Source organism: Bacillus sp. 5mfcol3.1 (genome assembly GCF_900114335.1).
In the GTDB taxonomy this organism is placed as follows: domain Bacteria; phylum Bacillota; class Bacilli; order Bacillales; family Bacillaceae_G; genus Bacillus_A; species Bacillus_A thuringiensis_S.
Map to the genome: position 1 here is coordinate 87,622 of NZ_FOST01000004.1, position 115,343 is coordinate 202,964.

Consider the following 115,343-nt stretch of genomic DNA (forward strand, 5'->3'; position numbering starts at 1 on the left):
GTATATTCGTTATTTTCATGTTGTTTCCTGTTTATTTTTGCAAAAGAAAAGCGAAACCGACTGTTTAGCCCTGTTGGCTAAGGTTCTTCCGTACAGAAGACGCTTTTTGTCTTCTCGTGCAGAAGGTTCTTAGACATGAAGGGCTAGGAGTTGGAGCTAGACAATGAAAAGCGCAAGCGGCTCATTTAGATTGTGAGGGGGATGGAGCTTCTGACGTAGAGGCGCTTTTTGCCTTGTAGGAAGAAGCGAAGCCACCGAACAATCTAGTCGCTGGAGCTAGACAACGAAAAACAAAAACGGCTAGACCTGCATAAAGATTAAACGAAAAAGTTTTTTCAAAAAACGTTCTCCTACACGATAATTAGTATATGATTCTACATTCATTATTTTACACAAAATAAAAAAGGACAGCACAAAGGCTGTCCTTTAGTCGACTATAATTAGTCTTGGTTTGTCATTTCTGCATATTTTTCTGCAGTTAATAACTTCTCAACTTGGCTTGCATCAGAAAGTTCAACTTTAACCATCCATGCACCCTCGTATGGAGATTCGTTAACAAGTTCTGGTTGGTCACTTAATTCTTCGTTTACTGCTACAACTTTACCGCTTACAGGTGCGTATAACTCAGAAACTGTTTTAACAGATTCTACGCTTCCGAATGGCTCGTCAGCTTCGATTGTTGCACCTACTTCAGGAAGTTCAACGAATACGATATCACCTAGCTCACCTTGTGCAAAGTGAGTGATACCGATAACAACTTCATTACCTTCAGTTTTTACCCATTCGTGTTCTTCAGAGTAACGTAAATTATTTGGAATGCTCATGACTGTACCTCCAGTGAATGTATTAATTATGTAAAAATACCTTATTGGTACTTTTTCCACACACTTTCAAACTGCTCTTCGTTAAAACCAAGTGTTACATTCGTTCCATCTGTTACAATTGGACGTTTGATCAACATGCCATCAGATGCTAAAAGCTCATACATTTCGTCTTCGCTTGCATCTTTCAACTTATCTTTCAGACCAAGTTCACGGTAACGCATTCCACTTGTATTAAAGAATTTTTTTAATGGTAATTCACTTTTTTCATGTAAATTACGTAAATCTTCTTTTGATGGTGGATTTTCAACAATATGAATCATCTCATATGCTACATCGTTTGCCTCAAACCATTTCTTTGCCTTTTGACATGTGCCACACTTTGGATATGAATAAAATGTTACTGTCATAAATTCACCTACTTTTTTACTAACCTTTACCTTTATCATATAGAAAACGTTTTATTATTTCAAACCATTATTCGCTAAACTTTTACTTATTTCGTGATAATTTTTAATAATCCTGCGAATTTTTCTTATTTTTCCGCCATTTGTTAAGAAAAAAATAAATATATAAATTTTTTTAGATTCTGCACCAAACATATATCTTAAACAAGCGTTTGATTAATTTCTTATTTTTCTTTGTTAGCCTTTGAACTACATGAGTTTCTTTCTACCGAACATACAGCTTAAACAAACGTTTGATTAATTTCTTATTTTTCTTTCTTAACCTTTGAACTACATGAGTTTCTTTCTACCGAACATACAGCTTAAACAAACGTTTGATTAATTCTCCATTTTTCTTTGTTAACCTTTGAGCTGCATCGATTTCTTCCTACCGAACATACAGCTTAAACAAACGTTTGATTAATTTCTTATTTTTCTTTCTTAACCTTTGAACTACATGAGTTTCTTTCTACCGAACATACAGCTTAAACAAACGTTTATTTTTAAAAAATAAGAAGCCTTTTTTACAGGCTCCTTCATCATCGACTTAAGTAATCCGAAATGGTTTGAAATACTACTATATACATATTATGAATATTTCGATCGGAAACAGTATCATTATATAATCCCATACCCCAATATTGCCCTTCAGGGTTCCCCATATTTACAAACCCTTGCGTATAAGTCATCGTTTTATCCTTTGGGGTATTATCATAATCTAAATCCTTGTTAGTAAAAATTAAATACGGTCTATCTTGCAAACCAATAAAAAATACCGGCTTCTTTAACGATAAAAATAAGTCCGTATACTGCTCCTTTGATGCCTCTTTAAAGTATTCTTTCATAACGAAAAAACCATCAACTTTTGCTGATTTCTCCTGCATTTCTTCTAACTTTATACTTTCAAACTTTACATTCCTAAACGTATCTTTCGGCTTTTCTCCAACAACTCCAATTACGAGTGCTCTTCCGTTATATTCTAATTTTTCTCCTTCGTTATTCTTTGCACACCCAGCACCTACTAGGCATAACAATATAAAAACTAAAAAATATGATAAACGCTTCATTTAGCACCCTCACCCTTCTTTTTAGTCAAGTGACAAAAACGTAAGGTTAATTCAAGAAAATGTAAGTAAAATCGATAGCCCAATTCACGTTTCTATATTATAATCAATTGAATTTACTTACATTACTAAACATAGGAGATCAACATGAAGAAATTTAAACTTTCATCTTTTCTTCCGTTAAGTTATATACTTCTACTCGTACTCGTAAGTCCCCTTTACGACGTATTAAATAAATCGACTGTTCACGCAGTAGACGTTACAACTGTAGTAGATGATTGGATTCCATTTGTAAAAGCATTTATTATTCCTTATTTACTTTGGTTTCCATACTTATACGGCGCACTTATTTATTACTGCTTCGCTGACCGAAAGCAATATTATATCACTTTAAGTAGTGTTATTTTTGGAAAACTTGCTTGTTTTTCTATTTATTATTTTTGGCAAACAACTGTACCGCGTCCGACTGTCGTTGGAACAGATGTATTTTCTGAACTAGTTCGCTATATTTATAGTATCGACCAGCCAGTAAACTGTTTCCCTAGCATTCACGTTCTTACTACATTTGTAATTATGTTAGCTGCCTTTAAGCGTAGAGAACAACATGCTTTTGAATATTACATCCTTACTTTCTTCGGTACACTTATTATTTTATCAACGCTATTTACGAAGCAACATGCCTTTGTAGATGCCGTTTCTGGAATGACACTTGCAAGCATACTTTACTTCGGCGTTCAACTCTTATTGGCCAAAGAACCAATAAGAGTTCCAGTAAAACAAAATCATAGAATGTAACATGACAAAAAAGCAGACTGTGGCTTCTCAGTCTGCTTTTATCTATTATTAAGGAGATTTTCAATTTAAGATTGCGGTACAGTCATATCACCAGAATGAATACGACCTGCTTTTTTAAGAGCAATGTAAAGTATATAAGAAACAGCTACTGGAATGACGATATAAGTAATTACCATGGCCGGGAGAACTTCCCATCCTTCGCTGGAAATTAAATTAATTGGTGCGATAAGAGAACTTAATCCAAGACCTGCAATTTCTTTTCCTGCTTCCAGTTGGAAAATTAATGCGGATACCGGACCAACTATAGCACTGGCGACGACAGTTGGGACGAGAATCATTGGATTTTTAGTGATATTTGGCAACTGTACTTTCGGAGTACAAAGAGCTTGAGCTAATATGCCACCTAAATTGTTTTCTTTTGCTGAGATGACAGAGAATCCGATAAACTGAGCGACGCATCCGGCAAGAGCTGCACCACCTGCAACACCGTCTAAGCTAAGTGCGATCGCTAACGCAGCTGATGAAGCTGGAGAGATAAGTAATAGTCCCCAAACTACTGCAATGACGATAGAAGCGATAAACGGGCTACCAGCTGAGCTATCTTTAATGAACGCTCCAACTGCATTTAAAACAGGAGTAATATTATGAGATAACCAAATACCAACTAAACCAGAACCTAATATGGCCGCAAATGGAACGAGCATCATATCTAAAGCAGTTTTTCCGCTTAAACGTTTACCAATATATACAGCTAAAGTTGCTGTTAATAAAGCACCGATTGGCTCACCTGTTTTAATAATTAGACCAGCTTCAGTAATTGAAATGGATCCGGCACCAATTGCTCCAGCCACCATAGCCGAGAAGATTACAAGACCATTTGCACCGAGCATAAAAGCAATTCCAGCACCAATGGCTGGTGCCATAAGTGATTTTGCAACAACTCCAATTGTAATAAGCAACGGAATATCAACAATTCTTCCTATATTTTCGATTAGTAAACCAATTCCGAGGGATACGAAAATACCTTGTGCGATACCAGCAGATGCTTTAAATACACGAGACATTATATATTCCTTCATTTGTTTCACCTTCTTCTATAAGTTAGTAACCAATTGTTTTCATATAATCACGTAAAATATCGTTTGATTTTGCGAATCGAGATTCTTCATCCTCTGTTAAATTGAGTTCTACAACTTCTCTTATACCGTCTCTAGTAATAATAGCTGGTACTCCTGTACAAATATCGTATTCACCGTACTCACCATCTAAAATGGCTGATACAGCAATGACACGGTGATCATCGTTAAAGATTGAACTCGCAATATACGCTAGAGAGTTTCCGATTCCGTAATAAGTAGTTCCTTTACGTTTATAAATTTCCCAGCCAGCTTTTGCAGTTTTCTCAACAATTTCATCTAAATCTATTTCTCCAAATCGTTCTTTTTGTTCTTCTAAAATTTGCAGAATTGGCTTTCCACCAACAGTTACATGAGACCAAGCAACCATTTGAGAATCACCATGTTCTCCTAATGAATACCCATGAATACTACGAGGGTCTACATGTAGCATTTCAGATAAAATTGTTCTTAAGCGAGAAGAATCTAGTGATGTACCAGTACCGATTACGCGATTTCTAGGTAATCCAGATAATTTCCAAACTTGATATGTAATAATATCAACTGGGTTCGATGCAAGTAAGAAAATACCATCAAATCCACTTTCCATTACGCCACCAACAACACTTTCCATAATCTTCGCACTCGCTCCTAAAGTATCTAAGCGACTTTGCCCTGGTTTTGGTGCTGGTCCTGCTGTAATAATGACAATGTCCATATCTTTGCAGTCTTCATAGTTTCCTGCATATACTTTTGTTCTTGTATTTGTAAAGTTAATGCAATGTGATAAATCCATTGCTTCCCCAACTGCACGTTCATGATTTATATCAATTAATAATAGCTCTTCGCAAATACCTTGATTCACAATAGAATACGCACAACTTGATCCAACTAATCCAGTACCGATAATTGCAATTTTTCTTGTATGTCTTTTCATAGCAATCTCTCCTAATTGATCATATAATCTATTTCTTTTGCTCTTTACACTCCTAATTATAGAGGTTCTCACGATAGAAACCATGGATACTTTGTGAAATATTGAACAAAGTTTTTGTCCTTTTTGTGAATTGTTATATTCCATTTTCGTCATATTTGTTACAACTGGAAAAATATTTATTATGTATTTATTGACATATACAAAAAGAAAACGAGCGAATAAATTCGCTCGTTTTCTTTTCACTATTGTTCCGCACTTAATTGACTTTTTAATTGCTGTACAATCATTGGATTAGCAGGTGCTGCCGGTTTGTAATAACTCTTTTGCTTTGCGTACTCATACATATTACGTTGGCGCGCCTCGTCTTGATTACGAATTTGAATTAACGTTTGATGTAACTGTTCATTATCAGACTGAGCAATATAATTTGCATAGCTTGTTAAACTTGCATTCAATCCTGCTAAATAATCATTTACCATATCTTTTTCATTCATCTTTCTCTTCCTCCTATCCTAGGAAAGTCATTAATTGCTGTTTCGTATTTCGTGCATCTTGCGCATCTTTTTGTAGCATTTGTTTCAGTTGTGGATCTGTACACGTCTGTGCATACTGCTCCAACTTGTTAATAATTGTTGCGTGTCCACCAATTAAATGACGTAAGTTTTCTACTTCAAGCTCTGTTAAGTTTTGCATATAACATACCCGCCTTTCTTTGTTCATTCATCATTAGTATTTGGTTCTTTTTGGATTGTATTCATCAACTTTTCGCACATATAAACAAAATAAAAGATGAATAGCTAGGCCATTCATCTTTTATGCTAAATATTCATTCAATTTTATAAAGAAACAATCATACTTATACTCACAAGTAGGTTCCATACAATATGTAAAATGATGCTAGGTAAAATAGATTGTGTTTTCTTATATAACATAGCAAATACAATCCCCATAATCATTGCCGTAACCGGAAAACCACCATGAAGAATCCCAAAGATAAAGGAAGAAATAATGATACCAACTAGAAAACTATATTTCTTTTCAAAAAATCGATACAAAATACCTCTATATAAAATTTCTTCTTTAATTGGTGTAATTATAGCAACACTTAACACATATATAATACTTTGTAGACTATTTTGAAGTCCTAAGCTCCCTAATTGATCTCGTTGCTGCTCTGCACTTTCAAAGCTAAACAACTCTAACATTACATACTGAGTTAATGCAATGATGATAAAACCTATTAATAAATACAAGTAGGTTTTCCCATTTTTTAAAATAGATACATCCCATATGTTCTTAATAAAATGAAGCACTGGTTTATACGCAAATAAAACAATAGTAACAACAGCTGCATCAAATAGAAGTAAATAATATCCCTCTAAATTAGCACGTAATACCTCTTCTCCAAAAATCCCAAGGGCTAAAGCAAGGAATAATCCCCCTAAGAGTGAGAACCCTAGAATGCTTGCAATCGTTACAACTAGATTTTTATATGTTATGTTATCTACTTCTCTTTCTGCATTATACGCGTCTAATACTGTTTTTCTCATACTATTCCTCCATTTGTTTTCATTACCTTAACAAAAACCCTTTAATACAAATATATAGATAATATAACAAATTTTTCAAAAAGAATAATATACAATTTTACATATCATGAAAGCTTTGTATTATATAGTTTTTGGAATTAGATTACTATAGAATAATTATTAGATGAAATTCCAAAAATTTCTTATATATCCACCATAACCCTCGCATCATATAAAACTTATTAGTTAAAGGAGCAATGAACATGAAAACACATGACTTCCTTACAGAAATCCAGAAGGGCTCTGAGCCTAGTCCATATCAAGATCCTATTGCTTTTATTTTCGTTTGCCTTTCCGTAGCTATATACACATTTTTCAAACCTGCTAAATAATATCATGTAATGAGAAAAAGCCTACCGCTCTTTTCGAATTATATGCACTAAAAAACCTTAGAATCACTTCTAAGGTTTTTGTTTGCCTCGTTTCTTATTCACGTAATCCTTTAATAAACGTTTCCAATAATACATGTAAACTTATATCCAGATCTAACGGCAAACCAAATCCGCCTTGCTGTTCAATCGAAGCAAATCCATGACAAATACTTCTGAATCCGCGTGTCGCATGAAGTGCATTCTCTCCTTCTAAGCCATACTGTTGTAAAACTCGAAGACAAAGCTTTACAATTCCGTCACCTGCTTTTCTTACTTCTTCATCTCGTAAAAAAGTTGCTTCATATAGTCCAGGATGTTTTCGGACAAATGCTACATATGCTTCTCCTAATGCATGAATTGCTTCATCTATCTGTTTATCCTCGGCTGCTTCTTCCAGTTTGTTATGCAGCTGTTGTATTCCGTAAATACCAAGATTTTTCCGTACATCTTGTAACCCTTTTACATGATTATATAGTGAGGGCGAACGTATCCCTAATCTTTGCGCTAATGAAGCTAACGTTACTTCTTGTATTCCATTTGTATCTGCAATTTCTGCAGCTGTTTCTACAATTTTCTGTAATGTAAGTCCGATTCTAGGTGACATAAATTAACCCTCTTTCTTACTTTCTATATTCCGCTTCGCTTCCTGAATAGCAAGCTCTATGACAGCCCCTGGATCCTTTATCATTTTTCCGTGCCCTGCCGCAAGCAAGGAAGGTTCATATTCGCTTAGCTTCTGTGCACTTTGTAATGATATTTCTTTGCTCCACGTTGCCATCGCTGGAAACGGAAACCAAAATTTCATTTGTCCCGAAACAGCCATACCTCCTCTTGTTTGAAATGCATCCCCAACAATAAGAGCTTTATTTCGTACATCAAGAAACGACATGGAGCCCGGCGTATGTCCCGGTGTCATAATCGCAAGAAGCGATCCAACTCGGTCGCCATCTTCCAATAAAACATCAGGTACCGTTTTTATCTTTTTAGGTACACCGCCTTTTATTGGCGTATTTGGTTCATCCTTTTGTAACGTCGTATCTCCTTCTAACAGCTTTGCGTCCCGCTTAGAAATGTAGACTGGAACATGAGGAAGTACTTCCTTTAATGCGTCTAATGCACCGATGTGATCATCATGCGCATGTGTTAATACAATATTCGTAATTGGTTTTCCTATTTTCTCAGCCGCCTGTAAAATACCTTTTGCGCTATATGGCAAAGCCGCGTCAATTAAAGTTAAACCATCTTCTTCCTCTACAAAGTAACAATTTACAGGAAACGCTCTTGGCAAAAATGACAATTGATATAACGTTTTTTCATGTATCATCCTCATAGTCCCATCTCCCTTTTCACAAAAACTAATAGCATTAGTTTTATTATACTAATGCTATTAGTTTTATGTCACTAAAAATTTCTTTTTTTCAAAAAAAGAACAGTAGCCGTATAAACGACTACTGTTCTTTAAAGATATTAAACTGTGTAACGCTCATCTTCTAAAATTTTCGCAGCGATTTCACGTTTCTTCGGAATTACGTTAAGTGGTGTGTGGCGAGTTAATTTACGTAATGATGATAACATCATGCGCAGCATGTCGCCGTTTTCAACTGCGATAAGTGTTTCTTTCGCATCTGCTTCGATCTCGTTAAATGCTTCTTGGCAGAATACTTCAGTGTATAACACTTTTTGTTTATTCTTTTCAAGACCAGTTGTTTTGATTGCTTTTTCTGTACGAAGAACAGCTGATTCCATTGCGTATAGATTGCTTACGATGTCAGCGATATTCACAAGAATTTCTTGCTCTTTATCTAATGCTTTACCGTATTTTTGAGCAGCTAATCCAGCTACCATTAAGCCGATTTTCTTCGCGTTAGTTACTAAATATTTTTGAAGTGCTAATGGCTCATCGCCTACTTCTTCTGGCATCATCATCATTAACTCTTCTTGTAATTTTTGTGCTTTTTGAAGAAGTGGTAATTCACCTTTCATCGCTTTACGTAAGAACGTACCTGGTACGATTAGGCGGTTAATTTCGTTCGTTCCTTCGAAAATACGGTTAATACGAGAATCGCGGTACATTCTTTCAATCTCGTATTCTGCCATGAATCCGTAACCACCGTGAATTTGAACACCTTCATCTACTGTATAGTCTAATACTTCAGAACCGAATACTTTGTTTAAAGAGCACTCGATTGCATATTCAGCGATAGAAGCTGCTACCGCTTTACCGTCTTTTACTTCTTCTTCAGATAATGTGCTCATGCGGCTTTCGAATAAACCTACTGTACGATATACAGAACTTTCAGCTGCATATGTTTTTGCTGCCATATTCGCAAGTTTCTCTTGAATTAATGGGAAGCGAGCGATTGGTTGCTTGAACTGTTGACGTTGGTTTGCATATTGTGCTGAAATTTCTACTGCACGTTTTGCAGATCCAACTGTACCAACACCTAATTTATAACGACCGATATTTAAAATGTTGAATGCGATAATATGACCTTTACCGATTTCACCAAGTAGGTTTTCTTTCGGTACTAACGCATCTTCTAAAATTAACGTACGAGTTGAAGAACATTTAATACCCATTTTCTTCTCTTCAGGGCTTGTAGATACACCAGCGTATTCTTTCTCTACGATAAATGCTGAGAAATGCTCTCCATCAATTTTTGCATATACAACGAATACGTCAGCGAATGCAGAGTTTGTAATCCACTGTTTTTCACCGTTTAATACATAATGTGTACCTTCTGCATTTAAACGTGCAGTTGTTTTTGCGCCTAATGCGTCAGATCCTGAACCTGGCTCAGTTAATGCGTATGCAGCTAATTTTTCACCAGTTGCAAGTAATGGTAAATACTTTTTCTTTTGCTCTTCGTTACCGAATAATACGATTGGTAAAGATCCGATACCTACGTGAGCACCGTGAGTGATTGCAAAGCCGCCAGCGCGAGAGAATTTCTCTGCGATTAACGCTGAGCTTACTTTATCAAGACCAATTCCGCCGTACTCTTCTGGTACGTCAGCGCCTAATAAACCAAGCTCCCCAGCTTCTTTTAAAAGACGAACTGAACGATCAAATTCATGTTGCTCTAAATATTCAAGCTCTGGAAGAACTTCATTTACGATAAAGTCCTCTGTCGTTTTTGCAATCATTTTATGCTCAGATGAAAAATCTTCTGGCGTAAACACTTGATCAATCGTAATCTCATCAACTAAAAAGCTACCGCCTTTAACCGCATTTCCTACTGTTTTTTCCATGAAAATTTCCTCCTTCATATTTTCATGAGCAGCTTCTCTCTTTTTGAAAGAAGCTGGCTCTCCCGTTTATTTTTTATAAACCTTTGTTGCTTCCATTCTTTGCTTTAGCGTCGTCTCGTTCTGAGCGAACTGCTTGCACTTTTTTTATAATCCAGTTCCAGCGGCTAGAATGTTCGGTGGCTTCGCTTCTTCCTACGAGGCAAAGAGCGCCTCTACGTCTGAAGCTCCATCCCCCTCACATTCTGAACAAGCCGCTTCCACTTTTTTTATAGTAATTCAAACACTCCCGCTGCTCCCATTCCGCCGCCAATACACATTGTTACGATACCGAATTGTTCGTTGCGGCGTTTCATTTCGTGAATAAGAGATAGTGTTAGTTTTGCTCCTGTACAGCCAAGTGGATGTCCAAGTGCGATTGCACCACCGTTTACGTTTACTTTTTCTTCATCTAAACCAAGTTCACGAATAACTTGAATCGATTGAGAAGCGAATGCTTCATTTAGTTCGAATAAGCCAATATCAGATAGCTCTAAGCCAGCTAGTTTTAACGCTTTTGGAATTGCAGCGATTGGGCCGATTCCCATTACTTCTGGTGGTACGCCAGCTACTGCAAATGAACGGAATTTCGCAAGTGGCTTCATGCCATCGCTCACTGCTTTTTCACGATCCATTAATAGTACAGATGCTGCACCGTCACTCATTTGTGAAGAGTTACCAGCTGTTACAGAACCGCGAACGTTAAATGCTGGACGTAATTTACCTAAAATGTCTAGCGTCGTCTCTGCTCTTATACCTTCATCTTGTGCGAAAATGATTGTTTCTTCTTGCAGTTTATTGTTTGAGCCAACCGAGCGTAACGTCACATCTACAGATACTGTTTCATCAACAAAGTTTCCTGCCGCTAATGCTTTGGCAGCACGTTGATGACTTCTTACTGCAAATGCATCTTGCTCTTCACGAGAAATTCCATATTTCACAGCAACTTGCTCTGCTGTATGTCCCATACCCATATAATATTCCGGAGCCGCTTCTACAAGGCGACTATTCGGACGAACAACGTGTCCCATCATTGGAACTAAACTCATTGATTCCGCTCCGCCTGATAATACAGCTTCAGAGTGACCAAGCATAATGCGCTCTGCTCCGTAAGCGATACTTTGTAAACCAGAAGAACAGTAACGGTTAATTGTAATAGCTGGAACATCGTAAGAAAGTCCTGCTAGTCCGCCGATATTACGAGCCATATTTAAACCTTGTTCTGCTTCTGGCATCGCACAACCGAAAATTAAATCATCGATTGGTCCTTCATAATTTGCACGCTTTAACGTTTCCTTTACTACTAACGCCCCTAGATCGTCAGGACGAACTGTTTTTAATGAACCCCTCTTTGCTTTTCCAATTGGTGTTCTTGCTCCCGCAACAATGACAGCTTCTCTCATGAACGATATCTCCCCTCGTTATTAGTTACGTAATGGCTTTCCTTTTACAAGCATGTGCTGCATTCTTGCTTGTGATTTCATCTCACTTACTAAGCTAATAAATGCTTCACGTTCTACATCTAATAAATACTGCTCATCAACTTCTGTTCCGTACGGCACTTTTCCGCCCGCAATGACATATGCAAGTTTCTTCGCAATGTGAAGATCATGTTCAGAAATGTAACCTGATAAATGCATTGCTTCTGCACCAAGTACAAGAGTTGCATATCCTGTTTCACCAACAACTGGTATCTTTTTACGAATCGGTGCTTTATAGCCCGCTTCATATAAAGCAAGTGCTTTCTGTTTCGCATCATATAGTAAGTGATCACCATTCACACTAATACCGTCTTTATCGCCTAAGAAGTTGTTCGATACAGCTTCTTGTGCTGATGTAGAAACTTTCGCCATCGCTACAGATTCGAACACTTTATTCGCAACTTTTTGCAGATCAAACTCTACACCGTTTGGCATTTTATTTAAGTGTTTAATGTATAGCTCTTTATTACCGCCTCCGCCAGGGATTAAGCCAACACCAACTTCTACTAAGCCCATATACGTTTCACTAGAAGCTTGAATGCTAGCTGCTGGTAAGCAAACTTCTGTACCTCCGCCAAGCGTCATACCGTATGGTGCTGCTACAACTGGCTTAGAAGAGTACTTAATTTTCGTCATTGCATCTTGGAAGTTTTTCACAACCAACTCAATTTCAAAGTAATTGTCGTCTTGTGCTTCCATTAAGATCATTGCTAGGTTCGCACCAACGCAGAAGTTCTTCGATTGGTTACCGATAACAAGACCTTTATAATTCTTTTCTACTTCATCAACAGCGTAGTTAATCATTTGCGTAATATCCATACCGATTGCATTGCTCTTCGAATGGAACTCTAAGCAAAGGATGCCGTCGCCTAAATCAATTAAGCTCGCTCCGCTATTTTTCTTTAATACACCATTTTTCGCTTTTAATTGCTTAAGAGAAATTGCTTTTTTATTACGCTCGATTAGCTTATATTCGCCATTATCGTAATAGTAGCTATCGCCGTTATCATGTTTATAGAAAGTAGTGAAACCTTTCTCTAACATTTCTTTCACCCAAGTAGGAACGACTACGCCGTTTTCTTCCATCTTTTGAACAGATTTTTCAACGCCGATTGCATCCCAAACTTCAAACGGTCCTTGCTCCCAGCCGAAGCCCCACTTCATCGCTTGGTCAATTGCAACGATATCGTCAGCAATTTCTTTATGAAGTTTTGCAGAGTATAAAAGAGTTGGTGTAATGATGTTCCATAATAACTCTCCTGCGCGGTCTTTTGCGTATACAAGCGCTTTCAATTTATTCGCTAATCCTTTTTCTTGTTTACTTAACTCTACGGATGCAGCTTTTAATTTTTTACGCGCTTCATATTCCATCGTTTCAGGATTTAGTTCTAAAATTTCTTTTCCTTGTTTTAAGAAGAAGCCTTGACCTGTTTTGCTTCCAAGCCATTTTTTATCAAGCATGTCATGCATGAAAGCTGGTACTTTAAATACATCACGCTCTTCTTCTTGTACGTTTTCATATACGTTATTTGCAACGTGTACGAATGTATCTAAACCGACAACATCTAATGTACGGAACGTTGCACTCTTCGGACGACCAATTAATGGACCTGTTACAGAATCAACTTCCCCAATGCTGTAGCCGCGTTTTATCATCTCTTGAAGAGTTACTAATAAACCGTACGTACCGATGCGGTTTCCAATAAAGTTTGGTGTGTCTTTTGCGATAACAACGCCTTTTCCAAGAACGTCTTCGCCAAATAGTTTCATGAAGCTTAATACTTGTGGATCTGTTTCTTTCGTCGGTATTACCTCTAGAAGTTTTAAATATCGTGGTGGGTTAAAAAAGTGTGTGCCTAAGAAGTGTTTCTGGAAGTCGTCTGAACGACCTTCTGCCATTTTTCCAACTGAAATACCTGACGTATTCGAGCTTACAATAGAACCTGGTTTACGAACAGCGTCTACTTTTTCAAATAATTTCTTTTTAATATCTAAGTTTTCAACTACTACTTCAATAATCCAATCTACATCAGCAAGAAGCTCAAGATCATCTTCTAAGTTACCTGCTTCAATCAGTGCTAGATTTCCTTTCACTGTCAGAGGAGCTGGTTTTTGCTTCAATAGTTTCTGTACAGCCGTATTACTAAAACGATTTCTCACACTTTTATGTTCTAATGTAAGTCCCTTCGCTTCCTCTTCTTTCGTAAGCGCAGGTGGTACAATATCAAGCAATAATGTCGGAATACCAATATTAGCTAAGTGTGCCGCAATTCCCGAACCCATTACGCCTGAACCTAGAACAGCAGCCTTTTTAATTTGGAACATCCAATTCTCCCCCTATTCTTGAATGAATGCTCATTCAATTTTTCGACATAAGTCGCAATCAATGAGTGAGCCTCTACTAATAAATATATGATACTGTTTAAATTTTCGCAATATATTTATTGATAAAATTTTCTGAAATAAATATTTTTCTTTCATTTGGCTATGCTATACATGTGTATTTTCTTTGTTTAAATGCACTTTTCCTTTTTATAATCTGACGAAACTGGAGGAATATATATGGCAAAACTTAAGAAGAACCCTTCAAAGGCTGGAATTAGTGCAGCTAGTGTAACTGGAAACGCAGGTCCACATAATCACGGTGTTGAAAAAGGACGCCAAGGTAATAACCAACAATATAAGAAGCATAATATGGGCGAAAAATAACGCTATATTTTTGGGCAGAGAACGTGGCATAATGATTAATGGCTGCTTTTTCTGCCCAATTTATTTGTACATATGGAAAACAAAAGAGGGAACGATGATGAAACGAACAATAGTTATGATTGTAATGATTGCTACACTATTTACAGGGATGATTTTCTTCTCTTATGCACAAAGGCAACAAGCTGTAAGAGCTGATCAACCTAACATTACTGGGCAATATGGGGTTACAATCGATGCAAACACAGGTGAAATTTTATATGGGAAACGCGAAGACGAACGTTCTTATCCGGCTAGTATAGCCAAAATGATGACAACCCTTCTTTTACTAGAGAATGTAAAAGAAGATGAAGAAATTACGGTTACAGAAAATGCAATTAAAACAGAAAGTCAAAGCAAGAAAATTAAACTTCGTGCTGGAGAAAAATTAAAGCGTGATGAGGCATTAAAACTTATGCTTATCATTAGTGCAGATCCAATAGCTGAATCAATTGCAGAACATATCGCAGGATCAAAAAATGAATTTGTGAAAATGATGAATGCTAGAGCAAAGGAACTTGGTACAAAGCATGCAACTTTCAAGAACGCAAGTGGTGCTGATGCAATTGGGAATAAAGTATCACCATATGACATTGCTATTATTACGAAAGAAGCATTAAAGTATCCAGTTGTTTTAGAATATATGAATTCAACACGTACAACTCTACATACTTCAGAACGCTCTCCAAACATCGCAAACTATGGACGAGAAGAACTATATGACGATCCATATGCGATTGGAAGTAAAAGCGGTCTATCAGCACTTGGCAAATATACAGTCGTAACAGTGGATGAAAAAGACGGTAAACGCGTCATTAATGTTGTATTATCTTCTACCCGCAAGCAACTGTATCCTGATACGAAGAAAATGGCACATTACGCATTTCAGCAATTAAAATAACCAAGGAGTATTTACTCCTTGGTTATTTTTTAACCATACCTTTTAATACGAACGCAACGTTTGCTGGACGCTCTGCTAGACGACGCATGAAGTAGCCATACCAGTCGTTTCCATAAGGTACGTAAACACGCATTTTGTAACCTTCTTTTACTAGCTCAAGTTGACGCTCATTACGAATACCATATAACATTTGGAATTCAAATTGATCCCTTGGAATGTTGTGTTCTTCGGCAAGTTTTTTTGTATATTCAATAATCGCTTCGTCATGTGAAGCAATTGCAGTATAATTCCCATTTAATAAGTGCATTTTAATAATTTTTTTATAATTGTCATCTACATCTTTCTTGTCTGGGAATGCCACTTCTTCAGGTTCTTTATAAGCACCTTTTACAAGACGTAAATTAGGATTATAAGCATTTAAATCTTCAATATCTTTTTCTGTACGATATAGGTAAGCTTGAATAACAGTACCAATATTATCGTATTCAGATTTTAATTGTTTAAAGATATCAATTGTTTTCCCGCAGCGTGTATAGTCTTCCATATCAATTGTAACGAACACACCATTTTCTTTTGCCGCTTCTAAAATACGGCGCATATTGTTCATTACGATTTCATCAGAGATATCTAATCCCATAGAAGTCATCTTTAAAGAAAGCTGCGAATCAAGACCTTCTCTTCCAATTGCACGGATCGCTTCAATCGATTGGTTAGCCATTTCATTTGCTTCCGCTTCATTATCAACGAATTCACCTAAATAATCGATTGTTACACAAAGTCCTTGCTTATTTAATGCCTGAATGGCAGCTGTCGCTAATTCAATCGTCTCCCCTGCGACGAAGCGACCTGCACCAAAGCGTAAACCGTACTTTTTAGCCAGTTTTGTTAGCGCTTTATTTTTAGATAAGAAAAGAAACGAATTTCGCATTAATTGTTCCATGTAATTCACCCCTATGACTGTAATTTATCTGTTTTTTACCCCTCTTCAAAATTATATCATTGTTTAAAATTATTGGATACAAATAATTATTTAGATAATTTATAAAATACTATAAAAACATTTAAAAACCTATATTCTCGCATGTAAATATGAAGGGAATATTTTTCGACATTTAGAAAAAACGGGTTTACTAGGGCAAAAATAGGCATACCGAAAATATTCGACATGCCTATAAAACCCTTAATATTCCATGTAAATTATATAAGGATATTAATAAAGAAAACTTGAGGTAACATTCACCTCAAGTTTTCTCACTGCTCATTTCGCTTCTCTTCATTCAGCCTTTTAATATCCGTAATTAACTGAACCATCTCTTCTTTCGCATCTGGATATGTCTCATTCCAATGCTTCACTAAAGCTGGCATCGTCTTCGCTATGTAAGAATAAAGTGCCCACTTCTGCACCTGTTCTTTTCGCTCTTCACTACTCTCTCCAAGTAACAGCTCAGTGTATTTCTCTAGTAACCCGTCAAACTGCTCGTTAAACTTTTCACTCATTTCATTTACCTCCTATATGAAAAAAGCAGCGAAGATCGCTGCTTTTTCTTATAATTTTGATCGAACAGAGTTTAATTTCTTCTCCATTGTGCTTACTTTATCACGACGATCATCAATACGAATTGTTGTTGCAACACGCTGTGCACCTTTCGTATAAGGCACTTCATGCATTTGTTGAATTACTTCTAGAATGACAGGAAGATCTCCTTCAATAATTGTATTCATCGGTGTTAATTGATACTTCACGCGATCCGCATTTTTCTCTAGCACCTTTTGTACTTCTGCTACATATTCACTAACACTTGGATTACCTGTTCCTACTGGAATAATCGATACATCAACAATTGCCATAGTAGTCTTCCTCCTATAATCGTTTCTTATATATCCATTGTCTATTTTACCGAAATCCTCATCATTTTACTAATATGTTACTCTTCCACTTTAAACTGCTCGACTAATCTTTCTAAATCTCTCATATGTTCTGTCAAACTCTCCATCGTGTGAGCTACCTTTTCTAAATGATTCACCTGTGATTCCGTTGCAGCATGTACCTCTTCGGAAACAGCTGCACTTTCTTGACTCGTACCAGCAATTGTGTGCATTACCGCTGTAATCTCTCCTTGCTCGTAACCTATGTTATGTACCTCTTCTACAATTTTTTCAACTGAAGTACTAATCGTATTTACAACTGACATAATTGTGCGGAACTCCATTTCTGCCTCTGTCGTCACTTTATTTTGCACATCTGCAATGTCTTTCAATTTACTTACAACTTCTACAACTCTTTTTACTTCTACTTGCACATCACCAATCATCGTTGTAATTTCTCCTGTTGCCTCTTTTGATTGTTCCGCTAATTTCCGAACCTCTTCAGCAACAACCGCAAATCCCTTACCTTGCTCACCTGCACGGGCAGCTTCAATCGAAGCATTTAAAGCAAGTAAATTTGTTTGATCCGAAATACCTTTTATAAGCTCAACAACATTTTGAATCGATCCAACTCTTTGTTCTAACTTATCCGATGCTTCTTCTGTATGAACAACAATCGAAGATGATTGTCCCCTCGTACGGATTAAATTCCTCATTGTATTTAATCCTTGCTTAGATGCCTCTTCCGCTTTGCCAGCCACTCCTTTTATTTCACCAACGGAGCTATTCATTTGTTCCACTGACTCCGCCATATTCTCGAGCTGAGCTGAAACTTCATCCACACTATTCGCAAGAGTAGAAGCTCCTCCGCTCACATCATCCATCGCTCCTGAAACTTCTCTACTAGCCGCTACTGTTTCGTTCGTTAAATAATGTAAACTATTCGTTGATTGTTGCACCGTTGATACGCTGTTTTTAATTTTACTTACCATTTCATTCATTTGTTCAACCATATCATTAAAGTGCTTAGTCAACTCTCCAACTTCATCTTTACTTGTCACTTTCATTCGCAGCGTTAAATCGCCTTCTGCTACTTTTTGCACGTGATTCTTTAATAGTTGCAGTGGTCTTGCTAATCTTCTTGAGAACAAGTAGGAAGCTACGATTCCAACTAATAAACTAATACATGCCATTATAATAACTGTATTCCTCGTACTATTTAATAACCCATCGATCGTTTCTTTCGGATAAAAGATTCCTATCGTCCATTTCATCGTATCAAATGATTGACTATAAACTACTACATCTTCACCTTTTATTGTACTGCCCGCATATTTTGTTACCTCTTTATTCAAGCTCTTTATAAGTGGCTCTTTAGAAACATCTTTTCCTATCTTTTCTGGATAAACAAGAGCCATATTTTTATCATTTATAATAAACATTTCTCCGTCATTATTGTATTGAATATTGTGAAGCAACTTCTGAATCGTCCCAAGCGATACATCCATCGCAACAACGCCTAATACAGATCCATCTTGAGCTGTAATTGCTTTAGAAACACCTACACTTAACTTTCCTGTTGCAATTTCATAAGAAGGTTGTCCCCAATGGACCTTTTTTACATCAGCCTCTGAATCTTTATACCATGGTCTTGTCGTTGGATCATATCCTTCTGGCACTTGCCCACCTTCAGCAAGATTGGCACTTAATGTTTTTTTATCTTTCGTACCAATATATAAATCTAAAATACCAGGATGATTCTTTTTATACTCTGCAAACTCTTTCGTTAAAAACGCTTCCTCTTCCGGAGTAACCCCACCTTGAAGCATATTACGAATCATCTCACTGTTCGCGTAATACCCCATATCTTCATCCGTTCTTTGAACAAATGTCGTAAGTTGCTCTGTCACAAGATCCATCGCATTTTGAGAATACTCGTCTAAGGAACGCACTTCCTTTTCTTTCTGTAATTGATACACAGCTGTACCCAATATTACGAACATCATAGAAATAAGTACTGAAAACACTACCGCAATTTTTAAACGTAAACTTCTTAACATCTTCCCCCCAGCATCCCCTTCGCATTAAATTGAAATCTTATTAATCATTATATTAAGTATAATAGATAAAATTAAAAAATTGAAATTAATTCTCACCTTAATACAATTAGAAAACGGACTACCACTTGTGCAAAAACAAATAGTTCATTATCCTTAAAATATAATCTCATTCGTTCGGAGGGAACTATGTTACAAAAATTCGGTTTCTCACAATATGAAAGCCAAGCTTATGAAGTTGTCGTATCAAGCAATGAACCATTAGATGCTACAACAATTGTGAAGCATTCAGGTGTTCCAAAAGCAAAAATATATGAAGTACTAGCACGCCTAATCGATAAAGGAATGGTAATGGATTCTGTTTCAGAAAAGAAAAAATTGTATACAGCATTACCACTAAAACTAGCAATTGAAAAATTAACGACAGAATTCCAATCAAATATTAAAGAACTGGAAACAAACATATCAAAAAAATCATTTACAGATGACCGTGTGTGGAGCTTAAAAATGCAATCTTCTATTCGAGTTCAAAGTAAAGAACTCATTGAAAGTGCACAAGAATCAATCCGTATTTCAGCTTGGAATGATACTCTTTTAGAATATCTCCCTTTACTAGAACAAAAAGCAAAACAAGGTGTTCAAATTGAATCTCTTATTGTTGGAGAAGTAGAAACAGACTTAGAAAACATGCATTTTCTAATCCCAGCTGAAGAGCCTAATGCATTAGAGCGCTACTTGCTACTCATCGTTGACGATCGTGAAATTTTATTTGCTGGCGTAGAACAAGAATCATGGCAAGCGATGAAAACAATGTCACAACCTTTCGTAAAGTTCTTTACAGAATTTTTCTATCACGACGTTGCACTTGCAAAGATTACTCAGAAACATCATGATCTCTTTATGGAAGATGAGGAAATTAAGAGTTTGTTAATGAAATTAAGATACTAATTAAATAATAAAAAGGAGTCTAGTTTTTCACTTAGACTCCTTTTTATTTTGTTCCTTTATCTCCATCAACAGCTCAATGATTTTCTCATTTTGCTCTACCTGTTTCTCTGAATTTTGATAGATGAAACGAATCCATCTAAAAACAATGATAACCACAAATAACGGCAATACTGTGAATATAAAACCAATAATTGAATAATCCATATACTATCACCTCGCTACATACCCTTTTCTCCATTTCTCTACCAAAACCTGCAATATTTTACAAATAAAAAAGAACCTATCAAACGATAGATTCTTCTTTCACGAACTGAGTAGAGCGTCCTCTCGTAATCGAGAAAATCGCGCAAAGCAGTGCTAATATAATAAAGCCACCACCTACCCAAGCATTATATATAACAGATGATTTTTCAATAACAACTCCACCTACTGTTGAACCAAGTGCAATTCCTAAATGAAGCGCAGAGTTATTTAAACCTTGTTGAATACCAGCTGATTCCGGTGCAATTTCAATTAAATAATTTTGCTGCGCTGGTGAAATCGCCCAGCTCAGCATACTCCAAAGTCCCATCATAATGATGAAGAGCGGGAATGAGAATGTCATTAATGGCAACATGAAGATTGCACATGCAAATACGATAATAATCGAGATAATACTTTTCTTCGATCCCCATTTATCAGCAAGCCATCCACCGAATCCGCCGCCAATTACTGCTGCGATTCCGAAAATGAAGTAAAACACACTAATCCAATTTGCTTCAACATGCATAACATCTTTTAAAAACGGTGTTAAATATGCATACAATGTTAAATGCCCCGTTAAAAACAAAAATGATGTTAACTGTGCACTTACAATTTTTTTATCTTTTAAAGTAGCAAGTTGTTCTTTTATTGATAATACCGATGTCGGTGGTACTTTCGTTAAGAACAATGAAATACAAGCTATTGCCATAACTGTTAATACAGAAATTAATACAAATGGTGCACGCCATCCGTATGCATTTCCGAGTACAAGACCAAGCGGTACTCCAAGTACAAGTGATCCACTAATTCCCATAAAAATGATTCCAATTGCACGCGCACGAAAATGCGGTTCTACTACACTAGAAGCAAGTGTTACCGATAGTGCAATAATTAATGAACCACTGGCCGCACAAATAACCCTTGAGAACATCAGCATTCCGTAATTCACACTAAATGCCGAAATAATATTTCCGATTAAGAAAATCGATAATGCTCCAACATACAATGTTTTTCTTTCAAACTTCCCTGTCAAAGCTAATAAAACTGGACCTGACAAAGCAAATACTACCGAAAATATTGTTATAAGCTGACCAGCTGCACTAATAGATACTCCTAAATCATTGGCAACTAAATCGAGCGTTCCTCCTATAATTAGCTCAACCGTTCCGACTACAAAAGCCGCGATAGCTAAAATATAAACACGAAAATTCAAGTCTTTCCCCACGCTTTCTATTTCGGTTACTACCATCATAGTAACCAAAATAGAAAGTGGAAGCAAGTACAATTTTTTTACAGTAAAAAAGGTAGGCGTATAATACGCCTACCTTTTCATCATTCTGTTTCTTTCTTCTTACTCAAGTACCAATACACCGGCAGTCCCGTAAATACAATTCCAATCGATAAGAAACAACTTACTGGATCGTTAATAATCGCACTACCAATTACAAATAACGAACCTAAAATCGCTACGATTGGTACGATTGGGAATAACGGTACACTATATGCACGCTCTTTATTCTTATTACGTTTTCTTAAAATGAAGACACCAATAAACGTCATTACATAGAAAATATAAATAATGAATACGGAAATCTCAGATAGCTTATTTGGATCACTAATAATCATTAAAATAATTCCTAAAATGATTTCAACAGTAATCGCATTTGCTGGTGTTTTAAATCTCGGACTTTCCTTTGCAATAAACTTAGAAAATGGAAGTTGTCCACGCTCTGCCATAGACATTGGGATACGTGGAAACGTTAAAATCTTTCCATTTAAACAGCCGAAAATAGAAACGATAATACCGATACTAATAATTTTCCCGCCATATTCTCCAAGTAACATACCCGCAGCTGTCGCTGTCGCATTTTCTCCAAGGTCTACAATTTTCGCTGCTGGTAATACATTTAATAACGCCAAGTTAATTAATACGTAAGCAGCAGTTACGATTAAAATCCCCACTGTCATTGCTTTCGGTAATAACTTTGTTGGATTCTTCATTTCTCCGCCAATCGAAGCAAGTAAAATCCATCCGTCATAAGCAAATAACGTTGCTAAAATTGCCATACCGATACTTTGATTTTCTGATATCGGCACTACTACGTTAAAGATATCGCTATTCCCTTTCCAAAAACCTAGCACGACAATTAATATGATCGGAATCATCTTCCCAATTGTCGTGATTGTTTGGACGATACCTCCGTATTTTGTTCCCATACTATTTATAACGCCAAGGAACACAACCGTTCCAATTGCAATTGGTAAATTCCACACTTTATCTAAATAGAAAAAATTAATCATTAAAGAACTAAAGTATAAACCTAATGTTCCGATAATAGCAGGTCCATAAACAATTGTTTGCATCCAACCTGATAAATATCCCCAAAAACTCCCGTAAATCTCCTCTAAATACGTATACAACCCACCATTTTTCGGGATTTGCGCTCCAATTTCAGCTACTGTTAAACCACTTGCTAGCGTCAACAGACCACCAATTACCCAAGCAAGAATGGCCATATTAGAACTCCCCGAGTAATCTAATACGCTCCCTGGTTTCATAAACACACCAGATCCAATAATCGTTCCTACTACGATAGAAAGTGCTACTGTTAAACCAATTTTGTTCTTCTCATCATGATGCATACTGCGTATCCTCCTTCCAATCCTAGTGTGATGCAAAAATGAAATAAAAAAACACTCCTCCCTAAAAAAGGGACGAGTGTTTTATTCGTGGTTCCACCCTTGTTTCAATTCGCAAAGTAACACACTTCACCAATTTCTCAAGTCTAAATAACGGTTTTTGCCGGCAAGCAATTACTAGATGCTCGTTCACTGCTGCAGTTCAGAGGTGGTAATCCATTTTTCCGTATTAGGAAGCTCACAGCCAAAGGCTTCCCTCTCTGAGAATCGTAAAAAATTGATCATGTCCTCATCATCACTTCTTGATGTCGAATTTTGTAGTTATTGTTCATTATATTGAATTGTTAGAAAAAATCAATATATTTTTTTATATAACATAGGAAATATTTCTCTTCTTATATTATAACAGAACATACAAAACTTCTCTAATTCCCTAAAAATGGTATAATTCTTTTAGGAGGTGTACTAATAATGATTGCTGTCTTTTGTATCATCGCTACGTTTCTCTCTGTTCTATTCGCTATCATGTATCGAAACAAGTATCCTGGTTATAGCATTTTAGCGGTAGCTATTATACCAGCTGTTTCCTTCTACGTATTGGGTAAATATCAATATACGGAAGTGTTTATCGGTTTTGCAATCTTCTACTGCGTCTTCGGATACATACTAACAATAAAAAGAATTTCAATGCCTCATTAAAAGGGACCGATTTCTACTTATAGAAATCGGCCCTTGCACGTACCTTCCTGTTGCCCACACGAAAGATACGACTTCATTCAATTATTTATCTTCTTTTTTCATAAAAAACTTATGGTGCGGTAAATCAACATTCAATGCCTCTAATTGTTTCTTTTCATTGTCTAAAATCGCTTTTGCTTTTTCTTTTGTTGCTTCATCTAATCCCGCAAAGATGTCTTCACGCTTCTCTTTCTCTGGAAGTTTCACGCCTAACTTCGTTAATTCTTCTTTTGCTTGCTCATGCGTTAATTTTCCGGATTTTTCTTGCTCAAAAATTGACTTCACTTTTTCTTTCGTCTGTTCATCTAAATTAGCAAGCATATCTTTACGCTTACCTTTCTCTGGCATTTTCACACCTAACTTTGATAATTCCTCTTGCGCTTGTTCACGTGTTAATTTTCCAGATTTCTCTTGCTCTAAAATGGACTTCGCTTTTTCTTTCGCCTGTTCATCTAAGTTAGCAAACATGTCTCCATGCTTACCTTTTTCCGGCATTTTCACGCCTAGCTTTGTTAATTCCTCTTTTGCTTGTTCACGTGTTAGTTTTCCGGATTTCTCTTGCTCTAAAATGGACTTCGCTTTTTCTTTCGCCTGTTCATCTAATCCTGCAAACATGTCTTTACGCTTCTCTTTCTCTGGAAGCTTTACACCTAGTTCCTCTAACTGTTTCTTTGTATCGTCCATAATTGTTTTTACTTTTTGTTTTGTAGCGTCATCCAAATCCTTTTTCGCCGTTTTTGCAGGCTGATCCACTGCTGGAGTATTCGTTGCCGCGAATGCCGGAATACCGACTCCTCCAATGATTCCGAATGATAAAGCACCTGCAATCGCTAAATACCCAACTGTTTTCTTCTTCATAGGAAATTTCCTCCTTCATATTTCTAATGCATGTACACTTTCGTATACAATGCCTATAGTAATGTCGGTTTCTTAACATTTCCTTAACGACTTAACAAAAAAACACCGCTCGTAATGAGCGGTGTTTCTCTATGCTTTTTGTAATTGTAACTCTTCACGTTCCATTATTTTTCTTAATACAATTGTTTGTGTCATTGTAAATAAGTTACCAGTTATCCAGTACAACACAAGTCCTGATGGCGCCGCAAACCCCATAAATAGAATCATTGCCGGCATCATAATTTGCTGCATCTTTAGCATCTGTACTTGTTCTCCAGGTGTAATATTCGATTGGAAAACTTTCATCTGAATAAATGTCGTTAACGCTGCAATAATCGGTAATATATGATATGGATCTGCATGTCCTAGGTTCACCCATAAAAACGAAGATGTGCGAATCTCTTCCGTTCTGCTAATCGCATAATACAAAGCAGAGAAAATCGGCATTTGTATAAAAATTGGCCAACAACCAGCAAGTGGATTCCAACCGCCTGATTTCATTAGTTCTGACATTTCTTTTTGATACTGCTTTTGTTTTTCAAGATCTTTGCCTACATCACCGTACTTTTTCTTTAACTTCTGCAATTCAGGTTGCATTTTCTTCATTTTCGCTTGGCTGCGATATTGCGAAACAGCTAATGGAATCATTGCTGAACGAATAACGAGCGTCATAATAATGATAGCAATCCCAAAGCTAGCTCCAGGTATATGATGAGCAACAAATTGAATCATAAACGAGATTGGATATACAAAATAATGATCCCAAATCCCAGTACTATGTGCATCAATTGGGGCTGCATTACTGCAACCAGATAAAACAAAAACAAATAATAATGATAAACTAACGAGCACAGCTCGGTATGATTTTAACATGTTCATTCCTCCAATGTTTCGTAATTATTTAGCGAAACATTGGTGTATACGGACCGACCTCGTCATTCTCTTCACTTGATTCTTGTCTGCGTACAGAACGAATCATTCCATATTTATAAAAAATAGAAAATAGCGGTACATTTCCCGCACTATCTTCACATGTATCAACTAGCGCAAAAGCTCTTTGTCTACCGCTTGACGCTTGTTGACGCACAAAGCGAGAAACATTAGCAAGGAAGAAAACTTCTAATAAACAAAGTGCCGTCGTTACAAACGATATATATAGAATTGCATCCTGCAATAAAAATTCCATCGCTTCACATCCTTAATAAGGTCATTTTAGCACATTAGGCAAACATTCTCTATTTCCTTTTATTTTCAAAAAAAGTATTTTGCATATTTTCTCAAGAAAATAATAATTAAGAAACGTTGTATTCGCTTTCTTTAGTATATTCACGCACATCAATGAATAGGCTTGATTTATTAGAAATTTATAAAATTTTTGCATTATAATAAAACTATTGCCAGTTTTTGAAAAAACCTTTATTCTCTTCTTGTAATCAAAAATGAATATGGAGATGAAACATACTATGGGTCAACTAGGAGACGCCGATTACGTTCCCGACACCGCCTTTTTATCCTTCCCAGCAGCTAAAACATTTCACTTAGAATTTATGATACAGTTGGTTGTTATTTTTATAGCTTCTATTTTGTATGCAATTTCTATGAATATGTTTTTTATCCCGCATAACATGATTAGCGGTGGATTCGCTGGTGTAGGGATGATTATCGGTTATTTAATGCACTACAATATCGGTGCACTTATCTTTTTACTAAACATTCCTCTTCTTATTTTAAGTCACTTTTACTTAGGCAAGAAGACAACCTTTTTAACAGCTTACTTTGTAGCTGTATCATCGTTAGCGATGAACATTATCCCTGTACACCAGGTTTCAGACGATATTTTACTATCTTCTGTATTCGGTGGTGTAATCTGCGGAGCAGCTTCCGGAATCATATTCCGATTTGCTTCTTCAACAGGTGGCTTTGATGTTGTTGGATTGATTGTAGCGAAACATCGAGATATTTCAATTGGAGCAATCATCTTTGTATTCAACTTAGTCTTACTTGTTGCAGCAGGTTTTATTTTCGGATGGGATATTACACTTTATACGTTAATTAGCCGGTTTGTAGTCAGCAAAGTTATCGATGCTGTGCATACGAAACATATTAAATTAACGATAATGACAGTTACAGAAAAAGGTGAGGAAATAAAAAGCGCACTACTACATCACGGCATACGCGGGGTGACAATGGTAGACGCTGTCGGCGGCTATACAAACCATAAGAAAAAAATGATTTACACTGTCGTGACTCGCTATGAGTTAGGCGAAATGAAACGTATTATCCGTCAAGTGGATAACAAAGCATTTATGAACATTACTGAAACAGTTGAAATTGTCGGCCGTTTCAAACGCATATAAAAAAGGTTAATAAATTAAAGGGCATAACATATTAGTCATATATAATATGTTATGCCCTTTGTTATTCAACTCACGTACCTTTTAGCATAATAAAATCACTAAGTTTATTACTACAAATCGGAGGATAGCATCCCATATACAATACTATCTGTCCATTCATCTTTATTCCAAAAATCTTGTATGAAATGGGCTTCCTTTCTCATGCCTATTCGTTCACACAATTTTTGTGAAGCTGTATTACGTGCATCAAGATTAGCCTGTATACGATGTACATTAAATTCATTAAATAATTTCAATACCAAACTACTTACTGCTTCTGTCGCCAAACCTCTCCCAGCTACTTCATTTGAAAAACTATAACCAATCTCAACAGTGTCTTTCATATTTGTGTACCATACGGATAAATCACCAACTACTTTAGTTTTGTATATAACTGCCAAACTTAATATTGATTCTTTAGTAAGTACATTATTTGCTAACTTCTTATTAAATCTTTTCTGCATGTCTTCATGAGTCCACTTATTATGTAATAGGAACTTACATGTATCATCACTATTATAAATAACAAATACATCCTGTAAATCAGTACTCTTAAAAGGTCTAATTATTAATCTTTCTGTTGTGAACTCCAAGTTAGCTCTCCTCCCTTACATTCATACTATAAAACATTTTTTATAGTATTTAAGCCTCCTTCTTAGATCTCACCTTGATTACATATTTCATCATAATAAATTAAAATCCTTCTTCCACTAAACTGCACCGTTAATGGTATTTCCTTGCGCTTTTTATTTTTTACACTTATTACAAAATCAGATAATTCTATTATTATGTCCCTAAATGTGTTATAATGAAAGCAGACTCACAAAAAAAGAGTATATAGACTTGGAAGTTTCTCTTATTTTACAAGCAAAAAGAAACGAGCAGTCGGGTATATTTCAGACACCATACACGTAACGGTTTAAACAACCGATCATCTTAGTTACTCTTCAATGATCTTTTTATAAAAAGATACGTACAATTAAAACTCACTTCAATATACTATACCTACCTTTTTGACTTCCAAATCATCTTATTACATAAGGAGATGAACATATGAATCAATATATACGATATACAATAGCTGTCCTGTTTGCTATTATCGGCGGAACAATCTGCTTCTGGACAAACACTCAGCTTGGAGAGAATATCATCTTTAATGGAATCGAAACACTTGTAAGCGCTTCAATTTTAGGCGGATACATTTACTTCCTCTTTAATCCAGAAGAAAATGCTCAAAAAACAATGTTATTAACAATGATCGGAATCGTTGGTGGATGTATTTCCTACTCAATGACAAACTATACATTACCACTTCAATTAAGCTCAGCTTTCTTCCACGGTCTATGGACTTGGTTCATTGCATTCTGCTTAGCAGACGTATTCAACCTATTACAAGACAATGAAGAAGATAGCGGTCGCCAAATCGAAAGTAACTCTTAAGCTGGAAGATACTCTTCCAGCTTTTTTATGTTGGTTTGCATATCCCCGCATCACGATAAAAAGAAGTTACCCTCACGGCAACTTCTTTTCCATATACCCCACTTCGTATTCACTAAAATATATCAACGATTTTTCAAATATATCGATTGTTTCTCCACTTATATCAACGATTTTTTCATTATATCAACGCTTCGACACAAGATATCGATTTACCGACAACCTTCGACACTCAAAACGCACAACACACCCTATCCCCCAAGCAACTTACTGCCGAACTCTACGATTAAAAAGATAATTAATAGGATCGCGAGTATCTTTAATGCTACATATGCCACTTTAAAAACAACATAAATGAGCAAGACTATCAAAATAATTGATAAGATTTCCATATTTACTTCCTCCAAGCTTTGCTCTTCTTATCTCATTTTACTCGCCCTAGGCTGTTTATGGAACGGCATAAGATGACATATAAAAAAGAGGATACCTCACCCATCGTAAGATACCCTCTCTTTCAGCTGCTTAAACCATTCTCTTTCTAATTGTAAATATCCCATTTCACTCTTCTCGGCGCTCTTTAATTCTTGATCAGCTTTCTTCATATAAGTACGGGACGCTTCCATATTGCCCTCTACATATTTAATAATTCCTTGTGTACGGTAATATCCACTTAGGTCCATTTTTGTAATAGCCTTTGCATGTTCCTTTGCTTCTTGCAAAGAAAGACTATCCATCTGATAAAGGGCTTTATATAAAAGGTACCAACTATGAAAACTACTAACGAAAAACTTATTTTCTTTCGTTACAGGTAGTTGAACAATTCGTTCTATATACGGTATCGCTCTTTCCATCCCCTCTTGATCTGCACGAGCAAAAAAGACGAGCATAAGTCTACTCATTATCTCTCTTATCCCTTTATTCTCTTTTATTTTCTCCTCACTCAATTCTACTAATCTTTCATCCCAATCTTTCGGTCTTTTATAACTAAATAACTCACTCGATATTTGAATCTCATATAAGTGATTTCTAGCTCTTTCATCATCTTTAATTAAAATAAGAAATTGCATCCCATCACTCATAAGCATTCCTTTTATCGGCACAATTGTAACCACAAAGATTGCAAAATGGAAAAAGGAAAAATATAAAAGATATTGATAATAACTCACCATGTATATGTAACCGGAAGTAATACCAAATAGTAAACTCGTAATCGGTCCACCTAAAGTGAGCCACGCCCATTTTTTCGAAAGATTCGGTGTCTCTATAGAAGGTGGTACTAGTGTTGCAACGCCTCCAAAGTACGCCCATAATTTATTTTCTCGAATGCGTAATTTTCCCTTTTCTTTTTGAATAGTAATGGGTCCTACTGTCATAAATTTAAATGTTAAACCACCTATTACACCAAATACTACATGTCCTAGCTCATGAATGGCTAACACTAACAATGAAATTCCAACTATTGCCCATAGGTTCAAAATTACTTCTAATTTCCCAGTTCGGATTACTCCGTATAAAATGGACAGAATTAGCGCCACTGTCATTGAGCCAGCTGGCCTTCTTAAAATATCCACCTTTTTCTCCCCTTAATAAATCATTTTTCTCTGCATTTCGTACATGAACTTCCCGAGATGCAATATCCAAATAAATGAGATTAAACCAATTAACACAAAATCGATATCACTAGCAGCTGTATATATAACGGCAGCCCACCATACATATGCCAATATTGTATTCGTAAATTCATACGCTTTATATCCAGCCTCATGCACAATGTGCTTTAATCCTTCATCTGCATTTTTCGTCCACATTTTCATAGATTCCATATACGTTACACCTTGTTCAGGATATAGCTTGTTATAACGATTTTTTGTTATGAGTCCGATAGTTACTACAGTAGTTAAACAAACAATAGAAGCTACTAAATTCCACACCGCAAATGAAACATTTGTATCCTGCAACAGTGCACGTCTACATGTAATAACTGCATATACAAACCATGCCTGCGTAACTATATCACCTACACGTAAATATATACTTATAATGCCTAATTTTCTGCCTTGTACGCTCTCTTCTTCATCGCGTGCCTCTGCTAACATACGTGTATTCTTCCAAGTATAGTACATCATTAAAATTCCAAAAATAGTACATATACCTATAAATGTATTGGATGATAATTTTCTCGGTTCATCCGAGAGTAAATTTAAAGCTATATAAGACGTTAAAAAGCCTCCTATCATACTTAATGCTATTTTCCCCACAGAATCAAATTGTTTTTTTCGCTTACTCTTACTCTTCATCGTCCTCTTCCCCCTCTACTAACGTAAATATTTCCTCCACCGGTACATTGAAAATTTGTGCGATTTTTAACGACAATACGATAGATGGTGCATAATCCCCGCGCTCAATTAAACTAATCGTTTGCCGTGATGATCCAATCGCTTTCCCTAAATCCCCTTGTGATAAACGATGCTTTGCTCGCAATTCCCTCACTCGATTTTGAAGCTTCATGTCTTCCCTCTTTTTCATTTATTTAATTAAAATTGTAAATAATATCCTTATCTTTGTCAATTATAATTGTCATTACGACTATAATAATTGACAAGATACTTATTTCTTATCCTGTATCAAATTCCTATAAAGAATGTAAAATGTGCATTAAACATAGTCTTAAAAATAAAAAAGTCAGTGCTTTTGCACTGACTTCCTAAATTCTGACATAGAATGGATTTCATATTAACTTGCGTTTTGTAGTAATACTCGTTTTAACTGCTTACGGAAACGAATACCTAACGTAACTGCTACAATCACAATAACTCCAAAAATGATTTTACCGATATGACCTTCTAGCACTCCAAAGATATCATGTAAGTTTCCACCTAACCAGTAACCACCGATTAAGAAGAATGATACCCAAAATAGAGCGCCTGAATAAATTGTAATGGCAAAACGACGGAATGGTAAATTAATAATTCCTGCAAAGTATCCTGTGAAATGACGTACACCAGGAATAAAGAAACCAATAAAAATCAGGAAGTACCCATACTTATCAAACCACATTCTCGTTAAGTCAATTTTTCTTTGTGTTAAAAATACGTATTTCCCATACTTTTGAATGAAAGGCATACCTAATTTATTTCCTAAAAAGTATTGAATCGTCATTCCTACACTTGTCCCAATAAAGGATAGAATAATTAAAATCGGTAAACTTAAATCACCCTTATGTGCTAAAAATCCCGCATATGCTAACGTTGGCTCTCCCGGAAACGGAAGTGCAATATATTCTAACAGCAAACCTACAAGTACAACATAGTACCCGTATTGCTGAAATAATTCATGAATCCATTCCATGTCATCTCTCCTTTCAATCACGTACAACTTCTTACTATTATTGTATAAAAAAATTGTCGAAATAACTATCACAATAGCTTACATTTTTATTACATTTTTGTAAGGGTCACACTAATGATTTCCGTTCTTTATTAAGTAGCTAAAAGCATTTTTTAAGTCGAAATAACAAAAAGACGCATTAATAATATGCAAATTTTATCCATTTTTTAACACTGGAAAACCTTTCTTATTTTGTTCTCAATAAAAAACCACCACAAACTCATGCTAACTTCATATTAGCTTCATATACGTATTGTAAGATTATATCGGAATTTGTTGAAAAATTTAACTAATATATGACTAAGCATTAATTTGAATAAATATAAGTCGTTTTTCGAAATTGAAAAAAGGGTGAATACGAAATGGAAGCATATAAAATGCACGATTTTATTAATACAAATGTTGAATCTCATCAAAATGAAACCGTTTTTAATTTACACATATGTGAAACAAGTGAATTTGACGTAAGTTTAACAAAATCTACAACACTATCTTTTATCGTTTCAAAAAAGAATATTAAAATTGTCACGAAAAAATGGACTAACTCAAACCAAGAAAGCATGATTGGCAAAAGCTACATCATTCCAACGAAAGCTTTTCACTATTTCTTACCAATTATTTCTGAAAATGAAGATGAGCTAAATATTCAAGTTCAAAGTTTTGGACTACGTGGTGAGCTTTTATTAAACGAAAGATTACTTATTGATAAAAACAACAAACACAACAGCAAAATCACTACATTCTTTGAAACATTAGATGAAAATGTAAATAAAGCATTACGAGGATTACAACTTCATTGTATGTAAGACTATTACGATAGTAAAAGGAGAATAACAATGAAAAAATTATTATTAAGCGCACTATTATCATTAGGATTTTTAACTCTTCCATTCGCTAGCGCAGAGGCCGCTACAACGAAAGATCAATTAATCGTAGACACTCAGTTAAATAAAATGGATTATTATCAGGATGGAAAATTTATAAAAAGTTTTACTGTCGCTACTGGAAAAGCTGCAACGCCTACACCTAAAGGCACTTTTCAAATCGTAAATAAAATTAAAAACCGCCCTTATTATACAGGCAAAATTAAAGGCGGGGATCCACGTAATCCACTTGGTGACCGTTGGCTTGGATTAAATATGGCAGGAACTTACGGAACAACTTATGCGATTCACGGAACTAACAATAATCAAGCAATCGGCAAATGGACAACACTTGGTTGTATTCGTATGTATAATAATGATATACACTGGTTATTTGAGCGCGTTCAGCAGCAAGCTACTGTCACTGTCAAATAGCCTAAAAACAAGATTTATGTGTAGCCAAGAATTTTATGTCTTGGCTTATTTTATTTATTCATTTACAGTAGCAAAACAACTGTATTTACATATATAATAGGAATAGATTTGATTAGCTAATATCTAAACATTGATAAACGTAGATATTAAAATTATACAGTTATAATGTTTTATAAATTTTATAATACATACTATAATAGAACTACTGTAATTCTGAACTATTCAGTAACACTAAACTATTCCCCTTGCTACCTTCATGATTATTTTATAGCGGGGGCTTATTATATGTATAAACAATCTGAGTCACTCGAAAAATGATGAATTCGAATATTGCAGTAAAAAGCGTTATTTAGGAGGTGTTACTATGACGCATATACTGGTGATTGAAGACAACCCAGATATACAAGAACTTATTCGTGAATTTCTAATGGCACAAAACTTTACCGTTGATGTAGTTGGTGCTGGAACAGAAGGTATTCTTCTTTTCCAAAAAAATTCATATGATCTTGTCCTCCTCGATGTAATGTTACCAGATATAGATGGCTATAGTATTTGTAAAATTATGCGAGGACAATCTGATGTACCAATCATTATGTTAACAGGCTTACATAATGAAGAAAGTGAAATTAAAGGATTTGAGTTAGGTATTGATGACTATATTACGAAACCATTCCATTACACTGTATTTATTAAGCGTGTAGAGGCTGTATTAAGAAGGGCAGCAACGAAGGAAGCAGAAGCTGCAACTATACTACAATTCCATGAATTGATGTTAAACTCTACAGCATATGCAGCTTATGTTCATGGTAATCAAATTGAATTGACAACAAAAGAATTTGAAATTATTTATACTTTACTGCAAAATCGAGGAAAAGTATTATCAAGAAGTGATTTGTTGAATAAGGTATGGGGCTATGAACATTATGGTGATGTAAGAGTTATAGATACACATATTAAAAACTTAAGAAAAAAATTAGGAATTACTTATATTAAAACGGTGAAAGGTATTGGCTACAAAATCGAATCGTAGTAAAGACAACATCACCAAAAATATTTTCATCAAAACCTTATTATTTTGTATTCTTTTATCACTTTGTCTTTATCAAATTATTTACTTTCTAGCTTCAAACTACGATAAAGAACGTTTTGCGAAAGAAAATGGAACGCCGACTACAGAACAGGCGGATTCAGATAAGCAAAACGATCAAAGTAAAACGAATCAAAATAAAGCTGTGTCAGAAGGGAACATTTATAATTTCCAATCTTCTATTGTAGATTATAAATCTCTTTCTGCAGCTATCAATCACCTTTTGCAGCCTAGCCAAACTGCAAAAGCAAAAGAACATACACAAAACCTTTCGGGGAAAAATAGCACTTCTAATCAGCTTACAGAAGCAGAAAAGAAAGCCGCTAATAATGATGCCTTACATACACAAAATGCAGCAAGTAAAACAAATGATACAAATGATAATCCAAAGTTAGCAGATGCGTTGCAGCAGTTAGCTCCACAGGTTGGCGCGACAATGCTTGCATTATCTCTACTCGGATCTTTAATGTACGCAAAACTAATTGCTAAACCTTTTCAATATATGAGCGATGCTTTAAAAGATATTATGAATCTTGATTTCTCAGATAAAAAGCTACTTAACAAAAATACAGATCAAACAGATTTTAATTTGTCAGTAGCCGCTTCACAAGTACCAAATATTGTGAAGAATTTACATGAAAGCAATCAAGATTTAAGAAATGAGCTCAAGAAGGAACAACAATTAGAACAATCTCGTAAAGAATTTATGTCTATGGTATCCCATGAATTAAAAACACCCATCGCAGCCGTTATGGGACAACTAGATGGCATGATTCACGGAATTGGAGCTTATAAAGATAGAGATAAGTATTTGAAACGTTCCTACGAGATGATGCAAGACATTAACATATTAACGGAAAAAATGTCGGAATTATCCAAAATACAAAACCCTCAATTTAAACCGAATTTAGAAGTCATTTCTTTATCTAATATTATTGAGGATGTTATAAAGAAAGTAGATTACTTTGTATCTGTAAAACAATTAAATGTACAATCTAATATTAAACACGACGTACAAATTTTAGCTGATCCTAAATTTATTCAAACTGCTATTTTTAACATTATTTCAAATGCAATTCATTATACAATTGACCATCAGCACGTATATATAAAGCTTTATGAAAAACCAAACGGTTACGCATTAGAAGTATTGAATACAGGTTCACAAATTGATGAAGATAAACTTGCTCATTTATTTGAGCCTTTCTATCGCGCAAACCCTGATAAACACGGTTTAGTACAAGGTAGTGGTCTTGGATTATATATCGTGAAACAAATATTAGATAAACATCAGTTTCCTTACGGGATACAAAACACAGCTCAAGGTGTAAAATGCTCCATTGTATTCCCAAAAGCAATGTAACATTCACTATAATTACATACCCCAAACTCATACTTCATGTGTGAGTGGCGGAATTTTGTAGAGTGTCTTACTCTGTTTCGTTCGCCCGTTATCCTTATTTGGATAGCGGGCGTTTTTTATTACTTAAAAGGAGGATTTTTTATGGATAAGTTTAAATATTCATTGCTCGTTTTATTCGGTGCTTGCAGCTACGGCATACTTTCAACTATTTTCAAACTCGGATTCATAAATGGATTTTCAGCACATCAACTATTAGGGGGACAATATGTCTTCGGATGGATTGGACTATTTCTACTCGTTCTTTTCTTTTCACGTCATAAAGTAACAAAAAAACAATTCTTTTCATTACTAACCGTCGGAACAACAATGAGTATGACTGGGATTTTCTACGCTATTTCTGTAGAAGAACTACCCGCATCTATCGCTGTCGTCCTACTCTTTCAGTTCACTTGGATTGGTGTCATTATCGAAGCGATTGCAAATCGAACCTTTCCAAGCCGCGATAAGATCATATCTATCCTTATTTTATTTGCTGGTACATTGTTTGCAGGTGGTGTATTTGAAGGCCTCGGACAAAGTTTTTCTACGAAAGGGATTATCTTTGGACTATTAGCTGCAGTCTCTTTTTCATTCTATGTTTTTGCAAGCGGACGCGTTGCTACAGATGTTCCCCCTTATACGAAAAGCTTTCTCATGACAACAAGTGCGACTCTTATCGTATGTCTATTCTTCCCACCAACCTTTTTAACAGATGGTGCCCTCCAAGCCGGTCTATGGAAATATGCTTTCTTCCTCGGATTATTCGGCGTTGTTGTACCTGTCATTTGTTTTTCAATCGGTGTACCAAAGGTTGGAACAGGACTCGGTACAATATTAGGTGCAGCTGAATTACCAACTGCTATTATCGCTTCTATTACACTTGTACATGAAGTCGTAACATTCATGCAGTGGATTGGTATTATTTTTATATTGGTTGGGATTTTCACTCCTCAGCTGCTTACGGCTAGGAAAGAAAGGAAACACAATCGCGTGCATAGCGCTTGAAAAAATACAGAATTTATATAAAAGATATAACTGCAATTAAAATAAGTAAATTTATCTGGAGGTATAAATGACTATTTTAAGCATCATATTTTTTGCTATTATGTGTATCTTCTTCCTAATAAGATATATGAAAGAAAAGAAATTTTACGATTTACTTCTCATTCCCGTTTGTATATATGCAGGAGCAGTGAAAACTCCTTTCGTAGAGTACTTAAACTTTAATACTACATTTAAAATAACGTATGATATTGCAGCTATTATTCTTGTAATCCTTGCCGTACTTTTCTTTTTGAAAGATAAGAAAGAGAATCATACTGCATAACAAAAGACCTTTCATTTACTTGAAAGGTCTTTTTCTATATTTCACTTTACCGCTCCATATAGCTTCCCTACCTCATGCTCAATTTGTTTTACATCGATTCGCTCAAATAGTGGCTGCACGCTATCAATTCTACTTGGCAACGTATTTTGCGGTTCCCAATTTCGTTTAATAATCGACAATGTGCTTCTAACTCTTTCACTTGAAAATGGTAAAAACGGTTCAAGGAGATTTGCAAAATTAGCGATAAGATACACACAGTTATAAATCGTTTCTTCACACGAAACTGGATCATCTTCTCTTTGTTTCCAAGGCTGCTTTTCATCAAAATATTTATTTGCAAAACGTACTGCATCAAATATTGTTTCTAGCGCCACCTTAAATTTAGTTTGCTCAATCGCCTCTCCTACACGCTTATATAATCCTTCTACTTTATCTTTCAGCTCTATATCAATAGTCCCCTTTGGTACAGTGCCATCATAATATTTTTCAATAAACTTTAATGTGCGGTTCACGAAGTTTCCATATGCTCCTAACAATTCACTATTATGACTGTAAACAAATTCACGCCATGAAAAATCAGTGTCACGATTTTCTGGTGCATTTACTGTTAAGAAGTAACGGATAGAATCTGGATCATAGCGTTCTAATATGTCAGGCACCCATACTGCCCAGTTTTTACTTGTAGATAATTTTCTTTTTTCAACTGTTAAATATTCATTCGAAACGATATGACGCGGGATTGCTTCTTCCCCTATTCCAAGTAATACCGCTGGCCAAATGACGGAGTGAAATGGAATATTATCCTTGCCGTGTACATAATATGTTTGCGCATCGCTATTCCAAAACTCTTGATCATCTTTTCCTGTTTCTTCAGCCCAATGTTTACTCGCTGAATAATATCCTGCCACTGCTTCAATCCATACGTAAATTTTTTTATCTTCATACCCTTTCACTGGAATTGATACCCCGATTGGTAAATCTCTTGATACAGCCCTATCTTGTAACCCTTCCTTTACATATCTTTCCGTTAATTGAATTGCATTATCACGCCATGTTCCTTTTTCTTTTGCGATTTCTACAACTTTTTTAATTTGCTCCTGAAATGTATGCAATGCAAAATAGAAATGCTCTGTTTCCTCTACAGATGGCGTACTACCACATAACTTACATTTCTTTTCTAACAAATCAAGAGGATCTAAAATAGCAGAACAAGCATCGCATTGATCTCCTCTTGCTGCTTCATGGCAATATGGACATATTCCTTCTACATAACGATCCGGTAAAAACTGCGTACACGTTTCACAATACGCTTGTTCCACTGTTTTTTTATAAATATAGCCTTCTTCTAATAAACGTAAAAAAACTTTTTGAACAGTTTCATGATGATGCTCGCTATCGGTACGTGTATAGCAATCATACGTAAAACCGAGATCACGAAAACATCGCTGAAATTCTTCATGATACTTATTAGCAATTTCTTTTGCTGTCACACCTTCTTGTTTTGCTCTAATTGCAATCGGTGTTCCATTGCAGTCACTCCCTGAAACATACAGCACATTCTCACCTTTTGCCCTGTAATAACGCGCTAAAATATCTCCAGGTAATAAACTCGCAATATGGCCAAGGTGTAACGAACCATTTGCATACGGCCAAGCGCCTCCAATAAAAATACTCATCTTATATTCCTCCTTTAAAATATAAAAAGCCCCGCCCCTATCTTAAAAAAGATAAGGGCGGGGCTGTATAAACAGTCGCGGTACCACCTTATTTCGCCAATCACTCACATAATTAACCTTAACAAGTACGGAGCTCTATGCTCTTATACTGTGGTTTTGATAACGAGTACCAACTCTCGTCGCCGCCTACTATTATCATTTGATAAGTTCAGGACGAAGCTCAAAGGCCATTGTTCAAATGAATATTCTTGCTTCTTCTCAGCTACCGAAGCTCTCTGGAAAGAATGTGTTCATCCTACTTTTCCTTTTCAACGCTTTTACGTATAACAAGTATTTTACGACTTAATCACAGAAAAATCAAACTTTTATCCAGAACGAAAAGGAAATCCCATCCTCCCGCCGAATACCTATACGTTCACAAAAGGAGTGATAACATTGAACCAAAAACAACTAAGCACTATAAATGAAAAAAGCTGGAATACAGCTGCTTATGAAGCTTGGACGAATCGCCATGGGGCACCGGAGGATTATGCGAAAAAAATCATGGAAGATCCCACACGCGAAGTAGCACATTATTTACCTTACATACAATCTCCAAAAGGAAAATGTATTATTAATTTACTCGGCTCAAAAGGAAATAAAGCTGTTGCTCTCGCCCTTTTAGGCTCTGACGTAACAGTTGTTGATATTTCAGCAAGTAATGCAAAATATGCAAATGAACTTGCTGCCGCCGCAGACGTCTCTATTCATTACATCGTTTCTGATGTACTAGATGTAAATCTCTCCAAATCATTTGATATCGTATTACTGGAGCTTGGTGTACTTCATTACTTTCTAGATTTAAAACCACTTTTCAAAAAAATTTCTCAACTACTAAAGCCAGGTGGAATACTTATCCTTCGCGATTACCATCCAATATACACAAAGCTATTAGGAGTAGACCATCCATCATTTCGAGCAAGTGGAAATTATTTCGATGAAGAATTAATTGAAGATGATGTTGCTTATAGCATCCTTCTTACAGAAGCACAGAAAGAATCGCTACCTAAAACAACCATCCGTCGCTGGACGCTAGGAGAAATCATTACAACACTTGCGGAAGAACGTTTTAAAATTGAAAAACTAGTTGAAGAACATGGATCTCATCAAAGATGGGTCTTCCCTTCTACTGCACCAGAAGGAATCGAAGAACGTATCCCTGGTCTATATACAATAATTGCGACAGCATGCAAAAAAGGATCCCTTCACGGATAGGATCCTTTTTGCATGCTCACGCATATAAGTTGAGGTTGGAGATTACCATAATTCTGTAGAATAGGACACAAGATATTTCAACATTTCGTCTCTGACTTACGTCGTCAAAAAGGGGTATGACCAACATAACGAAGAGTAATGTTTTTAGTTGATACTGATAATCGTTATCAACTAATTAGAAGTATACATGATGTCATTTCAAATTTCAATAGCATTTCTAATATTTATTTATGAATTTTATGATATGCAAATGTATACATTTTAAGAACTTTTTCTAATACCAATCTGACTCCTTCCATTATCTGCTATAATTTTTATTGAACAGATTAATAACTTCATAATAATGTTTTTATTAATTTCGTTTTAAATATCTATAAATCATAATAAATAGTTTAAATAAGGGTAGGGGTAACGATGAAATATGTTAGTATTCGAAAAAAACTACTGTTCACACTCTTAAGCATTTCTTCTTTATTTAGCATTGCTCTTATTGTTATTCTTTCATTCGCCATGAATCAAGCAAGTGAAATCGAAACGTTAAAAAATGATGTATCGAAAAGAGCGACGATTTTAAAAGAACGTGGCGATTGGTTCCAAGGACAAGTTGCTGGTTTACAAGAATATTTGCTATCACATGATCAAAAAGGATTAGATAAGTTCAACCGAGAAGGGAAAAAATTAGCTGATACTAGAGAGAAAGTAACAAGTGACAAAAAGCTCCCAGAAGGAATGAAAGAAGCCATTTTAATGGGAGGAAAATGGCGTAGCGTCATAGATAATGAGGTACTCCCTCTTGCGCGTGAAGGAAAATGGGACGAAGCATCTAGAATTGCTTTAGCACAAACAGATTATGTAAATGATCTTTTAGGTCGTTTTAATAAATATACAAATGAAGAAAATGAGAAACGTGACGCATTAATTGCTGATGTCGAGTCTTCTTCATCACTTATTCAATATATTATTTTCTTCTCACTCATTACATGTACATTAACGTCTATTTTATTAGCATGGTGGTTCTCTGGTAAACTCGTTAAACCAATTCGACAAATTGATGAGAAGTTAAAAGAATTAGCTTCTCAAGATGGAGATTTAACGGCTAGATTACACGTAACGAGTAAAGATGAAATTGGTGACATTGCAAATTCCTTTAATCAAATGCTCACTAACTTACAGCATATAATAAAACAAGTTCAACAAACATCAACAAGTGTAAAAGAAGCTTCCGAAAATGTATTTATTGAAACAACCGCTTCTATGGAAAATACCGCAAGGACCCAAGAAACTATGAATGCTCTTGAACACAATATTCGTTCACAAGTTTCTAGCATTGAAGAAAGTTCAACCGCAATGGATGACATGGCAACGAGTGTTCAGCGTATCGCTGAGTCCGCCTCTTCTGTTACTAGTTTAGCTGTCACAACTTCAGAAAAAGCAGATAATGGGAATAAAGTCATTGAGAAATCTATTACACAAATGCATACAATTAACGAAGCCGTTAACGCTACATCACAAGTAGTTGAGCGACTCATTACACATACAAATCATATCGATACTGCACTTCAATCTATTTCGAATATCGCCGAACAAACAAATTTACTTGCTTTAAATGCTTCTATTGAAGCAGCTCGTGCTGGTGAACACGGAAAAGGATTCGCTGTTGTTGCCGATGAAGTTAGAAAACTTGCTGAACAATCTCAACTAGCCGCAACTGACATTAACCATTTACTGCATCAAATTCAAACTGATACAAAAATAGCAAATGACATGATGACACAAGGTCAAGCAGAGGCTTCTGAAGGAATTACGGTTATTCGTACCGCTGGATCTTCATTCTCAGAAATTGTTAACCACATTAACAAAGTCTCTACGCAAATGCAAGAAATGTCTGCAACTGCTGAAGAGATGGCTGCAAGCTCTGAAGAAATGAACGCAGCTTTAAATAATATCGCTTCTATTTCAAACGAAGTTGCTGCAGAAACATCACAAACAGCACATTCGGCTGGTGATCAAGTAAACAAAATGAGTATCGTGGCTAACAAATCATCTGAAATGAAAACAATCGTACAAGAACTTGAAGTTCTCGTTTCTCATTTCAAAACAAACGCTTAAAGTGAAAATGACACAAGCTCAAAGGTATAAGAAAGAAAGTTTTACAGTCTCTCTTTTTTCACTTTAAAATATCTCTTTCTATCTCTCATTCCGTCTGCTATAATTCCTAAAGGAAATAAGAAAGCTTTATTCCAACTGGAGTAAAGCTTTCTTTCAATTTTTTACATTAATTAATTCTAATACTAAGATTTCACAAAGGAGGCTTTTTATCATATGAATTTTGTAAGTATCAGAAAAAAACTTATGTTCATGATGGGAACGATTTGCGCTTTATTCGGTATCGCCTTAGCATTTATTTTATTTTTTGCTATTGACCAATCTCGTAAAGCTGAAACATTACAAAAAGAAATTTCTCCACTGGCAACAGAATTAAAAGAGCGTGGAGACGCTTATCAAGTACAGCTCTCTGCTCTAAGAGGTTATTTACTACAACATGATCAAGTCGAATTAGACAAGTTTAATGAGATGAGTAAACGTCTTGAGGATTCAAAAGATAAACTTCTTTCTAATCCAAATGCTTCTTCGTCCGTAAAAAGCACAATGGAATTAGGGTCTACTTGGAGAAAGTTCGTTGAAGAAAAAGTATTCACTCTTGCAAAAGAACAAAAATGGGAAGAAGCTTTACAAGTAGCTTCTTCAGAGAACGGAACTGTCTATAAAGTAATTGGTGACTTCACAAATTACAGTAATGAACAAGCTAAATTACGTGAACAATCTATTGAAAAAATTGACCAATCTGCACTCTTAATCGAATATGTTATTTTCTTATCACTTGTTATTTGTATTGTCGCTGCAATTATTCTTGCATGGTGGTTCTCTGGTAAACTTGTGAAACCAATTCAACAAATTGACACGAAGCTAAAAGAATTAGCCTCTCAAGAAGGTGACTTAACGGCACGTCTACAAGTAAATAGCAACGATGAAATCGGTGCTATCGCAACATCATTTAATAAAATGTTAGAAAACCTACAACATATCATTAATCGTGTTCAAAAAACATCAGTGGAAGTACAAACTGCTTCTGAAAATATGCTAGAAAAAACGAATACATCACGTGAGGCGACAGTAAGAGTCCAAAGCTCGATGTCTAACTTAAATGCAAGTATTCAATCACAAACTTCTAGTATGGAAGAAAGTTCAACTGCAATGGACGATATGGCAGTAAGTGTTCAGCGTATTGCTGAATCTGCTTCATCTGTAGCGGAACTTGCTGTTGCCACATCTGAACATGCTAGCGATGGAAGTACCGTTATCCAAAAATCTGTTTCACAAATGACAACGATACACGAAGCTGTAAATGCTACGTCAGAAGTGGTTGAACGTCTAATCACTCATACGAAATATATTGATACTGCTGTACAATCTATTTCTAATATTGCTGAGCAAACAAACTTACTTGCTTTAAATGCTTCTATTGAGGCAGCTCGTGCTGGCGAGCAAGGAAAAGGATTTGCTGTCGTAGCTGACGAAGTTCGAAAACTTGCTGAACAATCTAAAACAGCTGCAACAGACATTAATCAATTACTACATCAAATTCAAAATGATACAGAAACTGCTAGCTCTATGATGTCTCAAGGCCGTTCTGAAGCATTTGAAGGCATTAATGTTATTCGTGAAGCTGGTACTTCTTTCTCAACAATTGTAGAACAAGTAAATAAAGTATCTACTCAGATGCAAGATATATCAGCAACTGCTGAAGAGATGGCTGCAAGTGCTGAAGAAATGAACGCTTCACTTAATAACATCGCTTCTATCTCGACTGAAGTATCCAGCGAAACTGCCGCAACGGCACAATCTGCTGAAAAAAAAGTTATCGTTATGAATGAAATGGCAGTAACTGCTGGAAAAATGAAACAAACAGTTGAAGAGTTAGATCAACTCGTATCTCATTTTAAAACAGAATAGATTTTCAAAAAAATATCCCCCTTTCAAAGAGGGATATTTTTTTGAGCTCATTTCCTGCACATTATACTCATTTCCGTTATAATGAGAATCGATATCATTAAATTGTAGGAGGGGCTGCTTATGTCACAAGAAGCATTTGAAAATAAATTATTTGCCAATTTAGAAGCTGTTATTGACCCTGAACTAGGTGTTGATATCGTTAATCTTGGATTAGTGTATGATGTTACAGCAAATGAAAATAATAATGCTGTCATTACGATGACTATGACTTCTATCGGTTGTCCAATGGCTGGGCAAATCGTATCAGACGTTAAAAAAGTATTATCAACGAACGTACCTGAAGTTAATGAAATAGAAGTAAATGTCGTTTGGAATCCACCGTGGTCGAAAGAACGTATGTCACGTATGGCGAAAATCGCATTAGGCATTCGCGACTAGCGGGATAAAGAAAAAAAACCTGACACTCTAGTCAGGTTTTTTTCTCTTATTATTTTACGCCTACTGCATCATAAGCTTTCGTTACAGCTTGTACAGCTTTAGAGTTTTTACCATATAAATCTTCAGCTGACTGAAGAGCAGCTTGACGCATCATTTTGAAGTCAGAGTTTGCAGTTAAATATTTCGTAAGCGCACGGTAGTAAATTTTTTCTGTCGCTTCACGGCCCACTCCAGTTACTTTCACGCCGTAATGATCTCCGCCTTCAGAAACTAAGTATGCAGCTTTATTGTTAATACTGCTGTTAATATGAACGCCGCCATTATCAGCTGTTCCAGTATAACGTTTACTATAGTGATCTGGGTAACCTTCACTTGGTTTTAATGGGTTTGGAATAGATGCTGGATCTTTTAGTGAACGAAGCGCATCGCCTGGTTTATCAGGTGTATAAATGTCAGCACCTAAATCCCAGCTCTTCTTCTCAACCATAACACCCATAATATCAGATAACGATTCATTTAACGCCCCTGACTCATTTTTGTAAACAAGGTTTGCTGTATGTTCAGTTACAGCATGCGTTAATTCGTGACCGATAACATCAAGTCCAGCAGATAATGGAATGAATGTTTTTCCATCGCCATCACCATACATCATTTGCACACCATTCCAAGCTGCGTTATTCCAGCTCTCCCCTACGTGAACAGTTGAAATAAGCTTCGCACCTTTATCATCGAAAGAGTTACGATTAAATGTCTTTTTGTAGTAATCATATACTTTTCCTGCATTTACATGCGCATCAACTGCAGCTTTATCTTCGAAGAACTTAGATTTACTTTCAACTTCTTCTCCTGTATATCCAAGCCATTGTGAGAATAAATTAAACCAGTTCTCGTCCATATTTTCTGCATCAAATGTATGAACACCTTGTCCTCGTTTACCATCAAACAAGTTGAATTGTCCTGTTTTCGTATCTTGAGCAATTTCAAATGATTGTCTAGCACCTAATACTCCGTAACCAAATCCAGTAATGTTATCTACAGCGTTATATTTCTCAATAACATTTCCATTCGTTGCATCAACAAAATAATGCCAATATCCTGGAGCTGGTTTTGAAATCGATGCCTTAACTAAGTATGCAAGGTAGTAATTACCGTCCTTTTCATATACAAATAAATCTTTTTTCACACCGTCATAACTCTTTACTTTACCAATTTCTTTCTCAATATCTGCCTTAGCAATTGTTTCTGCTTGTTCCGCAGTAATGCTTGCAGCTGCAGGAATATTTTTATCATCTAAATTCGGAATAACTTGTCCGAAGAATGCTTTTACATTATTCTCTTTATCAAGTGTAACAGTTTGATCAGAACCGTACACAGGAATGTTATTATGTTTCTCAACTAGCTTTACATGTGTCGTATCAGATTCAGCGTCTTTTTCTTCCCCAACGATATTAAAATGCTTTTCAATATTTCCTGCTAATTTAAACATATCTTTCTTACTCTCTAAGTATTGAAAGACCGTCTCTTTTTTATCTAGCCCTTCCGGTGCTTTCCATTCTTCACCTATGTATGCAGGTGTTTTAAATTCTTGATGATATTGAATTTTTTGTTCTTCCGCTTTCGTTGTCGTTGCCCCAAACGCTCCAAATCCCCCGGCGATAACAGTTAACGCTAATGCTGATGAAATGACTTGCTTTTTCACTATAACATTCCCCATTCCCATAAAGATTTTTGACACTTTTATACAATTCTGATTTTTACAGCTGATACCTCTACCCAAAATTTGAGAAACATTTTTCAGACAATTCCAATCAAAAAAAGAGGACATCCTATCGGATGTCCTCTTTTTTTTACGCATTTTATTGTTTTTTCAATTCAATTGCTAAATAGTGTGATTGCTCTTTCGCTTGAATGTGAATATCTTCTTCTACCGCTTCTGCTGCATCACGCATAACAAGATTTTCACCATTGATTACACTGCTTCCTTCAATTTGTACAAGGTACAATTGACGGCCTTCTTTCACTGGAAAATGAATTTCTTTTCCAGCCTCTAATGATAAGGAGTATAAATTCGCATCTTGGTGAATTTGAATTGGTGCATTTCCTTCTACTGAAGATACCATATGAAACCATTCATTTTCGCGCTTGCTCCAATCAAATTTAAACTCACCATAGTTTGGTTTATGATCCGCACGGTCTGGTAAAATCCAAATTTGTAATAAACGCAGCGTTTCATCGCCTAAATTATGCTCGCTATGAAATATACCCGTGCCAGCACTCATATATTGAACATGTCCACGCTCAATCGTTCCGCGATTTCCCATGCTGTCTTCATGTGTTAAAGCACCATCTACAACGTAAGAAATAATCTCCATATCACGGTGCGGATGCATATCAAAACCAGTTTGCGCCCCTACTAAATCATCATTAATAACACGTAACGCTCCGAAGTTCATGTTATTTGGATTATAGTAATTAGCAAAAGAAAAATGAAAATGTGTATTTAACCAGCCATGATTTGCTCTGCCCATATTTTTATGATCAACTTTTCTAAACATAGCCTTCACCTCATACTATCTCGAATTCGAGATTTATTTTAAAATTTTTTCTTACTGTAACTTTTTTAGTAGTGTTAATAATTGCTTTTGTTCCTCTATATTTAAATTATGAAACTTCTCTGCTTGGAACGTTTCTTGAGGTGGGACGATTTCCTCATATAAAGCTCTTCCCTTTTCTGTTAAAGAAATATATTTCGTAGTACCCTCTTGTTCACGCGAAATCCACTCAAGCTGCTCCATTTTATTTAAAAGCTGCGTTACATTTCCTTTCGTAACAAATAGCTTATTTCCAAGTTCTTGCTGCGTTAAACGATCATGTCCTCCAACTTGAGCTAACACATCAAACTGGGCGGCAGATACATTCCATTTCTTCAAATGCTGATTCGTCTCACGAATACTCTTATTATAAAAACGTGATAAACGAAACCATAATAGTAGCCCTAGTCTATCTTCTGTTTTCATTTCATCACCTCGCTCGTTTCATACTATTAGTTTAGAACTAAACTTTATAAAAGTCAAATACTTATTTTTAATAAGCACAAAGAAAGCACAGCGCTATTTCTCCACTATGCTTTACATTAACTTTCTACTCTTATATTCATCCAATTTCCTCTCCGCGAACTTCCTCGCATCTTTTTCAATCCACCGCTCTTCGTACCGTTCACTTCCCACATACAATATATCTCTCTTATGCTGCATCGCATGGCGGAATTCATGCAGTAGCGTTTTGAGAACTTGCTCATACTCTTCCCACATACAAACGAAAATTAATTGCTTTTCTTTATGGTAAAAACCACCTACTGGGAATAGGAACTCTTCTTCCTCTTCTCCTAATGATAGAAGCACATCGTTTGCATCACACGTATCACAAAAAATAACGGGCGTTTTACATACTTCAATAAGAGAAAACAAATCCTCTCTCAACTTTTTGACATCCCAAGGAAGCTCCGAATCCAACACATACCAATTCTCTACCTGTTGATATACATTTTGAAACTGGAGTTCCATTTCTCTTTATTCCCCTTTCCAAGCACCCTTTTTCTATATGTATGCCACAATATGGTAAATATTAAACGTATTCTTTCATCCTTGAAAAAATGCCAATAAAAAAGAATCTACGTCGACATAGATTCCTTTTCTGTAATCACTTTTTTTTCATCATTTTTTTTAATACAAAATAACCAATTGCACAAACAATAGCAGCAAGTGCAAAGTATTTCACATATGGCCCCGCAACTTTATTAATACTTTCCCACTCTGTTCCTAATTTAAAACCTAAATATACAAACACAATGGACCACGGAATAACAGCTAATGTAGTTAGCGTAATAAACTTAGCATGTGACATTTTCGCAATACCCGCTGGTATCGAAATAGCATGACGCACAACCGGAATAAAACGTGCGGTAAAGATAACGCCAGTTCCATAACGATTAAACCAATCTTCAGCATAATCAATATGTTTCTTCTGAATTAAAATATATTTTCCATATCGCTCAAGAACAGGTCTTCCCCCATATCGACCAATCCAATAAATGAATAGTTGTGCAATTACACCACCAATTGTACCGAACGCGACAGCGCCCCAAAATGTAATGCTTCCTGTTGATACTAAATAACCTGCATAAGACAATACGATTTCACTTGGAATAACCTCTAGCATTAATCCAAGCATAATTCCCCAATAACCAAGTCCTTCTAAAAAAACTAAAACCGAATGAATCAACTCTCCTAACATCATTTACCTCTCTTTACTGTTTTCATTACAAAAATAAAAGTACAAGCAGGAAATATCTTGTACTTTTATTTTTTTTAATTTAGTTAGTCTTCGTATCCCACTTAAAGATTTTATTTAAGAATTTATATACATTCTTCGACTCTTTTGTCAAAAGTGGGCCTAAAATGGATAGTATAAGCACGTATAGTGCTGAGAATGGTTTTAAGACTGACATTAAACCACCGGCGATACCGATATTAGCCATAATGATGGAGAACTCTCCTCTTGAAACGATTGTTAATCCGATATTTGTTGATGCTTTATGAGATAATCCAGCTTGTCTTCCTGCGATCATTCCTGCTACAAAGTTACCGATTATCGTAAGAAGGACAGCGCCTAATGTTAACCATATCGCTCCGCCTAATGAGAACGGATCAATACTTAACCCGAAGCTGAAGAAGAAAATAGCTCCGAAAAAGTCTCTAAATGGAACAACAAGATGTTCAATTCGGTCACTATGCTCCGTCTCAGAGAAAACTAATCCTAGAAGAAGTGCTCCAATTGCTTCTGCAACGTGAATTGTTTCTGAAAAACCAGCAATGAAGAATAAAGAAGCAAATACTACAATAATAAAGATTTCATCTGAGCTAATATTGAGCAATTTATTTAATAACGGCGTAGCCTTTCTAGCTACTATAAAGAATAGAAGCATATATCCTAAAGCAATTCCAATTGAAGTAAGGGCACCTAAGAAGGAAGCGTGATCCCCTAGTACTAAACCAGAAACAACTGATAAATATACAGCAAGGAATATATCTTCAAACATAATAATTCCTAAAATTAATTCGGTTTCATTATTACCAGTTCTTCTTAAGTCCACTAACACTTTAGCAACGATAGCGCTAGAAGAAATCGTAATAATACCCGCAATAATTAAGATTTCTAGTAATGGGAATCCCATTATAAATCCGTATAACAAACCAAGTGAAAAGTTAATTAAAATATAAATCGTTCCACCAATCGCAATAGAGCGTCCAGATTTAATTAGTTTTTTCATTGAAAATTCTAATCCTAGATAGAATAGAAGGAATAGAACCCCAATCCGTCCAAGGAAGGAAATTACACTTGCACTTTCAATAAATTTGAGATCGATAACACCTATTGTCGGTGCATGCGGTCCTACTAACATTCCAAGAACGATTAGAAAAGGAATTACTGAGAATTTAAACTTTCCAGCAATTACTGCTGCAATTGCCACTAAAACTAAAGCTGTACCAACTTCAAAAATTAACGTATCCATCTAATCAGTCCCCCCTATTTGAAAGTAATTCATTAATGATTTTTTTAATTTCTTCTCTCTCACCTGAAACTACCAGCATATCTCCTTCTTCAATTACTGTTTCTGGTCCTGGATTAAATAGCTTCTTCATGTTCTTCTTCATAACTGCGATTATCGTTACGCTATATGTTTTTCTTATTTCAAGATCGCCAATTGTTTTTCCGATTGCTGGAGCTGTATTCTCCACTTTGAACCACTCAATCGCTAAACCTTCAAAAACCATCTCAACATTTTCTAACGCCCTAGGCTTATATACCATTCCACCTAATATTGCCGCGATTTGTCTTGCCTCTGAGTCACGTAGTGAAATACTTGAGATGCTTTCTTCATGGTCTGAATCAAAATGATACATTTCTCTACGACCATCATCATGAATGACAATTACCATCTTTTCATTACCTTTCGTAACGATTTGAAACTTATAACCAATACCCGGAAGTTCACTTTCTCTAATATTCATTTTTAGCTCCTCCATAACTTATTTATTTTAATTTTCTGTTTTTCTGTCTTTTATTCATCCAATCAGCTTTAGAAATTCTAACCACTCAGGATATTTGTGATTTGGAAATCTTTTATTGTAATAATAAGTGGACCCTAAAAAGATACTTAAAGATGTAATGATAAAAAATATATTACTTCTCATTTTCAAACTCTCAAGGCTTACTTTCAATAAAGAATCTTCTTTCAAATTATCCCCACTTTCCCGCTTTAAATTTAGTTTTTTAAAATGTAAATAATTCTAAAAATATTACTATGTAACATAATCATAACACAAAAATGATTTAAGTAACATAATTTTTTAGAAAAATTGATTCTCGTATATTTTTTGCATATAATTTTCTTATTACGAAAAAAAGGAAGTGTATTATATGGTTGATATCTTTAGCAGATTCCTTGAGGTAACGAATAATATTTTATGGTCATATATTCTTATTGCAATGCTAATCGGCTTCGGTCTTTACTTCTCTTTTAAATTAAAATTTGTCCAAATTACTCATTTCAGTGAGATGGTCAGCTTAATTAGTAAAGGGTTTAATCGAAAAGAAAAAAAGAAAGATAGCATCTCCCCATTCCAAGCATTTTGCTTAAGTGCAGCAGCACGTATCGGTATTGGGAACTTAGCTGGCGTAGCATTAGCAATTTCAATGGGTGGACCTGGCGCAATATTTTGGATGTGGTTTATCGCGATTATCGGAGCAGCTACTAGTTTCGTAGAATGTACACTTGCGCAAATTTATAAAGTAAAAGATGGAAGTAGGTTCCGTGGTGGACCAGCATATTACATGGAAAAAGGGTTAAACAAACGCTGGATGGGCGTCTGGTTTTCACTTCTTATTACAGTTGCGTACGGATTAATTTTCAATTCAGTTCAAGCGAATACAGTAACAATAGCGTTTGAAAATGCTTTTGGACTAGAGCGAACGATCGTAGGAGCTCTATTAGCCTTATTAGTTGCAGTTATTATTTTTGGTGGTATTAAGAGCATTTCACGTATTACAGAAATGATTGTTCCGCCAATGGCAATCGTTTATATCGGCGTGGCTATTTTTGTCGTTATTAACAACTTCAGTATGTTACCAAGCATTTTCATGGAAATCTTTAACGGTGCATTCGGTTTAGACCAAGCCATCGCTGGTGGTATTGGAGCAGCAATCAAGTTCGGTATTCAGCGCGGTTTATTCGCTACAGAAGCAGGAATGGGTAGTTCTCCTAATGCAGCCGCAACATCTGATGTATCTCACCCTGTAAAACAAGGGCTTGTTCAAGCATTAGGCGTTTTCGTAGATACATTCTTAGTATGTACATCAACAGCATTTATCGTATTATGTTCTGGACTTTACAAAGGATCAAATTTAGAAGGCATCGAATTAACACAAAACGCATTAAGTTCACAAATTGGACCGTGGGCAAGCACTTTCTTAGCGATTATTATTTTCCTATTCGCTTTCAGTTCACTTCTAGGAAACTACTATTATGGTGAAACAAATATCGCATTCATTAAAGAAAGCAAAACATGGTTAATGATTTATCGTGTTGCAGTTGTCGGAATGGTATTCTTCGGATCAATCGCTGCTCTTAAAACAGTTTGGAGTTTAGCTGATTTATTCATGGGACTAATGGTATTCACAAACTTAATTGCCATCTCATTCCTTAGCAAATTTGCTTACGCTGCATTAGTAGACTATTTGAAGCAAAAGAAACAAGGCAAAGATCCTGTCTTCGTTGCAAACTCTATCCCTGGCTTAAAGAATACAGAGTGCTGGGATGGACAGGATGTAGAAGAAAAACAAAAGGCTGTTTAACAAATAAAAGCGGAAGCGGCTCGTTTAGAATCGCAGGACACTTCAAGCTCTCGACCTTGAAGCGCTTTTTGCTTCGAGCGAGAGAGCGAAATGACCGGAGATTCTAGCCGCTGGAGCTGGATATTAATTAAAAGCGGAGGTGACTTGCTCAGAACAGGAGGGCATTGGAGCTCCTGACGAAGGGGCGTTCTTTGCCTCACAGGAAGGCGCGAAATGACCGACTGGTCTAGTCACCGGAGCTGGATATCACTAAAAGCACAAGCGGCTCGTTTAGAACAAGAGCCATATCTCAAACAAAGGCCCTATTACTTCATCGTAATAGGGCCTTTTATTTACAACAGTTCATAATTTGTTCAAATTAATCCCAGCAAAAGGGTTGATTTATAGAGATTACTAGATTATAATAATTATAAATTAGTAATCGATATCACATAATAACTCAAAAGGAGATTGATCATAATGAACAAACAAGTAATCGAAGTATTAAACAAACAAGTAGCAGACTGGAGCGTTTTATTCACAAAACTTCACAACTTCCATTGGTATGTAAAAGGACCTCAATTCTTCACATTACACGAGAAATTCGAAGAACTTTACACAGAATCAGCTACTCACATCGATGAAATTGCAGAACGTATTTTAGCAATTGGCGGCAAACCAGTAGCAACAATGAAAGAATACTTAGAACTATCTTCTATTCAAGAAGCAGCATACGGAGAAACTGCAGAAGGGATGGTCGAAGCAATCATGAAAGACTACGAAATGATGCTAGTCGAACTGAAAAAAGGCATGGAAATCGCTCAAGATTCTGACGATGAAATGACATCTGACCTACTACTAGGTATCTACACAGAACTAGAAAAACACGCTTGGATGCTACGTGCGTTCTTGAATCAATAATAGACTTTAAGGCGGAAGCGGCTCGTTTAGAACAGGAGGGTGTTGGAACTCCTGATTACGAGGCGCTTTTTGCCTCGAATGAAGGAGTGAAACAACCGACTGTTCTAGCCGCTGGAGCTGGATATCATTAAAAGCGGAAGCGGCTCGTTTAGAGTCGCTTTTTTATGTAATGGTCGCACTTAACGGTACACGAAATTATATCAACGATTTTTCAAATATATCGATCATAACTCGCAATATATCAACGATTTTTTCATTATATCGATCATTACCCGCAATATATCAACGATTCGACAAAGGATATCAATTTGCCGACAAATCAAGACAATATCAGCGCCCCTCTCCCCTACTTTTATCAATATATTACAATCTCATCTATGTTAAAATATAGGAAACACCCTTTAGTATCATAGATCCAAAAAGCTTTTCCAAATTCATCATTTACTACTTAAATGACGGGAGTGGTTCAGTTGAAAGACTACTTAATTAGAGCATTTTTTGCGTTGATAACAGTTGGGATTCTCTTACTTATAGCTAATATTTTCAATATACGTGTCGAGGTTAAAGACTATGCTTTCCTCGTTGTCGTAGCAATTGGTGGCGGCTGGGGTGGCTGGTACCTGTATAAAAAACAAAGCAATCAAAATGATAAAGGCATTCCAAAGTAATATGGAATGCCTCTTTTATTGCCTTCTGTAATAAATAATGAAATTCAGGCCACTAATACAACCAATCGCAATAAACATACAAAACGATTGTGGATCTCCAGCCAAATTATACTCATCAACAATAAAGCCAATCATAAAGAGTGTTATCGCCGAAACACCGATACACAATATCGAAATAAACCAAAGCGAAAATTCATTAATTAGCTCTTTCTTCTGTGTTGAAACGATTAGCATAACAAGAATAGACGCTGCTAAAATACTTTTAAAAACAGGACGTAAATATACGAACTCCTCCATCAATTTCTCCTTTTCCAAAAACGTCATATATTAAAATTAACATATTTAACCAAATTAAAAACACATGCCATCTTAAATTAAAACGACATGTGTTTCCGTATTTGCTATGATAGTTGCTTCCACTTCGTTCCCAAAACAGGACGCTCATAATTTTGGATTGCATGAATTAGTTTATCTGCCGTCTCAGCTGAAACGATCAATTCTTTATTTGATGGATTCATAAATCCTTCTTCTGCTGCACGTTCAACCATTTGCAGAATTGGTCCGTAAAAACCTTTTATGTTTAATAAACCAACCGGCTTATTATGTATACCAATTTGTGACCAACATACAACTTCAAATAGTTCTTCAAACGTTCCGTATCCGCCTGGAAGCGCAATAAAAGCATCTGCAAGCTCTGCCATTTTCGCTTTACGTTCATGCATCGTCTCTACTTCAATTAATTCTGTTAATCCTGTATGCACAATTTCTCCTCGGAATAGACCGCGTGGCATAACACCTGTTACACGTCCACCTAAACGAAGAACTTCGTTTGCTACTTCTCCCATTAATCCAACGCATGAACCACCGTATACGAGCTCATACTCGTTCTCAACAAACATTTTACCTAACTGAATTGCCTGCTCTTTGAATTCTGGTCTCTCCCCTAAATTAGAACCTGCAAACACACAAATCTTTCTCATTCCTACACCCCGAAACTATATATTGTTATGATACAATTGACATTGTACAACATATTGAGGAGATGAGGAAGAAATGGATATCGTTGCATTCCAAAGATGGGTTGAGGAATTTTACGAAAAACGAAGCTGGTCACAGTATAATGCCTTTATTCGCTTAAATTTCTTAACCGAGGAAGTTGGGGAAGTTTCACGAGTCGTTCGTGCTATTGAAATCGGCCGCGATCGCCCTGATGAAGATGCGAAAACAGAAGAAGAGCTAAAACAAGAACTAAAAGAAGAACTTGGCGATGTACTATCTAACCTTATTATTCTTTCGCAAAAATATGATTTAGACTTACAAGACATTATGGACGCACACGTCACAAAGCTTTCGAAAAGGTTCGAAGCATCTAAATGAGAATATTATCAATTATGGTATAATATTCTTGTCACAATACTAAGGGGGATTTTATGTTATCAAAAAAATTGCACGACGCATTAAATGAACAAATGAACTTTGAATTTTACTCTGCCCATGCTTATATGGCAATGGCTGCTTACTGTACAGCTGAGAGCTATGATGGATTCGCTAACTTTTTCCTTGTACAAGCTGAAGAAGAACGTTTCCACGCAATGAAGCTTTACAACTATATTAATGACCGCGGAGAGCGCGCTATTATTACTGGATTTGATAATCCGAATAACGAATACGAATCTGTATTAAACGCTTTTGAAGTCGCACTTGAGCACGAGCGTGAAGTAACGAAACGTATTTACAACTTATCTGATATCGCTTGGGATGAGCGTGAACATGCAACAATTACATTCTTAAAATGGTTCGTTGACGAACAAGTCGAAGAAGAAGCTTCATTCGATAGCATCATCCAAAAACTAAAACGTATTACAAGCGATTCAAACGCACTGTTTATGCTAGATGCTGAATTAGAGAAACGTACATTTACGCCTCCAGCTGAGTAATATTTCAATCACCTTAATACATGTATTAAGGTGATTTTTTTGTTTGCTCTCTATCTTAAAATCACCTTAAATTTCCTCATATTTGACATAGTGTCAGATATAAAATGGTATTATTTTCAATATAAAAACGAATATACGAGGAGAGGAAAAATGAATCAACGTGTAGAAGCTGTTGATGCAATTCGTGGTTTCGCTTTGTTTGGCATTTTACTAGTCAATATGACATTAATTCAATTTGGGTTCTTCACCAGTGAAAAACCAACTTATCTATTTGGCGATCTTGATAAAGGCGCTAATTGGTTTATTCAATTTTTCGGCACACATAACTTTATATCCCTATTTTCTTTTCTATTTGGGCTTAGCATTATTTTGTTACAAAAAAGTATTATCGCAAAAGGAAAAAAATTCTTCCCCACATACATAAGACGTATTATCATTCTTTTACTACTCGGCTACATTCATGGCACTTTTGTTTGGGAGGGAGATATTTTATTTGCATACGGAATAATCGGGATTTTTTTAATGATATTCATCAATCGAAAACCGAAAACTTTGCTTATTTGGGCGATTATTCTACTCGCACTTACTACACTTATGTCTTATCAAACTGATCCATCTACAAATATAAATGATTTCGCACCTTATACTGAAAAAGAACATAAAGTCCATCAAACTGGAAGCTATATGGATCACGTCAACTTTAGATTGACTGAAAATCCTTTTGATTACATGGGAATTGACGGTGCATTCGGATTATTTTTTATATCAGTTTTCGCAATAATTTTTATGTCTCCACTGTTCCTACTCGGAATGTATGTAGGGAAAAAAGGCTGGCTATTTGAGGTCAGTAAACATATACCTGCTGTCAAAAAAATATGGTTTGCCACCGGTCTCTTCTCTTTTACAATTAAAATCTTAGCTATGTTCATAAAACACCCGGTTTTAATTATGTTACAAGATGGCCTTACACCAGTAACTATGACCTTCTTTTACGGAAGCACAATCATTTTATTATTCCATTACAAAAAAGCAACCCGTCTACTAACATACATGGCGAACATGGGGAAAATGTCCGTTAGTAATTACTTAGCGCAATCTATTATCGCAACAACCATTTTTTACGCATATGGATTTGGCTTATACGGGAAAATCGGCTATTTCTTCGGTATTCTTTTAACCATCGGAATTTATACGATTCAATTATTCGTTAGCACCTATTGGCTCCAGAAATACCGAATGGGGCCAGTGGAATATGTCTGGAGACTGGGAACTTATTTAGAGAAACCACGTTTTAAAAGAGACTTGGATAAAGCAAGTTAAACAAAAAAAGCAATGAGCCTACGCTCATTGCTTTTCTTAATTTATTAAAGCATAACCCCAACGATAATCGCTGATAATATACTTACTAACGTTGCACCGTATACAAGTTTTAAACCGAATGATGATACAACGTTTGCTTGTTTGCCATCGATACTCTTCGTTGCACCTGCGATAATTCCGATAGATGAGAAGTTCGCAAATGATACAAGGAAGATAGATAAAATACCTACTGTACGAGCTGATAAATCGCCAGCTACTTTTCCAAGGTCAAGCATTGCAACGAATTCGTTCGTTACTAATTTTGTTGCCATAATTTGTCCTGCTTGTAACATCTCTGATGTTGGAATACCCATCACGAATGCTAATGGTGAGAAGATATATCCTAAAATGCTTTGGAATGTGATTCCGAAAATTGAATCGAATACACCATTAATTGCTGTAATTAATGCCACGAAACCGATTAACATCGCCGCTACTGTTACAGCGATTGAGAAACCAAGCATAATATATTCGCCTAACATTTCAAAGAATGTTTGTTTCTTGTCTTCTTGTAATTCTAAAATATCGTCTTCTTCTTTTACTTCATATGGATTAATAATATGAACAATAATGAATCCACTAAATAAGTTTAATACAAGTGCTGTTACTACATATTTTGGATCAATCATTTTCATATAAGAACCGACAATTGACATCGATACTGTAGACATTGAAGATGCACAAAGTGTGTATAAACGATTTTTCGGTAATTTGCTTAGTTGATCTTTTACTGTAATGAATACTTCCCCTTGACCAACGATTGCAGCTGCTACCGCATTATATGATTCTAGTTTTCCTAAACCGTTAACTTTACTTAATAGGAAACCGACTGCACGAATGATAATCGGTAAAACTTTAATATGTTGCAGGATCCCGATTAATACTGCTAAGAAAATAATCGGTAATAATACTGTTAAGAAGAATGGTGCTTGTCCATCGTTTGCTAGACCACCAAATACGAAATTAACCCCAGCTTCCGCAAATTTTAAAATAGAACCAAATCCATCTGCGATCCCTTTTACTAATACAAATCCGACCTTTGTATTTAGTAAGAAATACGCAAGTACCAATTGAATAACAAGCATAAGTGCAATTGGTTTATATTTAATCTTCTTACGATCTGAACTGATAAGGAAACCTAGTACAAACACTACAAGTAAACCGACTAGAAACATTACTATTTTCATATGTGAATCCCCCACTTCTCCCACGAATTATTGGTCGTATAACGTATAACGAATGACGTCTGACCATTATTGTTAAAAAAATTTTAAACCCCTAAAACTATTCAACTGTCATCTAAAATCAGTAAGCGTTTACATAAATTGCAATTTATAAAAGGTAGCTTCTTCTCTCCTACCATACTTGAAAGTCTGAAATTGATACCACCTACAAATCAAATTGTAAGCGTTATCTAGGTGAAATGCAATATAAATTTTAAAAGATTTTTATATGTTAATATATTCCTAATTAATTGGTTTTTTCATGCAAATTTACCATAAAAAAAATAGCCCCAGCTATGAGCTAGAGCTACCCTTTTTTACCCCGCTTTAACGGGCAGTAAGACCCCCATCTCAACATTCAGCGAAAACAAAGAAGTTAGATGGGTGATTAATTGCCCATAAAAGCCCGATTGGTTCAACTAATAATCAGCGGGGGATAAAGCTCCCCCCACTAATTAAAGTTTTACTTTATAACATAACACCAACGATAATCGCTGATAGAATACTTACTAACGTCGCACCGTACACAAGGCGTAAACCGAATGATGATACAACATTTGATTGATTTTCATCGATACCTTTCGTTGCACCTGCGATAATTCCGATAGATGAGAAGTTCGCAAATGATACAAGGAATACAGAAAGAATACCAACCGTACGAGCCGATAAATCACCAGCTACTTTTCCAAGGTCAAGCATCGCAACAAACTCGTTTGATACTAATTTTGTTGCCATAATTTGTCCCGCTGTTACCATTTCTGCTTGCGGGATGCCCATTACGAATGCTAATGGTGAGAAAATATATCCTAAAATAGCTTGGAATGTAATACCGAACATTGTATCAAACAAGCTATTGATTGCTGTAATTAATGCTACGAAACCGAGTAACATAGCTGCTACTGTAATCGCAATCGTGAAACCAAGCATAATGTACTCGCTCAGCATTTCAAAGAATGATTGTTTTTTCTTATTTTCTAATTTCAGTGTATCTTCTTCTTCTGTAATATCGTACGGGTTAATAATATGAATGATAATGAAACCACTAAATAAATTTAATACAAGTGCTGTTACTACATATTTCGGTTCGATCATTTTCATATAAGAACCAACGATTGACATCGACACTGTCGACATTGAAGATGCACATAATGTATATAAACGATGTTTTGGGATTTTACTTAATTGATCTTTTACTGTAATAAATACTTCTGCTTGTCCAACAATGGCAGCTGCTACTGCATTATATGATTCTAGTTTTCCTAGACCATTTACTTTACTTAACAACGTACCAATAGCACGAATAAATATCGGTAAAATTTTAAAGTGTTGCAGAATTCCGATTAAAACCGCAAAGAATACGATTGGTAATAGCGCTGTTAAGAAGAATGAAACCTCTCCTTTATTAACCAGACCACCAAATACGAAAACGATTCCAGCTTCCGCATATCCAAGAAGTGCGCCAAATCCATCTGAAATTCCTTTTACTAAAATATAACCAACTTGTGTATTTAATAAGAAATAAGATAATACTAGCTGAATAATAAGCATAATTGCGATTGGTTTATACTTAATCTTCTTTCGATCGGCACTTATAAGAAAACCGAGTACAAATACAACGAGTAATCCTACAAGGAACATAACAAACTTCATTAATAAAATCCTCCATTTAACTCTTCATTAACGTTGAACGTCTGACCATTCGAAACAAGAAATAATCCGAACTTTCCATTTCTCCTCCAAAACCTTCAATCGGATAGGAAAGATCATAAAACCTCTTATTTCAAAGGCATTTTCCATTCTAACACAAATCACAACTCATATCCGCACTTTTCTTAAAAAAATACATTTTATTATGAAACATTCATTAATGTTCGTCTTTTTCATTATAAAGCGAAACTTTAATGAGCAGGATTTTCACTTCACACAAATAGCTGAACCAACAAAAAATGAGCATCAAGTTTCACTTGATGCTCACCTCATTATACTGCTTTTTCTTTATCAGCTACCGCTGGCTTATCCCAACACTCTGTATTGTTCAAACCTGGAATAGACTCCGCATAAAAGACTGGATCTTTCCCTTGTTTCTTTTGCTTAATATAATCTGATAACGCTGCGAAAGCGTACTTAGAAAGGAATACAATTGCTACTAAGTTAATAACAGCCATAATTCCCATAAATAAATCTGCTAAATCCCAAACGATTTGAATTGTCGCTACAGATCCTAGCATAACCATACCAAGTACAGCAATGCGGTATGCATTTAATAACACTTTACTTCCATTTAAGAACTCAATATTTGTTTCACCATAGTAGTAGTTACCTACTAATGAACTAAATGCAAACAAGAAGATCGCAACTGCCACAAATATAGAAGCCCATGGACCGATATGTTGACTTAACGCCTGCTGCGTTAATTGAATTCCATTTAAATCAGCTGCATTATGCACATCTGATAAAAGAATAATAAATGCTGTACAACTACAAATTAATAATGTATCAGTAAATACCCCTAAAGTTTGAATGAAACCTTGTTTAACTGGGTGCGTTACGTTTGCAGTCGCTGCTGCGTTCGGCGCACTACCCATACCTGCTTCATTTGAGAATAACCCACGTTTTACCCCTAATAAAATCGCAGCTCCTAATCCTCCGCCTACTACTTCTTTAATTCCGAAAGCATGTAAGAAAATTTCTTTAAATACATATGGAATTGCCGTAATGTTTGTTACAACAACGAATAATGCCACTGCTACATAAATAATTGCCATTACTGGAACAATCATTTCAACCGCGCGAGCAATTCGTTTTACCCCACCGAAAATAATAACTGCAAGTAAACCAGCCATAACAAGACCTACCAATCTGCTATCTGTTTTAAATGCACCATCAAAAGCAGCTGCTACAGTATTAGACTGTACAGCGTTAAAAATCAATCCGAAACTTACTGTTATTAGAACAGAGAACACAACACCTAACCAGCGTTTCTTTAAACCCTTTTCCATATAATACGCTGGGCCCCCACGGAATGCATTCCCATCTTTTACTTTATAAATTTGCGCTAATGTGCTCTCTACAAATGCAGAAGCACCCCCAATTACCGCAATTAACCACATCCAAAATACTGCTCCTGGACCACCTGCTGAGATCGCAATAGCTACACCAGCTAAGTTACCAGTACCTACACGAGAAGCTGTACTCATACAAAACGCTTGGAATGATGATACGCCGCTCTTCTCTTTTTGCGCTTTCCTCGTTTTCGAGCTTGCTCCATCCCCAAGCAAACGAATCATTTCACCGAAGTAACGAACTTGGACAAATTTCACACGAAATGAAAAATAGAGCCCTAACCCAATTAACATCGCAATAATGACATATGACCAAAGGATATTATTTACATCCCCAATTACCCTAGCTAAAAAATCCATATTTGTATTGCCCCCTCTTCCTAACAATAAGAAAATTATATTCTAAAAACTTTAAGTAATCAAGAACTTTATGTAAGGTTTTATGACATGAGTATGTTAATTATCTTAACATACGTGTTTTTTTTCATAAAAATATAGCTATTACATGCATTTATCCAATACTCAATCACTTATCCTCTTCGACCAGTCATACTTTTAAAGCAGTACGTTCCCCATAATAACGAGAGAAACAAACAAAAAAAGTTATATTAATAATTACCCCTCACCCTTTTCATTATTTACTACAACAAAAAAGGCGAGCATCGAATTTGCCTCGATGCTCACCTTTTCAATTACACTGCTTTTTCTTTATCTGTTACCGCTGACTTATCCCAACACTCTGTATTCGTTAAACCAGGAATAGAATCTGCACTGAAGACTGGATCTTTCCCTTGTTTCTTTTGCCTTACATAGTCTGCTAATGCTGCATACGCAAATCGGCCAAGAAGTGTAATTGCAATTAAGTTCGTGATTACCATTAGACCCATAAATAAGTCTGCCATATTCCATACAACTTGAAGCGTCGCAACAGAACCGAATAATACCATTCCAACTACCGCAATACGGTAAATTGTTAACCACGTTTTGCTTTGCTTAATAAATTCAATATTTGTTTCACCATAATAGTAGTTTCCTAGAAGTGAACTAAATGCAAATAAGAAAATAATAATCGCTAAGAAACTGCTCGCCCATGGGCCAATTTGTGAACTTAATGCATTTTGTGTTAATTCAATACCTTCTAAATTTGTTGCTTTATATGCACCAGAACATAGTACGATAAACGCTGTTGATGTACATACTAAGAATGTATCTACTAATACTCCAATTGTTTGAATAAAACCTTGTTTCGCTGGATGCGTTACATCAGCTGTTGCTGCCGCGTTCGGCGCACTACCCATACCTGCTTCGTTCGCAAATAATCCGCGCTGAATACCATATTTCATCGCAGCACCGATACCGCCACCTACAGCTGAATCTAAACCGAATGCACCTTTAAAGATTTCCGTAAACACATCTGGTATTAAATAGAAGTTTTTAATGACAACAAAAATAGCTACTGCAATATAAATAAGCGCCATTGGCGGAACAATCATTTCCGACATACGTGCAATACTTTTTACACCACCAAAAATAATAACCCCAACTAATGCAGCTAATACAATACCAACAATATAACGCTCTAAGCCAAATGCATTTTCAAACGCTAATGTTACTGTATTTGCTTGTACTGAGTTGAAAATTAAACCGTAACTAATTGTAATCAGAATAGAGAACCAAATCCCCATCCAACGTTTATTTAAACCTTTTTCCATATAATAAGCAGGACCACCGCGGAAGCCACTGCCATCTTTTATTTTATAAATTTGCGCAAGCGTACTTTCTACGAAACTTGAAGACGCACCGATAATCGCAATAACCCACATCCAAAATACAGCTCCAGGTCCTCCCATAGAAATAGCTAACGCTACACCAGCTAAGTTCCCGATACCAATACGAGCTGCAGAACTCATACAAAATGCTTGGAACGATGATACGCTGCCCTTTTTACGTGTCTTGCCAGTTAGTCCATCACTCATTAAACGAATCATTTCCCCTAAATGAGTAAGTTGTACGAATTTTAATTTAATAGAAAAATAAAGCCCTAAACCAATTAACATTGCAATAAGAATATATGACCAAAGAATTGTATTCGTTGATGAAATAAATTGCTCTAAAATATTCATACAATTAACCCCCTCCTTTTCTCCATAAAACGAATTATATTTAAAAAACATTCAAAAATCAACATTTTTCGACAATTTGCAATTTCCAAATATTAGCCAGGTTCACAGTAACAATATCTTTATGACTGACTACCCTCCCTCTAACTGTGCATACTAAAACAAAAAATAAATTCACAAACAACCCTATTGACAAAAATACCAACCTGTAACTATAATGATTACAACAGGTTGTAACAAACCTAATTACAACAAATTCATTTACTTTCAGATATACACTTTAACAAAACACTTTGGAGGGATTTATTATGAAAATCGGAATTATCGGAGCAACTGGTAAAGCAGGAAGTCGTATTTTAAAAGAAGCATTGGATCGCGGACATGAAGTAACTGCAATCGTAAGAAACGCTGCAAAAATTACAGAAGACAATGTAAAAGTTTTAGAGAAAGATGTATTCTCTCTTACATCTAACGACTTGCAGGCATTTGACGTAGTTGTAAATGCATTCGGTGCTCCAGCAGGCGAAGAACACCTTCACGTAGATGCAGGAAACGTACTTATTGAAGCTGTGAAAGGTGCACCAAACACAAAATTACTTGTAGTTGGCGGAGCAGGAAGCTTATTTGTAGACGAAGAAAAAACAACACGTGTATTTGATACACCAGGTTTCCCGGGCGAATACCTTGCAACAGCTCAAAACCAAGGTAAAAACTTAGAAATCTTGCAACAAACAAATGATATCACTTGGACATTCATCAGCCCTTCTGCACTATTCGCATTAGGAAAACGCACTGGTTCTTACAAAGCTGGCAAAGACAATCTTCTTGTTAACTCAAAAGGTGATAGCTACGTAAGTTACGAAGACTTCGCAGTTGCAGCACTTGATGAAATCGAAAACCCAAAACACGTAAACGAACGCTTCACAGTAGTTTCTGAAGCTGAATAATAAAAAAAGCTCGTAAAACATTATGTTTTACGAGCTTTTTCTTATTATTGCACTTGCTCTAATCCATTTTGAGTAATCTTAAAGGATATTTCTTGCCCCTTCATCGCATCCTCTTTTTTAACTAACTCATTCTTTTTGTACCAATTCAAACGACTCGGTTCCGCATGATATACTTTCAACACATCTCCATACTCAAATGCCGTTCCATTTAATTGCCCAGCAAAATTCTTTGAAGTCTCTTGTCCTTCTGCCGTTACATGCTTTTTCTCATTTCCATTTTTATCATAAATCGTAAGGCCTATATACTGCTCATTTACAAAGCGATAATGTATTTCATCATCGGTAAATGTCGCATGTAATTTCTTTTCTTCATGATTTAACGTAACGATTGAACGTGTTACATTAGCTACACCTTGATATACTATACTATCTCCATATGTTACTTCTAATGAAACTTCCGTCACTTTCTTATTTCCAAAGCGATCCTTCGTTTCTACTTTTACTTTTTGTTCACCAATTTTTGTTGTATTCGGTTTTTCTACAAATCCAATTACTTCTCCGTCTTTTACTTGAACAAAGTTTTTTGCATCTAATTTATCAGCGTTTGTTCCGATTACTACTTTTTGCGGTACAGTTGTTACTTCTTGCTTAGCTTCCATTCTTTCAAAGCCGTTTTCAGTAATTTTGAAGACTAGTTCCTTTATCTCTTTATTCTTTCCTTCTCCCGCATATACACCTTTTTTGTACCAGTGTAAGCGTGAAGATTCAGCATGATACACTTTCACCACATCTCCATATTCAAACGCTAGTCCGTTTATTTCCTTAGCAAAAGCTTCTGTATTCTCCAACCCTTTTACCGCTATATTTTTCTTCTTTTTTCCCTCTTTATCGTACAGTGTAAATTCAAAATACTTCTCATCTTGAAAATAATCGTGAATTAAATTTTTTGTATCTGTTGCACTAAATTTTTTTGTACCATGGTGTAGAGTTACGGTTGACTTCAAGTCTCCCTCCCCGGTATATTTCAATCCATATACAAGTAGGCTATCCCCATATCCAACATTCACTACAACTGGAATGAAATTCTTATTTCCTTTTCCATCTACAATTTCTACTTTTACATTTTTTTCTCCAACTTCAGGCTTATCTTGCATAATCACACCTGTTGTCTTTACACCTTCTCCTAAATTCTGTACAAGTTCCTTTGCTTTTTTCTCATCATGTGTAGTACCGATTACTACATTTTGTATTTTTTCATTATTTGGCTCGCCATATGGAACTTCATATAACTCAGTTTGTTTTTCACGAATTGGATTGCTATCTGTAGATAACCATATTTCTTTTTCTAATTTTGGTAAATTTAATTTTTCAATCTTTTCTCTCGTAGCATCATTTGCAAATAATCCCCATTTATCAAAGAAAGGAATTAAATTTTGTCCTGCCACTTTTGACGTCATATAAATAAACATCTGCTTTTTCTCTTCATCAGATTTAGGCAGTTCTGTGTCATGTAACAAACGATACATTTGATGTAAATTCGGATAGAATTGTTCCCCATAAGCTAAATGTAACTGCCAAAACATAACTAATTTCTCAAATACATCCATCTTTTCTTGTGCATCTGGTTTACCTAAATAAGCAAATGCACCTTCATAGCGCCCCTCTTGCTCTAACCTTGTTTTATGCCCGAATGTAGTTTGAACTGCCAAAGAATAAATATTAACGGTTACTTCTCCAAGTCCATCCCATAACCAAGTATTCTGTTGATGTTGATGTCCCACTTCATGCCAAGGCCCCCATCCATCATTAGTTAACTCTTCTAGATTTAGTACTGGCCCTAAATTCCCTTTACTATAAGCTGTTCGATAATAAGTCGCATACATATAATTGTCCGTATACCAGTCTTCAACAAAATGAATGGAATGTTTACCTTGATTCGCAACACCCACACCACCTTTTGATAAACCTGATATCTTATGTTCTATATTAATTATTTCATCGTGTTTCTTTAATAACGCAGCTGGATCTTCTTGTTTTAAATGCTCCGCTACAGTCTCAGGATGCATAGTTAATAAACTATTTTCTCCCTTCATTTCTATTGCATATGGATCAGGATTCTCTGCCAACATACGTTTCCAATCTTTTGTCGTATGCTTTCCTAAAATAAATAAAGGATTTGTTGTACCACCTTTTTTCACTTTAGCGACTACTTCTCCTGTGTTGTGATAATTATAAAAGTATAATAGTCCCCCATTTGAAGAAGAAATTTTATTCTCACCAGGATTTAAATTGAATTGTTTAGGTTCTTCTTTTTCATAAGAATATGTACCAATATAAGCTTTAATCTGTTGAGTCCCTTCTACTTGAATAACTACTTCTTCACCCGGCTTTACATAAATGCCCGTTGGTTCATAAGGAGAAAAACTCATTCGACGCTGATGCAACTCACGCATCTCTTCTACATTACCTTTTGGCAGCAATTGATACACTCGCTCTTCTTGCTCTTTCTCCTTATCTTCCATCGTCATCTCTGCATACACCTTAGGTACTTCAAGTCCATATGGCGTTAATAACGTAACTAAACAAGCACCAGCTACTAATATCCTACTCGTCTTTTTCTTCGACATAATCTGTGTCCCCTGTTCCTTTATTTAAAGAAACTACCCTATATATTCATTTAATAAGAAATCCTATTATTTTTATAAAAACATGTAATGAATAGGCTAACACTTCGCGCACCTATATCAATTGCTACCGCATTTCTTCCTATGTATTCGCTTTCTTATATTATAAAATTTTGATGTACTGTATCCTCCTCACTTCTTTCCGCGTGTGATGAGTTCTCTTTCTACATAAAAAGGGTATAGTAAATGATATATTTTAGTCTTGTCATCTATACATCTAAAAATAAAAACAACAATATCATCTTACATTTTCTTCATATATGACCATCTATAGGTAGTTTTTCCAAATGAATTGTACACGCTTTACACTTTGTTTGATAGACTTTTCAATTAGAATAATGTTACAATTTTGTGAATTTAATCTATTAATCGTTACGTTTAGATTTTATTATATTTTATTATTTCTAAATAGTTTTCCTATCATTAAAACAGCGTTTTATATAGTAAATAATTATTTTGATATAACTTTAAAACTCATATATAAAAAGCATTGGTTAACACCAATGCTTTCATCCTTACCTTTTATATTGATTCGGTTTATGCGGTTCATTTGGAGTATATGGCTTATTTGGTTTATTTGGAGCCTCAGCCTTTTTCCAACTTACCGCTAACTCTGGACTTGTTTTTTCTTCACTACGCTCAAGTAATACTACTGCATTTTGAATAGTCGGTGTACCTTTATGCGCAATCCCTTGTAATTTCGTTAAATTTCCTGATACTTTAAAGCTAAATCCACCAGCTGGTGTTTGTTTCGGAATTAAAATGCGGAACTTTTCTCCTACATTAAATTCTGTTTTTGTTTCGCCTTTTTCATTTGCAAATTTCACGCCCGCTGGCGCACCTGTTGCTTGCACTTTATACGTTCCGCTTTTTGCATTTGTTTCTACCGTATATAAACCTGTTTCAAAGAAATCATTTTTTAATACTGCTTCTTGTTCTTCTGCAGGAGTTACACTCATCGTAATTTCTTGTAACTCTTCGCTAGCGTTTGCTTTTGCAACGATGTCTTTCGTTACTTTCTCTACATTTTTATTGCGGAAATCTAAATCATTAATATCGATTTGTTTTAACGCATTCCACACTGCAAGCTGCGTTGCGTAATGTGCTTCTCTCCAATCAGAAACACCTAATTCTTGTGGACTCTTTTGTGGATATCCATTCAATAGTACACGGTATACGTTAATATCCACTTTCCCCATTTCCGGTAAATCTTGACCGCTTGGAGATTTCAAATCTACATTTAAGCAAAAAGCAATTTTTCCATCTGCCGTTTTAATAAGCTCTGTTCGAATTGGTTTCTTCTTTGACTTACTATAACTCCAATTCATTTCATACTTTGTATGGTCCATAACTTCTGCAAATGCTTTTTGAAGCGGGAATAACACAAATAAAACACTTAAAAACATAGCTAAAATCTTGAACGATTGCTTTATATTCATGTTTACAGCCCCTTATCACAAACTTAATACTAAGTAGTATTTATTTAGAAACTATTTTTATGCACAAAAAAAGAGTGCTTTTACACACTCTTCTTTCTTACTTTAATCTTAGAAATCGAAGTTATCAGGATCTGGACCAACGCGGTGATTTTGGTTTAACGCATCGATTTTTTCCATGTCTTCTTTTGTTAATTCAAAGTTAAATACATCAGCATTTGCAATAATGCGGTGTTCTTTCGTTGATTTTGGAATTGTAATTACTCCGTTTTGAAGATCCCAACGTAAAATCACTTGTGCTGTTGTTTTACCGTGTTTCTCAGCAATTTCTTGTAATGTTTCATTATCTAATAATTGACCTTGCATAAGTGGTGACCATGCTTCCATTTGAATACCTTGTTCTTTACAGAAAGCTTGTAATTCTTTTTGTGTTAAACGAGGGTGATATTCTACTTGGTTAATCATTGGCTTAATTTCTGCATCTTTCATTACATCTTGTAAGTGATGAATTTGGAAGTTACTTACGCCAATTGCACGTACGCGATCTTCTTTATAAAGTGTTTCTAGCGCTCTCCACGTATGTTTATATTTTCCTTCTACAGGCCAGTGAACAAGGTATAGGTCTAAATAATCTAATTCTAATTTCTTTAAGCTCTCTTCGTATGCAGCAATTGTTTCTTCATATCCTTGATCTGCGTTCCATACTTTTGAAGTGATAAATAATTCTTCTCTTGAAATACCAGTCGCTTCAATACCTGCACGGATTCCTTCACCTACAGCTTTTTCATTTCCGTAAATTGCAGCTGTATCGATGCTACGGTATCCTGCTTTAATCGCTGATTTTACAGCTTCTACAAGTTCTGGTCCTTCTTCTACTTTAAATACACCTAAACCGAACCAAGGCATTTCTACACCATTATTTAATACTGTTTTACTTTGTAAGTTTTTCATTTTATTTTCGCTCCTTTTATTTTACTTGATCTCTTTTTTCTAATGTCATGCTCCATGCTGTTAAAATCACAGCACCTACTACCATAAGACCGCCTACCCAAGCAGTATGGATTAATCCTAACGAATTCGTTACGAGGCCACCTATATAAGAACCTAAAGCGATTCCTCCGTTAAATGCGGCAATATTAATTGCTGAAGCAACATCAACCGCACTTGGAACAAAGCGCTCTGCCAATATAACTACATATACTTGTAGCCCTGGAACATTCATAAACGCGAATAGTCCCATGAAAATAATTGTGATTAATCCAGCTACTTTAAATGGCGCTGTAAATGTTAAAACAAATAATATGATCGCTTGAATAAAGAACATGTAAAATAGCGCTCGAATCGGATTATGATTCGATAATTTCCCGCCAACCATATTCCCTATCGCAATGGCGATTCCATACACTAATAAAATGATAGTAACGGTACTTGCTTCAAATCCTGTTACTTCTTGTAATAGGGGTGATAAATACGTAAATGTTACGAATGTACCACCGTATCCAAGTGCAGTAATAATGAAAACAAGTAATAGTCTTCCATTTTTAATTAATTTAAATTGATCACGAAACGATACAGGTACACCATTTTTTAAATTAGATGGGACGAGTATACTGTTTGCGATGAAAGCAATAATTCCAATTACGACAATCGCCATAAATGACGCTCTCCAGCCAAACTCTTGACCGATAAATGTTCCAATTGGCACACCAGTAATAGTCGCAACTGTTAATCCAGTAAACATAATCGCAATTGCGCTAGCACGTTTATTCTCTGGTACGATTGCAGCTGCAATTGTAGATCCAATTGACATAAACACACCATGTGCAAACGCAGATACAATTCTTGCGATAATTAATACAGTGAAGCTTGTTGCTACCGCCGCAATGCCATTACCAATAATGAAAATAACCATAATCCACATTAATAATGTCTTTCGCGACATACTAGCCGTTAACGCTGTTAAAACAGGAGCTCCTACCGCTGCTCCTAACGCATATAAGGAAACCGTTAAACCGGCTGTTGTAACCGAAACATTTAAATCTTTTGAAATAGATGGTAGTAAACCGACACTAATAAACTCGGTCGTACCAATCCCAAACGCACTAATTGCTAGCGCTAATAAAGCAAACATACTTCTTCGATTCGTCTGAGCTTCCGAAGATGGTACTGTATATGAACTCAATTGAATTCCTCCTTATTACAAGAAATCCAATCATAATAGTATGATAAAAAGGCCCTTTTATCTTCTAAAAAATATATTTCATACTTACAAATGCTATTATGAATGGTTTCATTCCTTTTTTGAAGAACGCACTTTAAAGTACGATAGGCACTAAAAAGTAACATAGTCACTTTTTGGTACCGTACTACTCATTTGCCTCTTACATGTGCTATTATGAAACATATTTAACATAATAAAAAGTACGTACTTTAAAGTGCTATAGGTACTAAAAAGTAACATTTGTATTATTAAACTTACTTTACTCAAAAAGGGAGGGGTTCATATGAAGAAATACAATATTCCTGTAGAGGCGACTTTAGAAGTTATCGGCGGCAAATGGAAAGTTGTTATTCTTTGTCACTTAACGAAAGGTACAAAGAGAACGAGTGAATTAAAACGCTCAATGCCTGGTATTACACAAAAAATGTTAACGCAGCAATTACGTGAATTAGAAGACGACGGGGTCATTCAAAGAAAAGTATACAACCAAGTCCCACCGAAAGTAGAATATTCTCTTACCGACTACGGTTGGTCTTTAGAATCCATTCTTGACTCTCTTTGTTCTTGGGGCGAATGCCATCTTGAAAAAGAAGGTAACACATCGATGCTAATTGCAGAAGGTGAATAATAGGAAAAAGGAAAAAATGAACATGAATTTGTTCGTTTTTTCCTTTTTTTCTATATATATATGTACATTTCTAACTGAAACAAAATATTTTATACGCTTTCATACCTTGTCAGCACTACGTTATACACTCAATATCAAATAATTAGGAATCATTTTTATGTTAACATAGGTGTATATAGTATATAATATAGGATATATATTATATACACTTTCCGGTAACGGAGCTTTTCCATTATGCGGACAAGCCATATATCGGACAGTTCATAAATAATAAGTAAGACGTTATGGTTTTAGATTTATGTTTGCAGCTTACTTGCTGTCATAAATTTAAAGGCATTTTATTGTGTTTTGTGAAACTTTGCATAAAGTTTCGTAAACGTTTACTATCTTACTTATAAAAAATAAGAGTATTGCTATCGTAAAGGAGAATTGGAGATGCCAGAAACTATGACTCAAACAAAGCCAGAACAAGAAACTGTACAAATTTCTGCTAGCCAAGGACAACTTGATGTACTTGATCAGTTGTTAAAACCTGAGGTACAAGAATCATTAACAACACTAGTAGAACAGCTTCCAAAATTAACTGAGCTTGTTAACATTTTAACTAAGTCTTATGACTTCGCTCAAACTGTTGCTACTGATGAAGTATTAAAAAGCGACACTGTTGGTGCAATTACAGAGCTTGTAGAACCTGTAAAAGATACAGTGAAAAGCATGGCTGCAACTGCAATCGAAGCGAAAGATCGTGCTGACGAAAGCAACGAAGTTATCGGCCTATTCGGTCTGTTAAAATTACTAAAAGATCCACAAGCACAAAAAATGTTCCGCTTTGTGAACGCATATCTTCAAATTAGTGCAGAACGTAACAATAAATAATTTAACTTATAACAACAATTAGTAAAGACGGGGGATATCATACTATGTCAAAACAAATTGTCATCTTAGGCGCTGGTTATGGCGGTCTTCTTGCCGCTTTAAACGTACGTAAATATTACAGCAAATCAGAAGCACAAGTTACAGTGATTAACCAATACCCAACACACCAAATCATCACTGAATTACACCGCCTAGCAGCTGGTAACGTGTCTGAGCAAGCAATTGCAATGCCACTTACAAAGCTTTTCAAAGGTAAAGATATCGATCTTAAAATTGCAACAGTTGAGTCATTCTCAGTTGATAGCAAAGAAATCAAACTAGCTGGTGGCACTACTTTATCTTACGATGCACTTGTAGTTGCTTTAGGAAGTAAAACTGCTTACTTCGGTATTCCAGGACTAGAAGAAAACAGCATGGTATTAAAATCTGCTGCTGATGCAAACAAAATCTACAAACACGTTGAAGACCGTATTCGTGAATACGCGAAAACGAAAAACGAAGCTGATGCTACAATCGTAATCGGTGGTGGCGGATTAACTGGCGTTGAGCTAGTTGGTGAGCTTGCTGACATTATGCCTAAACTTGCAAAAAGCCACGGCGTAAATCCAAAAGAAGTTAAACTTCTTCTTGTTGAAGCAGGTCCAAAGATCCTTCCAGTATTACCAGACCACTTAATCGAACGTGCAACTACTAGCCTAGAAGCACGCGGCGTTACATTCTTAACTGGTCTTCCTGTAACAAACGTTGCTGGCAATGAAATCGACTTAAAAGACGGTCAAAAACTTGTTGCTAACACATTCGTTTGGACAGGCGGCGTACAAGGTAACCCATTAATCGGTGAATCAGGTCTTGAAGTTAACCGTGGACGTGCAACAGTTGATGCATACCTACAATCTACTTCTCACAAAGACGTATTCGTTGCTGGAGACAGCGCAGTTGTCTTCGCTCCAGACGGACGTCCATACCCACCAACTGCACAAATCGCTTGGCAAATGGGTGAGTTAATTGGATACAACTTATACGCAGCACTAGAAGGCAAAGCATTCGAAGAGTTCGCACCTGTAAACTCTGGAACACTTGCTAGTCTAGGACGTAAAGATGCGGTTGCTACAATTGGAGCAAGCAATACTCCACTTAAAGGCTTACCAGCATCATTAATGAAAGAAGCAAGTAACGTTCGTTACTTATCACACATTAAAGGTCTATTCAGCTTAGCTTACTAATCTGAATATAAGCCCGAATCATGCCCAGCATGGTTCGGGCTATTTTTATCCGTAATTTTCTCTAACTTATTTATTCGGCAGAAGAATAATATAACCCTTTTAATTATCTAAATTTACTGATTATTTTATGTCCAAATTGTGTATACGAAAGGATGGAAGTATTCTTCCTACTCCCATCCTTTCACACAAACTATTCGCCTAACTTCACAAGGCTGTAGTTCTTCTTCCCTTTACGAATAATAATAAATCTTCCATCAAATGAATTTTCTACAGTAACATCCGTACCCACATCTGTTACTTTCTCACCATTCATAGAAATCGCACCATTATTAATGTCTTCGCGTGCTTGGCGTCTAGATGGTTCAATTCCTAAATCGACTAGCCACTCTACGATGTTTTTCGTCTCTTTTGAAGACTGGAACGTTGGCATTTCTTTAAAGCCTTGTTCAATTTCATCAGCTGTTAACGATTTAATATCCCCGCTAAATAACGCTGCTGTAATCTTCTCAGCTTGTAATAATGCCTCTTCTCCATGAACGAATTTCGTCATTTCTTCCGCTAACACTTTTTGCGCTTCACGTTTATGAGGTTCCGCTTCTACCTTCGCTGCTAATTCATCAATACGCTCTTTCGTTAAGAACGTAAAGTATTTCAAGTATTTAATTACGTCACGGTCATCTGTATTTACCCAGAACTGGTAAAATTCAAACGGTGTCGTTTTTTCGGGATCAAGCCAAACCGCACCACCTGCTGATTTACCAAACTTCGTACCGTCCGATTTTAATAATAACGGAATCGTTAATCCGAATACTTTCGCCTCATGACCTTCTAACTTACGAATTAAATCTAAACCACTCGTAATATTTCCCCATTGGTCACTACCACCAATTTGAAGTTGAACATCCTCTTTCGTGTATAAATGATGGAAATCCATTGCTTGCAAAATTTGGTATGTGAATTCTGTGAAAGAAATACCTGTATCTAAACGGCTTGCTACAATATCCTTCGCTAACATGCTATTGATGCTAAAGTTTTTCCCGTAATCACGTAAAAACTCAATAATATTTATTTCATGTGTCCAATCATAGTTATTTACCATCTTCACTTCGCTATTTCCGCCAAAATCAAATAGCTTTTTCATTTGCGCTGTTAACGCATCTACATTATGCTGAACCACTTCTAACGTTTGAAGTTGACGCTCCGATTGTCGTCCACTCGGATCACCAATTGTTCCTGTTGCCCCGCCAATTAAAATAACAGGATGATGGCCAGCTAATTGGAATCTCTTCATCATCATAAACGGAATCAAATGTCCGATATGCATACTATCACCAGTCGGATCAACTCCGCAGTATAGTGAAATCTTTTTCTCTTCTACTAGCTTACGTAAGCCTTCTTCGTCAGTCTGCTGATTAACGGCGCCACGCCATTCTAATTCATCAATAATATTCATTTTTTGTCATCCCCTTTATTTTTTAAAAACAAAAAAGCCCCTATGTCTACGATAGACATAGGGACGATTATTCACCGTGTTACCACCCAGTTTGCATAAATAGCATAGCTACTCATACCACTCTTAGCAATAATATCGATTGCTAGTCCGCTTAGCATTACCTAAGATACTCCAGAGTGTAATTCGCAAGTTTGTTTGTGCTAGGTTCCAGCAACCCCTAGCTCTCTCGTTAACAGTGACAAACTGCTACTGGGCTCTTTCAACGTATGTTATTTGTTAAATTATTAGCATTATATTGAATTGAAAACAAATTGTCAACAATACCCAAATATTATTTTAAAATAATTCATATCTTCATACGTATTTCGTTATTCCTTATCTTCTCCAATAATCCTTACTTCTCGCTCTAACTTCACGCCAAATTTCTCTTCAACTGTCTTTTGTACGAAGTGAATTAAATCGATGTAATCTTGTGCTGTTCCGTTATCAACATTCACCATAAATCCAGCATGTTTTAAAGAAACTTCTACTCCACCAATTCGCTTACCTTGTAGTCCTGAGTCTTGAATCAACTTACCAGCAAAGTTATTTGGTGGACGCTTAAATACGCTACCACAAGAAGGGTATTCTAGAGGCTGTTTTGACTCACGCTTAAACGTTAAATCATCCATTTTTGCTTTAATTTCTTCACGTACACCTTCTTCAAGTTCAAATCTCGCTTCAAGAATAATGTAATGGTTGTTCGCAAATACACTCTTACGATATCCAAATTCAAATGCTTCTTTCGTCAAAGTACGTAGCTCTCCATCACCTGTCATTACGACAGCTTCTGTTAATACAAACGATACTTCACCGCCATATGCACCAGCATTCATATATAATGCTCCGCCAACTGAACCTGGAATACCACAAGCAAACTCAAGACCCGTTAAGTTATGGTCTAAAGCAATACGTGATACGTCAATAATTGCTGCACCACACTGTGCTACAATCGTCGTTCCTGTTACAGTAACACCTGTAATATGAATTAAACTTACTGTAATCCCGCGAATTCCACCATCTTTAATAATGACATTCGATCCATTTCCTAAAAACGTAACTGGAATATTATATTCGTTCGCATATTTGATAACTTCTTGAATTTCATCATAATTTGTAGGCGCAACAAAAACATCTGCTTTTCCGCCAACTTTAATATGCGTATGATTCTTTAACATTTCATCTTGTTTAACATGTCCTTCAGGCAATACCGTACTTAAATATTTATAAACCTCTTGCATATTCATTTTACGATTCCTCTATTTCTATATTCATTTTATCCCGTTATACGGGCCCATAATATCCCCACGTACATGAAAGAACCTAAAGTGGTGGATACAGTGTACCCAAAATCAATTCGAGACACCTATAAACCTCTTAATTTATAAGAGGTGCCACTCATATTAAAATATATATTGCATAATAAAGCAACCCAAATGGACTACTAAACTTGACATGTCATCAGAAAGACAACAATTTGTAAAATATGTGACTTTTTCAAAGCACTATCCCTCAGTATCTTACTATACCATACAAAAAGAAAGTGGTATTTTTTTGTACTTTTTACTTTATTTACATCAATAAAAAAGAGCACATCCGACAGAATGTGCTCTTTCTATACTCTTTATATTACTTTTCGTTCTCTTCTTTTTCTTTATCAAACCATAACAGCTCATCGTTATCAACTTCACCATTATAATTGATTAAAATTTCTTCTCCTGCTTTTATATCTTTATAAGCAAAGAAGTTAAACGTATGGTTCTCGAAGACAATATCATACGTTGCATTCGGTTTATATGAATGATTAAATAACATACCGTATCCTAAAAGGATTGCCGTATGATTGATCCCATACTCAAATGCGTAGTCAGCAAGTAACGTTTTCTCAATATGTTCATGCTGTTCATTCGGATAAGAGATAACTGGTGCTGAGTGAATCAACTCACCCTTTTTAATATCACGAGTTGCAAATACACCTCTATTAAATTCTCCATCACTAAGTTCAGAAGTCTTAACTTCAATCATATTCGTCACCTATATAATTCTTTCTTTGAAGTATTTTATCCCGCTATTTGCGAGGTTCAACTAATAATCAGTAGGTATTAGTCTCACTTTATCTCCTTAAGCTTGGCAGAAAACGCGCAGAAAAGCAATTAAATTACTATCAAGTATTTATTTAAATGAAAAAAGAGCACACATGGTGTGCCCTTTTCAAGAAATATTACTTTTCTAGAATATCTTCTAGTAACTTCACTTGCTCGCTAACAGTATGTAACGTCTTCACCGATATATCATTTCGATGTTTTTCTTCTTCCACACTCGCTAGCACTTCTTCTGTAGCTGTAGAAGTTTGCTGAATTACGTTAGAAGCATGCGTAACATCCTTTACAATATTCGTCGTTTTAACTTGGAAACTTTCTTGATGAACAACAACCTCTCGCATTACTTTATTAATCGCATCAATAAACTTCCCTAAATCAGTTACGTTTGTTAAAACGCTTGCTAACATTTCGTTACACTCTTCTTGTACTCTTTCTGACTTCTCTACCTGCACTTCTACCTTACTTGCTTGATTACTAAACTCCTTCAAAATCCCTTGAATTCTTCCCGCAGAACGATTTGATTCTTCAGCAAGCTTTAACACTTCACTCGCTACAATAGCAAAACCTTTTCCATGCTCGCCTGCCCTGGCAGCTTCAATATTTGCATTTAAAGCTAGCAAACTCGTCTGACTTGAAATATTCGTTATTACATCTACAATTTCATTAATTTGTTTCGATTGCATCATTAAATCTCTAAATATAATTCCAGACTGTGAAACAACATCATTTAAACTTCTCATGTTAGCTTCAAAATTTCTTAAAGTATGTACGCTACCCTTTGAAATTTCTAAACTTTTATCCACACGAGCCGATGCAGTTCTTACTTGAGATATAATTTGTTCAATATTTCCCTCCATATCATTCAATACTTCTACCGAACGATACATCATTTCTGATTGTGATTGCGTACCAACTGCTACCTCTTCAAAGGCAAAATTAATTTCACTCATCGATTCCATCGACGTGTTCATATTTTGTCTTAAATGATTGAAATTACTATCTAGTTTCACAACTGTTTCTTCAATAAGTCTTTGCGTCTCTTCTAACTCCTGAGCTTTTCTCATTACTTCTTGCTTCTCATCACTTAAACGAAGGAGCAGATTAGAACCGATTTTCGTGACGCCCCACATAGCGATTGTTACAATCGCTAACAAACTTGCGAAATTAGCAGCTTCAGATGAGGCTGTATAAGCAAAAAATTGCTCCGGCCAATAGCTACAAAGGATAAATGTGATTACAACAGCTACCCCGCCAAGAATTAAAATGAGGCGCTCACTTAAGTAAATAAGTGAAACAGCTAATGTAAAATAGACCATTTGAAATACAGCCGGGCTTTCATTAAAAGCTTGTACCATAATGTAAGACATTGTAAGCAACATAAATGTCATGATATATTTATACGCTGATTCCATACTTTTTATAAAAGTAAAAAGCGTTCCAAATACAACGACAGAAATACCACAGATCCAAAACGCCATTGCTCTCTCTGTAAAAATATATCCATAATACCCAATCGCGATTATCCCAAGGAAGAAACTACAAATCGTTATAAACAGTAATAAATGATTTTTCTGTGATTCTTTCTCAAGGTTAGAAAAACAAGTCCTCTTTAACCACTCCATATGAAGCCCCACCTTCTACTTATACATATCAATTACTTCAGTTTAAATACCGCACTTACTGGGTTATGATCGCTATTTTCAAACTTTAAATCTTTCCCTTGTACATTTACAATCTCTACATTCGGTGAAACGATAAAGCCATCAATAATAGTGACGAAATTTTCACCTTCTACATATTTCTTTACATCATCTCTCACAGTCATAACAGACGGATCTACAGCCCACTTAAAGCCACCGTCTGTAAAGTCCTTCGGTAACTCTACTAACCACTCAGGACGCTCTTTCACGAACTTCGGATCACTTAATTGAGCGTTTGAAACTAATTGATTCCAATCTCCGCCCATTATTACGTAATCACCATTTTCATAATGCTTGTTCATATATTCTTTTAAGTACTCTACTTGCTGTTTTCTAATTTTCCCGCCTTCATCATAAGCAGACAAATGTAAATTTACGAGTCTAACATGTTTCCCATTATTAACAGGGATTTTATATTCCACAATTGCTCGATCTAAATCAAACAAACGCTTTGGCCAAGGCTCCATTCCAGGAAGCTGGAACCTCTTCGCTTCTTGAACAGTGTATTTAGAAAACGTACTTAATCCAGCCTCCGCATATCCCATTGGATTTGTTATTGGCACTGGAACCCATTTCGTATCGTAGTTCTTGCCAAATGACGAAACATAATCAGGTAATCCTTTTTTCAAAAATTCATGTTCATTTACATCAAATGAACGAAGTGACTTTATATCAACTTCTTGTAATAGTGCAAAATCACTATTCTCATTTTGTAAAAACGAAAGCATATTCTTTAAATTAGTTTCCGTTTGCTCTTTACTACTTGAACCAGATCCCTTTCCACCATCCATAAAGAAATCTTGATCCTTATCTAACCCAGCATATCCAATATTAAATGTTGTAACTTTAAATTCATTTCCAGTCGCTAATACGCGCTCCTTATTATTCTCCACCTTCAAGCTTGTAACATCAGCAGGCTGGTCTTTAGTAAGTGTCATATACGCTAGAAATCCTCCTACAATGCCCGCTACTACTAAAACACATATAAATACGATTTTAAAAAATTTCTTCAAATAAATGACTCCTTTTCACGCGAATTTATTTTTCTTTATTTTCAGTCAAATAAAACAAAACGACACACATAAGAAACATTTTATCATAATTAAAACCTTATATCACTATATTTAGTTGATAAGTAATCGATCCCATTTTAATTACTTAAAAAGCCTTCAGACATCAAAAAAAGAAAAGTTACACCCTCCTCCTCACTGGAAATTAAACGGTATATTTAGTACACTATATGTAATAATCATAGGCGATGGAGTTCGCCATAAACGCTGCTTAGCTAATGACTCCTACCAGTATGGATACTGGTAGGAGTCTATTTTTTTGAGCAAGCTATTTAAAGAGGTGAGAAAATTGATTTATATTATCGTTGGCATTGCTGGTATATTAGGAGCTCTTTCTCGTTATTATTTAGGTCTTAATATCAACACATTTTGGCATCATTCATTTCCATTGGCAACATTACTCATTAACTTAATCGGTTGCTTTTTCTTAGCGTGGCTAACTACTTATATCGCTCGGCTAAACATCTTACCTTCAGAGGTTATCACAGGCATCGGAACTGGATTCATCGGTTCCTTTACGACTTTTTCAACATTTAGTGTAGAAACTGTGCAATTGATCAATCATTCTGAGTGGAGCATAGCCTTCTTATATGTATCATGCAGCATACTTGGTGGCCTCATTATGTCTGGCCTTGGCTATACACTTGGAGATTTCTTAATTAAGAAATCTCTTACGGAAGGTGATTACTCATGATAGAAGCTTTATTAGTCGCAACAGGAGGATTTTTCGGTGCGATTACACGATTTGCAATTAGCAATTGGTTTAAGAAAAGAAATAAAACACAATTTCCAATTGCTACATTCCTTATTAATATAACAGGGGCATTTTTACTTGGATATATAATTGGCAACGGAGTCACTACAGGCTGGCAACTATTATTAGGTACTGGATTTATGGGCGCATTCACTACATTTTCTACGTTTAAATTAGAATCTGTTCAGCTTCTCAATCTAAAAAAAACGTACATCTTCCTTTTATATTTAAGTGCTACTTACATAATTGGTATCCTCTTCGCATTCCTTGGAATGAAGCTAGGCGGAATATAAAAAAAGCGACTCTATTGAGTCGCTTTTTTTCATAAGAAATATGTCCCGCCATATGGAATGGAAAATAAACCAGCTGGATGTACATCGTAATGTACAATTTGCATCGGAAGTTGTGAATACGGCATATACTGACTTTGCAACATTTGTGCAAAATATGCTTGTTGTTGCATTTGAATAGCTTGATTCACAGCATGAATTGTCCCCTGTGCCCCAGCCAGTGTAATAGCTGCTCCTACTTGTCTTCCATTATAAAAATGATGGTTCATCATGATTCATCTCACTTATTCTTTTTCTTCCATATGGTATGTTTCTATTTCATAGTAAGTGTTTTGTCCCTATAGGTTGCCCCTATCTATTGCCCTTTTTTAGCTTGGAAGTAATAAATCCAAATAATAATACACCAATACCACTAAGGAACAATACATAACTTATCGGTACTAGGAAAAAGAAAGGTTCTTCAAGGAATCCATCCGCTCCTACTTTACTGTTTGAAGCATGTATAGTTAAAGAAATAATCGCTAAAATCATGAAAGAAATAGCTACTACGTATTTATTTTTCATTTCACATTCTCCTCTACTTATGTAATTCTTCTTAAATCGTTAACATCATATTATCTAAAATAACATTAACAGTCAATAATTATTTATCGTTTAACAATAAATAATTATTGACTAGACTAATAAAAAAAGGTTTGCGAAGCATCTTAAATTCCTTCACAAACCTTCTAAATTATAAATATTTACACTTCAAACCTCTTGCTTAATACAATATACATTGCGCAAAATAGCACGAATATCCCAGCATAAATTAACAAAATCTCTACACTAAACATATCCGACAACGGACCAAATATTATCATTCCTAAAGGAAGCGCGCATGAATTCGCAATTTGTACAAGGCTGAACATCCGTCCGTGCATCGATGGTTCTACTTTCTCCTGCAATAACACAGTAACTGGTGTATTGAAGCACGGCATTGTTATACCAATTAAAAAATTAAATACTAAATACATAATAAATATCGGTGCTATTCCGAGTCCAATCATAAGCAGTCCATATAATGCACAAGCTAGCGCTGTTGTATACATACGATTACGAAAGCCACCCCACGCCGCAATCAATACGCCACCAGCTGCCGCACCCGCACTAAAGGTCATCTCACTAGCAGTAAGTCTCCACATTTCGGCCCCGAAAGAACGAGTTACCATTAAAGGTGTTAAAAAAGCAGCTGGACTTATTAAAATCATGACGATAATCAATAAAATGATTAGCCTTTTAATAAATACATTTTCTTTTAAATAAGAGAATCCTTCTTTAATTCCTTGTAGATTAGATTTTTGCTTATTCTCTGCATTCACATGTCCCTCTACTTGAATGATAAGCATAATACTAATTCCAATCATAGCCGTAATAACATCAATAAAAAATGTTGTTTCAATGCTGGCAATAGAAAGAATCGTCGCACTTGCTGCTGGAGAAAGAAACATAATTAAAGATGTAATACTGCTATTTATTCCATTTACTTTCATAAGATACTCTTTCGGAACGATTTGCGGAATTAATGCATTCACAGCTGGCGTTTGTACTCCTGTTCCAGCTGAACGAATGAGTAACACAATAAAAAGTAACCAAATACTTTTATATCCTGTTAAAAATAAAATTGCTAAAACTAACGTCGCAATCGCTATAATCCCGTCCGATAACATAATCATCTTTTTACGGTCATAACGATCAATCCAAACACCTGCAAACAAAGATATCGCAATTTGTGGTAGGAAACCGCAAACAGTTGAAATAGTCAACATCACTCCTGATGATGTTGTAAGGGTGATATACCATATAATCGCGTATTGCACGAGAGAGGAGCCGAACAACGAAATAGTTTGAGCGGTCAAAAATAATATAATTTTCGTTTTCCAATTGTTTTCACTCATATGTTTCACACCCCCTTAACTAATCCTGTCTCTATATGAAAGATGCTATCTGCCCAATCAAGATAAAAACTCGCTTCGTGAGATACGAGGATAATGCTGCCCTTAAACTTAATTAGCGCCTTTTGCAAAGCTTCCTTCGCTTCTGCATCTAAATGATTTGTCGGCTCATCTAAAATTAAGAAGTTACAAGGTGATAGTAATAATCCGCACAGTTTCACCTTCGATTGTTCCCCACCACTTAACGTACGAATTTCTTGCGAAACGTGCGTATCCTTCACACCACACGCAGCTAAATGATGGCGTATTTCCTTCATATTCAGTTTAGGAAACTGTTCTGAAATAATTTGAAGCGGCGTTAAAGAATCATTGCTCCAATTTAAATCTTGCTCATAATATCCAATCTTTAGTTGCTCTGAAAAGTGAAACTCTCCAGAAATACTAGCAATATTTCCAACGATTGTTTTTAATAAAGTAGATTTCCCTACTCCATTGAAACCTGTAATAACAAGTTTTTGCCCACCCATTACTGAAAAATTCAACTTTGGTAAGAGAGCGAAGTCGTAACCAACTTCAAGGTTATTTACTTCAAAAACTGTCTGAACTGAAATGGGAAGTTCCTGAAAATGAATAGACGGTTTATGAGTAAAACTTGGTGGCGCAATTCTTTCCATACGCTCCAATTGTTTTCGACGACCTTGCGCTATTTTTGAATTCACCCCAGCAATATTTCTACGAATATACTCTTCCGTTTTTTCAATTTTCTTTTGCTGTGCATAATATTGGCGAATATAATCTTTTCGTAAATGCTCCTTTTGTCTTACAAAATCTGAGTATTTACCGTAATACTTCTTAACTGTTCCGAACTCTACATCACATATGCAAGAAGTTACTTTTTCCAGAAAATCAAAATCATGTGACACGACAATAAACGCTCCTTCAAAATTCATTAAATAATTAGCAAGCCACTCCACATGCTCTTTATCAAGAAAATTCGTCGGTTCATCTAGTAATAAAATATTAGGCTCTTCTAATAAGAGCTTCGCTAAAATTACCTTTGCACGCTGCCCTCCGCTTAATTCACCAATAACACGATTCATCCCAATCGCATCAATACCTAAACCGGCTGCCACCTTATTCGTAATACTGTCTACTGAATAAAAATCACGAGCTTCAAGCTGCTCTTGCATTTCAGCTGCTTTTAGTAGTTGATTCTCATCTCCAGTCATCGCACTTTCTTCATATAACTTGTTCATTCTCTTTTCCATTTCATACAAATTATAAAAAGCTCTCTTTAAATATTGTGAAATGGTATAACCCTCATCAATTTCAGCGTATTGATCAAGATGCCCAATTTGAATATTAGGTTGCCACTTTATGTCTCCCTTATCAGAAATAATTTCCCCCACCAATATTTTCATTAATGTGCTTTTCCCTGCACCATTCTGCCCAACAATTCCCATATGCTCCCCTTTATGCAAATCAAAAGAAGCATTCTCGTATAATACTTTATCTATAAAACTATGTGATAAACTTTCAACTTTAAGTAAACTCATTTTTATTCCTCTTTTCCTGAAATTAAAAAAAGCAGAGAGATAGCGTCATTCGACACTAGCCCTCTGCTTCGTGGTTTTTCCTATACTACTCCAATTTACGGTAAAGACTCATCGGAATAATATAACAAAGGGCCATAGACAAAGCATTGTCTATGGCCCCTTAATCTATTTTATACACCAGCTGAAAAACCATAACGAAATAAGCATAGATAAACTATACTTTTTTAGAAAAGTTATTCAGCCGATGAATATAGGGGATTTATACCCCTTGATTAAGCTCCGTACAACGCTTCACCGTATACATTTGTGCGGAGCAAAGTTTTCTAATGAGTTTTACAAATTTTATATAAAGCATATTCTGCACCTTCCTTAATACTTAAAAGGGATTTTAGCATACGGTTTTATGAAGCGTCAACATTACTTCCGAATCTTTCAACTACTTGTTTTCAAAATATTGCTTCTGAAACATACACATTCTTATCGCATTATGATAGTTACCATCAACGAAAAACTCATCGATAAGCTCACCTTCTACCATAAATCCAACTTTTTTATAAACATGTACTGCCTTTTCATTTTCCTTATCCACCACTAAATAAAGCTTATGCATATTTAGTACGGAAAAAGCGTAATCCATCGCTAAACGCGTCGCATCCGCTGCATAACCATATCCTTGATAATTCGGATCAATAATAATTTGGAATTCTGTTCTACGATGAATATAATCGATTTCTACTAACTCAACTAACCCAACCATTTCATTGTCTTTCTCAACGATAAATCGGCGTTCGCTTTGATCATGTATATGTTTATCGTATAAGTCTTGCAGCTCCACAAATGCCTCATATGGCTCTTCAAACCAATACGACATAATATGCGCATTATTATTCAGTTCGTGTACGAACTTTAAATCTTCTCGTTCTAATGGACGTAACTTCAATTCCTGATTCATTCCTATAACCTCCAAGTAAAAGAAACCTCTTCACTTAATTTCTCAATTTTTTTCGATTTCAAACGCCCTAATTTCATTGTAAACTTTCAAGCAACTTGAAGGTCAAGATGTAAAAAAGTAGTGCAAACTTACGTCTACACTACTACTCTTTTCTCAAATCTCTCATATTCGATATGTATAAAGCAATAACTAAAACAAGAATTGCTCCTGCGTATAATAACGTCTCCATCGGTTCCTCATGGGACACAATAATTAATCGAATTAAAGCCGTAATTCCGATATAAATAAAATAACGTAACGGGAAATGATAATTCGATTTAAAATACTTAATAATTAATGCAATGAACTCGAAGTATAAGAAATAGACGATGATACTTTCAACCAATTTATAAGACGTATACTCTTTTGACGAAAAAATATACTGCACAAACGTGATCGTCTCATTCACTAAGAAAATCGATAACACAATGGATAATATAATTAAAGCTATATTTAATATCCATTGCAAAACACTAGCTATAACATGATCGATATTAAATGACTTCATATTCTCTTTAGACTCCTCTTCGTATAAGTACTTATTTATTATAGCAAAATTACGATTGGAAAGAAGTTAAATCATATATTCGTCCTTTGTTGTTGCCAGTGTAGGGAAGATTTAGTGTGTGGAGAATTATGTTTACAACCATACCTGACGAAACACGGAGAAACTCTTTCAAATTACCATTCGTACATGTCTTACTAATGAGCAATGCATAATCTCGTATAGCATCCTCATGTGCCACTTTTGAAAAATCTTTACAACTTGTACAACGCCAACCCTTCTTAACTTTAACCATTGGAATAACTAAGCATTTCTCACATTGTACTCCATTTAGCAACTCCTCTTTTTCTATTTTATATTGCTCAAGTATATTTTGTTGCAGTGGAGAATGCTCCGCTATCATTTGATGAATGAGCCTATCTACATTATCTATAACTTTTCTCTTATATTTACTTTCAAACCACTTTATTTTATGAGGTAAATTGGCACTATGAATAATTGTATGAAGAAGATTGTCATCTGAAGATTTTATAATGGTACGAGGCGAGCTAATAACAACGAGGGACTCAATTGGAAGACTAGAGGAAAATCCATGTGAGTTTAACCATTTCTTTAGTTGTATTTCTTGCCTTTTTATTTGTAAAACCGGATCTGGAAATCCCTCTGAATTTCCTTCTGTTATTCGGATAAGTTGATTAAACTTTGCATCAAACATTAATGTACCTGCTATATTTTTTATCTCAAGAAAAAGAAGAAACTTTGTGGAAAGGATAATAGTATCAATTTGAAAGTATTTATCATAATTACATAAGCGAACATCATGTAAGACACTATACTCTTTCTCAGAAATAAAACTAAGCGGATAATCAATCGCTTGCTCTCCTTTATACCCCGCCATGTGTTTTGCCAAGTTTTCTCCAATTAAATTTCGTTTCGGATGATGTACAGGTAACCTTCTAAGAAGTGCTTCTAACTGTCTTATATAAATCGGCATTTTTCTCTCTTTCACAATCACCTCAAACACCCCTTTACAAATATATCAACGATTTTTTCAATATATCTATCACAACTCACAATATATCAACGATTTTCTCAATATATCTATCACAACTCACAATATATCAACGATTTTTCCAATATATCGATTGGTCGACAATATCTGACACTACCTCACTCCAATCACTCACAGCATATCCTAGAAAAACATCTTCAGCAAAAACTTAAAATCGCATTTCCTCATAAAAAAACATAACCCGCTCCTCCAGCAAAGGTATGGTTTTTAACCCTGCGATGCCACTCTATCTATAACCTTGCTGTGAATTCCACAAAATCCATTTGTACTTATACCAACTTTCACTTTTTTCACACTGAAACTATATCCGTTAAAATCGTTTCATAACGTTATTACTTCCGCATAGCTACAATTTATATAATAACGGCACAGTACAAATAACGTGCTGAATCACTAAGTATGTGGGAATAACGATGAACGAAGCGTTACTATTAGTAGACATACAAAATGATTACTTTGAAGGCGGCAATATGGAATTACATCAACCTGAAAAAGCCGCACAAAAAGCGAAAGAAGTCTTGAAAGTATTTCGCGAAAAACATAAAACAGTTATTCACGTACAACATATTGCGAACAATGAAGGAGCTACTTTCTTCTTACCCGATACAGTAGGGGTTCAAATTTATGATGATGTACAACCGATTGCTAAAGAAAGAGTCATTCAAAAACATCATCCTAACAGTTTTTTAAGAACAAATTTATTAGAAACATTAAAGACAGAAAAAATAGAACAACTATTCATTTGCGGTATGATGACTCATGTATGTATTGATGCAACAGTGCGCGCTGCCAGTGACTTCGGATTTCAATGTATTGTAATTGAAGATGCTTGTACAACAAAAGATTTAGAATTCCAAGGAAATCTAATCCCCGCAGTACACGCTCATCAATCGTTCATGAGTGCATTAGAGTTTGGTGATATTTATGCAACAGTCATGTCAGCAAACTGTTTTATAAACAAAAGCAAATAAAGAATTACAGTTCCATATGAAAAAAAAGAAAGGATAAGTATCTTATTCTTTCTTTTTTTCCATTGTCTTAATGACAGTATTTATACGATAATCACCATAATGTAAAACATCTGCAAGAGCCTCTTCTAATTGCTGATGCGAAGATGTGTGAAGAGTCATGACATAGCACCCATCGCCGCTTATACGATACATTTCAGTAATTACGTCCGTTTTTTCAAAAAAGTTTTGAATTTGATTATGATAGTGCGGTGCATGCAAAAATAGTGTAACAAAAGTCATAATAGAACCTTCTAGCTTCGCCCTATCGATATTTATCGTATATTTTTGAATGACACCTGCCTCTTCTAATTTATTAATTCGTTTCCCAACAGCCTGGCCAGTCAAATGTACTATCTCCCCAATTTCCTTCCAGTTCATTCTAGCGTTTTCTTGTAGTAATTGTATAATCTTAAAATCTGTTGAATCAAACATGGACATCCCCTTCCTATACGAAACGAATTCTATAAAATCTTCATTTCTCCTACAGTTTTTCTCAAAAGTTTTGCACTACAATTGATTAGCTCTATTAGCAATTACATTATTGTTAATGGCTTTCCTTCTTCTTTACAATGTATTTTTTGGATTACTCGTAGCCACTACAGTAATCTAGCGATTTTTTATAAATATGAACAAATTTTAGGAATTAGTTTATCTTTTTTTAATGTTTTATTTAGAGGCAGTTTATAGTCGGGTATTAACATAAGAAACGTAGCAACTAAGTTCATATATGACGCACTGCTACTATAATCGCTAACCGTACTACTTGAAATCATAAAATAAGGAGACGATAAAACATGAACAAAAAAGCAAAAGCACTATCATCCGTACTGCTCGGATTCACATTAGCATTAACAGGGTGTGCTGGTACTAAAGCTGAAGAAAATCATGGGAAACAAAAACAAGAACAAGTTGCTAAAGAAACAAAAAAGGAAAATAAATTAACTAAAGGGCAAAAAATGACTAATATTCTTAGCGAGACAAATTGGCAAGGTACACGAGTGTATGACAAAGATAAGAATGACTTAACAAAAGAAAATGCAAACTTCATTGGTCTTGCAAAATATGATGCGAAGTCAGGCAGATATGAATTTTTTGATGCTAAAACAGGTGCAAGTCGTGGCGATAAAGGAACTTTCTTTGTCACAAATGATGGGAAGAAGAGAATATTAATTTCAGAATCAATGAAGTATCAAGCTGTCGTTGACATGACAAAACTAAATAAAAATGTATTTACTTATAAACGAATGGGGAAAGACGCTAACGGTAAAGATGTAGAAGTTTTCGTTGAACATGTCCCATATAAAGAAAAAGAACTTTCTTTCACTGATCCGGACAAGCAGCTGAACACGACTACAGGCGATATTGTTAAAAACGTTGATGGAGATAAAATTTTAGGCGGTACCCTTTGGCACGGAACAAAGGTATTAGACGAAGCTGGTAACGATGTAACACAGTTTAATTCGAATTTTATAAGTTTAGCAAAATTTGATGACAAATCTAATAAATATGAGTTCTTCAATAGCGAAACAGGTCAAAGCCGCGGTGATTATGGCTACTTCGATGTTGTACACGAAAATAAAATAAGAGCCCATGTTTCCATTGGAAATAATAAATACGGTGCTGCTCTTGAGCTTACTGAACTAAATAAGAATAAATTTACGTATAAAAGAACTGGTAAAGACCAAGCTGGTAAGGATATAACTATATTCGTTGAACATGAACCTTATAAAGGTGATATGAAACCACAATTTAGTTTTTAAAAACGTTTGATTAAAGATCCTGTACTGAGTTGCAGGATCTTTCTTAAGACAAAATCATTTACGATTCTCTTGAAAGAAATCTTCTCATATCCACCCACAACTCTTCAGCTTAATTGTTGAATATAACAACTTTAAAAAGCCTTACTACACATAAATTGTAGTAAGGCTCTGACTATTTAAGATAAACATTAAACGACTTCATTATCTCTATACAAATAAAGTTTAGCAAATAATGTTACTATCTCCTCCAAAGAAAAGAAACCTTATTTCAACTTTCCTATTGATAAGTTAACACGATAGTTCCCATATTTTAATAGTCGTCCTAGAAAGTTATCTAAGTCTTCGTTGGAAGCAAAATGTGTTTTTAATAAATAACACCCCTCACCACTTATACGGTGTACTTCAGAAATTCCTTCTTCTCCTTGAAAGAAATTCATAAACTCTTGGTGATTAGCTGTTGTTACGAACAAAGTAACAAATGCAGTCACTACTTGTCCTAATTTGATTCGGTTTATTGCAATTGTATACTGTTCAATAATCCCTAAATCCTCTAATCTTCGAATTCGATTTCCTACAGCTTGCCCCGTCATATGTATTTTTTGGCCAAGTTCTTTCCATTGTATTCTTGAGTTTTCTCCTAATAATTTCAGTATCTCAAAATCTGTTTGATCAATGATATAAACCAATCCTTTCACCGTGAAAGTAGAAAGCCCGAAAGTGTTTCGCCAACTTATTCTGCTTATCGATACAATTCACTATACTTAGTTTATCCTCTTACATCACATTATTTATCAGCTATATTTACTTATAACACAGAGGACACAACAAAAAAATACATCTAGATTTAAAGGAGGTTACAAATATGTTATTACAAGAAATTCTATCGTTCAATGAACATTTTGTAGAAAATAAGGAATACGCTCCTCGTGAAGCGACAAAAATGCCTAAAAAACGTATGGTTGTTGTTTCTTGCATGGATGCTCGTTTAATTGAGCTACTTCCAAAAGCTTTAGATATACACGATGGTGATGCAAAAGTTATCAGAAATGCAGGTGGTAAAATTGCTTCTGCTTTCGATAGTGTTATGCAAAGTGTTGTAGCGTCAGTATACGATTTAAATGCAGATGAAATCTTCCTTATTGGACACCATAGATGTGGCGCGAGCCAAACGAATCCAAAAGGAACACTTCAAAAAATATTAGATCGCGGAGTAGCTTCATCAGAAATTTTATCAGCGATTGAATATGCTGGTATTGACCTTGAAAAATGGTTATTCGGATTCGATGATGTTTGCGACTCAACGCAAGCTAATGTTGATTTAGTAAGAAATCATCCACTTATCCCAAAAGATGTTCCTGTACATGGTTTAGTTATTGACCCTCACACAGGTAAATTAGATGTAGTGGTTGATGGATATAAAGCGTTAAATAGTAAAACAAAATAATAATTATCACGTATATGAAGGGAAGTTATGAGATATGAAAAAACAAGTATTAGATATGAATAGACAAGAAGCTACGCAAAAAATTTTAGCAGCAAAAATTAAAAAAGGGTTAACTTGGGAAGAAATTGCAAAAGTAAGTGAACACTCTGAGACTTGGGTTGTAACAGCGTTATTAGGACAAGCTACAATGACACGTCCAGAAGCAGAAGAAATTGGTAAACTATTAGAATTAGATGAAGAAGTAGTTCAAGCATTAACAGTAGTTCCACTTCGCGGCCAAGTAATGGAAATGCCTCCTACGGACCCGATTGCATATCGTTTATATGAAATGATGTTACAATATGCACCAACTATTAGAGAATTAATCTTAGAAAAATCCGGCGAAGGTGTAATGAGTGCAATTAACTTCAACTTGGGTGTGGATACACAAGAAGATCCAAAAGGTGGCGATCCTCGCATCGTAATTACACTTAACGGTAAATTCTTACCATTTCGTGCATGGTAATTAATTAAAAATCTATCTATATCATTAAATTAATTTTATAGATTTACAAAATCCATCCTTTTTAATCTAACTGTGTAGAAAGGATGGATTTTTAATATGAGATTCTTTTTCGGCAAAGGAGAATAATATGAATAAAGAATACTTTGATACGAGCTTTAATATTCTACAATGGTTTGTGTTTCTATTAGCAAATGCAATTGCATTACCTATAATTATTGGTGGCATATTCCATTTACCAATAGAGGATGTCTCAACATTAATGCAGCAAACTTTTTTAGTGGTAGGAATAAGTTCATTTATACAAGTATGGTTTGGGCATCGCTATCCCATCGCGGATGGGCCAGCCGGTTCATGGGTAAGTATATTTGTCATATCGGGACAAATCGCTATGCATCAGGGACAAAGTGCAAAAGACGTGTTGCAACTTTTAGAAGGCGGGTTAATTATTGCAGGTATATTACTCTTCATACTTGGTATAACAGGGCTTGTACATCGAATCTTACGTTTATTTACCCCTTTAGTTACAGGAACTTTTCTTTTAATCTTAGCACTTCAGCTTAGTGGTGTGTTAGTAAAAGGAATGATAGGATTACAAGGATCTGCAACCCATCCTGACTATACAACAGCTACTATTGCTCTCTTTGTTTTTGCCCTTATTACTTTCTTATCAATTAAAGGGAAAGGATGGATGAAAAGTTACGCTGTATTACTTGGAATTTCATGCGGTTGGCTTTTGTATGCAGTATTAGGAAAATCATCTCATATGCCTTCGCACACAACACTAGTTAAGTTACCAGAGATATTTGCTTGGGGCACACCTAGATTCGATATTGGAATGACTCTAACTGCAACTTTATTTACATTTCTTTTAGTTGCAAATACAATCGCTGCTATTTCGGCTGTAAAACAAGTGGCTCCATTATCTAAAGAAAATGAAAAGCAAACACTGAACCGTGGTGTATGGGTCGGAGGTATATCACATATTATCTCGTCGTTGTTCTCTACAATTGGAATTGTACCATTACCTGCATCAGCAGGATTTATCAAACTAACAGGACAAAGAAAAGTGAAGTCGTTCCTTATAGCAAGTCTTATATTAGCAGGGATTTCTTTTATTCCCTCAATTGTAAACTTTATATCCTTGCTACCAGGACCTATTGCTAATGCTGCACTTTTAGCAACATTTGTCCAAGTAATAGGCATTTCATTTCAATCCATTTTACGTGAAGCAGTAAATCAACGCCGATTAACTATATTAGGAATTTCATTATTAATCAGTTTAGGAATATTGTTTCTTCCAGAAAGTGCATTTAGCGGAATTCCTTCTTCCTTACAATATGTTTTAAGTAATGGCTTACTTGTGGGTACCATGCTTGTCATTCTATTAGAACAATTTTGGAAAGAGTAAAAAGCGCCCTACTTATAGGGCGCTTTTTTATACTTAATGACTAATACTAGCTGTTGGGTATAATGTTGTTCCTCCAATTGAAACTTTTATTTCATTTGTTAATGGAACATTTTGTTCATTAATAATTGTTCTCCACCATTCCCATGCAAGACCTGTACATTCTCTTGCTACAATTTTTATATTTTTTGAATTCGGTGGAAGAGGGATAACTGTAGAGTAATGAGCCGTTTTATCTTTTCCGCTACCATCCCACGTTTTATGTGTTAGTACTTCGTTACCCTTTTGGTCAAATGTGAATTCATCCCAAGATACATCAAATTGAGCAACGTAAGCACCGTAATGATCAAGTGTCATTTTAGCACTTGAATATTCTGTAGTTGTCGTCTCAATATAATCTGTATTGTTATGAACAGCAGCAGTTGCATTATCTTTTAAGAAAGTACTTGTATATGAAATTGGGTATGCTGGATTTTTAAGACTTAATTCAGCATTATCTTTAATAATATTTCGGATTTCATTGAAATCTTTAGTAACAACCTTGTTATGCTCTTTCGCATCTCCGCCTAATACTACAGCAGTAAAGGTACTTTCTTCAAAAATATCTTTATACTGTCCACTTGTTTCAACGCTGTTATTCTTAAGTAAGGCTTTAAAAGCAGCTTGTACATCTTTGCTCTTAGATGTTGTTTCTAATTTTACATAAATCGTTCTACCATAAGCTACATTTGAAACCATAACAGGTGGAGCCGAATTACTTACGCCTTTTCGAGTTAACTCGTCAAAATTAACGCTATTATCAAAAAGGTCGGATGGATTGTTAGGTAGTTCAGCACTTACCGTATAAAATATTTGCTTATACGCCGCTACCATCACTTTTTTCTCTCCATTTGCAACCGCATTAAAATCAATGTTTAGACTGTTATCAAGATATTTAGCGTTAACATTAAGAGCACTTGCTATTTGTGATTTACTATAAACCATAGATTCCGTATACTGCATTCTTGCAGGTAACGTATGTGTTGTAGAATACTTTTCATTCCAAGTAGATACTAAATCGTCTACTGCTCCAGCTACATTACCATATGTTGGATTTTGGACAGTGATTGTATTTTCTTTTCTCATGCCCGGTAAGTCTATACTAATATTCAAAGGCTTTCTCTTAGCCACTAATAAACTTGGTTGATTGTCTGCAAAAGCTTTATTTGCAAGTTGTACAGCTCCTGGATACGTGCGATTCACTACAGAATCAATAATTGAAATATCGACTGGTGACGTTGTAAGTGATTTTTTCTCGCGTTCCACTACTACAAATTTACCATTTGAATTGATACTTTCTTTCGGAACAAAACTTTCTACTTTATCACCATTTACAGCTAAAACCTCTTGATTATTATATTTAAGATTTGCTATACCAGTATTAATGCCACTAGCATTTTTGGTTACATCAGTTACATTACTTGCTTGTGTTTCTGCGAAGGAAATAGATGAATAATTAATAGTGCATAGACTAACTAATAAACATGTAAGGAACTTTCTTCTTTTAGTGTTTTTCTTAATATTCAGAAAAATCACCCCGTTCTTTTTTTAGTAAAATATGATAATGATTGATAAATGATAGCTAACTAATAAACTTACATAAATGCTTTTAAAAGTTCTTGAATTAACGGGATTACGCCACCTACAAATTTTAAAACTGCCATTGCGATTTCCATATTATTTCCTCCTTTTTATTGCTACGAAAATGTGATTTATCTTTATGCCCTCATTATAGTGACCCCTTACACTTTTATCAATACACTCTGATATGCAATATTACATATACAAAAAACAAGCTGAATTCTTTTAAAAAATTATACAGAGATATTTTTTCGTTTGGTACATACTTGAAAAGGTGAAGCATTCTTTTGCATTTTATGAGTAATCACATAAAAAAAAGCTGCTGCCTATAAAATATAGACAGCAACTTCAACTAGAGTGTCTTGCATAATCTACGCAAGACATTTTATAACTAATAAACTGCGATCGGCCCATAAGGACCATTAATAATCTCTATTTTTGTTTCAAAAATATCTGTCAAAAGTGTTGGGTCCATAACTTCTTCTACTGTTCCAAAAGCAGCAATTTGTCCATCTTTCATAGCACAAATTTTATCCGAATATTTAGCTGCAAAATTTATGTCATGCATGACAGTCAAAATTGTTCGTCCAAATTCATTAGCTGCACGTCTCAAATGCTCCATCATTTGAACAGAACGAGCAACATCAAGGTTGTTCAAAGGTTCGTCCAAAAGTACATATTCCGTCTCTTGGCACAATACCATCGCTACATATGCCCTTTGTCTTTGACCACCAGAAAGCTCATCTAAATATCTATTCTCTAAACTAGTTAAATCTAAGAAATCGATATATTTAGAGATGATAGCCTCATCTTCTTTAGTCAATCTTCCCTTTGAATAAGGAAAGCGCCCAAATCCAACTAGTTGTCTCACAGTAAGCCTAGTTACAAAATGATTTTCTTGTCGCAATATAGTCAAAACTTTTGCTAAGTCTTTTGATTTGGATTCAGAAACATCCATATTTGCTACCTGAATTTGACCTTCATCCATATCTAAAAGTCTGCCAATCATCAAAAGTGTCGTTGACTTTCCAGCGCCATTTGGTCCAATTAAAGAAGTAAAGCCTGCTTTTGGTATTTCAATATCCAAAGGTCCTATTTTTACCTTATCAGTATAGAACTTTTTAACATTATCAATTTTTATCATAAAGCCCTCTTCCTTAAAACTATAGTTAAGAATATGATTCCACCGAATAATTCAATAATAACTGAAACTACACCTTGAGCATGGAATACATGATACATTAAAAAGTATGCGCTCGTCATTATTAAAAATCCTATAGCAAAAGCCATCGGAAAAATATATCTATGATCATAAGTTGACGCTGCCTGATAACTCAAAGTTGCCACTAAAAAGCCGTAGAAAGTAAGTGGCCCAATTAGAGCTGTTGAAATGGACATTAAAATAGCTACTAATACAAGCGTATAAATTACACTAGGTTGGTATTTAACTCCAAAAGAAGTAGCAACATCTTTTCCTAGTGACAAAACATTCAAATTCTTAGAATGAGCAAAAATTAATACCGCTACAATTATGATCATAGGAATTACAATAGGAAAATATGCAGGATCTGCATGATTAACAGAACCAAATAATCTTGCTTGTAAAATATCAAATTCTGAAGGCGCAAGTAGTTTTCTCATGAAAGTTGACACAGAATTTAGCCCGGTACCAATAATAATTCCAACTAAAAGCATAAGTTGTAAATTCCCGTATTTACCGGAAAGTAACCATCCATAAAGTATCAAACTCATGAAGACCATAACAACAACTTGGAATAAAAATGATCCAATTCCATTAAAATTTATTAACGCACTAGCACCAAAGAAGAATACTGTACTCGTTTGAATTGCTGAATAAAGTGATTCGAAACCTAAAAGCGATGGAGTAATAATTTTATTATTCGTAATAGATTGGAAAGCAACTGTCGACAAGCTATGGCAAACTGCAGCGATAATCATTGCAACAATAGCTACTATCCTTCTCTTAACGACTGGGATAAAAGAAGGTGAATCTATCGGAACTGGATTGTTATAAACTAAAAGTCCATATGAAGAAAGAAGACCTAAAGCAATCAATGTTATCAGTAAAATCCAATAACGTCTTGCTTCCTTCTTAGACCGAAAAGCGCTAGCTGATCTACTTTCATTATGAAGGCTAGAATCGATTTCGACATTTTCTTTTTTTCTATATTCTAATGTGATCATCGTAGCCTCCTTGGTTTTCTTTGTCTCAATAAAATAGTAATAAACACGACTGCTCCCACTGTTGCAAGTATTAAAGAAACAGGTAATTCAAAAGGCTGTATAATTGTTCGAGAAATGATGTCACAGGCAGTTATTGATCCCATTCCGATCACACAAACCCAAGGTAAATTACTCCTAAGATCATCACCTCTAAACATTGAAACGATATTTGGCACAATTAATCCTAAGAAAGGTAAGTGTCCAATAACAGCTGCAACAATTCCAACTGCAACAGAGATAAGAGCAGTCCCAAAAAGAACAATTCTATTGTAATTAACTCCAAGACTTGTTGCGACATCTTCTCCTAGTCCAGCTAAAGTCAATCTATTAGCATACATAAAAATAAGAAAAGTAATGATAACAATCAGCCATAAATATTCATATCTTCCCACCTGAATGTTAGCAAATGAACCTACAAACCAAGTTTCAATACTTTGCGTCTTTTGAAAAAGGAGTCCTAAAAAAGTAGACACTGCAGAAATTACTGCTCCAAGCATCAATCCAATAATCGGAACAATTAAAGACGAACGAAGCTTAACTCTTCTTAAAAATAGAAAGAAAATCATAGTTCCTATAAAAGAAAAAATGATTGCACCAGTCATTCTTTGAACTAAAGTCGGGGCAGGAAATAATAAATACACAAAAAGCAGGCCTAAGCCTGACCATTCAATAGTCCCCGTTGTAGTAGGTTCAACAAAGCGATTCTGTGTAATGAGTTGCATTACGAGCCCTGCCATCGCCATCGCAGCTCCAGTAAGCATTAATGCAGCTGTTCTCGGAACACGAGTTATGAAAAACATCTCTGTCCCGTCCTCTTGTCCACGTATATCATAAACTCCAGTAAACAGTGATATAATCCCTAAAATTATAACAACTATAACTGCTATTATAAAAGGTTTTGTCCATATTTTATTTTGATTATAAAACTGGGGTTGAGAAATATTCTCAACCCTAGAAATCATATTTTTTGACACTGTTTCGTACCCCTTTACACTACTTAGCTAAAGTTTTTGCCATATTTCCAAATAACTCTATATAAGTTTGAATTGATTCATTTGTGTAAGTATCTTCTGGTGCATAAATAACTTGTTTTTTAGAAACAGCAGTTGTGTTTTGAAGAGCAGGTGATTTAGAAATAACATCCTTAGCAGGTGTTGACTTAGCCGCATCAGATGTTGCAGCATCACGATCTAATACGAAAATCCAATCAGGATTTGTTTGTGCAATAGCTTCAACAGAAACGTCATCACCTTTATGACCTGCAGTAGAATTTGAAACTTCTAACGCTGGAGTCCAACCGAAAATTTCATACATTGGTCCCCAAACGCGACCAGAATGTGGAGCAGCAAAACCAATATTACCACCAGTAACGATAACACTCATAACTTTATCTTTTCCGTTATAAGCAGATTTTGCTTTTTCAATAGATTTATCAAAATCAGCTACTAATTGTTTAGCTTCTTTATCTTTATTAAAGATTTTTCCTAAAGTAACTGTAGAATCTTTAAGTCCTTTTACTAAGTTTTCGCCAGGCTTAGTAGCTTTCTCAGAAACATCAAAATTAAGATCAATAACTGCTGCATTTGGTACTAATTTTTTGATTTCTTCGTAATGGTCAGCAAATCTTTGACCAACGATTACAAGGTCAGGGTTTGCCGCTGCAATAATTTCAAGATTTGGTTCACGGTGATTCCCAATATTTTGAACTTTTTCATCCTTTTTATATGTTGAATCAGCAGGCATGATATCCTTTGGAGCAGCCGCTAATTTAATTCCCCAATCAGATAAAGTTTCAAAAGTTCTGTTATCCAAAGCAACTACATTCTTTGGGTTTACAGGGACTTTAACAGTTCCATGAGCATCAGTGATTTCAACCGTTTTTGGCTTATCACTACCATTATCTTTATTATTAGCCTTCGAAGTTTCTTTACTTGAATCTGAGCAAGCTACTAACATTAAAGTGAAAATTGCTAGAATACTCACTAATTTTAAAAGCATAGATTTTTTCATATGTATACTCCTTATAGTGTGATTTATTTCGAAAATGATGACATCCATAGATTGAATTAGAAGGTAACTTTTATTCAATTGAATCGCTATTGATAATCATTTTCATTTGAACATCCTGTTAATTAGTATAGTCATTAATTCTGTGAAAATCTTGTGAATGGTGTGAATTCATAAAATCAGGCAAACAAAGTAATATATGAAGTCGGGCGTGTTGATTAACCTTTATTCTTCAGAGCGTGTCGATTTTTTTCGAGTAGACACTTTCATTAGACCGGTCTCAACTAATGCGCGCTAGAATCGTCCCCTACACAATACCCAAAAGATGAGCACCTTATAAACCATAATTTCCCCTGCAAAAAATGCTCATTAATAGCTAATGTTTTCATAATCCATTACCTGATAGAAATATTTTTTTACATCTTTTAATACTTCTCAGAAACTATTTGATTATCACATTTAATAAAAAAACGAGTAAAACTGAATGAAATAGTTTTACTCATTTTTTTATTATCTTATTTTTATCAGTCAATCATTGAATAGCCTCTGCCATGTATCGTTTGAATATATCTGTCTTTCTTCTCGCACTTTAACTTTTTTCTTACATACCCAATATATAAGTCTACTACATTTGGATTTACTACTACGTTATATCCCCATACTTGATTCAAAAGCATTTCACGGCTCAATATTGTGTTTTTGTTTTTGATTAAAAATACAAGCAAATCATACTCGCGCTTAGTAAGGGAGAGGTTCTCGCCACCTTTTTTCACAATATTGCTAGATGCATCAACAAAGAGATCTTTAAACTGAAAAAATTTCATCTCATTTTGCTGGATATAGTCACTTCTCCTTAAAATTGCTTGAACCCTTGCTACTAATTCTTCTTTCACAAATGGTTTTCTTATATAATCATCTGCTCCTGCTTGTAGCCCTGCTATGCAATCCTTACTAGAAATATTGTCGGTCACAATAATTATCGGTGTGGTTTTAACAAGTCGTATTTGTCTGCAAATTTCTGGTCCCGATATACTTAATGAGTCCCAATCCAATATGATAATATCCCAATCTTGTTCATATATTATATTTAAACCTTGGTTTTCATTGTGAAGTTTTAAAATGAAATAGCCTTCTTGCGTTAGACCGCTTACAATTTTCTTTGCTGAAGACCGTTCATTTTTAATCACCAACACCTGCTTCACCGATGGTTCACCTCTACTTCAATATAACTTATTTAGATAAAAAATTATCCTGAAAAAACAATTTAAGATTTATAAATTAAAAATCCCTAAATAATCCATTAAAACAGCTTATTAGGAGAACTCTATATAATCTTACAATAGGTATGGTTAAAAACACAAAACATATGAAGATTCGAATAAAACGAATTTATAATTAAATGAGCGGAGATGTTCATCCCCCACTGAATATCAGTCCTCACCAATCGAGCTTTGACTGGATAAAATTGTGATATTTAAGGGATAACACACAAGGTACATTGAGGATGCAAGTGAAAGAACCAAGAAATTAGATACATTCTATTTTTAGAACCATAACTTTTCCATAAACAAAAAAAACCATAAGCTTGCCGTGTGTTTTATTAATGTAGCTTTGGAATAATGTTTGGCCAAATTGATACTAATAACCTTAATAAACGAGCAAGTGGAAGTGACGCTTTCGTTAGTTAATAGGTCACTTTGCTCTCTTGATATGCTTTCTTTACCCGTTCAATTTGAGCGAGGTGTCCTTGTATATATTGAAGATCTTTCAAGGGCTAGAAGGGGCACCTGTGCTGGGAAGTGCAAAGTAGATTCCAGTAAAAGGATAAAAAGTGTACGGTGCACTTTTTAAAAAGGTTTTTGGTAATCATTTTGCAGTACGTTAAGGTATTCATAGTGTTGCAAATATCTATTTTCTATTTCGCTACGAATATCACCGTATTATCGAAAATTAATTTGTAACACAATATATGCAACGTTATGGCGCCATAAAAATCAAGCCCAAGTGGAGTGTTGCATAAATGTTAATTTTTGCAACTGTCGACGCATCGTGTATTACATTTTCTGTAAGTTACTTTACACTTCACGGCACGGTTGCTCCCTCTACCCCTTCAAATGAAAATAACCTAAATCTTGGATACATAAATTATTTATTGTTAAAGTTGTTCTTTGGCAGGTTTATCCAAACATATATAGAAATATGAAAAAGTAAATTTTAATCTGACCAAAGGAGATGAAGAAATTGTTAAAAAAAGTCGGTATAGGAGTCTTTTCTACAGCAATTGTATTAAGTGCCAGTATAGGTTTTTCAGGTATTGTATCAGCAGATAGTTCATCTGCAATTGAACAAGTTAAGAATGGAGATTTTGAGGATGGGCTAAATAACTGGATTTTATCTAATCCTAATTCTTCTACCGAGAATATCGGCACTTCTGAACCAGCCAATCATTATCTCAAATTAATACATGCAGACACAGCCTATCAGCCTGTTACTGTAAAGCCGAATACAGAATATACATTAACATTTGATATAGCGGGAAGTATAGGTTCTCCATCAGAAGTAACAGTAGGTAATCTGAATGCCCATCAAGAAATCGTTCCATTAACAAAAAAGCAATATTCAGGATTTAAGCCGGAACATCATGAGATGAAGTTTAAAACAGGGGAAGATGTGTCAAACTTTGCTGTCAAACTTGCTTCTACAGCAAATGGGAGGGTTAAGTTTGATAATGTACAATTAAAGGAGAAGGAGAACCCTTATATTTTAAATATTGATTTTGACCACAATTCAAGTTTAGAACCTTTTAAACCAGCATATGGCTCTTTAATTTACAATATTGAAGAGCATGCAGGAGTAAATAATTCTAAAGGACTTCATTTTAGTTCAGGAGCTGGTCATCTTAAGGGAGACGTAACTTTGAAGCCTAATACTACATACATCATGTCCGCATCTGGAAAAGTATCGGGTCCTGAAAAAACCTTATTTGTAGGAGCACAGTCTCCTGGGGGAGAAAACACATTTGTTATGACGTTTACTTCCACACAGTATGAACAAAAATCGGTTGAATTTACTACTCTAAATACTAATAATCCATATAAGGTCATCTTACAAATTAATGGATATGTTAACATCGGTGACGCCTATCTTGATGATATCGTACTAGTTGAAAAGTAGCCATAATTAAAAATATATTTCTATCATTGACACATGAAAACAATTCTAGAAATGAGTCGCCATATGCCCATCAACTTAAGGATTTTATAACGCCCCAAAACGAAAAAAATGTACATTTTTTTCGTTTTGGGGTATTTGCTATTCTTAGATTGATGATGATGTGATGCTATCCCTAAAAGTCGCGACTTTATTTAAAGGCGACATTAAAAATATTCTTCAAATCCTGGAAACATAAGTTGGCCGTAAACTAAAAGAAGCATAAGTTGGCCAAAACGACCATCTTATGCTTCTTGTTATACAAAATAAAAAAACCACCAAATATGTATTGGTGGAGACGGTGGGAGTCGAACCCACGTCCAAAAATATCGGCACTTAAGCTTCTACGAGTGTAGTCGATATATTAGCATTTCGCGAACTCTTCGGCCTATCGACAGGCTTCCAAGTTGCTAGTCTGATTGTTCTCTTCCTTCGCCCTCAGACGGCGAACTCCGGCGTAGTCCACTTAGTTTGAGTCCCTTACCCTACCACATGGACGATGGAGGGAGGAACCTTTAGTGCAATTAAGCAGCTAAAGAAAGATTGTTTTGTTTGCCAATTATAGGCTTTGACGTTTTAACGAGGCCGATCCCCTCGACTCGCAACCTAAGCTCGAACTATCCCTGTCGAATCCGTAACGTCCCCATGATAAAAATGGAGCATACGAAGAAAATATCGTGATAGCTACTAAGAGCTGTTTTTCAATGTGCAACAACCTTACATAAGTTATTATATCATACGCGCGCCGTTTTACAAATGTAAATATCTGTATTACATCTTTTGACGATCACGGAACACGCGTGCAATTTCACGTTTCGCTTCTTTCTCTTTTAAATCGTGACGTTTATCATATTGTTTCTTACCTTTTGCTAAACCAAGTGCCATTTTTGCAAATCCATTTTTCAAATAGATTCTAAGTGGAACTAATGCGTAACCTGTTTCTTTTGCAGCGCCCGCTAGCTTATCAATTTCTTTTTTATGAAGAAGTAATTTTCTCGTACGAAGTGGATCATGGTTGAAACGATTCCCTTGTTCGTACGTATTAATGTGCATATTATGAACCCATACTTCACCATTATGTATACGTGCAAACGCATCTTTCAAGTTCACGCGACCAGCGCGAATCGACTTAATTTCCGTTCCTTGAAGGACAAGCCCTGCTTCGTATGTTTCTTCAATGAAATAATCATGAAACGCTTTTTTATTTTGTGCAATAACCTTACCTGTACCTTTTGGCATATAACGTCCCTCCTCTATTTTTACTATTGTAACAAATGTAAACAAAAAGCGAAAGTGGCTCGTTCAGAATGTGAGGTGGATGGAGCTTCTGACCTTGAGGCGCTCTTTGCCTCTCGGGAAGAAGTGAAGCCGCCGAACATTCTAGCCACTGTAGCTGGATTCCATAAAAAGCGAAAGTGGCTCGCTCTCAAGCCACCAAGAAAAAAGAAAAAGCCCCGCTTTTCATCAAAGCGAAGCCACTCTTTTCTTACTTACGCTTTTTCTTTTTCTTCTTGAATCCTGGTACGTTTTCGAAAAATCCTTTTTTCTTCTTGCCGTTACCATCTTTTTTCCCTGGCTGACTTGCGGATGTGGATGTGGATGCAGATGCAGATGCGGATCCTCTTCCTTTTCCTTTGCCACCACGATCAAATTTTCTACCTGTGCCACGTTCACCGCCGCGCTCATTACTGCGCTCGCTACGTCCACCGCGTTTCTTTCTGCCTGTTCTTGGCTGCTCGATAACGACTGGACGATCTTTGAACTTACGGCGAGGTGTACCTTTCATGCCAACGATTTCAAAGTCGATTGCACGCTCGTCTTTGTTTACGTTAATAACGCGAATTGTAATTTCGTCACCGATGCGGAATACGTTTCCTGTACGTTCTCCGATCATAGCGAAATGTTGCTCGTCATAACGGTAGTAATCATCCGTTAAATAACTAACATGTACAAGACCTTCAATTGTATTTGGAAGCTCTACGAATAAACCGAAGTTTGTTACAGAGCTAATCATACCGTCATACTCTTCACCGATCTTATCAACCATATACTCTGCTTTTTTCATCTCATCTGTTTCACGCTCTGCTTCAACAGCACGGCGTTCCATATTAGAAGAGTGCTCTGCAATCTCAGGTAATTTTTCACGCCATTTTGCTTGCGTTTCATTGTCGACTTTACCATTAATAATGTATTCACGAATTAATCTATGAACAATTGTATCTGGGTAACGACGAATTGGTGATGTGAAATGTGTGTAGAACTCAGTTGATAAACCGAAATGTCCTAAACTATCCGCATCGTAACGAGCTTGCTTCATAGAACGAAGCATAACTGTTGAAATAACTACTTCTTCTGGCTGTCCTTGAACCATTTCAAGAATTTGTTGCAGCGCACGAGGGTGCACTTCATTCGCACGTCCTTTTACCGCATATCCGAAGTTTGTTACAAACTCGAAGAAACGCTCAAGCTTATCTTCTTTCGGATCTTCATGGACACGGTACATAAACGGTACGTTCATCCAGTGGAAGTGCTCTGCTACTGTTTCATTCGCAACAAGCATAAATTCTTCAATTAACTTCTCTGATACAGAGCGATCGCGCATGACAACATCAGTCGGTTTTCCTTCTTCATCTACTAATACTTTCGCTTCTTTAAAGTCAAAGTCAATTGCACCACGGCGCATACGTTTTTCACGTAGAATTTGTGCCAATTGCCCCATCTCTTTAAACATCGGTACTAATGGCTCATAACGCTTAATTAACTCTTCGTCCTCATCTTCTAAAATGCTTCTTACGTCAGCATACGTCATACGCTCTGTCGTTTTAATCACACTTTGGAAAATCTCGTGTTTAACAACATCACCTAAGTTGTTGATTTCCATTTCACAAGATAATGTCAGACGGTCTACTTTCGGATTTAATGAGCAAATACCGTTAGATAGACGATGTGGAATCATCGGAATTACACGGTCAACAAGATACACACTTGTCGCTCTTTCCGCTGCTTCTACATCAATTGGAGAACCTTCTTGAACGTAATGACTTACATCCGCAATGTGAACGCCTAGCTTGTAATTGCCGTTCTCAAGCTTCGTTACTGTAACAGCGTCATCTAAATCTTTCGCATCTGCACCATCAATCGTTACGATCATTTGATTACGTAAATCACGGCGATCTTTTAAATCTTCTTCTGAAATCGTTTCTGGTACACTGTTTGCATGCTCCATCACTTCTTCAGGGAATGCTAAAGGTAAATGATGTTTATGAATGACAGATAAAATATCTACTCCTGGATCATTTTTATGACCTAGAATTTGAATAACTTCACCTTCTGCACTTAAACGGTTTTCTGGGTAGCTCGTAATTTTCACAACTACCTTATGACCTTCTACAGCACCCATTGATGCACTTTTCAAGATAAAGATATCACTCGTCCAGCGCTTATTGTCAGGTATAACAAAGCCAAAGTTTTTCGATTCTGTATATGTACCAACAAGTTCTTTCGTTCCACGCTCTAAAATGCGTACAATTGAACCTTCTTGACGTGAACCGCTCGATTGAGAACTAAGTCGTGCTAATACTGTATCGCCATGAAGTGCACCGTTTAATTCTGTAGGAGGGATGAAAAGATCATCGTCTCCCGTTTTCTTCTCGTCTGGTACAACGAATGCAAAGCCACGTGCATGTCCAATTAACTTACCTCTTACTAAATTCATCTTTTCAGGAAGACCGTAACGGTTGCTACGTGTACGAATAACAAGTCCCTTCTCTTCCATCATTACAAGTGCCTTTACAAAATCTTTAAAGCCCTCAGAACCTTCAATTCCAAATGCCTCTTCTAACTCTTGTATCGTTAGCGGTTTATACGCTTCTTCTCTCATAAATAATAACAACTTATCAATATGTTCTTGTGTAATTTCTTCCAAGCAAAAATACCTCCTTTAAAACCTTATATTATTTAGTGTATCCGAAAGATAGGGGATGTATAAAGCGAAACTTCAATACTCCCCTTATGATTTTTACAGTTTTCACAAAAAATTCCTTATGAAAAAAAGAGGCAACTAGATCTTACCAATCTAGTTGCTCCAAGAAGTTATATACATCCTCATGTAGCTCGTCACGTTGTTTATCAAGTGTAATGACATGCGTAGAGTCTTCATACCATTTAATGTCTTTTAACGTAGATTCTACACCGTTATAAATAATGTTAGCACTATCTGTATTAATCATTTCGTCATGACGTGCTTGTACAACAAATGTTGGTGCATAAATCATATCCACATTGTTACGTACGTCAGCAATTAATTGTTGTAATGCTTTTAATGTATTCATCGGTGTCTTTTGGAATTCCAACATTTCTTGTTCAATTTGTTCTGGTGATTTTTGCTCACGTTTTTTATATTCGCGGGCATATGCCAATATACCTTGGTACATCGTTTCTTCGCTCTTAATATACATCGGTGCACACATTGGTACTACACCTAAAACCGGTACTGTATAACCTAATTTTAAAGAAAATACGCCGCCAAGTGACAATCCAACAACAGCAATTTTCTCAAAACCTTTATCTTTTAAAAGCTGATATGCCTCCGTTACATCTTGCCACCAATCTGTAGGGCCTGTATGAACAAGCTCTTCTGGTGGTACACCGTGCCCTTTATAAATTGGCGCATGACAAGTATAGCCTTTCTTTTCTAAGAAACGCCCTAACATACGTACATCAGCTGAGTTCCCTGTGAATCCATGTAGTAATAAAACAGCGCGGTCTCCACCCTCAAATGTAAATGGTTTCGGAGATGCTAATTTCATCATGTACTTCTCCTCTTTCTCTTCTGTAATCTAGTCGTATTCTTTCTATATCTAGTGTACCATATTTACATTTCTATAATCTAATTAGAAACATCTTTCAAATGGCAAAACAAAAAAGAAGAACCATTAGTACATCTTACTAACGCTTCTTCTTTCAATTCTATAAGTTTAAGTACGTAACAGCAATTGTTAATACAAAGAACAATACAGCTAAAACAATTGTAATACGGTTTAATACTGCTTCAATTCCACGTGCTTTTTGCTTACCAAATAATTGCTCTGCACCGCCTGAAATTGCACCTGAAAGGCCTGAGCTATTACTAGACTGCATAAGTACCATAACAATCATTAAAATCGATACAGTAATAAGTAAAACGGATAATAACGTATGCACTTGGCGTACCTCCTACAAAGATTCAGTTATTGTAACTGTAGCATAAATCCTATAGAAAAGCGAGAGCTATAGAGTTGCCCTCGCTTTTCTTCTATTACATAAACATCATTGCAAATAACGGTCCAAGTAAACATGTCAAAATTGCTGTTAATGTCATTGTTACCGATCCAATAACACCTTCATGTTCGTTATTTTTCATCGCTCTCATAACACCCATAATATGAGAAGCACATCCAAATCCGATACCTTTACCAACTGAGTTTGTAACACGGCTCCATTTCAACAAGAGAGGTCCTGTAATTGTTCCAGTAATACCTGCGATAACAACGAAAGCTGCTGTTAAGGAAGGTACACCACCAACTTGTTCAGAAACGCTCATCGCAACTGGCATTGTCACCGATTTTGGTAAAGACGATAAGATTAAGCTTTTATCTGTTCCCATAAGTGAAGCAATGGCAAAATCACTAGCGATTGCAACTGTTGTACCTACTAATACCCCACCAGCAATCGGTACAACATATTTTTGCAGAACATGACGTTGTTTATAAAGAGGAATTGCAAATGCTACAACACCGGGTCCAAGTAGCTTTGCAATCCAGCCACCACCACTTTCCATATAATGTTGATATGGTATATCAAGCACGATAAATAGGAAAGCCATTAATCCTGTTGCTACAAGCATTGGAATGGTGAATGGTGTTGGAAATAATTTATAGATTTTTTTAGATAATTGATATAATAGCACCGTAAAAAGAACCCAACCGATTCCGATTAATATTTGGCTCATCGCGACTCTCTTTCCTTCCTATTCGCAAGATATTGTCCTGTATGTCCTGCGACAATAATAATTAAAAACGTACTCGCTACAACTGTAATGAAAAGAGAAATTCCTTTACTCATAAAAAAAGCACCGTAATTCATTAGGCCAAGCGTTGGCGGAATTAATAAAAACGGCATAATAGCAACGAGTGTTTCTGCTCCTAAATCGAACCATTTCACTGGAAGAACTTTTAGGCTAAGTAAAACAAGTAAGAGGAACATCCCAATCAAACTTCCTGGGATTGGAATGTTTAACATTTCTTGCACCCAAGTTCCAACCATATAAAACACGTAAAGAGCAGCAATTTGGACAAGAATCTTTGTAAATTTCATGTTCATCATCCCTCATGTTTATACGATCTTCTGTTAATATCTTTATCATAGTATAAATTGTAAAAAGCTGCAATTTATCAACTTGACAGCAAAAAAAGCCGATGTTATACGCTTACAACCTTGATATGACTGCATTTCCAAATGAAAATTACGTCAAAAACCTTGACCTATTATAAAAAGTTTTTATTTTCTGAATTTATAAGACTGTTATTTCAATAAAATAATCTTTTTATCCTTAAACTTACATATATATAAAGTGAAACTTTAATCATTGAGGGTTTCCTCATCCCCATTGATCATTCCTCACCAAGCGGGTTTGTACGGGATAAACAAGATAGGTGGTGAACATATGCCCAAAAAAGTTCTCATTTTTTGTGATCCTGGGATTGATGATACGATGGCTCTCCTCTTAGCATTCTTTATCAATGAAATAGAAATCGTCGGTATCGTTGCTGATTACGGCAATGTTCCAAAAAAAATGGCCGTAGAAAATGCTCATTTTCTTACAAGCGAAGTAAAGGGTAGAAATATCAAAATCTTTGGTGGATCAGAACGTCCAATTACTGGTGCTCCTCCTGCTTTTTTTACAGATGTACACGGGAAACAAGGGCTCGGGCCAATTATTCCAAAGGTGAATGTAACTAACGAAGAAATGGAGAATTTTTTTGAAGTTATTCCTCTTATTGAACAGTATAAAGATGAATTAATTATTGTGAGCTTAGGAAGACTTACCTCCCTAGCAATTTTATTTATCGTATGTAAACAATTAATGGAGCAAGTTAAATCTTACTACGTAATGGGCGGTACCTTTTTACATCCTGGTAATGTTACCCCTATTTCCGAAGCAAACTTTTATGGCGATCCTACTGCAGCTAATATAGTCCTTCAATCCGCAGCTAACATGTACATATACCCATTAAACGTCACCCAATATTCCATCATTACACCAGAAATGGCCGAATACATTGAGGCAAAAGGAAAAGCCCCACTTGTCAAACCGTTATTCGATCATTATTACTACGGATATTATAAAGACGCCCTACCACATTTAAAGGGCAGCCCCTTCCATGACACAATGCCAATACTCGCTTTACTTGATAACTCTATGTTTACCTATCACAAATCACCTATCGTTATCATGACAGAATCTTATGCGCAGGGGGCAAGCATTGGAGAATTTCGCTCTTTAGGAGAACCTAAACCATTTATTGATTGGCCGAGTCATCAAATAGCAATTGATTTTGATTATAACCGCTTCTTCAAACATTTCATGTCACTTATGACAGGTGAACAATTTTAACATAAAAAAACAGACCGTGATTTCTCACGGTCTGTCGTTTATTTTCTACAATTATCGTTTGATGTTATAGAAAGATTTGATACCATCGTAAACAGCGATTTCGCCTAGTTCGTCTTCGATGCGTAATAATTGGTTGTACTTAGCAATACGGTCAGTACGGCTCATAGAACCAGTTTTGATTTGGCCAGCGTTAGTTGCAACTGCGATGTCAGCGATTGTAGCATCTTCAGTTTCACCAGAACGGTGAGATACAACTGCTGTGTAACCAGCACGTTTAGCCATTTCGATAGCTTCGAAAGTCTCAGTTAAAGTACCGATTTGGTTAACTTTAATTAAGATTGAGTTAGAGATACCTTTTTCGATACCTTCAGCAAGTTTTTGAGTGTTAGTTACGAATAAATCGTCACCAACTAATTGTACTTTATCACCGATACGCTCAGTTAATAATTTGTGACCATCCCAGTCGTTTTCGTCTAAACCATCTTCGATAGAGATGATTGGGAAGTCTTTGCAAAGCTCTTCGTAGAAATCAACCATTTCTGCAGAAGTTAAGCCAGTACGGCCTTCGCCTGCAAGGTCATATTTACCAGTTTCTTTGTTGTAGAACTCAGAAGAAGCAACGTCCATTCCTAAGAATACGTTCTCGCCAGCTTTGTAACCAGCTTTTTCGATAGCTTCGATGATTACTTCTAGAGCTTCACGGTTAGAACCAAGGTTTGGAGCGAATCCACCTTCGTCACCTACTGCAGTGTTAAGACCTTTGTCATGTAATACAGCTTTAAGTGCATGGAATACTTCAGCACCCATACGGATTGATTCTTTGAATGTTGGAGCACCAACTGGTAAGATCATGAACTCTTGGAAGTCAACGTTGTTATCAGCGTGAGAACCACCGTTGATGATGTTCATCATTGGAGTTGGTAATTGTTTTGCATTGAATCCACCAAGGTAACGGTATAATGGAAGACCTACGAAGTCAGCTGCTGCGTGAGCTACTGCCATAGATACACCAAGGATAGCGTTAGCGCCTAGTTTACCTTTGTTTGGAGTGCCATCTAATTCGATCATAGCACGGTCGATACCAGCTTGGTCAGTTACATCGAAACCAGCGATTTCTGGAGCGATAATTTCGTTAACGTTGTTTACTGCGTTAACAACACCTTTACCAAGGTAACGAGATTTGTCACCGTCACGTAATTCTACTGCTTCGTGCTCACCAGTAGATGCACCACTTGGTACGATAGCGCGTCCGAAAGCGCCGCTTTCTGTGTAAACTTCTACTTCTACAGTTGGGTTACCACGAGAGTCAAGGACTTCGCGAGCATAAACATCAATAATTGTTGACATAATAAATTCTCTCCTTTTTATATAAGCAAATTATTTAATAATTGTTTTACCTGTCATTTCTTTCGGTTGTTCCACATTTAAAAGTGTAAGCATTGTTGGAGCGATATCTCCTAAAATACCACCTTCACGAAGCTCTACATCATTTTTTGTAACGATGAAAGGAACCGGGTTAGTTGTATGAGCTGTCATAGGACCGCCATCAGCAGTTAACTCCTGATCAGCATTACCATGGTCAGCAGTAATAAGTGCTACACCATCTTTTGCAAGAATTGCTTCTACAACTTTTCCTAAACATTCGTCAGTTGCTTCTACTGCTTTAATTGTTGGTTCCATCATCCCAGAATGGCCAACCATATCACAGTTCGCAAAGTTAAGAATGATAACATCATGTTTATCATTTTCGATTTCATTTACTAAAGCGTCCGTTACTTCGTAAATGCTCATTTCAGGTTTCAAGTCATACGTTGCAACCTTTGGTGAGTTAATTAAGATACGCTCTTCTCCTGGGAATTCAGCCTCACGACCACCGCTAAAGAAGAATGTAACGTGCGGATACTTTTCAGTTTCCGCGATGCGAAGTTGCTTTAATCCCGCTTGCGCAACAACTTCACCTAAAGTGTTATCAAGGTTCATTGGCTTGAATGCCACGTAACCATCTACAGTTTCACTGAAGTGTGTCATACATACGAATTCTGGAATGTGAGGTACTTTTTCACCACGATCGAACTCACGGAAGTCTTCGTTTGTAAATACACGAGCAATTTGAATTGCACGGTCTGGACGGAAGTTATAGAAGATAACTGCATCATCATCATTGATTGTTGCAACTGGCGTGTTATCTTCGTTAACAATTACAGACGGCAATACGAATTCATCATAGATACCGTTCGCATAAGAGTCTTCTACACACTCTTCTGCTGATTTATAAGTAGGGCCTTCACCATTCACCATAGCACTGTAACATTTTTCTACGCGATCCCAACGCTTGTCACGGTCCATAGAGTAATAACGACCAGAGATAGTCGCGAATTGTCCTACTCCTGTTTCTTTAATTACTTCATTCGTTGCATCGATATAACCTTTTGCTGTTTGTGGTCCAACATCGCGGCCATCTAAGAATGCATGGATATAAACTTTCTCCACGCCTTCTTTTGCTGCTAAGCGAAGAAGAGCAAACATATGGTTCATGTGACTGTGCACACCACCGTCAGAAAGTAAACCGAATAAATGAAGTGCAGTACCTTTTTCTTTTACGCTTTTAATTGCATTTTGGAAAGTTTCGTTCTTATCGAACTCACCTTCACGAATTGCAACGTTAACGCGTGTTAAGCTTTGATATACTACGCGGCCAGCACCGATATTTAAGTGACCAACCTCAGAGTTACCCATTTGACCTTCTGGAAGACCTACCGCCTCGCCACAAGCTGTAAGCGTTGTATGAGGGAATTTGTTCCAGTAACCATCAAAATTAGGTTTCTTAGCTTGTGCTACAGCATTCCCGTAAGTTTCTTCACGAAGTCCGAAACCGTCAAGAATGATTAAAGCTGTTGGCTTTCTCATTTTACCGCCCCCAGAAGACCTAAGAACGAAGCAGGCTCTAAGCTAGCACCGCCAACTAAAGCGCCGTCGATGTCAGATTGTGCCATATACTCTTTAATGTTTTCTGGTTTTACGCTACCGCCGTATTGGATACGAACAGCTTCTGCAGCTTCTGGAGAAACAGCTTCTGCAACAACTTTACGGATGTGCGCACATACTTCGTTTGCATCTGCAGAAGAAGAAGATTTACCTGTACCGATAGCCCAGATTGGCTCATAAGCGATAACAGTTGCTTTAACTTGCTCTTCTGTTAAACCTGCAAGTGCTTTTGTCACTTGACCTGCTACTAGATCAAATGTTTTTCCGCTTTCGCGCTCTTCTAAAGTCTCACCACAACATACGATTGGTGTTAAACCATGTTCAAATGCTGCGATAGTCTTTTTGTTTACTGACTCATCTGTTTCAGCAAACATTTCACGACGCTCAGAGTGGCCAAGTACTACATAGCCAACTTTTAAGTCGCTAAGTGCTACTGGGCTAATTTCGCCAGTGAATGCACCATTTTTTTCGAAGTGCATGTTTTGTGCACCTACTTGTAAGTCAGTTCCTTCAGTTGCTGCTACAAGGCGCTCTAAGAATAGAGCTGGAGAGCAAACTACTGCATCAACAGCTGAAGCTGCTGGGATTTGACCTTTAACTTCCTCTACGAAGCTAACTGCTTCAGATAGAGTTTTATTCATTTTCCAGTTACCTGCGATAATTGGTTTACGCATGCTTTGCACCGTCCTTTTTCTTTGGCTGCTACTTATTTGTCGTTAAGACAAACTACACCTGGAAGCTCTTTACCTTCCATGAATTCTAATGACGCACCGCCGCCAGTAGAAATGTGGCTCATTTTATCAGCCATACCGAATTTTTCAACAGCTGCTGCAGAGTCACCACCGCCGATAACAGAGTATGTATCTTCTGCATCTGCTAATGCTTGTCCTACTGCTTTTGTACCTTCTGCGAATGGAGTCATTTCGAATACACCCATTGGTCCATTCCATACAACAAGCTTAGAATTTTTAATTACATCTGCATAAATTTCACGTGTTTTAGGACCGATGTCCACGCCTTCCCAGTTAGAAGGGATAGAGTCGATACCAACAATTTTAGTTGTTGCAGTTTCAGAGAATTCCTCAGTGATTACAACATCAACTGGCATGTAGAAGTTTACGCCTTTTTCTTTTGCAAGTTGCATAAATTCTTTAGCTAGTTCAATCTTGTCGTCTTCACATAGAGATAGACCAATTTCATGACCTAAAGCTTTAACGAATGTGTAAGCAAGTCCGCCACCGATGATTAAGTTATCTACTTTGTCTAATAGATGACGAATTACACCGATTTTATCTTTTACTTTCGCACCACCGATGATAGCTGTAAATGGACGTTCTGGGTTAGAAAGTGCTTTACCAAGTACATCTAACTCTTTTTCCATTAATAGACCAGATACTGCTGGTAGGTAGTCTGCGATACCTGCTGTAGAAGCATGAGCACGGTGAGCTGCACCGAATGCATCGTTTACGAAGATGTCAGCAAGTGCTGCAAATTCTTTCGCAAGTTCTGCATCGTTCTTTTCTTCGCCCGCATAGAAACGTACGTTTTCAAGAACTAATACGTCGCCTTCGTTCATTGCTGCAACCATTTCTTGTGCAACTGGTCCGAATGCTTCGTCCGCTTTTTTAACATCTTTACCAAGAAGCTCGCCTAAACGTGCTGCTACTGGAGTAAGACGTAATTCTTCTACTGCTTGACCTTTTGGACGGCCTAAGTGGCTTGCTAAAATAACTTTCGCACCTTGCTCTACTAAATATTGAATTGTAGGAAGAGCTGCACGGATACGAGTTTCATCTGTAATTTTGCCTTCTTTCATAGGTACGTTGAAATCAACGCGGCAAAATACACGCTTACCTTTTAAATCTACGTCACGAATTGATTTTTTGTTCATTGGATTTCCCTCCGACTACTAGTTAGGATTGACAAAACCCATTCAAAAGCTTAACACATTTGCTTTTAAAACGAAAGAAGAGAGAGAGGGAACAAACCCTCTCCCTCGTTTTGTCATTGATAACTTATATAATTAAGAATTAAAGACCTTTTGAAGTCATGTAAGCTGCTAAGTCTACTACGCGGTTAGAGTAACCAGTTTCGTTATCGTACCAAGAAAGTACTTTAACCATGTTACCTTCCATTACCATTGTAGATAATGCATCGATTGTAGAAGAAGCTGTACA

At 35.8% G+C, this 115,343-nt stretch carries 114 protein-coding genes, 1 other RNA gene, 1 riboswitch and 3 other annotated features (1 of these 119 running past the window's edge); of the genes, 36 read left to right on the forward strand and 79 right to left on the reverse strand.

Going from position 1 to position 115,343, the window contains the following annotated elements; all coding sequences use genetic code 11:
- Window positions 1-440: 440 nt before the first annotated feature.
- The 3 genes from gcvH to BM089_RS21625 all read right to left on the reverse strand — a co-directional run bounded on the left by gcvH (window position 441) and on the right by BM089_RS21625 (window position 2,334).
- On the reverse strand, window positions 441-824 hold the full coding sequence (gene gcvH / locus BM089_RS21615) for a glycine cleavage system protein GcvH (RefSeq protein ID WP_000026896.1): 384 nt from the start codon (window positions 822-824) through the stop codon (window positions 441-443).
- 41 nt (window positions 825-865) lie between these two features.
- Window positions 866-1,231, reverse strand: coding sequence for an arsenate reductase family protein (locus tag BM089_RS21620; protein WP_000218968.1), 366 nt, complete (start codon window positions 1,229-1,231; stop codon window positions 866-868).
- Window positions 1,232-1,806: 575 nt separating this feature from the next.
- Complete coding sequence (locus tag BM089_RS21625; protein ID WP_000826910.1) at window positions 1,807-2,334, reverse strand: hypothetical protein; 528 nt, start codon at window positions 2,332-2,334, stop codon at window positions 1,807-1,809.
- A gap of 144 nt (window positions 2,335-2,478) precedes the next feature.
- Between BM089_RS21625 and BM089_RS21630 the strand changes: the two genes are divergently transcribed.
- The gene (locus BM089_RS21630; RefSeq protein ID WP_090978061.1) at window positions 2,479-3,126 is read left to right on the forward strand and encodes a phosphatase PAP2 family protein; all 648 of its coding nucleotides are present in this window, start codon (window positions 2,479-2,481) and stop codon (window positions 3,124-3,126) included.
- A gap of 65 nt (window positions 3,127-3,191) precedes the next feature.
- On the opposite strand, the gene BM089_RS21635 is transcribed toward BM089_RS21630, so the two are convergent.
- From BM089_RS21635 to BM089_RS21680, 10 genes are all read right to left on the reverse strand, one after another.
- Window positions 3,192-4,205, reverse strand: a complete 1,014-nt coding sequence (locus BM089_RS21635) for a PTS sugar transporter subunit IIC (RefSeq protein WP_000666168.1) — start codon at window positions 4,203-4,205, stop codon at window positions 3,192-3,194.
- Window positions 4,206-4,227: 22 nt separating this feature from the next.
- A complete protein-coding gene (locus BM089_RS21640; protein ID WP_218036840.1) occupies window positions 4,228-5,331 on the reverse strand; it encodes an L-lactate dehydrogenase in 1,104 nt (367 codons plus the stop codon).
- A gap of 89 nt (window positions 5,332-5,420) precedes the next feature.
- The gene (locus tag BM089_RS21645; RefSeq protein WP_001002982.1) at window positions 5,421-5,672 is read right to left on the reverse strand and encodes a spore coat protein; all 252 of its coding nucleotides are present in this window, start codon (window positions 5,670-5,672) and stop codon (window positions 5,421-5,423) included.
- Between the two features lie 13 nt (window positions 5,673-5,685).
- On the reverse strand, window positions 5,686-5,871 hold the full coding sequence (locus tag BM089_RS21650; protein WP_001180555.1) for a hypothetical protein: 186 nt from the start codon (window positions 5,869-5,871) through the stop codon (window positions 5,686-5,688).
- A 143-nt stretch (window positions 5,872-6,014) separates the two neighbouring features.
- Window positions 6,015-6,728, reverse strand: coding sequence for a CPBP family intramembrane glutamic endopeptidase (locus BM089_RS21655; RefSeq protein WP_001232991.1), 714 nt, complete (start codon window positions 6,726-6,728; stop codon window positions 6,015-6,017).
- A gap of 465 nt (window positions 6,729-7,193) precedes the next feature.
- Entirely contained in the window at window positions 7,194-7,742 is a 549-nt protein-coding gene (locus BM089_RS21660; protein ID WP_090978063.1) for a TetR/AcrR family transcriptional regulator, read from the reverse strand.
- A 3-nt stretch (window positions 7,743-7,745) separates the two neighbouring features.
- Window positions 7,746-8,468: an MBL fold metallo-hydrolase gene (locus tag BM089_RS21665; protein ID WP_090978065.1), complete on the reverse strand. Its 723-nt coding sequence runs from the start codon at window positions 8,466-8,468 to the stop codon at window positions 7,746-7,748.
- Between the two features lie 137 nt (window positions 8,469-8,605).
- Window positions 8,606-10,390 (reverse strand): acyl-CoA dehydrogenase family protein, encoded by a 1,785-nt coding sequence (locus BM089_RS21670; RefSeq protein ID WP_000416293.1) that lies wholly within the window; start codon window positions 10,388-10,390, stop codon window positions 8,606-8,608.
- A gap of 266 nt (window positions 10,391-10,656) precedes the next feature.
- Window positions 10,657-11,829, reverse strand: a complete 1,173-nt coding sequence (locus tag BM089_RS21675) for an acetyl-CoA C-acetyltransferase (RefSeq protein WP_090978067.1) — start codon at window positions 11,827-11,829, stop codon at window positions 10,657-10,659.
- A 21-nt stretch (window positions 11,830-11,850) separates the two neighbouring features.
- Complete coding sequence (locus tag BM089_RS21680) at window positions 11,851-14,232, reverse strand: 3-hydroxyacyl-CoA dehydrogenase/enoyl-CoA hydratase family protein (RefSeq protein ID WP_090978069.1); 2,382 nt, start codon at window positions 14,230-14,232, stop codon at window positions 11,851-11,853.
- Window positions 14,233-14,469: 237 nt separating this feature from the next.
- On the opposite strand from BM089_RS21680, the gene BM089_RS21685 reads away from it, so the two are divergent.
- Together BM089_RS21685 and BM089_RS21690 are read left to right on the forward strand one after the other, a co-directional pair.
- Window positions 14,470-14,616, forward strand: coding sequence for a YuzL family protein (locus tag BM089_RS21685; protein ID WP_001096344.1), 147 nt, complete (start codon window positions 14,470-14,472; stop codon window positions 14,614-14,616).
- Window positions 14,617-14,713: 97 nt separating this feature from the next.
- The gene (locus BM089_RS21690) at window positions 14,714-15,553 is read left to right on the forward strand and encodes a D-alanyl-D-alanine carboxypeptidase family protein (protein WP_000831466.1); all 840 of its coding nucleotides are present in this window, start codon (window positions 14,714-14,716) and stop codon (window positions 15,551-15,553) included.
- Between the two features lie 22 nt (window positions 15,554-15,575).
- Here BM089_RS21690 and BM089_RS21695 read toward each other — a convergent pair whose 3' ends face one another.
- The 4 genes from BM089_RS21695 to BM089_RS21710 all read right to left on the reverse strand — a co-directional run bounded on the left by BM089_RS21695 (window position 15,576) and on the right by BM089_RS21710 (window position 19,479).
- A complete protein-coding gene (locus BM089_RS21695; RefSeq protein WP_000436780.1) occupies window positions 15,576-16,493 on the reverse strand; it encodes a proline dehydrogenase family protein in 918 nt (305 codons plus the stop codon).
- Window positions 16,494-16,804: 311 nt separating this feature from the next.
- The gene (locus BM089_RS21700; RefSeq protein ID WP_001290600.1) at window positions 16,805-17,050 is read right to left on the reverse strand and encodes a YusU family protein; all 246 of its coding nucleotides are present in this window, start codon (window positions 17,048-17,050) and stop codon (window positions 16,805-16,807) included.
- Window positions 17,051-17,098: 48 nt separating this feature from the next.
- A complete protein-coding gene (locus BM089_RS21705; RefSeq protein ID WP_001018860.1) occupies window positions 17,099-17,401 on the reverse strand; it encodes an MTH1187 family thiamine-binding protein in 303 nt (100 codons plus the stop codon).
- A gap of 77 nt (window positions 17,402-17,478) precedes the next feature.
- On the reverse strand, window positions 17,479-19,479 hold the full coding sequence (locus BM089_RS21710) for a methyl-accepting chemotaxis protein (protein ID WP_000946363.1): 2,001 nt from the start codon (window positions 19,477-19,479) through the stop codon (window positions 17,479-17,481).
- Window positions 19,480-19,665: 186 nt separating this feature from the next.
- Between BM089_RS21710 and BM089_RS21715 the strand changes: the two genes are divergently transcribed.
- Window positions 19,666-20,424: a TrmB family transcriptional regulator gene (locus BM089_RS21715; protein ID WP_000939481.1), complete on the forward strand. Its 759-nt coding sequence runs from the start codon at window positions 19,666-19,668 to the stop codon at window positions 20,422-20,424.
- A gap of 27 nt (window positions 20,425-20,451) precedes the next feature.
- On the opposite strand, the gene BM089_RS31185 is transcribed toward BM089_RS21715, so the two are convergent.
- The 3 genes from BM089_RS31185 to BM089_RS21730 all read right to left on the reverse strand — a co-directional run bounded on the left by BM089_RS31185 (window position 20,452) and on the right by BM089_RS21730 (window position 23,310).
- On the reverse strand, window positions 20,452-20,628 hold the full coding sequence (locus BM089_RS31185) for a hypothetical protein (protein ID WP_000386584.1): 177 nt from the start codon (window positions 20,626-20,628) through the stop codon (window positions 20,452-20,454).
- A gap of 79 nt (window positions 20,629-20,707) precedes the next feature.
- Complete coding sequence (locus BM089_RS21725; protein ID WP_025118115.1) at window positions 20,708-21,892, reverse strand: MFS transporter; 1,185 nt, start codon at window positions 21,890-21,892, stop codon at window positions 20,708-20,710.
- Between the two features lie 107 nt (window positions 21,893-21,999).
- The gene (locus tag BM089_RS21730) at window positions 22,000-23,310 is read right to left on the reverse strand and encodes an APC family permease (protein WP_090978071.1); all 1,311 of its coding nucleotides are present in this window, start codon (window positions 23,308-23,310) and stop codon (window positions 22,000-22,002) included.
- A gap of 65 nt (window positions 23,311-23,375) precedes the next feature.
- Window positions 23,376-23,612, reverse strand: a binding site (T-box leader).
- 166 nt (window positions 23,613-23,778) lie between these two features.
- Between BM089_RS21730 and BM089_RS21735 the strand changes: the two genes are divergently transcribed.
- Window positions 23,779-24,006 carry a hypothetical protein gene (locus BM089_RS21735; protein ID WP_053563416.1) on the forward strand — a complete coding sequence of 76 codons (228 nt, stop codon included), beginning with the start codon at window positions 23,779-23,781 and terminating at the stop codon, window positions 24,004-24,006.
- A gap of 81 nt (window positions 24,007-24,087) precedes the next feature.
- On the opposite strand, the gene BM089_RS21740 is transcribed toward BM089_RS21735, so the two are convergent.
- The 3 genes from BM089_RS21740 to BM089_RS21750 all read right to left on the reverse strand — a co-directional run bounded on the left by BM089_RS21740 (window position 24,088) and on the right by BM089_RS21750 (window position 26,128).
- Complete coding sequence (locus BM089_RS21740) at window positions 24,088-24,903, reverse strand: hypothetical protein (RefSeq protein ID WP_090978073.1); 816 nt, start codon at window positions 24,901-24,903, stop codon at window positions 24,088-24,090.
- Window positions 24,904-25,032: 129 nt separating this feature from the next.
- On the reverse strand, window positions 25,033-25,815 hold the full coding sequence (gene yidC, locus BM089_RS21745) for a membrane protein insertase YidC (protein WP_090978075.1): 783 nt from the start codon (window positions 25,813-25,815) through the stop codon (window positions 25,033-25,035).
- Between the two features lie 28 nt (window positions 25,816-25,843).
- Entirely contained in the window at window positions 25,844-26,128 is a 285-nt protein-coding gene (locus tag BM089_RS21750; protein WP_000394930.1) for a hypothetical protein, read from the reverse strand.
- Window positions 26,129-26,405: 277 nt separating this feature from the next.
- Here BM089_RS21750 and BM089_RS21755 point away from each other — a divergent pair, with 277 nt between their 5' ends.
- Window positions 26,406-27,299 (forward strand): YitT family protein, encoded by an 894-nt coding sequence (locus tag BM089_RS21755; RefSeq protein ID WP_000530043.1) that lies wholly within the window; start codon window positions 26,406-26,408, stop codon window positions 27,297-27,299.
- Window positions 27,300-27,409: 110 nt separating this feature from the next.
- Here the strand turns inward: BM089_RS21755 and BM089_RS21760 are convergent, their stop codons facing one another.
- Window positions 27,410-27,931, reverse strand: a complete 522-nt coding sequence (locus BM089_RS21760; RefSeq protein WP_000397315.1) for a GNAT family N-acetyltransferase — start codon at window positions 27,929-27,931, stop codon at window positions 27,410-27,412.
- 460 nt (window positions 27,932-28,391) lie between these two features.
- On the opposite strand from BM089_RS21760, the gene BM089_RS21765 reads away from it, so the two are divergent.
- A complete protein-coding gene (locus tag BM089_RS21765) occupies window positions 28,392-28,778 on the forward strand; it encodes a DUF3938 domain-containing protein (RefSeq protein WP_001077773.1) in 387 nt (128 codons plus the stop codon).
- A 248-nt stretch (window positions 28,779-29,026) separates the two neighbouring features.
- Here the strand turns inward: BM089_RS21765 and BM089_RS21775 are convergent, their stop codons facing one another.
- The 5 genes from BM089_RS21775 to BM089_RS21795 all read right to left on the reverse strand — a co-directional run bounded on the left by BM089_RS21775 (window position 29,027) and on the right by BM089_RS21795 (window position 32,123).
- On the reverse strand, window positions 29,027-29,167 hold the full coding sequence (locus BM089_RS21775; RefSeq protein WP_000404758.1) for a DUF3985 family protein: 141 nt from the start codon (window positions 29,165-29,167) through the stop codon (window positions 29,027-29,029).
- A 96-nt stretch (window positions 29,168-29,263) separates the two neighbouring features.
- Window positions 29,264-30,316 (reverse strand): zinc metalloprotease, encoded by a 1,053-nt coding sequence (locus tag BM089_RS21780; protein WP_053565466.1) that lies wholly within the window; start codon window positions 30,314-30,316, stop codon window positions 29,264-29,266.
- Window positions 30,317-30,358: 42 nt separating this feature from the next.
- The gene (locus BM089_RS21785) at window positions 30,359-31,072 is read right to left on the reverse strand and encodes a DUF3169 family protein (RefSeq protein ID WP_075719344.1); all 714 of its coding nucleotides are present in this window, start codon (window positions 31,070-31,072) and stop codon (window positions 30,359-30,361) included.
- Window positions 31,062-31,283, reverse strand: a complete 222-nt coding sequence (locus BM089_RS21790) for a helix-turn-helix transcriptional regulator (RefSeq protein ID WP_000776168.1) — start codon at window positions 31,281-31,283, stop codon at window positions 31,062-31,064. Before BM089_RS21790 ends, BM089_RS21785 begins: the two co-directional genes overlap by 11 nt.
- Before the next feature lie 225 nt (window positions 31,284-31,508).
- Window positions 31,509-32,123 (reverse strand): DedA family protein, encoded by a 615-nt coding sequence (locus tag BM089_RS21795; RefSeq protein WP_000454754.1) that lies wholly within the window; start codon window positions 32,121-32,123, stop codon window positions 31,509-31,511.
- Between the two features lie 401 nt (window positions 32,124-32,524).
- On the opposite strand from BM089_RS21795, the gene BM089_RS21800 reads away from it, so the two are divergent.
- The 6 genes from BM089_RS21800 (at window position 32,525) to BM089_RS21825 (ending at window position 37,276) form a co-directional block, all read left to right on the forward strand.
- Window positions 32,525-32,968, forward strand: coding sequence for a DUF3978 family protein (locus BM089_RS21800; protein WP_000388762.1), 444 nt, complete (start codon window positions 32,525-32,527; stop codon window positions 32,966-32,968).
- Window positions 32,969-32,998: 30 nt separating this feature from the next.
- Window positions 32,999-33,460, forward strand: a complete 462-nt coding sequence (locus tag BM089_RS21805; protein WP_000735058.1) for a L,D-transpeptidase — start codon at window positions 32,999-33,001, stop codon at window positions 33,458-33,460.
- A 364-nt stretch (window positions 33,461-33,824) separates the two neighbouring features.
- On the forward strand, window positions 33,825-34,490 hold the full coding sequence (locus BM089_RS21810; protein ID WP_000148834.1) for a response regulator transcription factor: 666 nt from the start codon (window positions 33,825-33,827) through the stop codon (window positions 34,488-34,490).
- Window positions 34,468-35,910, forward strand: a complete 1,443-nt coding sequence (locus BM089_RS21815; RefSeq protein ID WP_090978079.1) for a sensor histidine kinase — start codon at window positions 34,468-34,470, stop codon at window positions 35,908-35,910. The genes BM089_RS21810 and BM089_RS21815 overlap by 23 nt, the downstream gene beginning before the upstream one ends.
- A 141-nt stretch (window positions 35,911-36,051) precedes the next feature.
- Complete coding sequence (locus tag BM089_RS21820) at window positions 36,052-36,954, forward strand: EamA family transporter (RefSeq protein ID WP_000357148.1); 903 nt, start codon at window positions 36,052-36,054, stop codon at window positions 36,952-36,954.
- Window positions 36,955-37,021: 67 nt separating this feature from the next.
- Window positions 37,022-37,276: a hypothetical protein gene (locus BM089_RS21825; RefSeq protein ID WP_000154123.1), complete on the forward strand. Its 255-nt coding sequence runs from the start codon at window positions 37,022-37,024 to the stop codon at window positions 37,274-37,276.
- 41 nt (window positions 37,277-37,317) lie between these two features.
- On the opposite strand, the gene metG is transcribed toward BM089_RS21825, so the two are convergent.
- Window positions 37,318-38,952 carry a methionine--tRNA ligase gene (gene metG, locus BM089_RS21830; protein ID WP_090978081.1) on the reverse strand — a complete coding sequence of 545 codons (1,635 nt, stop codon included), beginning with the start codon at window positions 38,950-38,952 and terminating at the stop codon, window positions 37,318-37,320.
- A 50-nt stretch (window positions 38,953-39,002) separates the two neighbouring features.
- Window positions 39,003-39,273: a binding site (T-box leader), on the reverse strand.
- A 114-nt stretch (window positions 39,274-39,387) separates the two neighbouring features.
- On the opposite strand from metG, the gene BM089_RS21835 reads away from it, so the two are divergent.
- The 4 genes from BM089_RS21835 (at window position 39,388) to BM089_RS21850 (ending at window position 44,658) form a co-directional block, all read left to right on the forward strand.
- Window positions 39,388-40,206 (forward strand): class I SAM-dependent methyltransferase, encoded by an 819-nt coding sequence (locus tag BM089_RS21835; protein WP_075718585.1) that lies wholly within the window; start codon window positions 39,388-39,390, stop codon window positions 40,204-40,206.
- A 414-nt stretch (window positions 40,207-40,620) separates the two neighbouring features.
- Window positions 40,621-42,315, forward strand: a complete 1,695-nt coding sequence (locus tag BM089_RS21840; RefSeq protein ID WP_016513202.1) for a methyl-accepting chemotaxis protein — start codon at window positions 40,621-40,623, stop codon at window positions 42,313-42,315.
- 213 nt (window positions 42,316-42,528) lie between these two features.
- The gene (locus BM089_RS21845; RefSeq protein WP_001012193.1) at window positions 42,529-44,220 is read left to right on the forward strand and encodes a methyl-accepting chemotaxis protein; all 1,692 of its coding nucleotides are present in this window, start codon (window positions 42,529-42,531) and stop codon (window positions 44,218-44,220) included.
- Window positions 44,221-44,340: 120 nt separating this feature from the next.
- Complete coding sequence (locus BM089_RS21850) at window positions 44,341-44,658, forward strand: metal-sulfur cluster assembly factor (RefSeq protein ID WP_090978083.1); 318 nt, start codon at window positions 44,341-44,343, stop codon at window positions 44,656-44,658.
- 49 nt (window positions 44,659-44,707) lie between these two features.
- Here BM089_RS21850 and nprB read toward each other — a convergent pair whose 3' ends face one another.
- The 7 genes from nprB to BM089_RS21885 form a co-directional block, all read right to left on the reverse strand.
- Entirely contained in the window at window positions 44,708-46,357 is a 1,650-nt protein-coding gene (gene nprB, locus BM089_RS21855) for a neutral protease NprB (RefSeq protein WP_000745123.1), read from the reverse strand.
- Between the two features lie 157 nt (window positions 46,358-46,514).
- On the reverse strand, window positions 46,515-47,213 hold the full coding sequence (locus BM089_RS21860; RefSeq protein WP_075719948.1) for a pirin family protein: 699 nt from the start codon (window positions 47,211-47,213) through the stop codon (window positions 46,515-46,517).
- Between the two features lie 51 nt (window positions 47,214-47,264).
- The gene (locus BM089_RS21865; RefSeq protein WP_000845480.1) at window positions 47,265-47,675 is read right to left on the reverse strand and encodes a MarR family winged helix-turn-helix transcriptional regulator; all 411 of its coding nucleotides are present in this window, start codon (window positions 47,673-47,675) and stop codon (window positions 47,265-47,267) included.
- A gap of 111 nt (window positions 47,676-47,786) precedes the next feature.
- The gene (locus BM089_RS21870; RefSeq protein ID WP_000422801.1) at window positions 47,787-48,221 is read right to left on the reverse strand and encodes a DUF3920 family protein; all 435 of its coding nucleotides are present in this window, start codon (window positions 48,219-48,221) and stop codon (window positions 47,787-47,789) included.
- A gap of 136 nt (window positions 48,222-48,357) precedes the next feature.
- Window positions 48,358-48,951 carry an undecaprenyl phosphate transporter UptA gene (locus BM089_RS21875; protein ID WP_000900214.1) on the reverse strand — a complete coding sequence of 198 codons (594 nt, stop codon included), beginning with the start codon at window positions 48,949-48,951 and terminating at the stop codon, window positions 48,358-48,360.
- 79 nt (window positions 48,952-49,030) lie between these two features.
- On the reverse strand, window positions 49,031-50,230 hold the full coding sequence (locus BM089_RS21880) for a cation:proton antiporter (RefSeq protein WP_000380223.1): 1,200 nt from the start codon (window positions 50,228-50,230) through the stop codon (window positions 49,031-49,033).
- A gap of 4 nt (window positions 50,231-50,234) precedes the next feature.
- On the reverse strand, window positions 50,235-50,729 hold the full coding sequence (locus BM089_RS21885) for a cation:proton antiporter regulatory subunit (protein ID WP_001026075.1): 495 nt from the start codon (window positions 50,727-50,729) through the stop codon (window positions 50,235-50,237).
- A gap of 409 nt (window positions 50,730-51,138) precedes the next feature.
- Here BM089_RS21885 and BM089_RS21895 point away from each other — a divergent pair, with 409 nt between their 5' ends.
- From BM089_RS21895 to BM089_RS21905, 3 genes are all read left to right on the forward strand, one after another.
- The gene (locus tag BM089_RS21895) at window positions 51,139-52,572 is read left to right on the forward strand and encodes an alanine/glycine:cation symporter family protein (RefSeq protein ID WP_000227591.1); all 1,434 of its coding nucleotides are present in this window, start codon (window positions 51,139-51,141) and stop codon (window positions 52,570-52,572) included.
- A gap of 459 nt (window positions 52,573-53,031) precedes the next feature.
- Entirely contained in the window at window positions 53,032-53,472 is a 441-nt protein-coding gene (locus BM089_RS21900; RefSeq protein ID WP_001041895.1) for a Dps family protein, read from the forward strand.
- A 470-nt stretch (window positions 53,473-53,942) separates the two neighbouring features.
- Complete coding sequence (locus BM089_RS21905; RefSeq protein WP_000656312.1) at window positions 53,943-54,140, forward strand: hypothetical protein; 198 nt, start codon at window positions 53,943-53,945, stop codon at window positions 54,138-54,140.
- Window positions 54,141-54,155: 15 nt separating this feature from the next.
- On the opposite strand, the gene BM089_RS21910 is transcribed toward BM089_RS21905, so the two are convergent.
- Window positions 54,156-54,437 carry a hypothetical protein gene (locus BM089_RS21910; protein WP_000390916.1) on the reverse strand — a complete coding sequence of 94 codons (282 nt, stop codon included), beginning with the start codon at window positions 54,435-54,437 and terminating at the stop codon, window positions 54,156-54,158.
- 104 nt (window positions 54,438-54,541) lie between these two features.
- Window positions 54,542-55,105, reverse strand: coding sequence for an LOG family protein (locus BM089_RS21915; RefSeq protein ID WP_002094193.1), 564 nt, complete (start codon window positions 55,103-55,105; stop codon window positions 54,542-54,544).
- Between the two features lie 88 nt (window positions 55,106-55,193).
- Between BM089_RS21915 and BM089_RS21920 the strand changes: the two genes are divergently transcribed.
- From BM089_RS21920 to BM089_RS21930, 3 genes are all read left to right on the forward strand, one after another.
- On the forward strand, window positions 55,194-55,517 hold the full coding sequence (locus BM089_RS21920; RefSeq protein ID WP_000355746.1) for a MazG nucleotide pyrophosphohydrolase domain-containing protein: 324 nt from the start codon (window positions 55,194-55,196) through the stop codon (window positions 55,515-55,517).
- 53 nt (window positions 55,518-55,570) lie between these two features.
- Window positions 55,571-56,077, forward strand: coding sequence for a ferritin (locus BM089_RS21925; RefSeq protein ID WP_000949403.1), 507 nt, complete (start codon window positions 55,571-55,573; stop codon window positions 56,075-56,077).
- Between the two features lie 150 nt (window positions 56,078-56,227).
- Window positions 56,228-57,397, forward strand: coding sequence for a DUF418 domain-containing protein (locus tag BM089_RS21930; protein ID WP_071731072.1), 1,170 nt, complete (start codon window positions 56,228-56,230; stop codon window positions 57,395-57,397).
- Between the two features lie 44 nt (window positions 57,398-57,441).
- Here the strand turns inward: BM089_RS21930 and BM089_RS21935 are convergent, their stop codons facing one another.
- The 4 genes from BM089_RS21935 to BM089_RS21950 all read right to left on the reverse strand — a co-directional run bounded on the left by BM089_RS21935 (window position 57,442) and on the right by BM089_RS21950 (window position 63,844).
- Window positions 57,442-58,623 (reverse strand): NupC/NupG family nucleoside CNT transporter, encoded by a 1,182-nt coding sequence (locus BM089_RS21935; RefSeq protein ID WP_000706853.1) that lies wholly within the window; start codon window positions 58,621-58,623, stop codon window positions 57,442-57,444.
- A gap of 504 nt (window positions 58,624-59,127) precedes the next feature.
- A complete protein-coding gene (locus BM089_RS21940; RefSeq protein WP_000673847.1) occupies window positions 59,128-60,309 on the reverse strand; it encodes a NupC/NupG family nucleoside CNT transporter in 1,182 nt (393 codons plus the stop codon).
- 329 nt (window positions 60,310-60,638) lie between these two features.
- Window positions 60,639-62,081, reverse strand: a complete 1,443-nt coding sequence (locus tag BM089_RS21945) for an alanine/glycine:cation symporter family protein (RefSeq protein WP_000346409.1) — start codon at window positions 62,079-62,081, stop codon at window positions 60,639-60,641.
- A gap of 332 nt (window positions 62,082-62,413) precedes the next feature.
- The gene (locus BM089_RS21950) at window positions 62,414-63,844 is read right to left on the reverse strand and encodes an alanine/glycine:cation symporter family protein (RefSeq protein WP_016123726.1); all 1,431 of its coding nucleotides are present in this window, start codon (window positions 63,842-63,844) and stop codon (window positions 62,414-62,416) included.
- Between the two features lie 305 nt (window positions 63,845-64,149).
- Between BM089_RS21950 and BM089_RS21955 the strand changes: the two genes are divergently transcribed.
- On the forward strand, window positions 64,150-64,788 hold the full coding sequence (locus tag BM089_RS21955) for an NAD(P)-dependent oxidoreductase (RefSeq protein ID WP_090978085.1): 639 nt from the start codon (window positions 64,150-64,152) through the stop codon (window positions 64,786-64,788).
- A 44-nt stretch (window positions 64,789-64,832) separates the two neighbouring features.
- Here BM089_RS21955 and BM089_RS30760 read toward each other — a convergent pair whose 3' ends face one another.
- The 4 genes from BM089_RS30760 to BM089_RS21980 all read right to left on the reverse strand — a co-directional run bounded on the left by BM089_RS30760 (window position 64,833) and on the right by BM089_RS21980 (window position 71,039).
- Window positions 64,833-67,415 carry a M60 family metallopeptidase gene (locus tag BM089_RS30760; RefSeq protein ID WP_139213314.1) on the reverse strand — a complete coding sequence of 861 codons (2,583 nt, stop codon included), beginning with the start codon at window positions 67,413-67,415 and terminating at the stop codon, window positions 64,833-64,835.
- 572 nt (window positions 67,416-67,987) lie between these two features.
- Entirely contained in the window at window positions 67,988-68,911 is a 924-nt protein-coding gene (locus BM089_RS21970; protein WP_090978089.1) for a thioester domain-containing protein, read from the reverse strand.
- 108 nt (window positions 68,912-69,019) lie between these two features.
- The gene (locus BM089_RS21975; protein WP_090978091.1) at window positions 69,020-69,859 is read right to left on the reverse strand and encodes an aldo/keto reductase; all 840 of its coding nucleotides are present in this window, start codon (window positions 69,857-69,859) and stop codon (window positions 69,020-69,022) included.
- 16 nt (window positions 69,860-69,875) lie between these two features.
- Complete coding sequence (locus tag BM089_RS21980) at window positions 69,876-71,039, reverse strand: MFS transporter (protein WP_168410432.1); 1,164 nt, start codon at window positions 71,037-71,039, stop codon at window positions 69,876-69,878.
- Between the two features lie 373 nt (window positions 71,040-71,412).
- Here BM089_RS21980 and BM089_RS21985 point away from each other — a divergent pair, with 373 nt between their 5' ends.
- The 3 genes from BM089_RS21985 (at window position 71,413) to BM089_RS21995 (ending at window position 73,856) form a co-directional block, all read left to right on the forward strand.
- Window positions 71,413-71,757: a winged helix-turn-helix transcriptional regulator gene (locus BM089_RS21985; protein ID WP_000760481.1), complete on the forward strand. Its 345-nt coding sequence runs from the start codon at window positions 71,413-71,415 to the stop codon at window positions 71,755-71,757.
- Between the two features lie 435 nt (window positions 71,758-72,192).
- Entirely contained in the window at window positions 72,193-72,633 is a 441-nt protein-coding gene (locus BM089_RS21990; protein ID WP_001115309.1) for a DUF1641 domain-containing protein, read from the forward strand.
- Between the two features lie 44 nt (window positions 72,634-72,677).
- Window positions 72,678-73,856 carry an NAD(P)/FAD-dependent oxidoreductase gene (locus tag BM089_RS21995; RefSeq protein WP_000043198.1) on the forward strand — a complete coding sequence of 393 codons (1,179 nt, stop codon included), beginning with the start codon at window positions 72,678-72,680 and terminating at the stop codon, window positions 73,854-73,856.
- Window positions 73,857-74,046: 190 nt separating this feature from the next.
- On the opposite strand, the gene tyrS is transcribed toward BM089_RS21995, so the two are convergent.
- The 5 genes from tyrS to BM089_RS22020 all read right to left on the reverse strand — a co-directional run bounded on the left by tyrS (window position 74,047) and on the right by BM089_RS22020 (window position 80,163).
- Window positions 74,047-75,309: a tyrosine--tRNA ligase gene (tyrS, locus tag BM089_RS22000; RefSeq protein ID WP_016513209.1), complete on the reverse strand. Its 1,263-nt coding sequence runs from the start codon at window positions 75,307-75,309 to the stop codon at window positions 74,047-74,049.
- 56 nt (window positions 75,310-75,365) lie between these two features.
- Window positions 75,366-75,581 (reverse strand) — a binding site (T-box leader).
- 96 nt (window positions 75,582-75,677) lie between these two features.
- Entirely contained in the window at window positions 75,678-76,595 is a 918-nt protein-coding gene (gene murB / locus BM089_RS22005; protein ID WP_001057106.1) for a UDP-N-acetylmuramate dehydrogenase, read from the reverse strand.
- A gap of 382 nt (window positions 76,596-76,977) precedes the next feature.
- Window positions 76,978-77,373 (reverse strand): SET domain-containing protein, encoded by a 396-nt coding sequence (locus BM089_RS22010; protein ID WP_139213315.1) that lies wholly within the window; start codon window positions 77,371-77,373, stop codon window positions 76,978-76,980.
- A 196-nt stretch (window positions 77,374-77,569) separates the two neighbouring features.
- Entirely contained in the window at window positions 77,570-79,072 is a 1,503-nt protein-coding gene (locus BM089_RS22015) for a DUF4077 domain-containing protein (RefSeq protein WP_000455093.1), read from the reverse strand.
- Between the two features lie 32 nt (window positions 79,073-79,104).
- A complete protein-coding gene (locus BM089_RS22020; RefSeq protein ID WP_090978095.1) occupies window positions 79,105-80,163 on the reverse strand; it encodes an endonuclease/exonuclease/phosphatase family protein in 1,059 nt (352 codons plus the stop codon).
- Between the two features lie 232 nt (window positions 80,164-80,395).
- Window positions 80,396-80,455: riboswitch (Fluoride riboswitch) on the forward strand.
- A gap of 54 nt (window positions 80,456-80,509) precedes the next feature.
- On the opposite strand from BM089_RS22020, the gene crcB (BM089_RS22025) reads away from it, so the two are divergent.
- Both crcB (BM089_RS22025) and crcB (BM089_RS22030) read left to right on the forward strand, forming a co-directional pair.
- Complete coding sequence (gene crcB, locus BM089_RS22025; protein ID WP_000639312.1) at window positions 80,510-80,914, forward strand: fluoride efflux transporter CrcB; 405 nt, start codon at window positions 80,510-80,512, stop codon at window positions 80,912-80,914.
- Window positions 80,911-81,267, forward strand: coding sequence for a fluoride efflux transporter CrcB (crcB, locus tag BM089_RS22030; protein WP_090978096.1), 357 nt, complete (start codon window positions 80,911-80,913; stop codon window positions 81,265-81,267). The genes crcB (BM089_RS22025) and crcB (BM089_RS22030) overlap by 4 nt, the downstream gene beginning before the upstream one ends.
- A 29-nt stretch (window positions 81,268-81,296) precedes the next feature.
- Here the strand turns inward: crcB (BM089_RS22030) and BM089_RS22035 are convergent, their stop codons facing one another.
- From BM089_RS22035 to BM089_RS22065, 7 genes are all read right to left on the reverse strand, one after another.
- The gene (locus tag BM089_RS22035; protein ID WP_000980931.1) at window positions 81,297-81,536 is read right to left on the reverse strand and encodes a DUF3947 family protein; all 240 of its coding nucleotides are present in this window, start codon (window positions 81,534-81,536) and stop codon (window positions 81,297-81,299) included.
- Between the two features lie 79 nt (window positions 81,537-81,615).
- On the reverse strand, window positions 81,616-81,828 hold the full coding sequence (locus BM089_RS22040; RefSeq protein WP_000792612.1) for a DUF3955 domain-containing protein: 213 nt from the start codon (window positions 81,826-81,828) through the stop codon (window positions 81,616-81,618).
- Between the two features lie 179 nt (window positions 81,829-82,007).
- Window positions 82,008-83,201 carry an MFS transporter gene (locus BM089_RS22045; RefSeq protein ID WP_139213316.1) on the reverse strand — a complete coding sequence of 398 codons (1,194 nt, stop codon included), beginning with the start codon at window positions 83,199-83,201 and terminating at the stop codon, window positions 82,008-82,010.
- Window positions 83,202-83,206: 5 nt separating this feature from the next.
- The gene (locus tag BM089_RS22050; RefSeq protein ID WP_090978099.1) at window positions 83,207-84,754 is read right to left on the reverse strand and encodes an ABC-F family ATP-binding cassette domain-containing protein; all 1,548 of its coding nucleotides are present in this window, start codon (window positions 84,752-84,754) and stop codon (window positions 83,207-83,209) included.
- Window positions 84,755-85,190: 436 nt separating this feature from the next.
- The gene (speG, locus tag BM089_RS22055; protein ID WP_090978101.1) at window positions 85,191-85,706 is read right to left on the reverse strand and encodes a spermidine N1-acetyltransferase; all 516 of its coding nucleotides are present in this window, start codon (window positions 85,704-85,706) and stop codon (window positions 85,191-85,193) included.
- A 142-nt stretch (window positions 85,707-85,848) separates the two neighbouring features.
- Window positions 85,849-86,253, reverse strand: a complete 405-nt coding sequence (gene psiE / locus BM089_RS22060; protein WP_000834709.1) for a phosphate-starvation-inducible protein PsiE — start codon at window positions 86,251-86,253, stop codon at window positions 85,849-85,851.
- A 49-nt stretch (window positions 86,254-86,302) separates the two neighbouring features.
- On the reverse strand, window positions 86,303-87,259 hold the full coding sequence (locus BM089_RS22065; RefSeq protein ID WP_090978153.1) for a nuclease-related domain-containing protein: 957 nt from the start codon (window positions 87,257-87,259) through the stop codon (window positions 86,303-86,305).
- 476 nt (window positions 87,260-87,735) lie between these two features.
- Here BM089_RS22065 and BM089_RS22070 point away from each other — a divergent pair, with 476 nt between their 5' ends.
- The gene (locus BM089_RS22070) at window positions 87,736-88,293 is read left to right on the forward strand and encodes a cysteine hydrolase family protein (protein ID WP_090978103.1); all 558 of its coding nucleotides are present in this window, start codon (window positions 87,736-87,738) and stop codon (window positions 88,291-88,293) included.
- Between the two features lie 42 nt (window positions 88,294-88,335).
- Here BM089_RS22070 and BM089_RS22075 read toward each other — a convergent pair whose 3' ends face one another.
- On the reverse strand, window positions 88,336-88,764 hold the full coding sequence (locus BM089_RS22075) for an Lrp/AsnC family transcriptional regulator (RefSeq protein WP_239661668.1): 429 nt from the start codon (window positions 88,762-88,764) through the stop codon (window positions 88,336-88,338).
- A gap of 362 nt (window positions 88,765-89,126) precedes the next feature.
- Between BM089_RS22075 and BM089_RS22080 the strand changes: the two genes are divergently transcribed.
- Window positions 89,127-90,092, forward strand: a complete 966-nt coding sequence (locus tag BM089_RS22080; RefSeq protein WP_001034146.1) for a DUF4822 domain-containing protein — start codon at window positions 89,127-89,129, stop codon at window positions 90,090-90,092.
- Window positions 90,093-90,355: 263 nt separating this feature from the next.
- Here the strand turns inward: BM089_RS22080 and BM089_RS22085 are convergent, their stop codons facing one another.
- Window positions 90,356-90,787, reverse strand: a complete 432-nt coding sequence (locus tag BM089_RS22085; RefSeq protein WP_002008929.1) for an Lrp/AsnC family transcriptional regulator — start codon at window positions 90,785-90,787, stop codon at window positions 90,356-90,358.
- A gap of 167 nt (window positions 90,788-90,954) precedes the next feature.
- Here BM089_RS22085 and BM089_RS22090 point away from each other — a divergent pair, with 167 nt between their 5' ends.
- The 3 genes from BM089_RS22090 (at window position 90,955) to BM089_RS22100 (ending at window position 93,449) form a co-directional block, all read left to right on the forward strand.
- A complete protein-coding gene (locus BM089_RS22090) occupies window positions 90,955-91,536 on the forward strand; it encodes a beta-class carbonic anhydrase (protein WP_000926482.1) in 582 nt (193 codons plus the stop codon).
- A 55-nt stretch (window positions 91,537-91,591) separates the two neighbouring features.
- On the forward strand, window positions 91,592-92,041 hold the full coding sequence (gene cynS, locus BM089_RS22095; protein ID WP_025118105.1) for a cyanase: 450 nt from the start codon (window positions 91,592-91,594) through the stop codon (window positions 92,039-92,041).
- A 127-nt stretch (window positions 92,042-92,168) separates the two neighbouring features.
- Complete coding sequence (locus BM089_RS22100) at window positions 92,169-93,449, forward strand: purine/pyrimidine permease (RefSeq protein ID WP_001031669.1); 1,281 nt, start codon at window positions 92,169-92,171, stop codon at window positions 93,447-93,449.
- Between the two features lie 33 nt (window positions 93,450-93,482).
- On the opposite strand, the gene alo is transcribed toward BM089_RS22100, so the two are convergent.
- From alo to BM089_RS22130, 6 genes are all read right to left on the reverse strand, one after another.
- On the reverse strand, window positions 93,483-95,021 hold the full coding sequence (gene alo, locus BM089_RS22105) for an anthrolysin O/cereolysin O family cholesterol-dependent cytolysin Alo (RefSeq protein ID WP_090978105.1): 1,539 nt from the start codon (window positions 95,019-95,021) through the stop codon (window positions 93,483-93,485).
- A gap of 436 nt (window positions 95,022-95,457) precedes the next feature.
- The gene (locus BM089_RS22110) at window positions 95,458-96,210 is read right to left on the reverse strand and encodes an iron ABC transporter ATP-binding protein (RefSeq protein WP_000590061.1); all 753 of its coding nucleotides are present in this window, start codon (window positions 96,208-96,210) and stop codon (window positions 95,458-95,460) included.
- Window positions 96,207-97,271, reverse strand: a complete 1,065-nt coding sequence (locus BM089_RS22115) for an iron chelate uptake ABC transporter family permease subunit (protein WP_000631245.1) — start codon at window positions 97,269-97,271, stop codon at window positions 96,207-96,209. The genes BM089_RS22110 and BM089_RS22115 overlap by 4 nt, the downstream gene beginning before the upstream one ends.
- Entirely contained in the window at window positions 97,268-98,284 is a 1,017-nt protein-coding gene (locus tag BM089_RS22120) for an ABC transporter permease (RefSeq protein WP_000042077.1), read from the reverse strand. Before BM089_RS22120 ends, BM089_RS22115 begins: the two co-directional genes overlap by 4 nt.
- 19 nt (window positions 98,285-98,303) lie before the next feature.
- The gene (locus BM089_RS22125) at window positions 98,304-99,320 is read right to left on the reverse strand and encodes a siderophore ABC transporter substrate-binding protein (RefSeq protein WP_090978107.1); all 1,017 of its coding nucleotides are present in this window, start codon (window positions 99,318-99,320) and stop codon (window positions 98,304-98,306) included.
- A 521-nt stretch (window positions 99,321-99,841) separates the two neighbouring features.
- Window positions 99,842-100,519, reverse strand: coding sequence for a response regulator transcription factor (locus BM089_RS22130; protein WP_025118102.1), 678 nt, complete (start codon window positions 100,517-100,519; stop codon window positions 99,842-99,844).
- Window positions 100,520-101,558: 1,039 nt separating this feature from the next.
- On the opposite strand from BM089_RS22130, the gene BM089_RS22135 reads away from it, so the two are divergent.
- Window positions 101,559-102,491, forward strand: a complete 933-nt coding sequence (locus BM089_RS22135; RefSeq protein ID WP_090978109.1) for a carbohydrate binding domain-containing protein — start codon at window positions 101,559-101,561, stop codon at window positions 102,489-102,491.
- Window positions 102,492-102,817: 326 nt separating this feature from the next.
- Here BM089_RS22135 and ssrA read toward each other — a convergent pair.
- The 7 genes from ssrA to BM089_RS22170 form a co-directional block, all read right to left on the reverse strand.
- Window positions 102,818-103,172, reverse strand: a transfer-messenger RNA (tmRNA) gene (ssrA, locus tag BM089_RS22140).
- Window positions 103,173-103,298: 126 nt separating this feature from the next.
- Window positions 103,299-103,766 carry an SsrA-binding protein gene (gene smpB, locus BM089_RS22145; RefSeq protein WP_001123917.1) on the reverse strand — a complete coding sequence of 156 codons (468 nt, stop codon included), beginning with the start codon at window positions 103,764-103,766 and terminating at the stop codon, window positions 103,299-103,301.
- A 247-nt stretch (window positions 103,767-104,013) separates the two neighbouring features.
- Window positions 104,014-106,452: a ribonuclease R gene (gene rnr, locus BM089_RS22150; protein WP_086387028.1), complete on the reverse strand. Its 2,439-nt coding sequence runs from the start codon at window positions 106,450-106,452 to the stop codon at window positions 104,014-104,016.
- Window positions 106,453-106,594: 142 nt separating this feature from the next.
- Complete coding sequence (gene estA, locus BM089_RS22155) at window positions 106,595-107,335, reverse strand: carboxylesterase (RefSeq protein ID WP_000761986.1); 741 nt, start codon at window positions 107,333-107,335, stop codon at window positions 106,595-106,597.
- A 160-nt stretch (window positions 107,336-107,495) separates the two neighbouring features.
- Complete coding sequence (secG, locus tag BM089_RS22160; RefSeq protein ID WP_000557266.1) at window positions 107,496-107,729, reverse strand: preprotein translocase subunit SecG; 234 nt, start codon at window positions 107,727-107,729, stop codon at window positions 107,496-107,498.
- 94 nt (window positions 107,730-107,823) lie between these two features.
- Window positions 107,824-108,516 carry an LrgB family protein gene (locus BM089_RS22165; RefSeq protein WP_000078304.1) on the reverse strand — a complete coding sequence of 231 codons (693 nt, stop codon included), beginning with the start codon at window positions 108,514-108,516 and terminating at the stop codon, window positions 107,824-107,826.
- Window positions 108,513-108,881 (reverse strand): CidA/LrgA family holin-like protein, encoded by a 369-nt coding sequence (locus BM089_RS22170; protein WP_000673222.1) that lies wholly within the window; start codon window positions 108,879-108,881, stop codon window positions 108,513-108,515. Before BM089_RS22170 ends, BM089_RS22165 begins: the two co-directional genes overlap by 4 nt.
- Before the next feature lie 349 nt (window positions 108,882-109,230).
- On the opposite strand from BM089_RS22170, the gene BM089_RS22175 reads away from it, so the two are divergent.
- Complete coding sequence (locus BM089_RS22175) at window positions 109,231-110,181, forward strand: nucleoside hydrolase (RefSeq protein ID WP_090978111.1); 951 nt, start codon at window positions 109,231-109,233, stop codon at window positions 110,179-110,181.
- 51 nt (window positions 110,182-110,232) lie between these two features.
- On the opposite strand, the gene eno is transcribed toward BM089_RS22175, so the two are convergent.
- From eno to gap, 5 genes are all read right to left on the reverse strand, one after another.
- On the reverse strand, window positions 110,233-111,528 hold the full coding sequence (gene eno, locus BM089_RS22180; protein WP_000103951.1) for a phosphopyruvate hydratase: 1,296 nt from the start codon (window positions 111,526-111,528) through the stop codon (window positions 110,233-110,235).
- A gap of 30 nt (window positions 111,529-111,558) precedes the next feature.
- Window positions 111,559-113,088, reverse strand: a complete 1,530-nt coding sequence (gene gpmI / locus BM089_RS22185; protein WP_001231158.1) for a 2,3-bisphosphoglycerate-independent phosphoglycerate mutase — start codon at window positions 113,086-113,088, stop codon at window positions 111,559-111,561.
- Window positions 113,085-113,840, reverse strand: a complete 756-nt coding sequence (gene tpiA, locus BM089_RS22190) for a triose-phosphate isomerase (protein WP_001231038.1) — start codon at window positions 113,838-113,840, stop codon at window positions 113,085-113,087. Before tpiA ends, gpmI begins: the two co-directional genes overlap by 4 nt.
- A 32-nt stretch (window positions 113,841-113,872) precedes the next feature.
- The gene (locus tag BM089_RS22195) at window positions 113,873-115,057 is read right to left on the reverse strand and encodes a phosphoglycerate kinase (RefSeq protein ID WP_001036331.1); all 1,185 of its coding nucleotides are present in this window, start codon (window positions 115,055-115,057) and stop codon (window positions 113,873-113,875) included.
- 139 nt (window positions 115,058-115,196) lie between these two features.
- On the reverse strand, window positions 115,197-115,343 hold the 3' portion of the coding sequence (gap, locus tag BM089_RS22200) for a type I glyceraldehyde-3-phosphate dehydrogenase (protein ID WP_000161234.1). Its footprint extends 858 nt past the window's final position; only the last 147 of its 1,005 coding nucleotides appear in the window; its start codon lies off the right edge, out of view; the stop codon is at window positions 115,197-115,199.

What these genes read in the sequence shown, in the direction of transcription:
- gcvH (WP_000026896.1), bottom strand. Translation starts at nt 824, where the DNA reads ATGAGCATTCCAAATAATTTACGTTACTCTGAAGAACACGAATGGGTA.
- BM089_RS21620 (WP_000218968.1), bottom strand. Translation starts at nt 1,231, where the DNA reads ATGACAGTAACATTTTATTCATATCCAAAGTGTGGCACATGTCAAAAG.
- BM089_RS21625 (WP_000826910.1), bottom strand. Translation starts at nt 2,334, where the DNA reads ATGAAGCGTTTATCATATTTTTTAGTTTTTATATTGTTATGCCTAGTA.
- BM089_RS21630 (WP_090978061.1), top strand. Translation starts at nt 2,479, where the DNA reads ATGAAGAAATTTAAACTTTCATCTTTTCTTCCGTTAAGTTATATACTT.
- BM089_RS21635 (WP_000666168.1), bottom strand. Translation starts at nt 4,205, where the DNA reads ATGAAGGAATATATAATGTCTCGTGTATTTAAAGCATCTGCTGGTATC.
- BM089_RS21640 (WP_218036840.1), bottom strand. Translation starts at nt 5,331, where the DNA reads ATGACGAAAATGGAATATAACAATTCACAAAAAGGACAAAAACTTTGT.
- BM089_RS21645 (WP_001002982.1), bottom strand. Translation starts at nt 5,672, where the DNA reads ATGAATGAAAAAGATATGGTAAATGATTATTTAGCAGGATTGAATGCA.
- BM089_RS21650 (WP_001180555.1), bottom strand. Translation starts at nt 5,871, where the DNA reads ATGCAAAACTTAACAGAGCTTGAAGTAGAAAACTTACGTCATTTAATT.
- BM089_RS21655 (WP_001232991.1), bottom strand. Translation starts at nt 6,728, where the DNA reads ATGAGAAAAACAGTATTAGACGCGTATAATGCAGAAAGAGAAGTAGAT.
- BM089_RS21660 (WP_090978063.1), bottom strand. Translation starts at nt 7,742, where the DNA reads ATGTCACCTAGAATCGGACTTACATTACAGAAAATTGTAGAAACAGCT.
- BM089_RS21665 (WP_090978065.1), bottom strand. Translation starts at nt 8,468, where the DNA reads ATGAGGATGATACATGAAAAAACGTTATATCAATTGTCATTTTTGCCA.
- BM089_RS21670 (WP_000416293.1), bottom strand. Translation starts at nt 10,390, where the DNA reads ATGGAAAAAACAGTAGGAAATGCGGTTAAAGGCGGTAGCTTTTTAGTT.
- BM089_RS21675 (WP_090978067.1), bottom strand. Translation starts at nt 11,829, where the DNA reads ATGAGAGAAGCTGTCATTGTTGCGGGAGCAAGAACACCAATTGGAAAA.
- BM089_RS21680 (WP_090978069.1), bottom strand. Translation starts at nt 14,232, where the DNA reads ATGTTCCAAATTAAAAAGGCTGCTGTTCTAGGTTCAGGCGTAATGGGT.
- BM089_RS21685 (WP_001096344.1), top strand. Translation starts at nt 14,470, where the DNA reads ATGGCAAAACTTAAGAAGAACCCTTCAAAGGCTGGAATTAGTGCAGCT.
- BM089_RS21690 (WP_000831466.1), top strand. Translation starts at nt 14,714, where the DNA reads ATGAAACGAACAATAGTTATGATTGTAATGATTGCTACACTATTTACA.
- BM089_RS21695 (WP_000436780.1), bottom strand. Translation starts at nt 16,493, where the DNA reads ATGGAACAATTAATGCGAAATTCGTTTCTTTTCTTATCTAAAAATAAA.
- BM089_RS21700 (WP_001290600.1), bottom strand. Translation starts at nt 17,050, where the DNA reads ATGAGTGAAAAGTTTAACGAGCAGTTTGACGGGTTACTAGAGAAATAC.
- BM089_RS21705 (WP_001018860.1), bottom strand. Translation starts at nt 17,401, where the DNA reads ATGGCAATTGTTGATGTATCGATTATTCCAGTAGGAACAGGTAATCCA.
- BM089_RS21710 (WP_000946363.1), bottom strand. Translation starts at nt 19,479, where the DNA reads ATGTTAAGAAGTTTACGTTTAAAAATTGCGGTAGTGTTTTCAGTACTT.
- BM089_RS21715 (WP_000939481.1), top strand. Translation starts at nt 19,666, where the DNA reads ATGTTACAAAAATTCGGTTTCTCACAATATGAAAGCCAAGCTTATGAA.
- BM089_RS31185 (WP_000386584.1), bottom strand. Translation starts at nt 20,628, where the DNA reads ATGGATTATTCAATTATTGGTTTTATATTCACAGTATTGCCGTTATTT.
- BM089_RS21730 (WP_090978071.1), bottom strand. Translation starts at nt 23,310, where the DNA reads ATGCATCATGATGAGAAGAACAAAATTGGTTTAACAGTAGCACTTTCT.
- BM089_RS21735 (WP_053563416.1), top strand. Translation starts at nt 23,779, where the DNA reads ATGATTGCTGTCTTTTGTATCATCGCTACGTTTCTCTCTGTTCTATTC.
- BM089_RS21740 (WP_090978073.1), bottom strand. Translation starts at nt 24,903, where the DNA reads ATGAAGAAGAAAACAGTTGGGTATTTAGCGATTGCAGGTGCTTTATCA.
- yidC (WP_090978075.1), bottom strand. Translation starts at nt 25,815, where the DNA reads ATGTTAAAATCATACCGAGCTGTGCTCGTTAGTTTATCATTATTATTT.
- BM089_RS21750 (WP_000394930.1), bottom strand. Translation starts at nt 26,128, where the DNA reads ATGGAATTTTTATTGCAGGATGCAATTCTATATATATCGTTTGTAACG.
- BM089_RS21755 (WP_000530043.1), top strand. Translation starts at nt 26,406, where the DNA reads ATGGGTCAACTAGGAGACGCCGATTACGTTCCCGACACCGCCTTTTTA.
- BM089_RS21765 (WP_001077773.1), top strand. Translation starts at nt 28,392, where the DNA reads ATGAATCAATATATACGATATACAATAGCTGTCCTGTTTGCTATTATC.
- BM089_RS21775 (WP_000404758.1), bottom strand. Translation starts at nt 29,167, where the DNA reads ATGGAAATCTTATCAATTATTTTGATAGTCTTGCTCATTTATGTTGTT.
- BM089_RS21780 (WP_053565466.1), bottom strand. Translation starts at nt 30,316, where the DNA reads ATGACAGTGGCGCTAATTCTGTCCATTTTATACGGAGTAATCCGAACT.
- BM089_RS21785 (WP_075719344.1), bottom strand. Translation starts at nt 31,072, where the DNA reads ATGAAGAGTAAGAGTAAGCGAAAAAAACAATTTGATTCTGTGGGGAAA.
- BM089_RS21790 (WP_000776168.1), bottom strand. Translation starts at nt 31,283, where the DNA reads ATGAAGCTTCAAAATCGAGTGAGGGAATTGCGAGCAAAGCATCGTTTA.
- BM089_RS21795 (WP_000454754.1), bottom strand. Translation starts at nt 32,123, where the DNA reads ATGGAATGGATTCATGAATTATTTCAGCAATACGGGTACTATGTTGTA.
- BM089_RS21800 (WP_000388762.1), top strand. Translation starts at nt 32,525, where the DNA reads ATGGAAGCATATAAAATGCACGATTTTATTAATACAAATGTTGAATCT.
- BM089_RS21805 (WP_000735058.1), top strand. Translation starts at nt 32,999, where the DNA reads ATGAAAAAATTATTATTAAGCGCACTATTATCATTAGGATTTTTAACT.
- BM089_RS21810 (WP_000148834.1), top strand. Translation starts at nt 33,825, where the DNA reads ATGACGCATATACTGGTGATTGAAGACAACCCAGATATACAAGAACTT.
- BM089_RS21820 (WP_000357148.1), top strand. Translation starts at nt 36,052, where the DNA reads ATGGATAAGTTTAAATATTCATTGCTCGTTTTATTCGGTGCTTGCAGC.
- BM089_RS21825 (WP_000154123.1), top strand. Translation starts at nt 37,022, where the DNA reads ATGACTATTTTAAGCATCATATTTTTTGCTATTATGTGTATCTTCTTC.
- metG (WP_090978081.1), bottom strand. Translation starts at nt 38,952, where the DNA reads ATGAGTATTTTTATTGGAGGCGCTTGGCCGTATGCAAATGGTTCGTTA.
- BM089_RS21840 (WP_016513202.1), top strand. Translation starts at nt 40,621, where the DNA reads ATGAAATATGTTAGTATTCGAAAAAAACTACTGTTCACACTCTTAAGC.
- BM089_RS21845 (WP_001012193.1), top strand. Translation starts at nt 42,529, where the DNA reads ATGAATTTTGTAAGTATCAGAAAAAAACTTATGTTCATGATGGGAACG.
- BM089_RS21850 (WP_090978083.1), top strand. Translation starts at nt 44,341, where the DNA reads ATGTCACAAGAAGCATTTGAAAATAAATTATTTGCCAATTTAGAAGCT.
- BM089_RS21860 (WP_075719948.1), bottom strand. Translation starts at nt 47,213, where the DNA reads ATGTTTAGAAAAGTTGATCATAAAAATATGGGCAGAGCAAATCATGGC.
- BM089_RS21865 (WP_000845480.1), bottom strand. Translation starts at nt 47,675, where the DNA reads ATGAAAACAGAAGATAGACTAGGGCTACTATTATGGTTTCGTTTATCA.
- BM089_RS21870 (WP_000422801.1), bottom strand. Translation starts at nt 48,221, where the DNA reads ATGGAACTCCAGTTTCAAAATGTATATCAACAGGTAGAGAATTGGTAT.
- BM089_RS21875 (WP_000900214.1), bottom strand. Translation starts at nt 48,951, where the DNA reads ATGTTAGGAGAGTTGATTCATTCGGTTTTAGTTTTTTTAGAAGGACTT.
- BM089_RS21880 (WP_000380223.1), bottom strand. Translation starts at nt 50,230, where the DNA reads ATGGATACGTTAATTTTTGAAGTTGGTACAGCTTTAGTTTTAGTGGCA.
- BM089_RS21885 (WP_001026075.1), bottom strand. Translation starts at nt 50,729, where the DNA reads ATGAATATTAGAGAAAGTGAACTTCCGGGTATTGGTTATAAGTTTCAA.
- BM089_RS21895 (WP_000227591.1), top strand. Translation starts at nt 51,139, where the DNA reads ATGGTTGATATCTTTAGCAGATTCCTTGAGGTAACGAATAATATTTTA.
- BM089_RS21900 (WP_001041895.1), top strand. Translation starts at nt 53,032, where the DNA reads ATGAACAAACAAGTAATCGAAGTATTAAACAAACAAGTAGCAGACTGG.
- BM089_RS21910 (WP_000390916.1), bottom strand. Translation starts at nt 54,437, where the DNA reads ATGGAGGAGTTCGTATATTTACGTCCTGTTTTTAAAAGTATTTTAGCA.
- BM089_RS21920 (WP_000355746.1), top strand. Translation starts at nt 55,194, where the DNA reads ATGGATATCGTTGCATTCCAAAGATGGGTTGAGGAATTTTACGAAAAA.
- BM089_RS21925 (WP_000949403.1), top strand. Translation starts at nt 55,571, where the DNA reads ATGTTATCAAAAAAATTGCACGACGCATTAAATGAACAAATGAACTTT.
- BM089_RS21930 (WP_071731072.1), top strand. Translation starts at nt 56,228, where the DNA reads ATGAATCAACGTGTAGAAGCTGTTGATGCAATTCGTGGTTTCGCTTTG.
- BM089_RS21935 (WP_000706853.1), bottom strand. Translation starts at nt 58,623, where the DNA reads ATGAAAATAGTAATGTTTCTAGTCGGTTTACTTGTAGTGTTTGTACTA.
- BM089_RS21940 (WP_000673847.1), bottom strand. Translation starts at nt 60,309, where the DNA reads ATGAAGTTTGTTATGTTCCTTGTAGGATTACTCGTTGTATTTGTACTC.
- BM089_RS21945 (WP_000346409.1), bottom strand. Translation starts at nt 62,081, where the DNA reads ATGGATTTTTTAGCTAGGGTAATTGGGGATGTAAATAATATCCTTTGG.
- BM089_RS21950 (WP_016123726.1), bottom strand. Translation starts at nt 63,844, where the DNA reads ATGAATATTTTAGAGCAATTTATTTCATCAACGAATACAATTCTTTGG.
- BM089_RS21955 (WP_090978085.1), top strand. Translation starts at nt 64,150, where the DNA reads ATGAAAATCGGAATTATCGGAGCAACTGGTAAAGCAGGAAGTCGTATT.
- BM089_RS30760 (WP_139213314.1), bottom strand. Translation starts at nt 67,415, where the DNA reads ATGTCGAAGAAAAAGACGAGTAGGATATTAGTAGCTGGTGCTTGTTTA.
- BM089_RS21970 (WP_090978089.1), bottom strand. Translation starts at nt 68,911, where the DNA reads ATGAATATAAAGCAATCGTTCAAGATTTTAGCTATGTTTTTAAGTGTT.
- BM089_RS21975 (WP_090978091.1), bottom strand. Translation starts at nt 69,859, where the DNA reads ATGAAAAACTTACAAAGTAAAACAGTATTAAATAATGGTGTAGAAATG.
- BM089_RS21980 (WP_168410432.1), bottom strand. Translation starts at nt 71,039, where the DNA reads ATGTTTGCTTTATTAGCGCTAGCAATTAGTGCGTTTGGGATTGGTACG.
- BM089_RS21985 (WP_000760481.1), top strand. Translation starts at nt 71,413, where the DNA reads ATGAAGAAATACAATATTCCTGTAGAGGCGACTTTAGAAGTTATCGGC.
- BM089_RS21990 (WP_001115309.1), top strand. Translation starts at nt 72,193, where the DNA reads ATGCCAGAAACTATGACTCAAACAAAGCCAGAACAAGAAACTGTACAA.
- BM089_RS21995 (WP_000043198.1), top strand. Translation starts at nt 72,678, where the DNA reads ATGTCAAAACAAATTGTCATCTTAGGCGCTGGTTATGGCGGTCTTCTT.
- tyrS (WP_016513209.1), bottom strand. Translation starts at nt 75,309, where the DNA reads ATGAATATTATTGATGAATTAGAATGGCGTGGCGCCGTTAATCAGCAG.
- murB (WP_001057106.1), bottom strand. Translation starts at nt 76,595, where the DNA reads ATGAATATGCAAGAGGTTTATAAATATTTAAGTACGGTATTGCCTGAA.
- BM089_RS22010 (WP_139213315.1), bottom strand. Translation starts at nt 77,373, where the DNA reads ATGATTGAAGTTAAGACTTCTGAACTTAGTGATGGAGAATTTAATAGA.
- BM089_RS22015 (WP_000455093.1), bottom strand. Translation starts at nt 79,072, where the DNA reads ATGGAGTGGTTAAAGAGGACTTGTTTTTCTAACCTTGAGAAAGAATCA.
- crcB (WP_090978096.1), top strand. Translation starts at nt 80,911, where the DNA reads ATGATAGAAGCTTTATTAGTCGCAACAGGAGGATTTTTCGGTGCGATT.
- BM089_RS22035 (WP_000980931.1), bottom strand. Translation starts at nt 81,536, where the DNA reads ATGATGAACCATCATTTTTATAATGGAAGACAAGTAGGAGCAGCTATT.
- BM089_RS22040 (WP_000792612.1), bottom strand. Translation starts at nt 81,828, where the DNA reads ATGAAAAATAAATACGTAGTAGCTATTTCTTTCATGATTTTAGCGATT.
- BM089_RS22045 (WP_139213316.1), bottom strand. Translation starts at nt 83,201, where the DNA reads ATGAGTGAAAACAATTGGAAAACGAAAATTATATTATTTTTGACCGCT.
- BM089_RS22050 (WP_090978099.1), bottom strand. Translation starts at nt 84,754, where the DNA reads ATGAGTTTACTTAAAGTTGAAAGTTTATCACATAGTTTTATAGATAAA.
- speG (WP_090978101.1), bottom strand. Translation starts at nt 85,706, where the DNA reads ATGAATCAGGAATTGAAGTTACGTCCATTAGAACGAGAAGATTTAAAG.
- psiE (WP_000834709.1), bottom strand. Translation starts at nt 86,253, where the DNA reads ATGAAGTCATTTAATATCGATCATGTTATAGCTAGTGTTTTGCAATGG.
- BM089_RS22070 (WP_090978103.1), top strand. Translation starts at nt 87,736, where the DNA reads ATGAACGAAGCGTTACTATTAGTAGACATACAAAATGATTACTTTGAA.
- BM089_RS22075 (WP_239661668.1), bottom strand. Translation starts at nt 88,764, where the DNA reads ATGTTTGATTCAACAGATTTTAAGATTATACAATTACTACAAGAAAAC.
- BM089_RS22080 (WP_001034146.1), top strand. Translation starts at nt 89,127, where the DNA reads ATGAACAAAAAAGCAAAAGCACTATCATCCGTACTGCTCGGATTCACA.
- BM089_RS22090 (WP_000926482.1), top strand. Translation starts at nt 90,955, where the DNA reads ATGTTATTACAAGAAATTCTATCGTTCAATGAACATTTTGTAGAAAAT.
- cynS (WP_025118105.1), top strand. Translation starts at nt 91,592, where the DNA reads ATGAATAGACAAGAAGCTACGCAAAAAATTTTAGCAGCAAAAATTAAA.
- BM089_RS22100 (WP_001031669.1), top strand. Translation starts at nt 92,169, where the DNA reads ATGAATAAAGAATACTTTGATACGAGCTTTAATATTCTACAATGGTTT.
- BM089_RS22110 (WP_000590061.1), bottom strand. Translation starts at nt 96,210, where the DNA reads ATGATAAAAATTGATAATGTTAAAAAGTTCTATACTGATAAGGTAAAA.
- BM089_RS22115 (WP_000631245.1), bottom strand. Translation starts at nt 97,271, where the DNA reads ATGATCACATTAGAATATAGAAAAAAAGAAAATGTCGAAATCGATTCT.
- BM089_RS22125 (WP_090978107.1), bottom strand. Translation starts at nt 99,320, where the DNA reads ATGAAAAAATCTATGCTTTTAAAATTAGTGAGTATTCTAGCAATTTTC.
- smpB (WP_001123917.1), bottom strand. Translation starts at nt 103,766, where the DNA reads ATGCCAAAAGGTACAGGTAAGGTTATTGCACAAAATAAAAAAGCGTTT.
- estA (WP_000761986.1), bottom strand. Translation starts at nt 107,335, where the DNA reads ATGAAATTAGCATCTCCGAAACCATTTACATTTGAGGGTGGAGACCGC.
- BM089_RS22165 (WP_000078304.1), bottom strand. Translation starts at nt 108,516, where the DNA reads ATGAGCCAAATATTAATCGGAATCGGTTGGGTTCTTTTTACGGTGCTA.
- BM089_RS22170 (WP_000673222.1), bottom strand. Translation starts at nt 108,881, where the DNA reads ATGAAATTTACAAAGATTCTTGTCCAAATTGCTGCTCTTTACGTGTTT.
- BM089_RS22175 (WP_090978111.1), top strand. Translation starts at nt 109,231, where the DNA reads ATGCCCAAAAAAGTTCTCATTTTTTGTGATCCTGGGATTGATGATACG.
- eno (WP_000103951.1), bottom strand. Translation starts at nt 111,528, where the DNA reads ATGTCAACAATTATTGATGTTTATGCTCGCGAAGTCCTTGACTCTCGT.
- gpmI (WP_001231158.1), bottom strand. Translation starts at nt 113,088, where the DNA reads ATGAGAAAGCCAACAGCTTTAATCATTCTTGACGGTTTCGGACTTCGT.
- tpiA (WP_001231038.1), bottom strand. Translation starts at nt 113,840, where the DNA reads ATGCGTAAACCAATTATCGCAGGTAACTGGAAAATGAATAAAACTCTA.
- BM089_RS22195 (WP_001036331.1), bottom strand. Translation starts at nt 115,057, where the DNA reads ATGAACAAAAAATCAATTCGTGACGTAGATTTAAAAGGTAAGCGTGTA.